This is a genomic window from Pseudoflavonifractor sp. 524-17 (genome assembly GCF_009935845.1).
Taxonomy (GTDB): Bacteria; Bacillota; Clostridia; order Oscillospirales; family Oscillospiraceae; genus Pseudoflavonifractor_A.
In genome coordinates this window covers 1-92,242 of sequence record NZ_QWEK01000017.1, presented here as the reverse complement: position 1 = coordinate 92,242, position 92,242 = coordinate 1, and the positions used below count along the sequence as shown (strand labels likewise).

Sequence of the window (92,242 nt, the reverse complement as noted above, 5' to 3'; positions counted from 1 at the left end):
GCCGCTGTATCGCCTATTGATAAACCTTGCGGTTTGCTTGTTGCGTCTGGTGTACTATCTTCCCCACCGCCGCTGGGTGTATCTGCGCTTGTTGTGTCCCCGTTCCCGGTGTTGGGCGTGTTGGTGTCCCCTGCTCCGCTATCACCGCCGCAGGCCACCAGAGAGAGGGCCAGAGCCGCCGCAAGGATAAGGGCTAATAGTTTCTTCATTGTGTCTACCTCCGTCTAATTTTGTTGATATGCTGGGTATAAATACCGCAAAGAAAGGGTAACACAGAAAAATACTTGTGTCAATCCCGTGACGGGATTTTAGCAAGGTTTAATACTTGCGTCTATCACTCTACAATCATTGTGGAGGTGATAGGCATGAAACAAGAATACAAGCCACTATATGAAAAGTTTGGCTTGAATGTGGTGTACTATCGAAAGCGAAAGAAACTAACACAATTACAGTTAGCAGAATTAGTTGACATTGATAGGAGCCATATAAGCGCAATAGAATTAGGCAATGTGGGAGTGTCATTTGATGTAATATTCAAGATGTGTGAAGTGTTAGATATAGAGCCTAAAAGCCTATTTGATTTTAGAGAATAGGAAAGTGTTCGGCAAGGTATACCTTTATAGACACGTTAAAAAGCCACAAAACAGCCCTGATTTTGCGTCTGCAAAAGTTCAAAATAATTTATAGATGTCTTTAATTTTGGATTGACTTTTACAGACACTTGTGCTATACTCTTATTATCACAAGAGAACGAAAGGAGAGTGTAATACATGGAAAGCCGTACCTATGGATATGCAAGAGTAAGCACTAAGGAGCAAAACCTTGATAGACAGATGATAGCATTACAAGCACAGGGAATTGACGAGCGGAACATAGTGATAGACAAGGAGAGCGGAAAAGACCTTGACAGAAAAGGCTATCAGTCTTTGAAAAATACCATGTTGCGCCGGGGCGATACTCTGATAGTTAAATCTCTGGACAGGTTGAGCCGTAATAAGTGTGATATTAAGAAAGAGCTTGAGTATTTCAAAGAAAACGGTATCAGGCTAAAGGTGATAGACCTGCCTACAACAATGATTGACTTTGCAGACGGTCAAGAATGGGTGCTTGAAATGGTAAACAATATCTTGATTGAAGTGCTGGGGACTATTGCAGAGCAAGAGCGAGCCAGCATTAAGCAGAGACAGGCCGAGGGCATAGCCGCCGCAAAAGCAAAGGGCGTGGAGCTGGGGAGGCCGAAAGCGCAGAAGCCGGATAACTGGGAGGAAATCATAGGACAGTGGAAAGCCGGGGAAATCACCGCCCGGAAAGCTATGGAGCTAACAGGGACTACACGTTGTACCTTTTACAAGCTGGCAAAGGAATAAGGGCAGAAACTCCGGGCCGCCGAAAATCGGCGGCCCGTTCGCCATGTTATAGCAAGGTCAATGCTCCTGCCGCTGGAGACAAACGAAATCAGCAGACACGCAATAAGTTCTTTTGATAACTGCGCGCGAGGCGCTGAAAGCGCCGAGCGCTTATATAGCCATAAAGGCCAATGTGGGCGGCGCTTTCAGCGCCGCCCACATTGGCCTTTATGGCAACTTCTGTTTTATTACTGTCGCAGGCGTGCAAAAAAGTCTACACAAGAGCAATTAAGGGTTATTCAGTCCTCCATCAAAAAATCCCTAATAATAATAGGGAAAGCACTTCTCCGATTGATAGTATAACACAAAAATTTTTTTAGTGCAATTAGAGCGATTAAGTGAGGTAAAAAACTACACAAGAGCAATTAGGGGTTGTTCAATAACAACAAAGGCAACCATCACCGCCGCCGCCGTAAACGTCCGCTTCCGCCGTGATTTTGTGTCGGTCGGGAAATCTGCCGAGAAAAGTCAGCACAAGAGCAAGCAAGGGTATTTTCCCAAAACCATCCCCCCGGCCTCTGGCGGTTCCCTATGGGCTGGGGCAGTAGTCACAGGGGAAAGTACACCAGAGCGCAAAGGCGAGGCTTTAAGCCTCATTTATGCGTTCTTATTTTTTGTAATTCGGCCTATCCTTGCTAATCATAAATGCAGAAAATGGGTTCAAAAACTGGCACAGGAAACGCTTGAAAAATGACAGTAAATACAAGACTTTTACAGAGTGACAATATGGTATCTAAGAGAATTATAGAGGCTACATTATAGCGACAGTTTGCTGTAAAAAATTTTTATAATATAATATAAGAAATTAAGAAGAAAGGAGGTAAATACTATGTATTTACAAAGTTATTTACCAATAATTGCATTTATGAAAGAAAATAGAGATAATAAGTAGCAAAATAATGATATTTCTCATTGGTTATACAGAAAACAGCACGAAAGTTTTAATATTGAGCAGAAAGAAAGCAAAATAAGCATTGATTTTGATAAAATAGGGAAAAAAATCTATAAAAAGCTGGAAGAAAGTATTTAGAAAGAGGCTAACAAGAGACAGAAAAGAGGCGGTAAAGGGTGACGAAACAGAGAATTTTAGGTTGATTATCTATAAAACTGCTTATCTTCTTATGACTGAGGAAAAAATCTCTCTTAAACTTTTCTGAATACGTTCTGTTGCAAGGCTTTCAGCGATTGTGCAAAACAGAGAATTTCATAGTACGATTCAAAAACTCATATAACTCTTTCTCCGTCCATTCACGATCAAAGAAATTTTTAGATATGACGATAATGGCAAATTCCGCTTTCTTTGTTCCTTCTAAAATGCGGTCTTTCCACTTATCTCTCCGTTCAAGGGATTTTTTATCATAAAAAATTCTCACACCCAGCTTCTCTAAAGAACTATTGAGTTCATCGACAAACTGTTCCTTATCTGCATTTGCGTGTGAAAGGAATACATCATACTGTGGCAAAGTCCTTGCCTGATACGCAGGAACCAACCTTTTTTCAATGCCATTCATTTCATCTATAAAATCACGGTCATTAGCTACACTCTGAAAACAGGACACAAGTTGAGGGAAGCAATCCAATGAACGATGGAAAAGCAACCTTTTTATTCTGTCTGCAAGAGAGTGGTTTTTGAGAAACTTGTTGAAAAAAAATCTCTGCATCGTTAATCCAATCTTCGCTTGGCCTATTATATTCTGCCATATCAGTTCCGATGGGAGCGGCATTTAGAGGAATTACGTTCTTCTCATTCAATCGGTTTCTTTATAGTTTTGGCTCTCTCCAAAAGGTTAGATAATTCTCTTTCAAACTGGCTCATTGCACTTAACTCTTCTTCTTTCATATATTCTTCATAAAGATAGCCATCTTTTAGCACTCGGATGAAGTAGGGATGATTGTCTGCCCATTGGGTAGAAATCATTCCTACTTCGGAGAGTTCTTTGAAACAACCTCGAAGTATACTGTCTTCTCTTGTGCCAAGGCTTTCAAATCTATTGGCCCAATATTCTGGTACTTTCTCATTCTCTATAATCTCTTTGAGAACACCGAATGCTTCTTTTGATATTCTATTCATTCTATATGGTTACCTCCCATAGTAAACGAGAATTTAGAGCAGCAGGCCCAGGCGTTTTTTCAGGAATCATTTATTGATAATGCTGACCCTAAATGGGCAATAGGGACTATCAGTGATCTCGGTGCAGTTGTTGGAGGAAGCACACCTTCAAAATCAAAACCAGAGTATTACACCGAAACTGGTATTGCATGGATAACTCCAAAAGACCTGTCAATCAACAAGTCAAAGTTCATATCACATGGCGAAAATGACATTACTGAACTCGGCTTGCAAAATAGTAGTGCGACCATTATGCCGGAAGGAACTGTTTTGTTCTCTTCTCGTGCGCCCATCGGCTATATTGCTATTGCTGCCGGTGAGGTAACAACCAATCAAGGCTTCAAGTCGATTGTTCCCAAGCCAGAAATTGGGACAGCATTCGTGTATTATTTCTTGAAACACAACCTCCCGATTATTGAGGGTATGGCTTCTGGCTCGACTTTCAAAGAAGTTTCCGGTAGCACCATGAAAGGTGTTCCTGCTGTCATTCCTGACGCAGATACTATCGCCAGATTTAATGATTTCTGCGCTCCCATCTTTGCCCAACAAAGAATATTGGAGGAACAGAATCAATCTTTAGTTGCTTTAAGAGATACTTTATTGCCAAAACTCATGTCCGGCGAACTGGATATTTCCAGTCTTGACCTCTAAGCCGCTAAATTCTCGTTTATTGCTGTATTAAGCTGTATTTTCCTGTCAAGTACATCCAATATTCCGGCAATTTTTTCCTGTTCCTCATATGCGAAGTCAGGAACCTCGTATTTCATGATTGCCGTCTTGTCACCACGAGGCATTTTCGTGCCTTTTGAAGTCGCCATTGAATAATCAAAAAATCTGTCATCGGCAAGGACATAGTACAGAAACCGCTTGCTCACACCATCTTTCGCCCTAAATACAAGCACATCGTTAGAGCAACCGCCATCGAATCCGGCAAACCATATTTTTTTGAAATACGGTCTGATATTCGATACCAACACATCACCTGTAAGGAACGCTTGTGTCTGTAGTACGGTGGGAAGTGAAGATGCACTCATGACCCCCGCTTTATTAGGTATCATATTTTCTGTGGAAATATAGGTATCTTTATCCAATGCGGCAACATCAATCTTTCCCTTAGCATAGTCGCATATATCCGAAAGATTATATCTCATACCCAATCGCCCCCAGCTTTCTCCTGATTTCCTCCTCCAGCTCATGGGACTTGGCGAACATATCGGAAAGCTCCGAGGTCAGCCTTGCCATTTTCTCCTCAAACGGTTCGCCATCGTCCGCCTGTTCCTCAATCCCCACATAGCGCCCCGGTGTCAGGATATAGTCCTGCTTTGCGATATCCTGCAAGGTGGCAACAGCGCAAAAGCCCTTCACATCTTCCAGTGTTCCGTTCTGAAAAGCCTCAAAGGTATCCGCCAGCTTCTGGATGTCCTCTTCGGAGAAATCCCTGTGCTTGCGGTCAACCATATGTCCCATTTTGCGGGCATCAATGAACAACATCTTGCCCTTCTGCTGTTTGCCCTTGGTAATAAACCACAGCGTAACCGGGATCGTGACGCTGTAGAAAAGCTGTGTCGGCATGGCAATGATGCCCTCCACCAAATCGTCCTCTATGATTTTCCGGCGAATCTCACCTTCGCCGCTGGACTGCGTGGAGAGCGCCCCATTTGCCAGCACCAGACCGATTTTCCCATTCGGCGCAAGGTGGTGGATCATGTGCTGAATCCATGCGTAGTTGGCATTTCCGGCAGGAGGCGTTCCATACTTCCAGCGCACATCTCCCAACAGCTTTTCCTGATTCCAGGGATGGTAGTTAAACGGCGGATTTGCAAGGATAAAATCCGCCTTTAAGGTCGGATGCAAATCGTTGGTGAATGTATCTGCCTGATAAGGGCCGAAGTCGGCGTCAATGCCGCGAATAGCCATATTCATTTTCGCCATTTTCCAGGTGTCGGCATTAGCCTCTTGCCCATAAACGGAGATTGCTCCACGCCTGCCGGAATGGGCCTGAATAAACTTTGCGCTCTGCACAAACATACCGCCGGAGCCACAGCAGCAATCATAAACACGGCAGTTGTCAAACGGGCGCAGGATAGCGACCAGCGTTTTGACTACGCTGGACGGCGTGTAGAATTCGCCGCCGCCCACGCCTTCCTTTTCCGCAAATTGAGCGATGCAGTATTCGTAGGTGCGCCCCAGAAGGTCTTCGCTCTCTTCCGTGTTGCTCATATCGACATTGTTGGTGAAAATATCGACCACATCGCCCAACACCCGCTTATCAAGGTCGGGACTGGCGTAGTTCTTCGGGAGTACATTTTTCAGCGTTTTATTCTCCGCTTCAATCGCCCGCATGGCCGCATCAATGACAGTGCCAATCTCCGGGGTGTGGGCGGCAGAAGCAATGGTACTCCATCTTGCCTCTTCCGGGACAAAGAATACATTCTCCATGGCATAAGCATCGCGGTCATCCTCAAAGCCATCGCCTTCATCTACAAGTTCCTGATAACGCTTGTCAAAGGTTGCGGAAATGTAGCGCAGGAAAATAAGCCCGATGATTACTTTTCGGTATTCTGCCGCGGGAATATGGCCCCACAAAACGCAGGCCGCATCCCAAAGCTGTTTCTCAAAGCCGATGTTGGCGTTTGTTCTTTCTGCCATTTGATTGATCCTCCCGTGTTATTATGTCCCGGCTTCGTCCGGCACTAATTCAATAATATCGTCTAAAGTGCAGTCTAATAAGGCGCATACCCTGGTAAGCACTTCGAGCCGCACTTCCTCATTGCGCCCCATTTTAGCCATTGCATTTGTGCTGATTTTGGCCTGTTCGCACACCTGTGTCTTGTTATAACCCTTGTCAATCATAAGTTTCCAAAGCCTGTTATAGCAAACAGCCATATCTGCGCTCCCTCCAGTATTGTCATGCAAATGCTGCATGGATAGTATATCACACGCCCTGTTTAATTACAAGATTTCCTTGAAAACTTCAAGCCTATATTTCGTTTGTCGCAGAGCGCAGATAGGCATTGAAATCATATCCCTATGTAGGGCCTTAAAAGCCCCATAACAGGCTTTTAAGGCTCGGCGTGACCTCTTACTTTTGCCGGATGACCGCCTCGTCACCGTCCATCACATACGCTGCATCAATGCTCCTGCTGTCCGCCAGATACGCCGCGTACTTCTGCGGGGCGCAGACCGCCATAACCGCAATGTCGGAGACCAGCTCATGGACGGTCTGCCGGATTGCCGGGTCCACCGTCACCTTCTCGGCCATCAGCAGGCGGCGGACGGTGTTCATGGCGTTCTCGTTGCCAAAGGTGGAGAGGATCAGGTGCTTGGCGTAGGGCTTCCAAGGGCGGGTAGTCTCCATGTCGCCGCTCACGCACTGGTAGTCCAGCATCAGGCGGGTCATGGCCTGCTCCTTGCGGTACTTCACCGTGTAGAACAGCGTCTGGTACTCGGTGTCGCTCATGGGCAGACGGTACAGCCGGTCGGCCAGCTCCGTCAGGACCTTCACCGCCTCCGGCTTGACCGCCGCCGCGCCCGCAATCATCAGATTGGCAACCGTGGCGTCCTGGTCGGCCTGCCCAAAGGCGCAGAGGGCGTTGCGTTGCTCCTGGGTGAGTTCGTTCAGCTTCATAGTCTTGTCCTCCTGGTTGAATAAATTTAGGGGTCGCCATAGGACAGCCCCTATGTACGGCAAAACGCCGCCTTGCACGATGCAGGGCAGCGTCTTGTCAGATATGCGGTTGTCAATGCGGGGAAACTGGATAGTCAGGCATAAATCATTTCGGCCTTAACGATTTCCTCGGCGCGGCTGGCGATACTGTTCATGGCCCGAACCCACTCCATCTGTGACCGCCGCTTCATGTCCTCGGTCACGCCCTCGGCCTCCATCATCTGCCGGACGATACGCTGGTAGCGGTACTGCGCCTGTTCGTTCAGGTCGGCAAGGTAGGTGAAGATGCGCCCGGTCAGGATAAGATGATTGAGCAGGAGGGGATTGGTGTCCTCCAGATACGCCCGGTGCATACGCCCCCATTTCCCGATGGGGCGCTCCTCCTCCGGCGGCTTCACGGCGGGGATGTAGTAATCGCCTGCCAGCACATAGTTGATGCCGTTCTCATGGATACGCTGTTTCAGTTCCTTCATGCGGATGCCTCCTCTTTCTTTTTGTGATAGCCCTCCCGGCGCATTTGCAGGTAACGCTCATACCGGGCAACTGCCTCCGGGTCACCTGTTGCGGCCTCGTCATACATTCTCTGGCGGCTCCGCTTTTGCGCCTCGCACATATAGGCGTGCTGTGCCTCCAGCTGTGCCGCCGCCTCTGTATCGCCGGCCTTCGCCCGTGCTTCCAGTTCCAGCCGCTGGGCTTTGCGCCTTGCTGTGTGCCTCCGGCTGTACTCCAGATTGCGCTGCCGGATTTGCTCTGCGTATGCCGGGTCTGTAGACATACGCCGCTCCTGCTCCGCCTTCCTCTGCGCCCGCCTGTCGGCCTCCTTTGCCCGCAACGCCGCAAGCTGTTCCGCCGCCTCCGGGTCGGTCCTGGCCCTTGCCACCAGTTCCGAACGGGTCTCTTTCTGTTTCCGGCTGGCGCGTTCCTGCCGTTTCCGCTCCTTCTCAAGCTGCTTTTCCGCCTGGATGCGCTCCTTTTCCTCCATCTGCCGGATATACTCCGGGTCGGCCTCCCGCAGGGCTTTCAGCTTTGCCCTCTGCCGCTGTCCGGCTTCACGCTTCTTCTGAAGATGCTCCTCATACTGCGCCGCCGCTTCCGGGTCGGTCCGGGCGGCTTCCCGGAGGGCTTCGAGCCGTTCCCGCCGCCGCTGCTCATACCGCCGCTTCTTGGCCTCCGCCTTTTCCTTCTGTCGGGCTTCAATGGCGGCGATGCGCTCCTCCTCGCTGACCTCCTCCACAGGCGGGACATAGTTCCCGATGAAGTTGAAGTAAATGTCAATCCTCTGCTGGCGGTAGACGGTGCGGCCACCGGTCGGGGCATGGACTTCAATCTTTTCAATGAACGCATAGAGCATAGCGTCCGTCAGTTCGGAACACTCCCGGTACTTATTCAAAAGGCCAATGAAACGGTTGGCGTCGGGCTTTTTCTGCTCGTTGGCGGACATGGCGCTTTCCAGTTCCGTCCTGCGCTGTTCCAGTTCCGCCTGTTCACTGTCGTACTGGTTCATAAGCCGCTGGTACTGGCGGTCCGGCAGCTTGCCCAGCATATTGCTTTCATAAAGGCCCTGTATCAGGATGTCCAGTTCGTCTATGCGCCGCCCGATGCCGGCCAGTTCCTTGCGGTCATCATCGGAGGTCTGCGCTTGCTGGGCTTTCCAGCGGCTCTGCATCTGCTCGATAAAATCCGCCTCGTTTTCGAGGACATATCCGCTCACCTTCTGGATTGCCGCCAAAATCGCCGCCTCCAGAGCCGATGCTTTCACAAAATGGGAGACGCATTTTTTGTTCCTCCGGTCACTGCTGAACCCGCCGCACTGGAAAGCGGAATCGGAATCATATACTTTCCCGCCCCTGATGGATTTTGCCTCCGGGCTGGTATACCGCATTTTTGAGCCGCAGTCGGCGCAGAACACCAGCCCGGACAGGCGGTGCGTGTTTGTGCCGCTGGACAGGCGCTTGGGCTTGCGTGCCCGCAGACGCTGGGCGGTGTCCCAGGTTTCCTGGTCGATGATGGCTTCATGGGTGTCGGGAAAGAACATCAACTCGTCCGGCGTGGCCGGCCTGCGCTTTTTGGTCTTGAAGTTCTCGCAGACCGTCTTGCCGAGGATGGTATGCCCCAGATATTCCCGGCAGTCGAGGATGGAGATGACGGTGCGGTTCGACCAGAAATAAGGGTCGGAGTATCTGTGTTCCAGGTTCCGCTCCGGGTGCTTCTCCGCCATATATGCGGTCGGTATCAGCACCTTGTCCCGAGTCAGGGTCTCGGCGATCTGCGTGGGTCCCTGCCCCTCGCAGGCAAGCCGGAATATCCGCCGCACGACCGCCGCCGCTTCTTCATCAACAACGAGGGTCTGCTTGTCTCCGTCCAGCCGTGTGTAACCATAGGGGACAGAGCCGCTGCACCGCTTTCCGGCCTGCATCCGTGAACGGAAAATCGCCTTGATTTTCTTGCTTGTGTCCTTCGCATAATATTCGTTCATGATGTTCAAAAACGGAGCAAAATCGTTGTCTGAAGGCTGTGCGCTGTCGATATTGTTATTGACTGCGATAAATCGAACTCCCTTGTCTGGCAGTAGGATTTCACTAATATGGACAAGACCACAAAAACTATGGAGCGGAGCTGCTGACAATTTTGCTTCTCTCATGAAACATTGGGTTTTCCCTTGACAAAAGTAAGAATGAAGTGCTATTATTTAATTGCGAATATATTTTGTGAATATTCGCAATATGAAATCGCAAGAAAGGAGGACGAACCCATGCCATCAAAACCTGTTCTTTCAGATGCCGATAAAAAGGCCATCCGCGAGAGGCTGGGGGAACTGTGCGAGGAGTGCTGGATTGCACACGGCTACAAAAAAACCAGCATCAAAAATCTATGTGACAATGCAGGCATCTCCATCGGTACATTCTACACGCTATACCCCACAAAGGAAGATCTATTTTCGGAAACCATCGAGCGCATACAACAGCGACTGACTGAGAAAGTCCTTGCCATCAACAGGAGCAGTCAGACTAAGGAGGGCTTTGCACAGTCAATGAAAGAGTTGTTCCGGGAGTATGACAGCAAGCCCTTTTTGTATAACGTCAACACCCCGGATTTTCAGTCTTTCGTGACAAAGCTCCCGGAAGAAACCATGCAAAAAATCAAGTTTGACAGCTTTGAATTTTTTAAGCAAGCTGTTCAGGCCGCAAACCTCGCTTTGAGAATGGAGGCAACTCAGGCGTATGGGATTTTAAGCGCATTGCTGTCAACCATCAACGCAAAAGAAACCCTTGCTGTCACCTGTGATTATCTCGCTGTGTTTGACCGTATGGCAGATATTCTTGTGGGCAGTATCTTTGAGTAAAGGAGATTTCATGGAAACATTTGAGTACAAAACTGTCACCGTAGACTGCAAAGACGTGGAGCGTTCCCAGGATGCCCTGACCGCCCAATTAAACCGCTGGGGCAAAGAGGGCTGGGAATTGACTTCATCCTTCACACTCCCCTATCTGGGCAGCTCACAGTATTCCCTTGTGGGCCTTGCCCATCGGGTCACGCTGATTTTCAAGAGGCTGAACCAGTCTGGGGAGGCGGCGCAGGCATGACCTATGCAGTTGAAACCAGCCATCTATCCAAGAGCATTGACGGCAGCGTCATTTTGAATGATGTAACCTTGAGGGTGAAACAAGGTGAGATTTACGGCTTTTTAGGCGCAAACGGCGCGGGGAAAACCTCGCTGATGAAAACGCTCTATCACATCATGGCCCCCGATGCCGGAACGATCACCCTGTTAGGAGAGCGCGTCGAAAAAGGAAACCACTCTGTTTTCTCCCGGATTGGGAGCATCATTGAAAGCCCCGTTTTCTATCAGCATTTGAGTGCCCGTGAAAATCTGGAACTGCATTGTGGGTATATGGGCGCGGGCTATGAACGTATCGGGGAAATGCTGGCGATGCTGGGCCTTTCAGAGACTGACAATAAAGCCGTAGGCAAATTTTCTCTGGGCATGAAACAGCGGCTTGCCCTTGCGAGGGCTTTTCTGACTAAGCCGGAACTGCTCATTCTGGACGAACCAATCAACGGATTAGACCCCCAGGGCGTGATGGAAGTGCGGGAACTACTCCGGCAGATCAACCGGGAGCATCACACAAGCATCTTCATATCCAGCCATATTCTGGACGAGCTATCCAAAATCGCGGACACCATCGGCATCATAGACCATGGTTCCATGCTTGCGGAAATATCCATGACGGAGATTGCGGAAAAGGGCATGAACCTCGAAACCTATTATTTGAGTTTGCTGGGGGGAGGTGGCAGCCATGCAAAACCTTGTTAAGCTGGAATTGAAAAGGGTTTCGCTCAAATCGCATTTTATTAGCCTGCTGGCCGCAAATGTTGTGATTACCTTGTTGAGCGCGTTTACTTCCTCCCTCCTGAGCGCAGACGGTGGAGTTGCTGTGACCGGCCTGCCACCCGCGCAGTTGGATACGCTGACGCTGGCAACCATGCTTGTGAGGGCTATGCTGATTGTTTGGGAGGCGGTCTTGATTTCAGCATTTATCGTGGAAGAATACCGTAGCAAAACGATAAATCTGCTATTTACCTATCCTGTCCAGCGTGGAAAATTGATTGCCGTGAAGATTATCCTGATATGCGGCATCATGCTTCTATTTCATGGGTTGTCCGGCATTTTTCAATACGCCTGCCTGTCCTTTATAAGCCAATATTTCCCCTTTGTCACCACCAGCCCTGCAAATCTGATGACACAAGCCATCACAGCTTTGTCGGCTGTTTTGCTGGGCCTGCTCCCGCTCTACATCGGAATGATAAAGAAGTCCACGATTGCGACCATCGTTTCATCCTTTGCACTCGCCGCCATTGTTTCCAATTCCCAAGGCAGCAGCGCAGGGCTGATGTCCATTCCGATTGCGGCTATCGTGTTTGGCATGATCGGCGCAGGCTTTTCCGCAATCACTGTCCGCAAAATGGTTTCTTCTGACTTGAGTAACTGACAGAAAAGGAGGCAGCTACATGAACTTTCCCATTCCCAGCTTTATCCCCGTTCCTGGTGCAGAAACGATGCAGCTTATCTCAATCGTTTCGCTGATTGTCGGCATCTGCATTACGGTCGTGGGGGTGCTTTTCCTGCTCTTGAATAAGAGAAAAGGGAAAAAGAAGAACACGCTTGCATGGATCATAATTTGTGTCGGTGTGCTGCTCATAGCCAATCACGGCATACAACTGATTTTTAGGAGGTAAGACAATGGTAAAAGAAGTCAATCGTGCCTGCGAAAAGCTGAATGAAAAGCTGGGGGTTTCTGTATCGCTCTCCAACCCCAAAAAGAAAACGCTGAAAGCGGCCTCAGTGTGCAATTTCGTTGTCGGCGCTGGCCTGGTGGCGGCGGGTGTTGTGTTCTCGTCCAAATGGTGCGCTGTGCTGGGCGGTATCGGCCTTGTCAGCAGCGTTGTACTGCACCAGGAAAAGGGCGGCAAAAGCGATGAAAAGTGATGTTCCTGCGGAAAGTTTTGAATGGCTGCTATGTCCTGTGTGCGGCAGTAAGACCCGCATCAAAATGCGTTCCGATACGCAGTTGATAAACTTCCCCTTGTTCTGTCCCAAATGCCGGAAAGAAATGCTCATTCATGTAGAAAAATTCCATGTTTCAGTTATCAAAGAGCCAGACGCGCAGACGCAGAGCCGATAACACGCAGATATAAAATGCGGTTATCGGCCCTTTCTTTTGAAAAGACACGGCAACCGTCAAGGAGGCGCTGTCGTGTCTTTTCCCATGTTCGCATTACCTGATTTTTCATCAAAAAAATCCTAATCCCCGCAGCGGCATCCCCTTCCCAGGTTTGCGAAAATAGTCGTTTTTTGTCTACCCATATCGCCAACCCCAACGCCCGAACAGCCTTGTGCTGTTCGGGCATTTTTGCTTTTTCAGGGGACTGTCCCATCCAGCCCCGGTGTCGCGGTCCGCCTTTCCTGTTCAGATTTCGCTTACCCCAAATCTGAACAGGAGGATAACACGATGGAGATTACCATCAAAAGATACAGCCGCAAACTGACCTATGAGGACGCCGCCACCCTTGACGAGTTTTGGGAGCTGGTCAAGCGCACCGAGCGGAGCCTTGACCGGGAACAGCGACGGCACTGGGACGGGCGCGAGTGCGACGAATACATAATCGCAGCCCAAGGCATTCTGCCCTACTGCGCCACCCCGGAGGAACTGGTCTGCCAGCGGGAGACGCTGGATGAAATTCTGGCGGTGTTGGCCCTCTGTACTCCCACCCAACGGGAGCGGTTTCTGCTCTATGCGCTGTACGATTACAGCTATGCGGAGATTGGACGGCGGTGCGGCTGCTCCAAGGCCGCAGTCCATGAAAGCATCGAGAGTGTTCGGAAAAAGTTTTTCAAATTTTTCCGCTGACCGCCCTGACGATCACCCCGGCATGATGGCTACCAAGTGAGGGGCAACCGCCCTATCACCGGGAGGGACAAGCTGCTCCGGCGGCTTGTTCCTCCTATGCCAAGGAGGTCACAGTGAACAGCATGATTTTTAGTGCCGGAAATCCAGTCTGTTTCCAACAGCGCACTTATACACCGTTCCGGTGTCGTGCGCCCTGCCGGGGGCGTTGCGTCCTTCGGACGCGATGGGGAGCTGCACTCCCCAAACCCCTTGCACACCCGCAGGAAAGGAACACCCGCTTTGCGTCTGTTCCTTTCCTGCGGGTCAGGTATCGTCAACGCCAGATTGGCACTCACGCTAAAAACGCAAATCTGACGCTTTTAGGATTTTGCAGAGGGAACGTGTGAAATGGGCGCATCCGAAATCCCACACATGACCTATCAACAGTACCGGACGGCCCGGAGGCTGGTGCGGAAGTGCTGCAACTACGATTGCGGAAACTGTCTGCTTCTGGACGATGGCGAGGAATGTATCTGTCCTCAGAGCATCACCTACTCCCTGATTTGCAAGTGGTTCCGCGCCGCCGTCCTTCCTCTGGACGCCGGCCTGTGCGCCGCATTGTTCCCGCCTTCCTCTGTCAGACGGCGGCACTGCCGGGAGTGCGGGAGGCCGTTTGCCCCGCCCAGGCACAACACTCTCTATTGCTCCACCTGTGCCGCAGAACGGGTGAAACGGAGCAAACGCACATGGGCCAGGAAAAACCGGGCTGATGTGTAGAAAAAGTACCCGCTGAAAACGCAGTAATATCAGGGCTTTCAAGACCGCCCTCAAAGGGGGCCTGATACATTTCCTTCCCGACCCCGAAAACGGGCCTCTAACGGCCCACAGCGGCGGTCTGACAGCCCCACACTAAGGAGGCTAATACCATGACCGACTACATGACGATAACTACCGAATTGCCGCCCTATTTCTTCTTCCCCTGGTTCCTGCTGGATATGGGCTTGACCCTTACCGCCAAGCTGGCCTATGCCCTTTTGCTTGACCGGGCGCGGTTGTCCCAGCTCAACGGGTGGACGGACGAGGCGGGGAGAGTTTATATCATCTTCCCGATTGAGAAGATAGCCGAAATGCTCGGCAAGAGCATGACCACTGCCAAGAACGTATTGGCTGAGTTGGAGGCGGCGGGTCTGATTGAACGCAAACGGCAGCAGTTTTCCAAGCCCAATCATATCTATGTGAAACTGCCTGATGGACAAAAATTTAGCCGCCCCTGATGGATAAAAACTTGTCCTTCACCATGGCCGGAAAACTGTTCTTGTAATAGGGCAGAAACCCGGCTGACGCAGGCAAAAAACCTGTCCTCTAATAAGAACTATAAGAACAATAACAAGTATAAATAAAACGAGTGGGAGTAAATAGCGCCCACTTTTCGGACAAACGCCGGACAAATGTCCGCAGCTACATCACAGACCCGTTTGAAAATTTGAAAACAAGGAGTTGCCTATGGAGCATATCAGCTACAAAACGCAGACCGAGATTGTCAATTTCCAGGGCCGGGAAATCCCGCTGGAAAACCTCACCCCCATTCTCACCCCGGAGCAGGAGGCAGCAAAGCGCCGGGAGTTGGAGCAGCGGCTTTATGAGGTGTTCCGTAAGTATGCCAGCCACCGGCAGACGGAGGAACCGGCCAGCTAAATTTTTGCCGCGTCGTTGCTTTGCGGGGCTGCTGATGATATAATCATAGCGTCAGCAGCTCCGTTTCTTTTCAGAAAGGGAGCGCAAAATGAACAATCGAATTGACGCAATTTATGCAAGACAGTCCATTGACAAAAAGGATAGTATTTCTATCGAAAGTCAGATTGAGTTTTGCAAATATGAATTGAGGGGTGGAAGCTGCCGGGAGTATCAAGACGGGCCTGTTAAAATAGGACTAAATCAGAAACACCCCACAGCAAGGGGCGCACTGGTTTAGTCCTGTTTTTATTTTAGCACAAAAGGAGGAGGGAATACAAGAACTATGGCTAAGATAACGGCAATCTGCAACCAAAAGGGCGGCGTTGGAAAAACAGTAACAGCGGTGAATCTAGGCATTGGCCTGGCCCGGGAGGGCAAGCGGGTCCTCCTGGCGGACGTGGACGCCCAGGGCTCGCTCACCGCCAGCCTGGGCTATCAGCACCCTGACCAGATGGAACACACCCTTGCGGAGCTGCTGGGGCGTATCCTATCGGACGAGCCTTTGCCGCCGGATATGGGCATCCTCCATCAGGCGGAGGGGGTGGATCTCCTGCCTGCCAATATCGAGCTGTCCGGCCTGGAGGTCACGCTGGTGAACACCATGAGCCGGGAGACGGTTCTGCGGGAGTACCTGAACGGCATCCGGGACCAGTACGATGTTATCCTGCTGGACTGCTGCCCCTCGCTGGGGATGCTGACCATCAACGCCTTGGCCGCGGCGGACGAAGTTCTGATCCCGATACAGGCCCACTACTTATCCATCAAAGGATTGGAACAGCTGCTGCGTACTATCTCCAATGTAAAGAGGAAAATTAATCCCGGCCTGCGCATCGCGGGAATTCTCATCACTATGGCGGACCTGCGGACCACCTACTCTCGGGACATCATCGAACTGCTCCGCAGCGCCTACGGGGACAGGCTGCGTATTTTCGACAGCATCATCCCCCGCTCCATCCGTGCGGCGGAGACCAGCGCGGAGGGCCGGAGCATCTATCTCCACGACCCTGCCGGTAAGGTGTCCGCCGCCTATGCCGCCCTGACACGGGAGGTTTTGTCATGAAAAGCAGCGCCGGCAAGATACAGCTGACCGGCTTTGACGACCTGTTTCAGACGGGCGGCGATGGAGAGGAGGTTGTTGAGCGGGTGCAGGAAGTCCCCTTGACGGAACTCTTTCCCTTCAAGGACCATCCGTTCCAGGTGCGGGACGATGAGGCGATGGAGAAAACGGCGCAGAGCATCGCGGAGTACGGCGTCCTGGTCCCCGGCATCGTCCGGCCCCGGCGGTCAGGCGGCTATGAGATTGTGGCGGGCCACCGGCGCAAGCGTGGGAGCGAGCTGGCCGGCAAAACCACCATGCCGGTGCTCATCCGGACGCTGGATGACGACGAGGCCACTATTATTATGGTGGACTCCAACCTCCAACGGGAGAAAATCCTGCCCAGCGAAAAGGCTTGGGCTTACAGGATGAAGCTGGAAGCCCTGAAACATCAGGGACAGCGCCGGGACCTCACTTCTGCACCGGCGGTGCAGAAGATGACCACGCGAGACCAAATTGCACAGGATGCCGGTGAAAAATCTGGTATGGCGGTTGCAAGGTATATCTCTCTTACAAAATTGATTGCCCCGCTGCTGGTGCTAGTGGACGAAGAAAAGCTGTCCGTCAGCACCGCCGCTGATTACATAGCCGACCTGCCAAGAAGCGTTCAGTCTGACCTTGCAGCGGTAATGAAGAAACAAAACATGCTTCCAGGACGAACACAGCTTGCAAAAATCAAACAGTACAACAGAGAGGGGACCCTGAACACCGCTGTCATTGACGCAATCTTGACAGAACAGCGCCCAGCGCCGGTGCAGGTGGTGCTCAAACGGGAGCGGCTGAAACAATACTTCCCGCAGTCCTATACGGCCCAACAAATGGAGGAAGTGATTGTATCTCTGCTGGAGACGTGGCACACGCAACATTTATAAATTTGATTGGACATAGAAAGAGAAGGAGGCACGGCATGGCTGATTTACAGACAGTGCTTTCGGAGGCGATCAAGCTGAACCGAAATATCGAGCAGTTTCTCAAATTCTCCACCTACACGGACTATGATGATCTGAGCGGCCTGGACATTGATTTTACCGATGGGGAGCAGCTTCTCCTTCTGGACGAGCTGCGGCGCATCACGGAACGGCTGGCAGATATTCAGGATTACATTTCCTATCTGACCCGGCCTGTCATAGAGGAAAGCCGCCTCAGTAAAGGGACTGCCGGGAAGTACCGGACGGCAAAGGGCCACTGCTATGATTGCACCAGTGTGATTGAGGCGTTTGTGTCGGATAAGTATCACGACGTCCCTTATTGGGCGATTACCAGCGTGGAGCATAACGGCAAGGATTATTACTTGGTTGGTCATAAAGACATTCCTATGAAGGGATTGCGCGTGCGTGTGCGAACCCAGCCGTGGCCATGGCAGTAGGCCGGCATCAGCCACCCCCGCAGCTGACTTTAGTCAGTTGCGGGGTGGCTTTTTGTCACTGCGGGGATTAGCCGCCGCATAGCTGACTGCCAGCTATGCGGTGTTTTTTCGTTTACAGACAAATCAACAAGCGGCAGAAGCATGAGCGGGCCGGTGACTGACCTTACAGTCACCGGCCCGCTTTTTTGTTTTCCGCATATCAAGAAGGAGGCAGTCATCATGCCGGCAAACCTGAATCTGGACTACTACTACGGCAGCGAAGGGGACCAATACAGCTTTTACCGTATCCCTAAAACACTGCTGACGGACCCTCGCTACAAGTGCGTATCTCTTGAGGCCAAGGTCCTCTATGGCCTGCTGCTGGACCGCATGGGCCTGTCGGTAAAAAACGGCTGGACGGACATCGAGGGGCGCGTGTACCTCTACTTCACCCAGGAGGACGCCATGAGAATGCTGGACTGCGGCCACAACAAGGCGGTCAAGCTGTTTGCGGAGCTGGAGCATACCGGCCTGATTGAGCGCAAAAAGCAGGGCCAGGGCCGTCCCACCCGCATTTATGTCAAGAATTTCGTCCTGCCCCCGCTTTCCGACCCAGCGCCGGAACCGGAACCGCCCCAGTCCCCGAAAGACGGCCAGACTTCCGCTTTGAGGAAGCCTCACCCCGCCCCGGAAGTCTTGACCTCCGAAACGGGGAAGCCTGCACATCCCGAAACGGGCGGTCTTGACTTCCCCGGAGGGGCCGCTAATAAGACTGAGAAGAAACAAACTGACCAGAACGAGACGGATCCATCTATCCTTCCCCCTGCCCCCGGCCGGACCAAGGACTGGATGCGGATGGATGAGATGGATCGATACCGGGCGCTGCTAAAAGAAGCTATCGACTTTGATCTCCTGCTTCAAGAGCATCCCTACGACGGGGAAACGCTGGAGGGCTATGTGGAGCTGATGGCGGAGGTCTGCTGCTCCCGGAAGGATTTTATCCGTATTTCCGGAGAGGAAATGGCCGCCAGCGTGGTCAAGAGCCGGTTTTTGAAGCTCAATCATGAGCACGTCGCCTACGTCCTGGAGAGCATGAACCAGAACACCACGCTGATACGCAATATCAAGGCGTACACCCTGGCGGCGCTGTACAACGCCCCCGTCACCATCAGCCAGTATTACGCATCCCAGGCCAGCCACGATCTGGCGTGGTATGCCGCTGGACAATAACACGAACGGAGGACATCGCATGACAAGAGAAATTGACATTCTGGTGGTGGAGCCCGGCAAAAATCCCCGCCCGGCCCGGGCGCCGGACACCCTGGAAGCCTTTCAGCAGATCGTGGGCGGTCCCATTGAGGCCGGGTGCTACCTGCCCCAGCGGGTGATGCTCATCTGCAACGGCGAGGGCAAACACAAGAAGCTCATGCCCAACCGGGAAAATCCCACGGACAAAGGAGACTTTATTGCCGGAACGTTCCTGCTGTGCAGCTTCGAGGGGGAGCACTTCGCCTCCCTGAGCGCCGCCCAGCGGCGGGAATTTGAGGCGTACTTCGCCCTGCCGGGAGGTGACAGCGCCCTGTGAAGCGCCAGTTGCTCCGCCGCCTGCTGGTTCCGCCCTAGACAGAAGCACCACAACGGCCACACCAATCCGCCCCGAAAGGACTCGCTCCTTCCGGGGCTTATTTTTTGCGAAAAAGGAGGAAATAGCGGATAAAAACGAAAAAAACCGGCAATTATCACGTCCTTAACCTGAGCGGGGGCAAGGACTCGACAGCCATGCTCCTGCTGATGCTGGAAAAGAACATGCCCATCGACTGCGTATTCTATGCAGACACCGGCATGGAGTTCCCAGAGCTGGAAGCCCATATGGCCAAGCTGGACAGTCTGCTCTGTCAGGAGCGCGGCATCCATATTATCACTCTGCGCCATCCCCACGGCTTTGAGCGGCTCATGTTTGACAACCCGCTGCAACAAAAGCGGGCCATAGCGCGCCGGTTCGCCATGGGCCAGCCTGTGACCGGCTATGGCTGGCCGGGGATGAAGGTGCGCTGGTGTACCAGCAAGCTCAAAACCGAGCTGATTCAGGAAGCGACCAACCGGCTGAAAAAGGAGCCGGATGTCCTGCACTACATCGGTATCGCCGCCGATGAAGCCCGCCGCTGCAAGGACGATCCCCGGCACCGCTATCCCCTGATGGAGTGGGGCGTCACGGAGACCCAGGCCCTGCAAATCTGCTATAGCCGGGGCTTTGACTTCGGCGGGCTGTATGAGATTTATCACCGGGCGTCCTGCTGGTGCTGTCCCCTCCAGCGTATCGGCGAGCTGCGGAAGCTGAGAAACCACCATCCGGAGCTGTGGGCGCGGCTGCTGGAGATGGACAACCGGGCGCGGGCCATGTTCGGCCCCGGTCCCCTGGGACAGTTCAAGCAGAATTGGAGCGTGGCGCGGCTGGAGGAGCGCTTCGCCCGCGAAGAAACGGAAAAAGATTGAGGAGGACGCATGATGAAAAAACGAATCGCCGTGCTGCTGTGTGCGGCGGCGCTGGCAGTGAGCGCAGCCGCGCCCCCGGCGCTGGCGGCGGAGCAGCACTACCCCAATTCGGTGGAGACCTACATGGAGGGAGACAGCCCCCGCATCCGCAAGGTGTACCAGCTCTCCCTGACCGACGACCCCGCTGGAATTCCCACCGGGGATTTTGAGCGGGACGGATTACGCTATCACCTGCTGGACCTGACCCGCCGGGACGAGGTGGGGGTGGACACCCGGTCCCATACGGAGACCGTCACCATAGACAGCCGCACCGGGGAGCTGCCGGAGGTGCTGAAGCTGCTGGATGGCCAGCGGGAAGTGACCACGGAGGACGGCTACGCCGGAACGCTGATCCTGGACCACACCTCGATTCACATTCAGGTCAAGGGCTACGCCACCAAAACCAGGAACTTGTCCGCCGCCCGGAGCTATCCCAACCTGTCCGACGCGGATCTGTCCCTGGTGCCCAAGACGGTCACGGAGAACGGCCGGACGCTGACTTTGGCGGATGTCCAGTGGTCCAGCGACGGAGCCCACTACACCGCCTCCGCCACCTACACCGGCACGGCCAGCAGCCGGTACGCCACCGGCTACACCGTCACCGCCAATTACACCGGCCAAGTGGCCAAGGCGGGCTGTGACGTGGTGACGTATACCGCCGTCTTCGGCGGCACGGAACTCCCGGCAGAGGAACCCCCGGCCCCTGAGCCTGAGCCGGAGCCCACCCCGGAGCCCGAGCAGCTTCCGGCTGAGGACAGCAATCACACGGAAGATACCGGCTGCACGAACCCGCTCCCCCTGCTGGCTTTTGCGGGCGGCGGGGCCGCGCTCATCGGGGCGGCGTTATGGCTGGCCCGGAAAACGAGGGGAGGGATCTCCGCATGAGACGAGCCCTGCGAACCATGATGCTGGCAGCAGCCTTTGCAGGCTTGCTCACCGCCCAGGCCAGTGCGCTGGAGTACAGCGTGGACCCGCCGGCGAACGCTCTGTCTGCGCGCCCCACCAGCCAGGAGGTGGTCCGCCAGGAACAGGCGGTCAACGTGGATCGGAGCAAGGATGCCGCACTGATCCCGCCCGGTTTTGGGACACCCACCAGCTATCTGCCCCAGAGCGGCGAACCCCTGACGCCCAATCTGGTCCCCGGCGGGCTGGACGGCGGCTGGACCTCCGCCGTGGGCAGCGGAGCGGAAACGCCCTCCGCCGGTTCTTCTGCGGCGGCAGGCAGCTCCGAGGTGATCATCACCTATCCCAAGCTGGAGCCCGGCGGGCCGTCCGTTACCACCGGCTTTACTGCGGTCACTTCCGGCCTCTACTACGCCAACGGGAGCCTGGGGACGCTGGACATTCCCACCCTGGGGCTGCGCGTCAAAATCTACGAGGGCACCGGCAGCGCGGCGCTGGCCAAGGGCGCGGGCCATTTCACAGGCACCAGCATCTGGGCCGGAAATGTGTCTCTTGCGGGGCATAATCGGGGCGTGACCAACCATTTTGGCAAAATCCATACCCTGAACATCGGGGACACCATTACCCTGACTACCAAGCTGGGAGCCCGCACCTATGCCGTCACCAGTGTTTCCAAGGTCAAGGAAACAGACACCAGCGGCACCGCCGCCGCCTCGGACAACCAAATTACCCTCTACACCTGCGTCCGCAATGAGAGCGCCTACCGCTGGTGTGTGAAGGGAACGGAAGTTTAAGTCCCAAGCCGCGCAGAAAGCGATTGACATATCTAGTATTTTATAGTATATTTATTATGGGATAATTTACACATAAAATATTGGAGGTAACGGCAATGAAACGATTCCAGTTTTTCCTCGGCTTTCTGTGCGGCGCGCTCTGCTTCGGCGGTACAATGGCAGCGGCGGCGGGCCTGCTGGCGGAGCCGTCCGCGCAGACCTTCTACGTGGACGGGATGAAGGTGGACTTGGAAGCCTACGCCATCAACGGCCACAACTACGTACAGCTTCGGGACGTGGGCCGGGCGGTGGATTTCAACGTCACCTATGACGGGACCACCAACAGCGTCCATATTGACAGCGAAAACCCGTACATGGAAGCGGTTCCGGCTCCTACGCCTGCCCCCGTGCCTACCCCAGCCCAGACCTCCGGCGTGATCACCATCCCCCAGTCCGACGAACGGCTGGTTTTGAAGGAGGGCGATAAGGTGCTCTGCGACGACGGGACTATCTATGAGATTACGGACATGAGCCTCTATGATAAAAGCATGTTTGCCTCCGGACCGTTGGCCTCCCTGCCTGCACCCACTTACGATTGGAGCCAGCTTCCGGAGCTGGAGCTGCCCAAGGCGGAGGTCCGGCACTTTCAGACAGAGCACGGAGACCGCCTGTTTATCCGCAATCTCTATGAAACCCGGCGGATGCAGTATACGATTTACAACTGCGTTCCCAACTGCCCCATGCTGTGGGAGGACGGCAAGGTAAAGCTGGATAAAAACGGCGTTCCTTTCCTCCGGCTGCAACTGAGTATCACCGATACGAAAGGCGTCCAGCCTTTCTGGCCCTGGCAGGAGGAGCAGCTCACCCAGGTATTTTACTCCGCGCCGGGGGCGTCCTTCGCAGTAGAGGCATGGGATGTATTCAAGGACGGAAAGTTCCTATATACCAAATATAATGTACAGGGGCGTTAACATGCCCCTATCTCACAGCAGCCCGACCGTTCACAAAACGGCCGGGCTGCATTCTGTTTTTAGGGAGGTATGTAAATGAGGCGATTGACCAGCATAATTCTTGCTCTGTCGATGCTATTCTCTCTGCTTTGCCCTGTGGTTCAGGCTGCCAGCACACCAGAGGAATCCCTCGGCAAAGTGGACATCTACAGCGGCGGCTACCCTATGGCCTATCTGGCTGTCAATGGAAGGGTGCAGACACAGGAATACACCTACTTTCTCTATTCAGACGAAGCGACGGGCGAGGAAAAGGAGATTCCTGCCTACTGCGTCAACCCGAATCTCTATGGCGTCCCCCAGACGGTGGGAAAAGGAGAGTCCATTGAGTACCTCGCCGACGAAAAGGCGGCAGATCCCAAGGTAGTGGGCATCATCGCCAACTGCTATCCTCACCGGGGGCTCGCCGAGCTGAAGCTGGACAGCCTCCATCAGGCGTTTTACGCGGGCAAGATCGCCCTGTGGTGCTATCTCATCCCGGAGTGGGACATCTCCAAGGTAACAATCAACCCCGCCCTGACCGGGGCGGAGCGGGACCGGGCGGAGCGCATCAAGGCCGCCGCTGTGGATATCTACAACCGGGGCATGGCCTGGAACAGCGTACCCCAGCCCCGGCTCACCGCCGTGCCGGACCAGGAGACCGCGTATCCCGTGACCATTGACGGCGCGGCGTATTTGCAGCAGGTGTTTACCGTCACTTCGGACACCTGGGTAAACCAATACGCCGTCAATATCGCGTTCCAGGGCGAGGTGCCAGAGGGGACCCGCATTGTGGACCTGGACAACAAGGACATTACGACCCTGCATGTGGCCGGCAGCTCCGGCGTTTACAAGGGTCAGTTCAAGGTGCTGTACCCCGCCGCCAGCGTGGAGGGCAAAAGCGGCAGCATCCAGTTTTCCCTCTCCGCCGATGTCTACCAGTACGCCGTCTTCTATGCGGTGTGCCAGGAGACGGACAAATACGGCAACCTCCAGCGGTATCTCTGCGATACCGATCCCAGGACCTCCCTGCTGCGCTCCGGCGTCAGCAAGTATACCCCCACGCCCGGCGAGACTCCACCGCCCAGTCCACCGCCGGAGTCCGGGGAACTGGAGATTGTCAAGTACGAGCAGGGTACTGACCTGCCCCTGGAGGGGGCCAGCTTTGAGGTCAAGGGCCCTGATGGGGATGTGATCGGCGTCTTTACCACCGGCCCCAGCGGCAAGGTCCGCGTTCCCGTGTCCAAGGCAGGCAGCTATACCGTCCGGGAGGTCACGCCGCCCAAGTACCACCTGCTGGACGGCGCGCCCACCAAGACCGTCACTGTCCGCCCCGGCGAGACCGCCCGTCTCACCTACCACAACCCGCCTTACGGCGACCTGCGTATTGAGAAGGTGGATGGGGCCACCGGAAAGAGCCTGGCCGGGGCGCGTATCCAGATCAAGCACATTGAGTCCGGGAAGATTTATACCGGCACTACGGATACCGGCGGCTCCTATACCTTCACAGAGCTGGCTCCCGGGGCCTATGAAATTCAGGAGCTGGCCGCGCCGGAGGGCTGGGAGCGGGACCCCCAGACCTACACCACCACCGTCGTTACCGGCGAATGTGTCACCTACACGCTGAAAAACGAGGCCCTTCCCGGCCTGAAAATCACCAAGTATGACACCGCCTCCCACGCCGCCATGAGCGGCGTAACCTTTGAGATTTTCCGGGACACCGTTTCCATCGGCCGCTATGAGACCGACGCCCTGGGGGAGATCCTGCTGACCAATCTCCAGCCCGGCACATATCGAGTGGTGGAGGTGGACACGGGAAACACCACCCATCTCATCGCCCCGCCCCAGGAGGTGCTCCTGACCGCCGACGGCGGCATCAAAGAGCTGATCTTCAACAACGACCAGAAGCCGGGAATGCGGCTTATCAAGGTGGACAGCACCGACCCCTCCAAGGTCATTCCCAACGTCCGTTTTGAGATTTCCAAAGTGGGCGGCAGCTACAAAAACGAGTTTGTGACGGACCAAAACGGGGAAATCGACCTCTCCGCACTGGAACCGGGGGCCTATCAGGTAAAGGAGCTGGAGGCCCCGAAGGGGTATCTGGTAGATGATGCCGTGCGCACGATTCAACTGAACCCCAACGAGACGGCGGAGTTTGTGTTTACCAATACGCCCCTCCCCTCCCTCCGGCTGGTCAAGCTCAGCTCGGGCGGTTCCCGCTTGAAGGGCGTCACCTTCCGTATCGCCAAAATTGAGGACGAAGCCCACTATCTGGACCGCACCACCGATGACAACGGCGAGATCAACATCTCTGGTTTGGAGCCGGGTGTGTACTCGGTAAAGGAAACCGCTACGGTATCGGACCACATCATCAACCCGAAGGAGTATCATGTGGAGCTCTTCCCCGGCAAGACCAGCACCATCACCCTTGAGAACCAGCGCCGCCCAAACCTCACCATTTACAAGCGGGACGCCGATACCGGGGCCCTTATCCCCGGCACAGTTTTCCTGGTCAAGGGGGCGGACGGCCACAGCGTCAACGAGGTCAAGACCGGGGCAGATGGAAAGGCGGTGCTGGAAAACCTCCTGCCTGGGGTCTATGAGGTCAGCGAAAAATCCGTTCCCGCCCCGTGGCTTATGGACGCCGCCCCCCAGCTGGTAACGCTCTATCCCAACCGGGACAGGGCGGTTTATTTTGAGAACCACAAGCAGCCCACCCTGACCATCCATAAAGTGGACAGCGTGACCGGCAGTCCCATCCAGGGGGCCAAGTTTGAGGTCTGGTACGGCAGCGGCAGCACCAGCACCGGGGAGCTCAACAGCCTGGGCGCTTTCTTCTCCGATGAAAACGGCCAGATTGTCATCGACAATCTCCGGGCCGGCTGGTACAAGGTGACGGAGCTGGAGCCCGCCGCAGGGTTTACCATTAAGGAACCGGCCACCCAGGAGTTTTATCTCAAGGGCGGCGAAAGCAAGACGATCCAATTTGAAAATGTGCCGCTCAACGCAATCGCGGTGGAAAAGTACGACTCTGTAACCGGCGCGGCCCTGCCGGGCTGTACCTTCCAGCTGAAGTATCTGGGCGGGACCTCCGGCACCGGCGGAACGGTCATCGGCACGAAGGTGACGGGCAAGAACGGAACCGCCATCTGGACGGGGCTCAAACCGGGAACATATATTTTAGAGGAAGTGGACCCCGCCGACGGCTACTCCATCATCCAGTCCTCCGAAACCATCTTCCTGGCGGACAGCGGAGAGCAGAGCGTGGTCACGGTCCGCTTTGCCAACGCCCCGGACGGGACGCTGCTCATCCGGAAGGTCTGCGCCACAAACCCCAGCGTCACACTGCAAAATGCAGAGTTCAAGGTGGCCTACTCGGATGGGACGTTGATTGGTGACAGCAACGGCGTTTTTCAGACGGATGAGCACGGGGAAATCCGCATCACCGGTCTGAAACCCGGCAAGAACGTGGTAGTCACGGAGACAAAAGCGCCTGCCGGATTTTTGATCGATACGCAGTCCCAGACGATCCAAATTAAGGAGGGCAAAACGGTCAGTCTGACCTTCAAAAACCAGCCCACTGGCAAGCTCATCCTCCAGAAGCGGGACAGCGCCACAGATAAGCCCCTTCCCGGCGCGGAGTTTAGAATTACGACTGCCGCAGGCTGCGAGGTGGGGTTGAACGGCATAATTGGCACGTCTACGCTGACACAGAACGGCATTTTCACCACTGACAGCAGCGGTGAAATTAAAATCACCAACCTTGCCCCCGGCACGTATGTGGTCAATGAAATCAAGGCCCCAGACGGCTATGTTATGGACAAGGCCAGTACCAATGTGGTCATTGGGCAGGGCGGCGATACGCAGGTTGTCGTGATCAAAAATTCCAAAGCCGGTACGCTGATCATTGATAAGCGGGACTCCCTCACCGGAAAGCCCTTACAGGGCGTTAGCTTTAAGGTCACAACTTCTACCGGAGAGTTTGTCCCGGATTCCAACGGCCAGATCTCCAGCAACGGCGTCTACGTAACCGATAAAGACGGCAAAATCACCATCCATGGCGTGGTTGGGACGCTGGTTGTGACGGAAACGGCCACCATCCCCGGCTACACCATCGACGAGGCCACCCGGACGCAGACGGTGGTGGTAAACCCCAACGACACGCAGACCCTCCATTTTACGAACACGCCCAGCACCACTTTGGTGATCGAGAAGTATATCGAAGGCACCACAACTCCGCTGAAAGGCGTCACCTTTTTGGTGACAGACAGCTCCGGCGAAGTGGTAGGCGGCAGCAATGGCGAGTTCATCACCGACGAAAATGGGCGCATCGTGATCGATAATCTGGAGCCCGGAACTACTATCACTGCACGGGAGGTCAAAACGCTGGAGGGCTATGTACTGGATACCACGCCCAAGTCCATCAAAATCAAGGCCGGAGAGGTACAGACACTCCGCTTTTACAACGCCAAGCAGGGCACAATCGTCATCAAAAAACTGGACAAGCAGACCGGAAAGCCGCTGGCGGGCGTGGAGTTCCAGATTACCTACGCGGACGGCAGCTACCTGGACGACGATTACGGACATCTCTCCAGCAAGGGGCTCTACACCACCGACCGAAACGGCGAAATCCGCATCTCCGGCGTGGTGGGTACACTGGTCATTACCGAAACCAAGCCCCTGCCTGGCTATGTTATGGACGAGGAAACCCGCACTCAGACCGTCCAAGTCAACCCCGCAGATACGCAGACTTTGAAGTTTTACAACACGCGGAGCGGCGGTGTGGAGCTCATCAAGGTGAGCGAAAGTGACCGCACCCAGCGCATTCCCAACGTCACCTTTGAGATCAGAAAGATGGACGGCGGACTGGTGAAGACCGTCACCACAGACACGAAGGGCCGGGTCTATCAGGAGCTGAACGCGGGCCACTATTACGCGGTGGAGGTGGATTGTCCCAAAGAGTTCAAGCTGGACAATACGCCCCATTATTTTGAGGTAAAGGATGGCGAAACTGCCACCCTGACCATAGAAAACAAGCCCTTTTCCGGTATCCTGCTCCACAAGGTGGACAGCGCCACCGGCAAGGGGATCTATGGCGTCACGTTCCTGCTGTACGACGGCAGCATGACTCCCGTGGACCAGTTCACCACCGGCCAGGACGGCTATGCCTACATCGACACCCTGGAGCTGTCCGGAAAGGTCTATCTGCGGGAGCTGGAGAACGAGGGTTATCTGGTGGATACACAGCTCAAAACCGTCTATGTGAAGCCCGGTGAAACCACCGAAATTACATGGAAAAACACGCCCATCACTGCGCAGATCCAGATTACCAAGAAGTCCGCCGGCTATAACCCCACCAACGGCCTGCCTGCCGGTACGCCGCTGGAGGGCGCGGTGTTTGAAATCAGCGATAAGGCCGGGAATGTGGTGGACACCATCCAGAGCGACAGCCGGGGTCTGGCTGCCTCCAAGCCCCTGCCCCTGGACCGCTATACCATCCGGGAGGTGAAAGCCCCGGACCATTACGGCGTCAACGATACCGTTTTGACCGCCTATCTGGAGCATCCGGGCCAGATTGTCCGCTTTGAAGTGACCAACAAGAGCCTGACCACCGGCGTGTCCATTACCAAGACTGGGCCCAAGGAGGCTATGGCGGGCCAGCCGGTGAATTACACCTTCTCCGGCATCGCCAATACCTCCACCGTCCGGCTGGAGAATTTTTATTGGCGGGACACCCTCCCCGCACAGGTGGAGCTGAACACCGTAGTCACCGGCACCTACAATTTCCCCGGCACCTATAAGATCACCTACCGGGTCAACGGCGGGGAGCCCCGCACCCTGGCGGACAGCCTGAGCACAGCCAAGAACTATACCCTGGCGGCCTCCCCGGCGGCGCTGGGGCTGGCTTCCAACGAGCGCGTGACGGAGATTATGTTCGTGTTCGGCCAGGCCCCCGCCGGGTTTGCCCAGGTGGAGAAGCCCATGCTGCTGTGTACCGCGCTCAAAAACATCGCCGCCGTGTCCTTCGTGAACGTGGCGGATGTGGGCGGCACTTACAACGGCAAGTGGGTTCAGGCCATCTCCCGCTGGGTTACAGCGGTGTACGGCAAGCCCATTGTGCCCACTCTGCCCCGTACCGGCTATTAAAATCGCACATCAGATTGCGGGCCGCCCCCTCTTGGGGCGGCCCGGCTGTTAAAAGGAGGGATGCCCCTTGCAGGACGAGGTGCGGGACAAGTCCGTGGCGCTGGTGATCCGTGTGGGAAAGACTGGCGGACGGCTGACCGCCGATCTGCTGAAATGGGCCATGAGACGCTATCTGGCGCAGTCCAAAAACCCCAGCATCCACCACGGGAAACAAACCGTGAAGCAGCTTGTGGGGCAGGGTCAGGGCGTCCAGAACATTGAGATCACCGGTAAAAATATCAAGTCCTTTGAGCATGTGGCCCGGAAATACGGCGTGGATTTCGCGCTGAAAAAGGACCCGGCCCAGGGAAAGTATCTGGTCTTCTTCAAGGCCAGGGATGCGGATGCCCTCAACGCCGCCTTTGCCGAATATACCGCCAAAACCCTGCGCCGCAGGGCCCCGGAAAAGCCGTCCCTGCGGCAAGAGCTGGCCCGCTTTAAGGAAATGGTGCGCAATGAGGAGCGGGATGCGGCGAAAAACCGGGACAAGGGGGCGGTAGAGCGGTGAGGTTTGACTGGAAAAGAGTCCTGCTGCTCAGCTTCCCCTATTTGTTTGTGTTCTGGTTCTTCAACCGCGCGGGCGAGGGATACCGGCTGGCGGAGGGCGCGGATCTGATTGCAAAAGGCATGGGAGCGGTCTCCAGTTTGGGGGCGATGATTTCTCACAACCCCCTGCCCAGCTTCCACCCCCAGGACCTGCTGGTGGGGCTGGCCGGGGCGCTGTGTGTTCGGGCGGCGGTCTGGATGAAAGCCAAAAATGCCAAAAAATACCGCCGCGGCAGGGAGTATGGATCGGCCCGCTGGGGGACGGCAGACGATATACGTCCGTTCATCAATCCAAAATTTGACCAGAACATTCTCCTGACACAGACGGAGCGCGTCATGGTAGGCCGCAACAAAATTCCTAAGTACAATATCAACAAAAATGTGCTGGTCATCGGCGGCTCCGGCTCCGGCAAGACTCGCTTTCATATTAAGCCCAATTTGATGCAAATGAACGCCAGTTATATTGTCACCGACCCGAAAGGGATAATATCTCAAGGACGGAGAAATCCGCACACTTTTGGGAGGTGACGATATGGCACACAATATCGCCAAAATTACAGCATTATACGAGCGTTTGAGCCGTGACGATGAGTTACAAGGCCCCAGCAATTCCATTCTGAACCAGCAGGCATTTTTGGAGGACTTTTGCAAACGGAACAGCTTCACCAATGTCCGCCACTTCACCGATGATGGAGTGAGCGGCACAACCTTTGACCGGGACGGCTTCAAGGCCATGATAGCCGAGGTAGAGGCCGGGAATGTGGCAACGATCATCGTCAAGGATATGAGCCGCTTCGGGCGTGATTATCTCAAAGTCGGCTTTTACACCGATGTCATGTTCAGAGACAAGGGCGTGCGCTTCATCGCTGTCAACAATGGTATCGACAGCGACAAGCAGGGGGATAACGATTTTACCCCGTTTTTGAACATTATGAACGAATTTTATGCCCGCGATTCCAGCCGGAAGATACAAGCCATTTTCAAGGCCCGGATGCAGGACGGCAAGCGCGTGTCCCCCAGCGTCCCCTACGGCTACCGCCGTGACCCGCAGGACAAGCAACACCTGATTGTGGATGAAGAAGCCGCTGCCGTTGTTCGGCGCATCTTCCAGATGGTCATTGAGGGTTACGGCGTGAAGGGCATAGCGGATGCTCTGACCGCTGACAAGATACTGATACCCTCCGCCTATGCCAAGCTGCACAACCCGGAGAACGACCACAGCAAGGGCTTTCATGACCCCTGCCTTTGGTCAAGTACGGCAGTTGGCTACATTCTGGAAAAGCAGGAGTACATGGGGCATACCGTGTTGGGCAAGACCATCTGCGAGAACTACAAGACCAAGAAACGGCGAAAGGCCAAGCCGGAGGAATTGATGATTTTCCGTGACACACATGAGGCCATCGTGGACGAGGAAACGTGGCAGCTCGCCCACCGTCTGAAGAAAACTATCCGCAAACCCAGCTATCCAGACCGTCCCGCCAATCCGCTGACCGGGCTTCTCTACTGCGCCGACTGCGGACACAAGCTGACCCACCATCAGCCATCCCCCAGCAAGAAGAAGGTCTATGACGCTGATGATTACTATATCTGCGGGAATTACCGTCAGTTGACCCGTGACTGTACCATCCATTATATCAAAACTTCCGCTATTGAGAAGCTGATATTGACGGCGATCCGCGAGGTGAGCGCATACGTTCGGGAGGACGAGAAGCAGTTTATCCGCATCGTGCGTGACGCCGCCAGCGCGGGGCAGGAGCAGACCGCCAAGGAGCAGAAGAAGCGGCTTCGCCAGGTGGAAAAGCGGATTGCCGAACTGGACGAGTTAATCAAGAAGCTGTACGAGGGGAACGCCACCGGGAAGATACCCGACAAGCATTTCAACCGTCTGTTGGCAGAGTACGACACCGAGCAGAGCGCATTGGAGCAGGAGGCGGCGGAACTGAAAGAAGGCATCACCGCCCAGGCCGAGGATAGCATGAGGGCGCAGAGGTTTGTTTCCCTTGTGCGGCGATACACCAGTTTTGACGAACTGACTGCCCCCATGCTCAACGAGTTTGTTGAGAAAGTCGTTGTCCATGAAGCGGACAAATCCACCGGGGACAGGCGGCAGAAGGTTGATATATATTTCAACTTCATCGGCTGTTTCGTTCCACCCAAGCCGGAGGTTATTTTGACCGCCGAGGAAGAAGCAAAAGCGCAAAAGGCGTTGGCGGCGAGGAACCGGGAACGGGAGCAAAACAAGCTGCGTATGCGCCGTGTGAGGGAGGCACAACGGTTGGCAAAGGGATTGTGAAAAGTATCACCTACAAAATCATTCTCTTTTTAGTAGCTTTTTGTATGTCAAATCCATCCCAATCGCACCCAGAGGAGCAGTAATGAGGATGGACAGGACAGCAACAGAAAGCACAATATTTCCACAGGGCAGTCCCAGGGCGAGGGGAACAGAACCGATTGCAGCTTGAACCGTTGCTTTCGGGAGATATGCAATCATGCAGTATAACCGTTCTTTCCAGTCTAATTGTGTACCAAGCATACAAAGGCATACACCAACGCATCGAAATGCAAGCCCTATCGAAATCATCAATACTGCACCAATGCCAGCTTGCAGGGTGTAGCGAATATCTACCGCCGCCCCGACAAGAACAAACAATATGATCTCCGCCGCAAGCCACAGCTTTCCGTATTTCTCCTGCAAACGGTGGGTCACATTAGAATCGCTTCTCATGGCGAGGACAAGGGCCATACTCATGATAGCAAGTAGGCCAGAAAGCGCTATGATACCCTCCAACCAATTTTCCACAGCAAGAAGAAGAAATGAAACCCCCAGCACAATGATAACCTTCATGCTGTTCCTGATCGTGCGCTGGTGGGAGTGATTAAAGTCAAAGAACCATGCCATCACAAATCCAACACCAGCGCCGAACAGGATACCCAACACAATGGAAACCGGGATATTCACAAAGTCCATGATTTGGACGTTACTGCCTTGCCCCATGCTGACAAAGGTACTGAACAGGACAATCACAAATACATCGTCCAGTGAGGCACCAGCAAGGATCATCTGTGGGATGCTCTTGTTTGTTCCGTATCTCTCCTCCATAAGCTGCACCATCCTGGGAACAACTACCGCAGGAGATACCGCACCCAATACCGCGCCCATAATTGCCGCTTCAATTCGATTGATGTGCAGCACAAATGGTGCGATAAGGACAAATGCTAAAATCTCAAATACTGCCGGAAGAAAGGACATCAGCAGAGCCGGTCTGCCTACCTTTTTTAAGTCCTCAATATTGAGCGAGAGGCCAGCCTTTATCAAAATGATAACAAGGGCCATTTGGCGCAGATCTGCTGAAATGCCAAGAATGGAAGCGTCAAGTAGATTCAACACATAGGGGCCGAGCAAAATGCCGCCGACCAGCATACCGATAATGCGTGGCAGCTTTAGCCTTTGGCAGATGGACGCAAGAGCCAGTCCCACCAGGAAAACAAGGGCAAGTGAAGTCAACATAGAAATACCTCCTAAATACGCAGAAAAGCCGATGCTTTCTGCGATTTGAAATCACAGAAGTCATCAGCTTAAACAAGCGGTTTAGGTTTCCCAAGGGAGAACTTCATTCCCTGTTTTTTATTATATCCACTTGCAATGTGTTTTGCAATAGTTTTTTAAAAATAGCAGGTAGAAAATATCCCTTGGGACAAGGGCGCACTTCTATACATGGTCTGCGACCATGTATGAATTGCGCTCTGCGAGGCCCGGCCCTGACTTCCGAAAGTCCGGGCCGTTTGCGTCGCTCCGCTCCGAACAAGGGGCTGCGCCCCTTGCGCCGCTTCGCGGCTATCCCTGCGCCCTCGCCGGAAAGGTACACCCGCTTTGCGTCTGCACCTTTCCGGCGAGGCTAAAACCGAATACTGTCACCCTTGACCGTTTACCCGACACAGCAGGTAGACGGTCTTTTATTTTGCCAAGAAGGAGGTCAAACACCATGAAGAAATCACGCGAGGAATTGGAGAAACAATGCGCCGAGGCCAAGGTCAAAGTGGAGCAGTACCAGCACCGGGGTCAGCGGTATGAGAACCGCATCCGCTACTACACCGAGGGCGAGAGGAAGAAGCGGAACCACCGCCTTATCACCCGTGGCGGAGCGGTGGAGAGTATTGCCCCGAAGGTGCGCGGCATGAGCGAGAGGGCCTTTTTTCTTTTGATGGAGAAGGTCTTTTCCCTGCCGGAAGTTGCCGCCCTGGTGAGCCAAGCCACCGACCAGCAGGAGGGCGGATAATTGGCCCTGTTCCATCTCCACGTCACCCAGGTCAAGCGGAGCGCGGGACAGTCCGTTGTCACGTCCGCTGCCTACCGCGCCGGAGAGAAACTTTACAGCGAATACTATGGCGAGGTCAGCGACTACACCCACAAGGGCGGCGTGGTCTGCACAGACATTCTCCTGCCGCCCCAGGCCCCCGCCGAGTACCAAGACCGCGCCACCCTCTGGAACGCCGTGGAGAAAGCCGAGCGCGGCAAGAAAGCCCAGCTTGCGTACAGCTTTGATATTGCCTTGCAGAACGAATTTTCTTTGGAGGAAAACATCGCTCTTGCAAGACAATTTGTTTCGGAGCAGCTTGTGGGCCGGGGCATGATTGCCGACTTTGCCATCCACCAGCCGGACAAGGAGGACGGCGGTATTCCTAACCCGCACTTTCATGTTCTCTGCCCTATCCGTCCTATCGAGGAAAGCGGCAAATGGGGCTTTAAGCAGCGGCGTGTCTACCATCTGGACGAGGACGGGAACCGCATCATGGGCGAGGACGGCAAGCCCCTCTTTGACGCTGTTCCTACCACCGATTGGGGAAGCCCGGAAACGCTGGAACGTTGGCGGGAGGCGTGGGCCGCTATGGTCAATGCCAAGTTTGAGGAAAAGGGGCTGACGTGCCGCATCGACCACCGCTCCTATGAGCGGCAGGGCCTTGACCTGCTGCCCACCGTCCATGAGGGCGTGGCCGTCCGCCAGATGGAGGCCAAGGGCATCACCACCGACAAGGGCGATTTGAACCGCTGGATAAAAAAGGCCAACAACATTCTGCGGGACATTCGGAAGAAAATTGCCGGCCTGACAGACTGGATAAAGGCCGTAAAAGAAGAATTGAGCCAGCCCCAGGCCCCGACCCTTGCCGCCCTGCTGACCGACTACTATGAGGGCCGGAACGCCGGAGTATGGAGCCGCAACGCCAAGATTGGGAACCTCAAAGATTTTGCCGAGGCCGTCAATTTTCTGACCGAGAGGGGCATCGACACGCTGGAAGATTTGGAGGCCCATATTGCCGCCCAGGGTGAGCGGGCGGAGGCCATCAACACGTCCATGAAAGCGAAGCATGAACGTCTGAACGAATTGAAGGAACTGCTTCGCCTTGTTGACCTCTACCGGGACACCAAGCCCATCTATGACGAGTTGCAGGGTATCAAGTGGAAGGGCAAGAGGGAAAAATTCGAGAGGGAGCATGAGGGCGAGTTGCGGACGTTCCACATGGCCCGCCGCAAGCTGGACAAGCATCGTTCCCCTGCTGGTAAAATCCCCGTTCATGCGTGGGAACAGGAACAGGCGCGGCTTCACCAGGAGTACACAGCCGAGTATGAGCAATACAAGCCCATCCGGGACGATTTGCGGAAACTCCAACAGGTGAAGCGGAACGCCGACGCTGCCATACACCAGCAGGAGCAGACCCGGCAGAAACGCCGGGAGGCGGAGCGGTGAAGCGTGGACATTTAGGACTTTGTATGCCTTGCGCTCCAAGGGCTTTTAGATGGCCCTCAGAGGGGGGCTGATACTTTCCCTTCCCCCGCTCCAACGTGAGCGACAGAACGGCGCTGACGTGGCGGCAGAGCGCACCGCCGCGCCGCCGCCGGATTAACTTTGATGAACGATGAAAGGAGAGCCTATGACCAACGACCCCAGCATGACGATCACCAGCACCATCCCCGCCCCGGAGGGGAGCAACAGCACCAGCAGAGAGGGCAAGACCATTCCCCTGCCCATGATGGAGGGCGGCAACGCTCCACCCACCCCGGACGCGCCGCCGCCCGCCCTGGTGCAGAAAATCGGCAACACCACTTACGAGGTGTCACTCCATTTCAGCACCACCAGCAGGGAAACCATGAGCGACAAAATCAACCGCCTTATCCGTCGGGAACTGGACGCATCCTGATTTTTTCAAAATTTCCACACTCTGTCCTTGACAAACCGAGCGAAAGGGTACAGTCGTCGAGGAATGTGGAACCATGCTAAAGGAACGCGGCGGTTATGAGATAAAGATACTCAATACCATCAATTTTAAGCAATCCATGCGGTATAACCCCTTCCAATATATCCGCTGCGAGAACGATATCCTGAAGCTGGTCAACTGCATCATGGAAAACAGTGCGCCTTGAATCACAACATAAAGCACGTGTAGTAACGTGACACCGTTGTGAGCCAGACGAGAACGCCCGATAGGAGGTGAAATAGCGTATCTCGTTGGTAATTGATACGACTGGCGGCGGCACAAGAGCCAAATATCTTGTGTATCCGACTGCGGCTAATACTCCTGCCGGCTGTCTGGTAACAGGCAGTCGCGAAGCATAGGTGAAGGCGGGGACAATGCTGGTGACAGTACACCCCGGGCTCCGCTGTATATGGATAGAAATTCTTTTACTTGTACACTTCGTAACCATGAGTATCCGCCCTTTTCGACAGAAAAGAGGGTACAAAAATGGGTCTACCTCACGCAATTTTGTTTTGTTGTTATGGGGGATGGCGTTATGGCCGCCATAGAGTACGTGAGAAGCGTACCGCAGAAATGCAGGCCCACGGAGTAGAGGAGAGTCCTAAGTGCAGCATTAAGGCAGTCGTATTGATACAAGGGAACTGCCCAGCGTTATAGCAATCATTGGGGACGGTCCGCACCGAAAGGGTAAGGCCAGAAAGATGATGAATGGGTAGTCACCGGGGCCGTAGTAGCGAAGATACCCTATCAAGAAATAGGGAGTAGCAAAGGGCCTTAGTCTTGCTTTGAACGATAAAACAGTATTTCCAGTTCGCCCCATTAGACGCAAGAGACTAATCGTTACGGAAATGAGGCGAAAAGCCTATGGCAGTAAACAATATTTACTATGTGGATATGGAGAAGCGTTACCGTGATTTTCAAGAAGGAACTGTGGATATGCGGAATCTGCATCCTATGGTCTATGATGATAGGAATGTGGCACTGGCTGTCCGGCAGTTAAGTCAAAGTCCTGGAAGGATGGCATTGGGACCGGATGGCACCAATTACAAAACATTGGAGAAATATTCGGTTGCGGAGTTATCGGAGATTGTGCGGAAACGGCTTTTCAGTAAACGGATGGATTATGTCAGGCGCACCTATATTCCAAAGAGAAATGGGAAAATGCGTCCGCTGGGCATCTGTTCCATCTGGGACAAGCTGGTTGAAAAGTGCATACAGCTTGTTTTAGAACCCTATTGCGAAACGAAATTCGTACCTAGTTCTTTTGGCTTTAGGGAACGTGTCAGCACTCATAATGCTCTGGCAAAGGTGAAAAATGAATGTCAGACCAAGCCTTATGTATTATCCATTGACATGAAGGACTATTTTGGCACCATAGACCCGGATATAACCTACCGTGAATTATGGCATATTGGTGTGAAGGACCAGGTTATTCTCAACTATATCTATCACTTCATCAAGAAAGGGTATTTTGAGAATTCCTGCAAGGTAGAGGACCCAAAAGGGTCCCCGCAGGGCTCCATCCTAGGTCCGCTAATCAGTAATGTCTATCTGCATCGGTTTGATGTCTGGCTGAGGGACCAAGGTGACTGCTGGCATGACCCTACCGTGAAGAAATTCCATGACCCAGGAAACAGAAGGCGGCGGATGGAAGAAACCAATCTGAAAATCGGGATTCATGTGCGCTATGCAGATGATATTCTGGTGCTGTGCAAAGATTTGGAGGACGCAGAACGCTTTCGTCATAGTGTGACTAAGTATCTGACCAAAAACATGAAGTTGGTCATTAACGAGGAAAAAACGAAAATCTACGACCTTACAAGGGAGAGGATGAAGTACCTCGGCTATGACTTCTATGTTTTCAAGCGAAATACTAAGCATCCGAAAAAGAAAGGCCGATTCATGGTTGCCAATACGTTGCCTAAAAACCGGGCAAATGAGATTGTTGCAAAATGCAGAGAACTGTTGCAGCAGATTCGCAAACATCCCCAATATGATACATTCCATGAATGGAACGCCTATGTGGTAGGCATCCACAACTACTACTGTGGCATGAACTTATTCTGTGAGAGTTTTAATCAATTAGGCTGGCGAATTAAAAAACTGTTTTACCACACAATGGAAAAGACGGCTAAGTTTACATATGAGCAATTCTGTAAGAACAACTATCTTCAAGGAAAGTACAGCTCATGGGGAAAAAACGGCTACTATTGTTTTGAGGGATTTCCAATCATCGAGATTAGCTGGGCAAGCTATGATAAAGGCTTGATTGCGGCAGTTAAAGGAACTGTAAAGAGGGATAATCCTTATCACTATGGTGAGAAAAAGCATAGGCCCGGTGTTTCGATGGAAATGATAACTTATTTGGTGAACACCTCAAAGTATATCAAAAATAGTCGGCTTGCAATGTTCAGAATCAGTAAATACAGCTCAATGAAAGGTATCAGCTATCTGTCTGGTGAATTTGTGCCGGTGGATGAATATCACTGCCACCATATTATACCCCGGTACAAGGGTGGAAGCAATGACTTTGATAACCTTTGTGTTCTTTCAGAGCTGGAACATCGAATTTTGCACAGCAGTACCCCTGAACAGCTTTATGTGCTTTTCCCGAAAAAGAAGAAAAGGATAAAAATGCTCATTGATGCACTGTAAATCTTTATACAGTCAATATGTCATTACTCCATTGAATATGGGGCACTCTCGGAAAGGGTGTCCCAAAACAAAGTAAGAGGGTGCGCCGGATGCGTCGAAATGGCGCCCGTCCGGTGTGGAGTGGGGGAAAAGACCGAGGCGTTAAACCAGAGTCTTACCTATCACTATCCAAGGGCGAGGACAGCAGGGGCGGTGAGGACTTCTGGAGTAAGGCCGAGGCATTGTACTATCAGGCGCTCATTGCGTACATTTGGTACGAAGCCCCGGCGGAGGAGAAAAACATGATTACCCTGCTGGATATGCTGAATGCCTCAGAAGTACGCGAAGAGGATGAAACCTTCAAAAATGCCGTGGATTTGATGTTTGAACGGTTGGAAAAACGGGACCCGGAGCACTTCGCCGTCCGGCAGTATAAAAAGTATAAGATGGCGGCGGGTGATATATGCTCTAAGCGACTTGTTAATTCACTGATTTTTCGGTGATAGACGAGGGCAGCTTAGAGCATATTTCATTTTGAGGAGGTCTGTGCTATGGCAAAAACCAAGATTGCGCTGCTGTACGAGAGGTTGAGCCGTGACGATGAACTGCAAGGGGAGAGTTTTTCAATCCAAAATCAAGATGGGATTTGTCAAGGATAATTTCACCGTGGCGAACAAATTTCCATACGCAATGCCTTGGGCCTACAATAATATGGGGCGGCGTATGAATACTGATAAAATGTAGGCAAAAAATATTGTAAACGAATTGAATGATGTAAATGGGCAAAGGACAGCATCCAAAAATGTGCTGTCCTTTAATAATACCTGGGCGTTCTTGGTTTCTGTCCTTTCTGTCGGTTATGGCAAAAATTCTTGGAACTTTAGGGAAAGAGGAATTGTTTTCCGGAGGCGGGTAGTGTATAATATAATCTGTATAGGTATGGCCTTCAAAGTGTACCCATACTCGAACATGAGTTGAGCTAAAAATGGATAAGCTATAACGATTGGAAAGGGACAGCTTGTGATGAAAATATTTGACAATATCACAGATATCGTCCGGGATGACTTGAAAGAAACGATACAGCGTGGCAGCAAGGTTTCCATAGCGGCCGCTTGCTTTTCCATGTATGCATACAAAGAGTTAAAATATCAGTTGGAACAGATAGAAGAATTCCGTTTTATCTTTACTTCCCCGACCTTCGTTCAAGAGCGGGCCGAAAAGCAAAGACGGGAGTTTTACATTCCAAGACTTAGCAGAGAAACCAGCCTATATGGTACAGAATTTGAAATCAAGCTGCGCAATGAAATGACCCAACGGGCTGTTGCCAGAGAGTGTGCTGACTGGATCAGGCGTAAAGCTATCTTCAAATCCAATGTCACTGGGGAAAACATGGGCGGATTTATGACAGTCGATTCTCCTGTAGAGCAGACCGCCTATATGCCGTTGAACGGCTTTACAACAGTGGATATCGGCTGTGAACGCGGCAATAACAGCTACAACATGGTCAACCGGATGGAGGCACCGTTCTCCACCCAGTATGTACAGCTGTTTGAAACGCTTTGGAGTGATCACGAGAAGATGCAGGATGTGACCGAAATGATTATCTCCAATATCAGCACAGCCTATAATGAAAACTCGCCGGAGTTTATCTACTTTATGGCACTATACCATGTTTTCAGCGAGTTTTTAAACGATATTTCCGAGGATGTCCTGCCCAATGAGGCAACCGGATTCAAGCAGAGCAAGATCTGGAGTATGCTTTATGATTTTCAGCGGGATGCTGTTCTTGCCATTATCAACAAGCTGGAGCAGTACAACGGCTGTATCTTGGCTGACAGCGTTGGTTTGGGCAAAACTTTTACCGCCCTTGCCGTTATTAAATATTATGAAAACAGGAACAAATCCGTACTTGTCCTCTGCCCCAAAAAACTGGCAGAAAACTGGAATACCTACAAAGACAACTATGTCAATAATCCCATTGCCGCCGACCGACTGAATTATGATGTGCTGTTTCATACAGACTTGTCCCGCTCCGGCGGTACATCCAACGGGCTTGATCTTGACCGGCTGAACTGGGGCAATTATGACCTTGTTGTGATTGACGAATCCCACAATTTTCGTAATGGCGCTGGAACTCATGCCAATACGCAGGAGAACCGCTACATAAGGCTGATGGACAGAGTGATTCGTGCGGGCGTTCGGACTAAGGTGCTGATGCTGTCCGCAACGCCGGTCAATAACCGCTTTACCGACCTTAAAAACCAGCTTGCCATCGCCTATGAAGGAAATCCGGACTTCATCAATGAGGCGCTGGACACAAAAAAGCCCATTGACGAAGTTTTCCGGCAAGCTCAGAAATCGTTCAATGCCTGGAGCAAGCTCGACCCGGATGTACGTACTACCGATGCCCTGCTCCGCACGTTGGACTTTGATTTCTTTGAACTGCTGGACAGTGTGACGATTGCCCGCTCCCGGCGGCACATCGAAAAGTATTACGATACGGCGGCGATTGGACAATTCCCGGAGCGGCTGAAACCGATTTCCCTGCGTCCCAGTATGACCGACCTGTCCAGTGCCATCAACTACAACCAGATATTTGAGCTGCTGACCCAGTTGAGTTTGTGTATCTATACGCCGTCAAACTACATCTTTCCAAGCAAGATTGCCAAGTATATCGACCTGACTCACAACAAGGGCAACAACCTTACTCAACAAGGGCGTGAACAAGGTATCCGGCGGCTGATGAGCATCAATCTCTTAAAGCGGCTGGAAAGCTCTGTGTACTCCTTCAACCTGACGCTTACGCGAATCCTTGACCTGATCACTGGCACAATCAAAGCCATTGATGATTATGAAAAATACGGTCAGGCTGACATTGATATGATCGAAGCGTCCGAAGATGACTTTGATATGGAGGACGGCAGCACCGATTACTTCACTGTAGGCAAAAAGGTGAAAATCGATCTGTCTGATATGGACTATAAGACCTGGCGAGCAGAACTGCAACAGGATGCGGAAAATCTTGAACTGCTGACATTGATGATAGCCGACATTACGCCGGAACATGACCTGAAGCTCCAGAACCTTCTGCATTTACTGGACGAAAAAATGCGTACTCCCATCAACATGGGTAACAAGAAGGTGCTGATCTTCTCGGCGTTTTCCGATACGGCGGAGTATCTGTATGACCAAGTAGCCGGATATGTCAAAGAGAAGTACGGTTTGGACACGGCGGTCATAACCGGAAGTATTGACGGACGCACCACCATCAAGGGACTGAAAGCTACCCTGAACAATGTGCTGACCTGCTTCTCTCCCATCTCCAAGGGGCGGGACGTACTGATGCCAGGCAGTACAAAGGAGATCGATATTCTGATCGCCACCGACTGCATCTCCGAAGGGCAGAATTTGCAGGACTGCGATTATCTGGTCAACTACGATATTCATTGGAACCCGGTGCGTATCATCCAGCGGTTCGGACGTATCGACCGCATTGGTAGCAGGAACAAGGTAATCCAGCTGGTGAATTTCTGGCCGGATATGACCCTGGACGAATACATCAACCTGAAATCCCGTGTGGAGACCCGGATGAAGATATCCGTGATGACTTCCACCGGCGATGACGACTTAATCAACCCGGAAGAAAAAGGAGATCTGGAATACCGCAAGCAGCAGTTGAAACGGCTCCAGGAGGAAGTTGTGGATATGGAGGATATGTCCACCGGTATTTCCATCATGGACCTGGGGCTGAACGAGTTCCGGCTTGATCTGTTGGACTACATCAAGACCCACGGCGACCTGGCAAAGAAACCGAAGGGGCTTCACGCCGTCGTACCCGCAACGAAGGAAAACCCGCCGGGCGTGATTTTTGTCCTGCGGAATATCAACAACAGCGTCAATATTGACAACCAGAACCGCATCCATCCCTTTTATATGGTCTATATCAGCGTGGACGGCGAGGTGGTCTGTGATTATCTGAACCCCAAAAAGCTGTTGGACACCATCCGGCTATTGTGCCGGGGCAAGTCGGAACCAGTCATACCGCTGTGCGCAAAATTCAATGAGGAAACAGATGACGGCAGAAACATGAAGGAGGTGTCGCAGCTTCTTTCCGATGCAATAAACTCCATCATTGATGTGAAAGAAGAAAGCGACATCGACAGCCTGTTTTCCGCAGGCGGTACTTCCGCCCTGATGAATGCAGTGTCCGGGCTGGATGATTTTGAACTGATCTGCTTCCTGGTGGTCAAATAAGGAGGTGCGCTCTATGCTTGGTTTGCCCAAAAGCACCGAATTCAACCGGCGCATTCCAAAGCAGAAGTTTTATGAAAATCTCACGGTTTCCCCAGCGCTGAAACGCATTTTTGTAGAGCAGATCAGGGTGATCTGGTGGCGGAACAAGATTGATCCCGCCACAATGAACCTTGCCACCGGGGAGACCGTGACGGAGATTGAGGTGTTCGAGGTCTGTCTGTCCGCGCCCCAACTGGACGCGGCTGTCCTGCGGCAAATTGACAAGGAGATACCCTACCACATCCTGTTTCTGCTGGAATATGAGGGCAAATATCAGGCGTGGACGGCCTATAAGGAGGCGGCGGGGAGCAGGACGAACGCTTTCAGGGTGGGCAGCTACTACCACACCGATTGGATGGAGGAAGCCGCCCTGCCCCTTAAATTGGACGGTCTGAATACCGACAAAGTATATGAAAACTTTGTCCGGCAGATTGCCGGGGAAACGCTGACTTCTGGGACGGGCGAAACGCTGAAAGAGTCGGTGGATCGGGATACCCGCAGGCAGGAACTGCAAAAGCAGATTGCAGCGCTACAGGTGAAGGTGCGTCGAGAACGGCAACTGAATAAACAGGTTCAGTTGAATGCGGAATTGAAAAGATTGAAAAAAGAGTTGGAGGAATTGTGATGGACTTTTCAGATTACATCAATATAGCTGCCATTATTTTGGCTCCCATTGTTTCTGTGATTGTCGGACAAAAATTGCAGGACAGGGCAAGAAAACGTGATGACAAAATGCAGATTTTCAAAATTTTGATGGCGAGTCGAATTTATGGCTGGACAAATGCAAGTGTCGAGGCGTTGAATCTAATCGAAGTTGTGTTCGCAAAGGATAAAAAAGTCATTGCGCAATGGAAAAAATATTATGATGTTCTTTCTGTTGAAAAACCCGATGCGGCTCAGCGTGAAAAGATGATAAAGGAAAGAGAGTCTTTGTTAGAAGTCATAGCTGTTTCGTTGGGATATAAGGATAATGTCACATTAAGAACCATACAAAATTCTTATCAGCCCGTTGGATTAGCTGATATGCTGAAAAAGCAGGAGCGATATCAAGATAATCAACTTGAGCTTATGGAAAGATTCATGTCTTTAATTCCAAAAACTAACACGGAGGAAGGACAAAATGGACAAGCTGAAAATGGAAACCCCTGACCTGACCCAATCCAACATCGAAAAACTTGCCGCCTTGTTCCCCGCCTGCGTGACCGAGGCCTGCGGCGAGGACGGCAAACTGAAAAAGGCGGTCAACTTTGAGCTTCTGCGGCAGCTACTGTCCGATGTGGTGCTGGAGGGCGACGAGGCCTATGAGTTCACCTGGGTGGGCAAAAAGGCCGCTATCGTGGAGGCCAACCGGCCCATTCGCAAGACCCTGCGGCCCTGTCCGGCGGAGAGCGTGGACTGGGACGGCACCGAAAACCTCTACATCGAGGGCGATAACCTGGAAGTGCTGAAGCTGTTGCAGGAGAGCTATCTGGGCAAGGTGAAGATGATCTACATCGATCCGCCCTATAACACCGGAAACGACTTTATCTATCGGGACGATTTCGGTATGAGTGGGGAGGAATTCAGTGAAGGAATCGGGCAGGTGGATGAGAACGGCGACCGGCTTTTCAGGAATACGGACAGCAACGGGCGGTTTCATTCCGATTGGTGCAGTATGATCTATTCTCGGTTGATGCTGGCCAGGAATCTGCTCACAAATGACGGGGTTATTTTTGTTAGTATTGGTGAAGAAGAAATAGAAAATCTCCGCAAGATAGCTGACGAGGTATTTGGAAGAAAAAATATGGTCGGCACAATCTTGTGGAAAAAGAAAACAAATGGCAATAATATGGGGTACTTGCCGCCAGTACATGACTATATTGTTTGCTATGCAAAAAATCTGACTGACATTGAAGATATGGGCTATCCAGTTACCAAAGAGTTTATTGCAAGGACATTTTCCAACCCGGATAATGACCCACGTGGGCCTTGGACTACAACTGACTTGTCAGCAAATCATAAAGGTCCTTACTTTCCTATCATCAACCCTGAAACAGGGGAAAGTTTTCTGCCACCAGATGGTCGGTACTGGGTCTTTAATGAGAAAGAAGTCCAAAAAAGAATTGCTGATGGAAGGATTATTTTTGGGAAGACTGGCACTTCACGCCCGGTTCAAAAGGTTTTTGCTGCAAACAGAAAATTTGCCAGGACACCTGCTGAGTCATGGTGGGATAAGCAGGGTATGAATGAAGATGCAACTGAAGAACTAAAAGGACTTCTGGGTGTCGCTAAACTTTTCACCCATCCAAAACCTACAAAACTACTTAAACATCTTATTACTATAGCCACAGAGAAAGACTCTATTATATTAGATTTCTTTTCTGGATCATCAACTACTGCGGATGCCACAATGCAACTTAATGCCGAGGATAGTGGAACCAGAAAATTTATCATGGTGCAATTACAAGAAGAATGCACGGAAGGTAGCCCTGCAAAAATGTCTGGATATGGGACAATATGCGAGTTAGCTAAGGAGCGCATCCGCCGCGCCGCGAAGAAAATCGCCGCTGACAACCCGGACAAACCCTTTGACGGCGGCTTCCGTGTGTTCAAGCTGGACGACACCAACATGACCGATGTGTACTACTCCGCCGGGGAGTACGACCAGAGTATGCTTGACCAACTGGTGAGCAACATCAAGCCCGACCGCACCGACCTGGACCTGCTGTTCGGCTGTCTGCTGGAGTGGGGCCTGCCCCTGTCCATGCCCTACACCTCCGAACAGATTGAGGGCTGCACCGTCCACACCTACAACGACGGCGACCTGATCGCCTGCTTTGACGAGAACATCCCCGATAGCGTTATCAAGGAGATTGCCAAGCGTCAGCCTCTCCGGGCGGCGTTCCGGGACAGCAGCTTTGCCGACAGCCCCGCCAAGATCAATGTGGGCGAGATTTTCAAAATGCTGGCTCCGGATACCAGGGTGAAGGTTCTGTAAGGAGGGGCGGGATGGCAAACGAATTGATACCGGAAGACAGCGCAAATCTTCCAATGAACGACCTGTGCCGTAATTCCATTGAATTGGTGGAGTACGCCCGGAGCATCGCCGCAAGGCAGATCAATCTTGTCCAGCTGATGACCTTTTACGCGATCGGCAGATGGATCGTAGAGGTGGAGCAGCAGGGCGAAAGCCGCGCAAAATATGGCAGGCAGATCATCAAAAACTTATCCGAGGCCATGAATAAGCAATTTGGCCGTGGTTTTTCCGTGGACACACTTGAAAACGCAAGAAAATTTTACCAGACCTATCAGGACAGGATTTCCGAGACAGTGTTTCGGAAATTCGCGGTGGAAAAATCCGAAACGGTGTTTCGCCTTTTTGAGGAAACGCTGCCATTCACACTCCCTTGGTCGCATTATCTGTTGTTAATGCGCATCAAGGACGAAAACGAGCGGAAATTTTATGAAATTGAAGCCACACAGTCAGGATGGAGTATCCGCACCTTGCAGCGGCAGTATAACTCCAGTCTCTACGAACGGCTTGCGCTCAGCCGGGAAAAAGGCGAGGTCCTGCGCCTTGCGTCAGAAGGGAACATTGTCACCAGGCCGCAGGACATCGTAAAACAGCCAACAGTGCTGGAGTTTCTTGGCCTGGACGAAAAAGCAAAATTTGTGGAATCTGATTTAGAGACAGCGATCATCAACAAGCTCCAAAAATTTTTGCTGGAACTCGGAAAGGGATACCTGTTTGAGGCCAGACAGAAACGGTTCACTTACCGGGAAGAAAATTTCTATGTGGACCTTGTTTTTTATAACCGTCTGCTCCGCTGCTATGTGCTGATCGATTTGAAAATTGACAAGTTGACTCATCAGGACTTGGGGCAGATGCTGATGTATGTGCATTACTATGACCGATACGAAAAGCTGCCGGATGAAAATCCAACCATCGGCATCCTGCTTTGCAAAGAAAAAGATGACGCTTTGGTAGAGATTACTTTGCCGGAGAATTCCAACATCTATGCGTCAGAATACCGGCTTTATTTGCCGGACAAAAAGGAACTTCAGAAAAAGCTCAAAGAATGGATTGCCGAGGAGACGGGAGGCGAGGAGTCATGAAGATACAGTACAGACACCAGAAATTCCAGGCCGACGCAGCCAGAGCCGTTGTGGATGTCTTTGCCGGACAGCCCTATCTGACCCCCACCTATATGATGGACAGAGGCAGCGGCAGTTATCAGATCGGTGTTAATGAAGAACGGGACTTCACCGGCTTCAGCAACCAGCGGATCGTTCCAGAGCTGTTCGACCAGCGGATTCTGGAGCAGATGAACAAAATCCAGCGCGCCAACCAGCTCAAGCCGTCGGACAAACTGGAGGGACGGGCCAATGGCTACAACCTCACCATTGAGATGGAGACCGGCGTGGGCAAGACCTACACCTACATCAAGACCATGTTCGAGCTGAACAAGCACTACGGCTGGAGCAAGTTTATCGTTGTGGTCCCTAGCGTAGCCATCCGGGAGGGCGTGTATAAGTCCTTTGAGATGACTCAGGAACATTTTGCCGAGGAATATGGGAAGAAGATACGATTCTTCATTTACAACTCTGCCCAGTTGACGGAGATCGACCGTTTTGCGTCGGACAGCTCCATCAATGTGATGATTATCAATTCCCAGGCGTTCAATGCAAAAGGCAAGGATGCCCGCCGGATTTACATGAAGCTGGATGAATTTCGTTCCCGCCGGCCCATTGATATCATCGCCAAAACCAACCCAATCCTGATTATTGACGAGCCCCAGTCGGTGGAGGGTAAGCAGACCAAGGAGCGGTTAAAAGAGTTTCATCCGCTACTGACCCTGCGCTACTCCGCCACCCATAAGAGCGACAGCATCTACAATATGGTATTCCGGCTGGATGCGATGGAGGCCTACAACCGGCGGTTAGTCAAGAAGATTGCGGTGAAAGGAATCACCGAAAGCGGCAGCACCGCCACCGACAGCTACCTCTATCTGGAAAGCATCAATCTCTCCAAAAGCGACCCCACCGCCACCTTACAGTTCGAGGTAAAGATGGCCAGTGGCGCTCCGAAGAAAAAGAGCCGTATCGTCAAAATTGGAGACAACCTTTACGACTATTCCGGCGGACTGGAGGAATACAGAAACGGCTTTGTGGTCAAGCAGATCGACAGACGGGATGACTCGGTGGAGTTTATCAACGGCATCAAGATTTTTGCCGGAGATGTGATTGGAGCAGTAGACGAAGATCAGCTGCGGCGCATCCAGATACGGGAAACCATCCTTTCCCACATCCAGCGGGAACGCCAGCTGTTTTACAAGGGCATCAAAGTCCTCTCGCTGTTCTTCATTGACGAAGTGGCAAACTACCGGGAATATGATGTGGCTGGCCAGCCAATCAACGGAAAATATGCCGCCATGTTCGAGGAGGAGTATGAGGACATTATTGGAAGTATGCAGTTTGCCATTGGTGATGATGAGTATCTCAGGTACTTGCAGACTATCTCGGCATCAAAGACCCACGCCGGTTATTTTTCAGTGGACGGCAAAGGTAAAATGGTCAACTCCAAGGTTGGCCGTAAGGAAACGACCTCTGATGATGTGAGTGCCTATGAGCTGATTATGAAGAACAAGGAGTTGCTGTTGGATCGTGACCCGGTTCGCTCCCCAGTGCGGTTCGTCTTCTCCCATTCCGCCCTGCGGGAGGGCTGGGACAACCCGAATGTATTCCAGATCTGCACCTTGAAGCAGAGCGGCAGCGATGTCCGCAAGCGGCAGGAGGTGGGGCGCGGCCTGCGCCTGTGCGTCAACCAGAGCGGCGAGCGGATGGATACCAATGTCCTTGGCAACGATGTGCATAACATCAACATCCTCACTGTCATTGCCAGTGAAAGCTACGACTCGTTCGCCAAAGGTCTGCAAACGGAGATAGCCGAAGCGGTCTCCGACCGTCCCCGCGCTGTAACAGTGGAATTGTTCGTCGGCAAGGTTATCAAAGACGAGCATGGCAATGAGCAGGTCATCGACCAGGCCACGGCCTCCGCCATCCACTTCGATATGATCGTTAATGGTTATATCGACCGCAAGGGCGCGCTGACTGACAAATATTATGAAGATAAGGCAAACGGCGAAATCAAAGTAGCGGAAGAAGTTGCAGACTCCGCCGCCTCAGTGCTTGCGATCATTGATTCCATTTATGACGAGCGCAGTATGCAGCCGGAAAACGCCCGCAGCAACAATGTAGAGCTGCAGGTGGATGAGGACAAATTGGCTATGCCGGAATTTAAGGCTCTTTGGTCAAGGATCAACGCAAAATCCGTCTATGTTGTGGATTTTGATACGGAGGAACTGATCCAAAAAGCTATTGCCGCCCTGGACAGCAAGCTGCGCGTCTCCAGAATTCACTTTCAGGTAGAGACCGGGGCAATGACGGCAATCCAATCCAAAGAAGAACTGCTTTCCGGTACATCCTTTGTGAAAGAAGAATCCGCCAGCTACAGTGTGACTATGACGGCAAATTCCAATGTGAAGTATGATTTGATTGGAAAGCTGGTTGATGAAACCGGGCTGACCCGCAAAGCCCTTGTTGCCATTCTAAAGGGCATCCAGCCTACTGTATTCAGTCAGTTTAAGGATAACCCGGAGGAGTTTATCGTCAAAGCCGCAGCTCTCATCAACGACGAGAAAGCAACAGCGGTTATTGAGCATATTACCTATGATGTTCTGGACGACCATTACGGTACAGATGTCTTTACTGATCCGACTATCAAAGGCAGGCTTGGTATAAACGCAATGAAAGCCCAAAAGCACCTGTACGACCACATCATTTATGACTCGACCGGGGAGCGGGACTTTGCTGCAGATCTTGATACAAATACAAATGTCGCAGTCTATGTGAAATTGCCGGATGGATTTTATATCGCAACGCCGGTCGGTCATTATAACCCAGATTGGGCTATCGCTTTCTATGAGGGAAGTGTCAAACACATTTACTTTGTAGCGGAAACAAAAGGCTCTATGCGTTCCATGCAATTGCGGTTGATTGAGCAATCCAAAATTCACTGTGCGAGAGAACATTTCAAAGCCATTTCCGGCGATGGGGTAGTGTACGATGTGGTGGATAGCTACAGAACACTGTTGGAAAAGGTTATGCGGTGACAGTTTCGCTACTTGGCGAGCAGTGCATTTGTTCCCACAAATGCTCAAAATGGACTTCCAGCGTGACCGCTGGAAGTCCATTTTTGCTCGTTGGGGCCGTACCCCAAACCCCGTGAACAGCCCCGTTGTCGGGGCTGGCTGCGCGTTCGGTTCCCGAACGCTATTGTCCCTGCGACCCAGGGACAGGCGGGGCTTTTGCCCCTTGGAGAGTCTGAGAAGCGGCAGATACGGCCTTGCCGGAAAAGGGAAAAACGAGGCTGGCCTGCACCTCTGCCCGCTATCGGATAGCGGCAAGACTGGCGAGGGATTGTCTGGACAATTCCCAAATCTCGTCCAGGCGCTTCTGTAAATCTTCAATGTCCGCCGCATAGATGCTCCCGGTTTCGTTCGCCCGTTTAGCGTACTGATTCAGATTATTCGTACACCGCTGGAGCATGGAAACAAGCTGGCGCACATCCTGCAAATCCAGCCTGATACAGATTCCGTCCAGCGCCATCTTGCGGACATAGGCGCTCATATTCAGAACGCCGGCGTCCTCCATTTTGAGTTTTATCCGCTCCTTGTCCTCCGGCGAGATGCGGATTTTTAATTCTTCGGTCCGTTTGCTCATTGCGTTTCGGTTCCTCCCATCGCAAATAAAATCAGCTAATTTTGATTTTCGGCATCGTATCACAAATCAGGTTTTCAAAAAATGGCCGGACACAGGAGGCCAATTCCCATGTCCGGCGCATATTCTATATTTCCGTTACGGTTAGTGGTGGTGTTCAAATTGACCACCACCAGCAGTCGTAACGATTTTGAGATTTGTTCTGTGATTTCGTTACGATTGAGGCAAGTGATCAATTTGGACACTTGCCTTATCCGTAACGCTCTGGCGATACGCCCGCTGGCGGCAGGCGTTGCAGCAGTAGACCGCATCCGACCGCCTGGGGGTGAAGGTTTTTCCGCATCCTTTGCAGACCCGGTTCTGTCGTTTTTCCAGCCGCCGCTGTTTCAAATCTTTCTGATAGCCCCGATTCCCGCACAGATGGTAATAGCAATATTTCTTGGTTTCAATCAACGTGTAGAAATCCCGTCCACAGCCCTTACAGACGATTTTCCGTACAATGGAATTTAGTCTTATCCCGGCGAGTTTTTCTTCATACCACTGTTTCAGCGTTTCCTGATTTTCGTATTCCCAATCGCAGTTCCACATGGAATTATCCCTTCCTTCCATAGGACAGGGCGGGCCAAAAATATCTGACCCGCCCCATCCCGTGTTTATACGGTTTCTGCTCCCTGCTCCTCCGCCCGCTTCTGCCGATACCGTATTTTGCTGTGCGCTTTCCTCTGGCAAGCCTCACAGCAGTATTTTACATCGTTCCTGGTGGTGGTGAACACTTTCCCACAGTTTCCGCAGACACATTCCCGCTTTCTGCTTTCCGCCGCCTCCTGCCGGTAGAATTTCGCCCGGCACCTCGGACTACAAAATAGAGTATTTGAATGGCCGGATTCAAATTCTTCCCCACAGCATTTGCAGATCAGCTTGAACGGCTGGCCGACCATGTGTTCTCCGGCCTTGATTTTCTGATAGCGTTCCCGGCTCTTGACCCGATGCCGGTGCAGGGATGCCTGCCGCTTTTCTTCCTCCGGCGTCAGCTCCGGTGTCGGGAGGTCAAACCGCCCGATGAATTTCAGATAGATGTCCACTTGCTGCATCCTGTCACCGTCTACCTTTTCCGGGGCATGGACGATGATCTTTTCGATGAACTCGTTTATCATGGGCGTAGTCAGTTCCGAGAAATCCGTGTACTTCTTTGCCAGAGCAAGGAACCGTTCCACATTGGCGGTATCCTGCTCAAAGCTGTCCAGCGCCGTCTCCGCCTCCGTGACAGACTGCCGGAGCGCCGTCTGCTCCTGCTCATACCCAGCAAGAAGGGTGTCAAAGCGTTCCTCTCCGATGCGCCCCACCGCATAGGATTCGTACAGCTTCTTGATGATGGTGTCCAGTTCCTCACAGCGCCGCCTGTCTTTGTTCAGCTTGCGTTTCAGTTCCTTCGCCGCCTGCGCCTGCCGGACTTCTGACGCCGCCCGAACCTTCTGGATAAACTCCGCCTCGTTGGAAATAGCGTAGGCACTTGCAGAGCGGATGGTTTCCAGAATGAGCGTCCGCAGAGCCTTGGTGGAGATGTGGTGATTGCTGCAAGCTATCCCGCGTTTCTGCCGGGTCAACGTGTAGGTGGAGCAGTCAAACCAGTCCGACGGATAGGGCTTGGCGGCGGTTCCCCGTGAGCGGTGATTATACAGCTTTGCGCCGCAGTCAGCGCAGTAGAGAAGTCCGGTTAGGGGATTGGCCTCGCCAATGGTGTCGTGGCGGCGGGGTGTCTTTCTCAGCTTCTGGGCCAACTCCCAGGTCTCCTTATCCACGATGGCCTCATGGGTGTTTTCAAAGATCAGCCAGTCCTCCGGCGAGTGGACAACGGCCCGCTTGTCCTTGTAGGATTCCTTATGGGTGCGGAAGTTGACCGTATGGCCCATATACTCCGGCTTGGAGAGGATCTGCCCCACCGCAAAGCCGTTCCAGCTATAAGGTCGGGGAATGTCCGCCCTGCTTTTCCAGACACCACGCCCCTGTCTGGCGAAATAAGTGGCAGGTGTTTCGACCTTCTCCTCGCAGAGCATCGTGGCGATTTCATAGGGGCCGTGGCCCTCGATGGTAAGCTGGAAGATGCGCCGGACAACAGCAGCGGCCTCCTCGTCAATCAGCCAGTGGTATTTGTCATTGGGGTCTTTCCGGTAGCCATAGATGGCGCAGTTGGTGGTGGGCTTGCCGGATTCGCCCTTGACCCGAATGGCAGTGCGCTGCTTGCGGCTCAGGTCCCGCAGATACCACTCGCTCATGATGTTGACGAAAGGTGCAAACTCGCTGGAGCTGGGGTCATCACTGTCGATACTGTTGCCGATGGCGATGAAGCGCACTCCGAATTTTCTGAAAAGGACTTCCGTATAGAAACCAGTTTGCAGATAATCTCTCCCGATTCTGCTCATGTCCTTTGTGAGTACCAGAGCCACTTTCCCAGCCTCAATGTCGGCCACCAGCCGTTTCCATGCCGGTCTGTCGAAATTACCCCCAGACCATCCGTCATCAGTGTAATGGACGATATTGGAGAAGCTATGCTGGGCAGCGTAGCCCTCCAGGTACTTTTTCTGATTCACGATCGAATTACTGTCCCCAGCGGATTCATCGTCACGAGAGAGCCTCTCGTATAAAGCCGTGATCTTTTCTTCAGCCTGTCTTGCGCTCATGATGCGCTCCTTTCAGACTGACGGCTCATTTGTGGTGCATCCATCATACCACGTTCCCCGCCGTTTTGCAGCCCCTCATTGCGAATCATCCGCAAAATTTTTTCTTCCATCGTCTCACCATCGTCGGTGGAAAAGACAACTTTCACCTTGTAAGTGGTGGAGCCGATGCGCCGGGTCATATACTGACAGTTTTGGTTTTCGTTCTTTTTCGTCATGGTGTCCTTTCTCATATCATTGAAATTCAAAACAGTAATTTCTGATATGGGAAGCCGTTTCCCCAAAGCAGTTCCTGGCAGGCAAATCCCTTTGCTGGTGCTGTGCCGTCCCCTTACGGGGCGCTCGCTCCCTGTTGGGAGGTCATGGCGGTTTAGCTGCTCGGACGGTCATTCAGTTGTTGTTTACACCACCTTTCTGCTTCTGGATTTTTGGTTATGTATGAGAAAGGACAATAAAAAGCAGATACAAAAAACCGCCCGCGGATTTTCTCCGCAGTCGGTTATGTATCTGCTAAATGAAATATGTGTATTATATGGACATCAAATATTCAGTTCAAATATGAACTTATTATAATCCAAACGCCTGTTCCTGTCAAGTCCTATCAAAGAAATTTTTTGAGAGGGCAGCAATGATGCTCAGAGACACCACAAATGCCAAGGGAAGGAAACTCCTGCAAGGCCCGCCCATACGGGGAGCCTTGCGGAAGCCTACACGCTTTTACGCTGGCGCAAATGCCGGGTGAAAGTCATGTATAAATCAGTTCACGCTTGATAATTTCCTCGGCGCGGCTTACGATGCCGTTCATGGCTTTGACCCATTCCCACTGTGACCGGCGTTTCAAGTCCTCGGCCACGCCCTCAGCGGCGGCCATCTGCTTGATGATAAGCTGGCAACGGTTCTGCGCCTGCTCGTTCAGATCGGCAAGGTAGGTGTGTAGCCTGCCCGTCAAGATTAGATGGTTCAGCAGAAGCGGGTTTGTTTCTTCCAGATACGCCCGGTGCATCCGCCCCCACTTCCCGATGGAGCGGTCATCGTCCTCCGGCAGTTCGATAGCCGGGATGTAGTAATCCCCAGCAAGAATGTAATCAAGGCCATTTACCTCGTCATGTATTCTCGGTTTCAATTCGTCCATAGTGTTTCCCTCCGTCATTTCAGAAGTTATCGGTAGCGGCTACCAATAATGCGATACGGGTCTTTATCTCCTTCCCTACAACCGCAAGTCCTATTCACCACAAATGAGCCGCAGTCATATGTATTTGGTGGCAGAAACCACCCTCTACATAGTAACTCTCAGAAGCGAATCCTTGAAGCCTACGCAAAACAGAACGGCTTTTCCAACCTCAAATGGTACACGGACGACGGATTCTCCGGGGCAAATTTTTGCTGGGGTAAGATAGCGTAACCATAAAAGATGGTGCGCTGTCTTACCCCAGCATTTTGTATTATCAGACGGCAAAACTCTTGACATCAGCACCAATTTGCCGGAAATAGGATATGCTTTCCGTCGGTTCATCGCCGCTGTCTACCTTGCCCACGAAGCTGTAAAAGATTTCGATTTTCCGTGTGTTCGTTTCTCTGTCCAGCTCATGGACTAAAATGCGGTCAATAAACTCATGGACGTTCTCATAGGTCAGTTCGCTGATCTCCGAGTACCGGCGCACCAGGGCGACAAATCGCTTCACATCCGCCCCACGCTCGGCGGCGCTGTCAATCTCTTTCCGCAGTTTCGCCGTCCGTTTCGCCATCGCCGCTTTCTCGTCCTCATAGCAGGAGGTTAGAAGCGCAAACTGCTCACTTGACAAGCGGCCCAAGGCCATGTCCTCATAAAGTTTGCGGAACAACAGATTAAGTTCATCCATCCGGCGTTCTGCCTTGTCCAGTTCTTTCCGCTGCCGGGCAAGGGCCTTTTGCGCGGCCTGCTCCCCACACTCGGCGGCGGTACGAACAAACTCCTGCTCATGCTTTTTCACATAGGCCAAAACCCGCTGTAAATCGGCAAGGACAAGTTCTTTCAAGACACTTTTGCGGATGTAATACGTTGTGCAGAGGAAATCGTTTCTGGCCCGGTTGCGGTAGTTGCCGCAGGTGTAGGCGTGCTTCCTCTCTGGCGTTCCGGCGCCCTTTTGGAGATACATTTTGTAACCGCAGTCCCCGCAAAACAGCAGCCCGGAAAATAGGTCGATTTCATCGGACTTGGTAGGCCGGTGACGGGTGGCGATACGCTTTTGGGCAAGGGCAAAGGTTTCCTCGTCAATCAACGCTTCGTGAGTATTGGGAAAGAAATACCGCTTGTCCTCTGGATTTTTCCGTGTCTTTTTGGATTTATAGGATACCTTGTAGGTTTTCGCTGTGATGGTATGTCCCAAATACTCCTGTCGAGTGAGGATGTCATACAGCGTTTTGTCCGGCCAAGTATACCAGGCGTTAAGCTGGGGGCGGGGGAATTTCTTTCCGCCTTTTCTGCGGTAGCGCAGTTCGCCAACGGTCAAAATCTCGTTATCCCGCAGCCAGTTCTGAATTTCACAGATACGGTCGCCCCGTACATACATGGCGAAAATCTGCTTGACAACATGGGCCGTTTCCGGGTCGGGAATAAGGTGATTGCGGTCGTTCGGGTCGGCCAGATAGCCATACGGCACTTCCCCATTGACGCGCTCTCCCCGCTGGGCCTTGGCCTGTTTGACAGCCCGGATTTTCTTGGATGTATCGCGGGCATAAAACTCATTGAACCAATTCCTCAGAGGGGTAAATTCGTTGTCCTCTCGCGCTGTGTCCACACCGTCATTGATAGCGATGTAGCGTACATCGTACTCCGGGAAAATGATTTCGATAAGCTCCCCGGTTTTCAGATAATTCCGGCCCAAGCGGGAAAGGTCTTTTGTTATGACCGTTGCCACATTTCCGGCCTCCACCTCACGGAGCATGGTTTGAAGCCCCTCACGCTCGAAGCTGACCCCGGAAAATCCATCATCTGCTGTTGTCAAGATAGGGACAAAAAATAAGTTGTAAACAATTTGTGAACGGGGCCGGATATATTGTGACCGTCAGCTTTGTCACCCCGCCTGCAAATCATCTGCCAGCTTCTCCAGCTCATCGGTAAGATTGAGTTTTACCTCCAGCACATCGCCGGGGTAGACAGTTACGCGCTTTACAAGCTCGTCCAGTATATCCGCTGTCAGCTCATCGAGTTCGGCGTAGCCGATATATTTGGCAATGGCCTCGGACTGTCCGCCGGCGGCTTCTGCCACAGCCTGTTCCAGCCTGCCCGTTTCGGCGGCGATCTCCTGTTCGCGCTCGGTGATGGAGCTTTTTTGCGCGAGATACTTTTCGCGGGAAATCTCCCCGCTGAAAAAACTCTCATAGAGTTCCTGCAACCGGCTGTCCAGTCGGAGCTTTTCGTTCTGCAACGCAAACAGCTTTTTGCTGCTCTCTTTCTTTTCGCGCCTGCTGCGCTCTTGACGGACGGCGTTCATCTGATCCAGTCGGACCGCCAGCCGTGCGTAGATGCGGACGGCGTCCTCAATCGCGCCGAGAATGTCCGCTTCATCAATCCCATGACCGGTGCAGACGTATTCGTCGGTATAAGAATGTGTCCTGCACCGGTATTGAACATAGGGTTTTGTGTCCCTCCGCATGGTATGGCCGCACATGCCGCAGAACACTTTCCGTTTCAGGGGCCGGTCAGTTTGAGGGGCATACGGCTTGCTGGGCCTTTGCGCCAACAGGCTTTGCACTGTGTCAAAATCCTCTTTGGAAATAATAGCTTCATGCTGATCTTCACAAATAATCCAATCGGACTTGTCCACCGCCTTATTGTCCCAATGCCCAATTTGCTTCCGCTCCCGCTTCCCATAGATAACGGTTCCAATATAGCGTTCGTCCCGAAGAATGATGCTAACGGCTCCGCCCGTCCAGAAATTGTCCTCGCGGATGCAGGGCCACTTGCGGGAGATGCCAGTGTCGTGCTTGTACCGCATGGGGGTCATTACACCCTCTCGGTTGAGAGCGGCGGCAATTTGGCTGGGCATATCGCCATCCAGTGTCATGCGGAATATACGCCTGACAACCCCGGCGGCAGATTCATCTATCACAAGATGGTTCTTGTCGTTCCCGTCTTTTGCGTATCCATAGGGCGCGAATGGACTGAGGAAAAGCCCCTGCTCCGCCCTCTGCTTTCTTGCGGCCTTGACCTTTTGGGAAAGCTCCCTGCTGTAGAGGTCATAAATCAGCGTTTTGAAAGAGGTATCCAGGCTGTCTATGTCGCCGGGGCGGGCGCTGTCAAAGTTGTCGTTGACGGAGATAAACCGTACTCCCATGAAGGGGAATACCCGACTGATGTAGTTTCCGACCGTCAGATAGTCGCGGCCAAAACGGGAAAAATCCTTGACAACGATGCACTGTACCGCGCCGCGCCTGACCTGTTCCAAAAGCTCTGTCATGCCTGGACGCTCGAAGTTCTTGCCGCTCCAGCCGTCATCACACAGCTCGTCCAGCTCCGCGCCGCACAGCTCAGGATGGTTACGCACGAAATCCGTCAGCAGCCATCTTTGGTGCGCTATGCTGTTGGATTCCGATTTGTTCTTTTCCCGCATATCGGTATCTTCGCTGGATATGCGCAGGTACATCAAAACCTTCACCCCGCCGCCCTCCTCTCAATGAAGTCACACAAGGCGTTGTATTCGTCTCTGTAGCGGAAAACAATCTCCACGCCATCATTTCCGTCGATATAAATGCGGTCAATCAGCGCGGCGAGCATATCCCCCGTCAACTCCGCGCAAGACTGAAATTGCGTAAAGGCTTGCAGAAACAGGTTTTCAGGGGTGTACTGCCTGCCGTTTGCTTCCTCCAGCTCCAAATTGGAGATGATCTGCTGTGCTTCCTCCGCCTGCTGTTTGTAATGTTCTCTGAGGGATATGTACTCGTCCTCGTTCATCAGCCCCTCCACATAGTTCTGATAGAGGCTGTCATAGAGGGACTGGCACCGCTTGAGCGTCCGTTTCGCATGAACAATACGGCTGCGGGCCTGCTCCACTTCCCGACAAAATGTCGGGGAGTTGTTGATTCCTTGTATCACAGATTCCATGTCTGCGGCAAGGGCAACCTGTTTCTGAATTGCCGCTTTGACGATTTCTGTGAGCTTGTCCTCCCGAATGCCCTTTTTGGGGCAAGCCCTGGGGTCATTGGCGTGGGTAGGGCAGATAAAGTTGTACCACAGCTTTTTCCCATGGCTGACATTCTTGTAGCGCACCAGAGGGCGCTTGCAATCGGCGCAGTAAACAAGCCGCTTGAAGATATTGCCGCTGCCGCCCATGCCGTCAAACTTCCCTAAGCGGCTGTTATATTCCTCCCGTCGCTCCCGCGCCAGCTTTTGAACCGCGTCAAAGGTCCGCTGGTCAATGATCGGCTCATGGGTATTTTCCACCACCGCCCACTCGGTTTCCAGCGTGTGAATCTGCTTTGCCCCCTCGTAAAAGGATTGGCGTTTTCGGCCCTGTACCATGTGGCCGAGGTAGACGGGGTGGGAAAGCAGGGATTTCAAAATCTGCGTGTGCCAGGGAACGCCGTGATACTTTTCTGTTTTGACCTGTCCCGATTTGTAGAGGTATGCGGATGGAGAGAGGATTCCGGCGTCATTGAGCCTCCGGGCGATCTGTACGACAGCGATGCCCTCCGCCCGCCACGCGAAGATTTGCCGGACAGTCGGCGCGGTTTCCACGTTGATGATGAGCTTGTGGCCGTCCTCTGGGCTTTTGCTGTAGCCGTAGGGCGCCCAGCTCCCGATGAAGTCCCCGCGCTTCTGTTTTGAGCTGAGAGAGGATGCGATTTTCTTGGAAATGTCTTTGCTGTAAGCCTCGTTGATGATGTTTTTCAGCGGCACAATATAGCCGTTTTCATTCCGTTCAGCGGTCAGCGTGTCGAAGTTGTCCGTTACGGCGATGAAGCGGACACCGAGGAATGGAAAAATGCGCTCCAGGTAGTTACCGGTCTCTTTGTAGTTACGGCCAAAACGCGAGAGGTCTTTCACCACGATGCAGTTGATCTCGCCGCGCCTGACCTTCTCCATCATCGCCTCAAACTGCGGGCGGGCGAAGCTCGTCCCCGTCTCGCCGTTGTCGCACCAAATGTCGACAAGCTCCATATCATCGCGGCGGCTGATAAAATCGGACAGCATCTTTTTCTGCCCCTCAATGGTGTCCGCGCCTTTTTTGCCGCTGTCCTCAACGGACAGGCGGACATAGGCGGCGGTCAAATATTTTTCGGCCTTTTCTTCCCGTACCGGTTCCGCAGCCGGGGCGATAGGGTTGACCTTTCTCTTTGTCCGTGCCATTTATACTGCCTCCCTGATCTGCGCCTGACGCACAATATCCATCTGCCATGCAAACTCATCCTGCCAGCGGTAGACGATCTCCACCGTATTGTCCTCGTAGACCATAATTCTGTCTATCATGGAGACCACCGCCGTGCGGTCAAGCTCGGTGAGATTGCGATAGCATTTGAAATTGTCCGTCCAGCTTGTATCCGCTGTGCTGGTTTTCATTACTTCGATCCGCTCCCGCAGGGCGTCCATCTGCTTTTCGGCCTCAGCCGCTCTCTGGGAAAAGCTCTCTTTCAGGCGCGTATATTCCGCCCTGTCGATAATGCCGTCCGCGAGGTTTTCATAGAGCGACAGGAGCAACTTTTGCAGCTTCTCATATTCCGCCCGCTTTTCATCAAGCTGCCGCTGCACCTTGACCGCCCCGGCAGTGCGTAGGGGCGCGGTATCCGCAATTTCCAGGATGTTTTCCAGCTCTGCAACGGCGTTGATGCGCTCTTTTAAGCAGTCAAATATGATTTGCTCCAAGACCTCCAAACGGATGCGGTGTGGGGAACAGGTTTTGTCCTGCTTATTGGCAGAGCAAATGTAATAGTGGTACTTCCTGCCGCCGGTGCTGACGGGCTTGCGTATCATGCTGGCCCCGCAATCGCCGCAGAACACCATACCGGAAAAAAGAGAAACAGATTCCTCATCCGGGCTGCGCCGGGTGTCCAGCGCAAGTACCTTCTGCACAGTGTCAAAATCCTTTCTGGAAACGATAGGCGCATGATTGTTCTCAATCACAGACCACTCGCTTTCAGCTTTTTTCACCCGTTTGTGTACCTTGTAGCTGGGCGTTGTCGCCCTGCCCTGGGTCAGTGTGCCAATATAGATGGGATTTTTCAGCAAACGAATGACCGATGCCGCAGACCAAGAGGCTTTGAGGTTTGTCTGCAAGGGTGTGGAGCATTTCATGCCGAGGGAGCGTTTGTACTCCAGCGGGGAGAGGATTCCCCCGGCGTTGAGCCGGTTCGCGATGTCCTGCGGGCTGATGCCCTGGACCTTCCAAGCGAAGATTTCCCGCACCACCTCCGCAGCGTACTCGTCTATCACAAGACTGTTTTTATCTTGTGGGGCTTTGAAGTAGCCGTAGGCGGCGAACGCGCCCAGGAATTGTCCGTTCTTACGCTTGATTTCAAGCTGGGAACGGATTTTCACCGAAATATCCCGGCAATAAGCCTCGTTGATGAGATTTTTGAACGGCACAATCAGATCGTCTGAGGCACTTTTTTCACGATAACTGTCGTAGTTATCGTTGACGGCGATGAAGCGTACCCCCATAAAGGGAAATATCTTTTCAATATACTCGCCAGCATCCAGATAGTTCCGGCCAAACCGCGAGAGGTCTTTCACAACGATGCAGTTCGTCTTACCGGCTTTCACATCCTCCATCATTTTCTTGAACGAGGGCCGCTCGAAGGTCGAGCCGGACCATCCATCGTCCACCTGTACAGCATACTCCCGAATGTCAGGGTGCTGTTTCAGGAAGTCTCTGAGCAGGTTCCTTTGCCCCGCGATGCTGTTGGATTCCTCCTTATCTCCGTCCTCGCGGGACAGCCGGAGATATAGGGTCGCGTTCCAGATTTTTGCCTGTGCTGTTTTCTGCATATTTGCCAGCTCCTTTCCAGTTTTGCAAAGCCGGACAGGAGCGGCGATTTGTCCCTATACGCAGTTTAATATAAGCTGCGCCGCCATGTCGAGGATGTCACATGGCGGCGCATTTTGCGCGGACATAATCAGCAAGCCGCTGTTCCAGCGTGATGTCTGTCTCCGAGAAAGTAATTTTCACAACATATTTCCCATGACGGAACAGATACGGGTCTTTCACCTGACGGATAAAGTCGCGCATTCGCTCCTTTTGGGGGAGCGAGACATCCACATTTACGCTCCGAATATCCATAAGAGAATTTCTGTCAATGTTTTTCAAATCCATTCCATGCCCTCCTATCCCTTGACCTCAGCGGTCAATTTCATGCGCCGCCCGTTTTCTGTCCCTGCGGATTTCTCTCACACGGTTTGCACAGCGCCCGATCTCGTTCTTATTCTGGGCAATGATCTCCCTGGCCTCGTCCGGCGAACAGCCTTGCAGCTCATCAAGGAGGTATTCCACTCTGGCGCTGTTCTGAATCGCCTCCATATACAAGGGGTGCCATTCCTCGTCCGGCTGCTTGGGCGCATACTCTGTTTCCCATTGCCGCAGCAGGCGGAAATAGCCGCAAAGGGCGCGGTAGTTCTCGTTTTGGTAATTTTTCAACCGCCGCATCAGCGACTTTCGCGCCTTGACTGCGCCTGTTCTGGATGGTTCCCGTCCGGCGCGTTTCCCATCGTAGGAGATATTGAAATCTGCCGCCAGTTGCCTTGCCGCCTCCTTTACGCCAACGCCGAAAAGCTGGGCGGCGAAGTCGATCACGTCGCCGTCCGCACCGCAGGCAAAACAGTGAAAGCGATCATCCACCTTCATGCTGGGGTGGCGGTCATCGTGGAAAATACAGCAGGCTTTTCCGGTGCGGTCAACCTCTATCCCATAACGCTCTGCGGCCTGTCTTGTAGTGACAGAAGCCTTTACCGTTTCAAACAAATTCATATACGGCCTCCATTCTGAAAATCAGCTCACAGGCACAACAATAGGCTGAGGTCGATCAGCCCTGCCCATTCTCTATCTTTGCAGCGTATGACCTCAGCCCATGCCTTCTGCCTATGAGCAAGCTCAGTGAGAAGTATAATTGGTTTTCCTGTTGTGCTTATTGTTGGTTCGGCGCATCTTGCGCCGATACCCTGGCTTGTGCATCCGCGCCGCGACCAATTCCCCGCGCTCGATCTCGCGGAGGGCGGCGTCCTGACTGCCGGATTTCTGGAAGTTTTTATATTTGTTCATGGCGTCCTCCTCAGAATTTCAGGGGCAGGGCGTTGGCCCTGCTGGTGCCGTTGTAGATGTTCCAAACTTCAAAGATGTACCTCTGCAGGGCGGGGAGGGAATCGTCGGCAGCTTTGGCCCTGCGGTAGATGTGCATGGGGTCATAGCGACGGCACCGGCTGACAAGGCGCTTGGGGTCATACTCGTCATGGTAGAGCTTGATAAACTCCGTCACACCTTGGATGGTCTCGGCCCGGAGGGAGTCCTTGTGGCCGTCCCACGCGGCGGCAATGACGCGCAGGGCCTCCGTATAGAGGTCAACGCCTGCCGACATAAACTCCCCATAGGCGGCGGCAACACAGCCGATACGGTTCAGCCCTCTGGACTGATTGAAAGAGAGATGCAGGCCGGCGCTCTCCGTAGCCTCCACAAAGGCAATCGCGTCAGGATCGCCGCCGAACACCAGCGCCCGGATTTTGGAGCCAGGGTATACCTTGGCAGAAATACCGGTCTGCTCCGCAAAGAGAACGGCCTCGTCCTGCTCGGTAAGGCCGGTATAAACTTTGCAGAGAATGGGCAGGTCCCGCCCGCCGTTGAGCAGCTTCCGGGCGGCGATGGTGTGCTGGCCGTCAAATACATAAAACCGGCCATCGCGGGCGCTGACCTTTGGCTCGTTGGCCACTCGTTCGTCAAAGTTCTCCGCGATCTCCCGTACCCTGCGGCTGTTGAGTTCCCGCTGATAGGTATCGCGGGTGACAGACAGATCAGAGCTTGAGATAAACATGACCTCATACGATTTTTCGAGCCTCTTTGTCCCATTCATATTGAGTGCCTCCTTCAATGTGTAAAATGTATTGTTTCAGATCGTACAGAGTGGAAATGACCTGCTGGCGGTAACTCTCGTTGGAGATAAGCTGCGGCCACTCAGTAAAGGTATTGTCAAAATTTTGCAGCACCCGCGTGACCTTCCACTCAAACTGCTGCACAGCATCCTGTGCCGTCATACGGCGTTCTTCCTCCTCTGGAGCGCCGGCGGCCTCTTTCACTTCCTGGATCAGCCGTTTCCGCTCCTCCGGGGGAGCCTTGGCGATAGCCCACATCTCTTTCTGTGTCGGCTTGACCTTGCCGGAGAGGACCTCCTGCCGAAAGCCGGGAGACACTTCCTCGGCGGCGGTGGCACCCTGCGAAAACTGGCTGGCGCGTTTGACAAAGCTCTCGCTGGTGCCGGTTTCCGCAGCAATGCGTTCCCTTGTTTTTTCAGTATTTTGGTGGTGGTCAATTTGGCCACCACCACTTTCGCCTGATAAAGTGTATTGATTTCCATGAAAGGATACCGCCTGCTTTTCAGCCTCATATCGGTCTCCCACCAGCATTTTCTTCTGTACCGGCGTGAGGTTCCTGCGGCCAAGCTGGTTGTTGCAAATCCATACAAGGGCCTCATAGCGGTTGTCAAAGCCCTTTTCATGGACGGTAAAGATGATCTCAGGGTGTTCCTGCACGATTTTATAGCGGTTGTGGCCGTCCACAATCGTGCCGTTCCAGACGATGAGCGGCATAAGGACAACGCCCTCGGAGATGATGTTTTCCGCAAGCTGCTGGTATTCGTCCTCGGTCAGCGGCGGTATCTTGCTCTCAAACTCCGGGTCGATCTGCAAAACAGGATTGAGCTTTGTACTCATGGGGCCTCTACCTCCGTAGGCAGGTAATCGTCCTCCCCCAGATAGAGGCTCACCCGCAGGGCCGCGTTGATCTCCGCCATCTGCTCATCGGTGAGCTTGCCGACACGCTCCCGCAGGCGGCGCTTGTCCACTGTGCGGATGGTCTCAAGCTGGAATTGGGACTGTCCCGGCAGGCCCTCGATGTTGTCCAGCGTCACATGGGTGGGCTGACCGGGCTTTTTGAAAATGCGCCGGGTGGCCGCTGTGACAATGACCGTAGGGGAAAAGTAATTGCCCTGGTCGTTCTGAAGAATGAGGACAGGACGGACGCCGCCCTGCTCATGGCCGAATATGGGGTTGAGGTCGGCGTAGTAGATTTCGCCGCGATAGTAGTCGTGATAGTTCTGTTCCATAGTGCTGCGCTCCTTTTCCTGATATGTAGACAGCAGCCGCCATCGTGTCGGGAAGTTACTTCCCCGATGCGGCTGCTGATTGTTTGCTCTGTAATCTCTTGATTCCCATTTGTCCCCGACACCCCGGAATCATAGGAAATCATCAGGCGGCGGCTTGCGATGCCGCTCCATAGGAATCTAACCTCCCCGCCTTCCTTGTGGCCGGGCCGCGAGTTACGGAAGTATCATTGTCTCTGTGCGCTGTTATCGCCCGGATGGGAGCAGCCCATCCTTTGCAGGCGGAGGAGGCCGCTCGCCCGTCTTGGGGTCGTGGCGCTCCAACCTGTCCGGCTTTGCCTCTCGGCGTACACACAGGAATGTACCTGATGAATGCCTATTCACTTTTCAAAGTTCCACACCAGCGGGTCGCCCCGGCTGATGATTTCATTTTAGAAGATTTGGGGGCAAATTCAGACGCCCCCGCAGGCACCCTTTGTCTATCTCATAGGCACCATGCCTATAACTTTTGCCGCAGCGCAGTGAGCTGTCCGATGATGCCATCCAGCTCGGCAGCATGGTTTGAGCTGCTGCCTTTGAGCAGATAGTCCGTACTGACGCCCAGCGCCTCCGAAAAATCCACAAGCAGGTCGATGGAGCAGCACCGCTCCCCGCACTCCAGGTGGCTGATGTGCTTTCTCTCGACGGATACCTTGTCCGCAAGCGCCTGTTGGGTCAGCCCCGCCGTCTTTCTGGCAAGCTGCAACCGCTTACCAAAGTCTTTTGGATTGAAATACATAAAAAAGCCCTTTCCCGACCAAGCCGGAAAAGAGCCATAAAATCAGCGTATGAAACAGGCAATCGGAGCAAACGAAAAAAGCGGCGATGAACAGCGGCATACGAAGGTATGCCGAGCTGTTTCATACGCCGCTTGATAGCTTAACGCGAGACCGCGTTTACTCCGCTTGATCGTTTATGAATTGTTGATTTCTGATATTCAGTTTTTCTTTCCCACCCTGCGGCAGCGCCGCCTGCGGAAGTAGCCCAGGTTGTAGGTCGTGACCGCCTTGCAGTTTGGGCATTTCAGTTTGAAGTGGCCGGAGCTGTCTGAAAACAGGGAGGCAATATAACGCCCGCAGTGGGGGCATTTCAGCTCGCGCTCCCGCAGGTCAAGGCTTTCCGTATAGGAGAGGTTGACCTTGGCCCGCACCTCCGGCGTCATGGGCTTCATGCGGTAAGCCCGGACTGCTGTTTGCTGCACCATCTCCGCACCCCCTTAAAAGGCCATCTCAGAATCCAGATACTCAGATATGTCCCGCTGTTCGGTCATACCGAGGGTTTTGAGCCGGATGAGCAAGGCCGTAAAGGTCACGCCCATGCAGTCGGCTATCTTCTGAATACCGAGCTTGTCCTTGCCCCGCATGGCCCAGCTCCCATATATGGGGACCGGCGCACCGCTGTGAAAGCGTTTCAGCAGCCGTTCCACAAGGAATCTCGGCATCAGCAGAACGGAGGCCATGCGGTCTGTCTGCGTTTCACACACATTCAGGTGTTCCCGCAGCTCCTCGATGTTGTAGTTCCGCTCGCTGTCAAAGTAGCGGTTAAAACATGGACCCGCCGCCGTAGGGGACATCCGCTCAAAAATCACATGGGCGGCTTCATGTGCCAAGGTAAACCGGCGCTGTCCGCTTTTATCGGCCTGGAGCAGAAAGCGGTCAATGACTACGGTGCCCTTGGGGAATACCACGCTTCGCCGTTCTCCATCCTCCCATACTGCCAGCGGATACGCGCCGTCTGACACAAAGCCGATCTTGTCCCGATCTTCCTCCGCAATGCCGGCATAGACAACCGGCAGGTGCAGATAGTCTGTGATAAAGCCCTCAATGTCGATGCAGTTGGGCGGGGGCTTTCGTTTCCCGATAAATCGCCGGATCAGGTTTTCGCCTACTTCCTCGATTTCCGCGTTGGTAACTAAGGTTTTCATTTGTCGTGTCTGTCCTCCTATGCAACAAAAACATACCACTGCCGGCCCGATTGGTAGAGATACTTTTCCATCCCCTCAATCAGCACCGTATAGCGGATGCCCTCAAAAGACAGATCAGGGCTGCGGCAGGTATGCAGGACCCGCTCAATGTCCCACACGCGCCCGTCCTCCCATCTGACCTTTTGTGGGCAGATGATCCCGTCCGGCTCAGTGGAACACTGAACGGACACATTTACCCTGTTCATCTCAATCAACCCCTTTCAGGCAAAGCAGTTCACAGCGCCTTGATGATAAACCTTGCCACACCCTGAATAACAACATCCCTGACATAGATCGGCTCCATGCTGTTATTCTCAGGGATGAGCTTGCAGCACTTCCGCTTTTTATCATAGCCCAGCCGTTTCAGGGTATTGGCGTTCTCATGGAGCGCGACTACAATCTCTCCCGGTTCCGCATCGCACCGCTTCTCCACCACCACCAAATCGCCGGATTCTATCCCGGCGTTTATCATGGAGTCGCCGGCAGTCCGAATGATGTAGAAGTCGCCGGAGCCGAAAATGGCGGTTGGCAGCTTCGCATATTCGTCTGCGGACGCCTCCACCGTTTCTAAAGGACCGCAGGGGATAGCGCCGGTAAATATCTCCGCGCGGGAGGTTGGCGACAGACGGCGGATTTTTTCGGTCTCGATGGTTTTCCCGTCATAGTCGATCTGGCCTTTCTCGCTCATCTCGACAAGATAGCGGTGGGCGGTCCCCTTGGCGATGCCGATGGCCTTGCCGATCTCCGCTGTGCTGGGGGAGCGTCCCTCCTCGAAGTAGAAATCCTCCGCAAATGCCTGTATGCGCTTCATCAATTCCGGGTCCTTGTGACGCATAGAGCTTCCTCCGTTCTATCCGATACGACTTGTCCTTGATAGAAAGAGTATAGCATGACCGAATATGAAAGGCAATAGAACAAAAGGGAGGTGGGCAACTGAGTGTCCACCTCCTGAGAAGTTTTTTTATGTTGTATGACTTTCGACCTGTTTTGAAAAAGCGGAAAATGGAGTGAGTACGGAAAGCAGAGAAAGTTGTTTCTAAACTTAGTGTTGCTACGGCATTGTAGTAAACTTGCGCAACGCAGAAAAATAGATAATCATATAGGCCATCAGACATACCAAGTTACTTGATGCCGAGAAAAGGTTTGTTCGATAGACAAATACGCTATAAAATAAGATAATTGTTTCTATCAATATAAATATCGGAGGCAGAATTTGAAGTGTCTTGCCCCAAAAAGTATTCTTCCTGCCAGACCATAATATCAAACCTAAAATAGCACATACCAAAGCAGGAGGAATGCTATATAATAGCCATCCTCCAATGTGATTCACAAATACTTCAAACAAAGAGTTAAATGGCATATTTCCAGCCCAATAAAGATGGAAAGATTTATATGCAGTCGTAATTAAAAACATCAAAAAAATGTATATTCCTGCGTTGATAGCAGCACACGTTCTATTCTCGCTAAATAGAACGATTAGTGAAGTAGAAAACATCCAAAATCCGAATGTACTCGAACTCCAGTAATAAAATGCCCACAAATTGTTGTCTGGAAGTTCGCAAAATAAGACCACAGCAAACCCAGCAAGAACACCCAAGGCAACTACCAATAGATACGATTTTATCTTATCCTTAAAGAACGATTTCATATATTTTAATCCTATCATCAGTATAAAAAGCAGGATAGTTCAGGTGGCTTTTCTGCTTCTATAACTTCTGATTTCTATGCCTGCACTGAGAAATTTCTCAGAATGTTATTAAATTGCATTTGGACCTTTTCGGGGCTGAGTATCCGCATCTTTCCACCGGAGGCGAATACCCAGCCATAGAAATTGTTGCTCAGGGCGACAGTAGCAGTCACCTTGAAATGCTCCCTGTCAACGATTTGAACGGCAACATCCTCTCCAAAACGGTCAATGATACTGCCCATAAGCGCATTCTCGCACAGCAGCTCCACCTTGGCCTCCTCACCGAGATACATGGAAAAGGTCTGCCCAAAGTAGTCCGAGATGGTGAAGTCTGCTGGGCGTTTCCGCGCCGGTTCCTCCGTCACCGTCAGTTGGTTGATCCTATCCACCCGATAGGTGGCGACCAGCTTCCGCTCCTCAGAGTAACCCACCATGTAATATTGGTCGTTGTTCCAGAGCATAGCATAGGGAGATACGGTGTAGAGCCGCCCACCATGCCGGTGGACTTTCTTTTTCTCCGGCGTGTAGTCGAAGTATTGGAAAGTGACCTTCTTCCGCTCGATGATGGCGGTGTAGAGGTGGTCTACGATCAGGATAACGGATTCATTGGTTGCCTTGGAGCGGTGGTCTATGTAGAGCTGGCGCTTCAAAAGCTGCTTCTGCTGCGGTTCCACAAAGGCCCCCAACTTGCGGATTAGTGCCTTGCTCTTTTGCGGTGTGATAAATCGGGAGGACTGAACGGCGTCGATGAGCAGTTTGACCTCCGCAGTGTCAAAGTGGCGGGTGCCGATGAAATACTGATTCTGCACCCTGCGGTCTATGATGATGTCCACGCCCAGCTCAATAAGCTGATCTATGTCGGCCTTGATGGTGCGGGAGTCAGGGCGCGAGAGACCGCAGGATTGCAGATAGTCTTTGAGCTGTTCCAATGAAACAGTGTGTGCCTCGCCAGTATGCTCCCACAGGTATTGGAAAATCAAAAGGATGCGGCTTTTTAATTCCATAGGCTATTACCAAAGAATACTCTATAGATAGGTCTCTTAAAGTTTCTCCGTCCATGCCTGAAAGAATTTTTCAATTCCCGCTGTAGCTCCGGCCAACCCAACATGGGAAGTCGGCATATTATACTGGCTACAGTATTGCTGCACAATGCTCCGCATTTGGGAAAGCGCAGAGGAAAAACTATAAGAGAGGCCGCTCTTGCTGCTACCACCCAGCTTTGAAAATGTATCAGCAATATCTAACCCTACTTTTACTGCATCTTGGCTGCTGGATGTGTTAGCTGCACCAATGACAGACTGTGACCACACTTGACCCCGCTGCACCTGTGCTATGCCCCGCTCATATAGTCGGTCAATAGCAGTAGAGAACATTGCACCTACTTCTCCCTTATCTCCAGCATAATAGCTGCTGAGGGATTTGGCAATTCCCATTTTGGCAAAAGACTCTGTGGTTTGACCATTCAAGGACCCTGCGCTGACATTTTTGAAAGACTCCGATAGTTCTCGGCCTATTTGCTGCATTTCCATCAGTTTGGAAATCGTAACATCTGAGCCGCCAATAGTGAGTGTCGTTTTTACTTTACTTAAATCCGGGCTTTCCCCATTTTTAATCTGCTGGGATAACTCATGGACTACATTTGTGATTTGATCCATCAAAGCACTTTGCGTTTCGTCGATGTATCCAGTTTTATAGTAGTCCTCTCCTGTAAAGAAGCTCAATGTATCGCGCACAAAGGATAAATCATTGATATTCCGATGCTGGAACACCTCATTGTCCCCTAATGTAGCGTATTCCTTTGCTGCATCCGTCAGAAAGTCAAAGCTCTGATATAAAAACGCATGGGTAGCGCCGCCCGCTTTTGCACTTTTTCTCGCATCGTCAGCAGTGGTCATGTTGGGGTCGATTGTAGTGATGATCCAGCCTGTAGGTTTGTTCTGAACAACTGTTTTTCCAGTCAGCGACGAGTCACTAACGGTATCATCGGCGCTGTCATAGTTGAGACAGATGCTTGGGTCAAACAAGTCAAACTTTCCAGCATGATAATCTCGATTGACCATATCTGTAACCGCTTGTACTTTGGCTGCGTCCAAAGACGCCTTTTGGCCCACTTCACCTGTCTGGCCTGCGGTGTGCTGAAGCGCAGGGTTGCGCCCAGCATATTGTCCAGATAATGAAACGATAGCCATATCGCATTCCCTCCATTTATCAATTCCGATCCATCCATGCTTGGAAGAATTTTGAGATATTATCCGTAGCGCCAGCCAGCCCAACATGGGAAGTCAGCAGATTATACTGATTGCAATACTGCTGCACCAGCGTTCTTGCTTGAGACAGCGCAGACGAAAAACTCTGCGCAAAGTTGCTCTTGCTGCTGGTATCCAGCTTAGAAAACAGGTCAGCGATATTCAGCTCTGTTTTCACTGCATCCTTATTTCCAGATGTATTAGCGGCATAGGATACAGTCTGTCCCCATGCCTCAGCCTTTTCCACTTGAGCTATGCCTTTTTCGTACAGGCGGTCAACAGCGGAGGAAAACAGTTTGCCGATTTCTCCCTTATCGCTGCCATAGTAGTTACCCAAGGATTTTGCAATTCCCATTTCTGCAAACGCCTCAATATTATGGCCGGTCAGGGAGCCGGATGTCATCCCGCTAAAGGACTCTGACAACTCACGCCCTGTTTTCTGCATTTCCAGGAGCTGAGAAATCGAAACCTCACCGCCGCCCACAGTCAGAGTGGTCTTTACCTTGCTCAAATCCGGCGATCCGCCGTCCTTGATCTGCTGGGCCAGTTCCCGAACCACCGCCGTCATCTGATCCTGCATACGGTTCACGTCCGCCTGGGTGTAATTCCCGTCAGTGAAGAAGTCCAGCGTGTCCCGAACAAAATTCACATCGTCGATGTTGCGATGGCGGAACACTTCGTTTTCGCCAAGGGCGGTGTATTCTTGAGCGGCGCTGAACAGGAAATCTGTCTTGCGGTAGAAGAAACCGTGGGTAGCTCCGCCAGACGCTGCGGACTTGTTTGCATCCTCCGCAGTGAAAACACCAGGCTGTATCGTTTCGATAATAAGCCCCATGCCCTTGTTTTCTACGACCTTTTTGCCATCATAGGAATCGACCCGCTTGCTGTTGAAACGGCCAGAGATGTCAATCACGCTGTCTTGGTCCTCAAGCCAGATTTTGTTGCCCTTTTCTGCTGTCGTGTTGCCGTGGACTTTAGCGCCCGGTTCACCTGTGGCTATGGACGTGCTACTGTCAACTTGCTTAACAAAGGGACCGTTAAACAAATCTGGATGGAGCTGGCCCGAAGGCAAAATAGTTGGCATAGACATAATGAAATCCTCCTAATTTAGAAACTAAAGCTATGAATAACTTATTTGCTGATGATTTGATTGAAACAGGAACTTCCAACAATCGGAGATTGGCACTATACTTTTACATCAATACCGGCAGACTCACCATTGATTAGGCCGCTATTCTATACCGTACAGTTGATTTCTAAGTTCGTTCATCTTTTCGATGACTGCCTGCATCGCCCCCTGGTGGGACGTCTGGGCTGTCTGCACACCGCCAATAGAAGCCAGTGCATAGGGGTCAAACAGGGTCAGCCGAGCGCCGGTCAGCAAGGCCCGCTCCTGACGGTAGGCCATGTCCCGTTGCGCCTCGGTCAAATCTGAACGAAAAATACCGGAATCAGGGCGCTTATACTTCTGCGCGATATGCTCCAGCCCCTCCAAAAACGGATAGGAACTGTTCTCCGCATGGGCTTCGGCGTAGTAGCCCTCAATCGTTTTTCTGGCGTTCACCGCCGGTTGTGCATAAGCCCGCATATAGGTTTTCAGCGCAATCGAGCCATCAGGGTCAACGTCCCGATTCTGATTGATAACCAAACGCATATCCTGCTGCCGGGCGCGAAACTCGGCAATTATCTCCGGCGCACCGACCCGAACGGCTGCGCTCATGCGATCCTTGCTCTCCTGGGTGTTTAGAGGGGAATCAGGGTCAAGACTGAGAATTTTTTCGTTCATGGCCTCTTGGTGGGGGTTGTATGTACTGGAATAACGTGCCCAAATCGGCCCAGCCTGTTTCTTGACTTCATCAAGAGTTCTATCATCCAATTCCTGCTGTGTATCGACAGCCGCCAGATGACCGTTTGCATAATCTACACCCAGGTTTTCACCGTTTGGAGTAGTCAGCTTAAGATGGTTATACAGGTTTTTACCGTTGTCGCCACGATTTAATGCCTGCTCTATCGCCGTAGCCTGTTCCTCGTCCTCCAAACCTGTTACATGAATTGTGTAGTCCTGGTCTACTGTCAGCCGGAAAGATGCGTCTGCCGGAAGCTCTATCCCATTCTCTGCAAGGAGGTCTTGTATAGACTGGTCGATCTGCTCCCGGCACGCTTGATTTGCCTGTATCGCTGCGGAGGCCAGCGTAGGCAGGCCTCCAGCGGAGGCGAACGCATAGGGGTTGCTCATTTGCAAGTGTTTACCCCCGCTCAACAAATCCAATTCCTGGTCATAGGCCCATGCCCGTTCGTCCTCTGATAAGTCAGCGCGGAAATCAGGGGAATCCGGGTTTTTATATTTGTCCCAGATATGGGCAGCAGGATCATCATAAGTCAAATTATCATCGTGCGCTTCGGCATAGTATTTGCGGATATTATCACCATAGCCCTGAGTGATCTTACTGAACTCCTCTGCAAACGAGGCAAAAGTGATAGTATTGCTTGTCTGCTTTTCGGCGTCCGCAGCAGTTGGAGCCGTAGTACCTACCTGAGCCGTCTGCTCCATAGTAGTCTTAGCCTCTGGAGAGATTACTATTTCGTCCTGGGCTTGAGCAGGTGCAGACATACCTGCTTTTTTCGCCCTCTGCGCCGCGTTAGTTTGCGTATTGATATAAGCCGCTTGTCTGCTTGGATTGGCGGTTACACTAATGTCCATAATGGATTTCCTCCTGTACTAACACTCTTTTTGAACGTATTCCTAATACTATTGTGCCCCCTTGTATTAAGCTCGAATGTTTACCGATGTTTCAACAGACGGGGCGGGTTGAGAAGATTTCATTTCTGCGCGGGCCTCCCGAAATGCCTGTAAGTAAATAGAAGCAGTTTCGTTAAAGTATTTATGTTCTTCCTTCGTCTGTATATCCGTCCAGCCTCCGCCAAGGCTGTTGTAGCTTGCGATATTCTCCCCGTTAGGAGCATATATCTCCGCAGCCTGCTGGACGGAGCTGATTTTAAGATTCGCGGAACAGCCTCCCGACAGTTTTTCCAGCGTCTTTTCCAATGCCTGCAACATCGGATGCGGTTCTTTCAATGCTGCCTGGATAGCAGACATTACCTGGCTTTTCGGCCCGGAGCGGTCAGGGGAAACATATTGCTTCATATGTGCAAGCCGCATTTGGGTAAATCCTGCTGACATATATTCGCCCCGCTTGGCATCTTCCTTCGCGTATGCCTTGATCCGCTCAATAAAGCCATCGGTCATTGCGCTTTTTGCGGTTTTTTCGGTGCCTTGAGCCTTGGAACTTTTCCCCCAGTTGACTGGTGTTCCAGTTCTGTTTAACAAAGAATCAATCATATTTTTCCCTCACAAGTTTTCTTATCATCTCAGGCTCGAACATCGAAAGTCGCAGTTTCCCCTTTGCAAGCCACTGGTTGTTTCTGCGCTGCATTCTTAATCTCCGCACGCGTAGCATCCCAAGCTTGCTTATAAACAGCACTGGAATCCCCAAGAAACTGATTTTCCGCCTTGGTAGTTAAATTCATCCAACCACCGCCGCTGGTATTATATTGCGCGATTTCTTCCCCATCGGGCGAATATACCGTAGCAACCTGGTTTTCGGGGGTACTATGAAGATCGCCGGAACAGCCGCCAGCCAGCCCGCTGAAGGATTTCACAATACGCTCCGGTCTCCCTTTACCTTTGAGCTATGCTAACATCCTGTCGAGAAATTCCAAAGTGGGGTCTTCTCCTTTATGCGCCTTCTCCGCCTTTTGCAGTTCCTGCGTCATCTGTGCAATCGGAGCTGAACGGTCAGGAGAAACATACTTGTTCATCTGTGCATGACAGAGGTTAATCGCCTCTTGGCTCATACCAACACCCTTTTGAGCATCTCTCCGCGCTAACTCTTGGAGTTTCTCAACAAAATCGTCTGTCATTGCATTTTTAGACGCTTCAACCGCTTTTTTCTGGATGATAGGCGTATTCCCCCATCTGGCGGCCTCCCGAAGACTATTTACTCCGTTAATTTGCATACTATACAATCTCCTTTTCTATTTCGCGCTGTCAATGCTCTTTTTGAACGTGTTCCATATCCCGTCATAAATGGACTAAAACGGCATCGCCATGTGTATTTACGCCCGCATATCCACTCCGCCGCCAATAGAGGCAAGGAAGTCCTGCCAGCCGGTAACGTACTTCTGGTAGGCAGAGCTCCTGGACTTTTGGTTCGTCAGATACTTGATCTGCAAGCCCAAGACCGTGGCCTGCTCCTCCGGGACCTTGTAAAACTCCTGCCAATAACTCCTCATGCTCGCGCCCCAGCGCGCGGCCTTGGGAGCCCTGGCGGTAGCCTGAGCGGTCAGCTTCTCCCCGGCGGAGGCACCAGCTTGGATTGCCTTGGCGGCATCGCCGCCGTTCTGACGATAGGCGTCCAAGACAGCATCGTAGATTCCCCGAAACACCGCACTGTCTACCGGGGCGTAGGTTCCCTTGGGCTCGCCGGTGGCCCGGTGGCTCTCCCGGTTCGCCAGGGCTCGGTCCAGAGCGGCGAGGGCGTTCTGGTGCCCCTGGGTGCGGCTGCTTCGGAGCAGGTCCGCCATGCTGCCGCTTACCAGCCCCTTGGAGATCATGGCCTCCGCCTTCATGTCCGCCATGGACAGACCCAGCGCCAACGTCGCTTCGTTCCGCCCGCAGGAGGATGCGCCGTCAATCTCCGTCCGGTAGTTCTGGGCAATCTGGCCGGCGGCGGTCAGGTCCTGCACCGAGTATCGGGCCCCACTCTGCCCTGATGCGCCTGCCGCCGCCCGGAGCTGGGAGGCGATATAGGCATCGTGGTTCTTCAGCCACACGCTGTCCGTACCAGTCTGCGCCACGGCCTCATGGACCTGCTTTAACGCGCCCCGGTAAGCCTCCTCTTTCTCCGCAAGGATGGAGGAGAAACTGTCCCGGACTGCCTGGGCGTCACTGTCGGAGATACCCAGATTGTCCTGCAAAAGCTGGGTGTAGCCATCAATCATACCAGCTTTTCCGGCCTGATAGATTTCCTCCAGCTTGGCAAGCTGGGTGGTCAGTTCGTCGCCGGTATAGTTGCGCTCCAGTTTATCCAGCGCCGCCACATAGCGGGAGGCCATGTAGTTCAGCCCATCCTCCAGCTCCTCCGCAGAGGTGGCCTGGAACGACTTCATCTCATGGCTCAGGCCGTTCCAGTCCACAGCACCGTCCAGACCGTTCTGCCGCAGGGTATCTATGTAAGAAGACAGTTCCGCATCGGTAGGCGTCATGGTATAGGTGCCCTGCCGCACACGATCCTGCATCCGCTGGATGCTGGCAGGGTCAAAGATGTTGAAGTTAAAATTCTCCTTCCGCCACAGGCCCTCCGCCGCATCCCGAATGGAGAAGTCCTCCCGGTAACCCTGCCGGGCGGCTTCATCAATATTTTTCAGCGTTCCAAGGCCGCTGATGTCCGTGCCGGGGGCCACGCTCTTGCCGGTGGAGCATACCGCAGCACTGGGGTCGCAACGGAGGCCCGCTTGGGGTGCGCCGGTGGTGATCTGGTTGGTAATGTTGGGGATGTTTCCCCAGTTCATGATATTCATGGTGTGTCCTCCCTAAAATAGAGTTATAGCGGTTGAGCGATTGTCTGCTATTGTTTACTCTGCACCGTTGTCAACGCTCTGTTTGAACGTGTTCCATATCCCGTTATAAATGGACTGAAACAGCGATTCTCGCTGAACGGCGCCGCTGGTCGCTGTCTCCTGATCTTCAAAATGAATTTCTTCCCCCTCCTCGACACAGTCCCGCCGCTTCAACTCGGCCAGGATGTTGGAGGCCCCTTTTTGGAACGTGGATGTTATGCTATGCGCGGAGGAAAGAGCGCGGTCAATTTCACCGTAAATATCGTCTGAGGAGGTGTCGATTTGCCAGTGGGTATCATTAGAGCCGTTCCCTGCCCACTCTGCGGCCTTGCTGTAAGCCTTTCCCATATAGCCTTCTTGGGTGGGGTTGTTATCCGATACCCGGTTCAGCTCCGCCGCGCCCTGCTGCATAAACTGTTCACGCGCTGCCCTGGTAGCGTCCAGCAGCTTGGAGATGTGCTCCAGCTTCATCTGCTCCGGCAAAGCCTTGTTGCCGTCCAGCATATCCTGATATTCTTGAATGGTTTGGTCAAAGGCGGAGAGCTGATCCCGGTATTCCATCAAAGACGCTTCGTGCTGCTGGCTCAAATGCGCGCCAACTTTACACTGGTTTAAGTAGAAGTGTAGCAGGCCCTCCGGCATTTCCTCCAGCGCGGAATTTTTCTTGCCCTCCGTGGCCTCCGCCGACAGCTCCAACGTATCAAACCGGGTTTTCATATCCTTTGCCTGATTTTTCGCGTTCAGCAGATTTTCGGATAGCCGGTGCAGTGTGTCATTGATCGGCGGCTGAACAAGTTTTTGCCCCAGCGGTTTATTCTGCTGGAAGATACTGTTTTGGTGAAAAAGATTTGCAAAGTTTGTTACATTCACTTTTATCTACCTCATTTCTGCTTCTTCGGTCCCGGTTTGACTGATGGGATTATTGGGTAGTTCAGCACTTCTCATCCCAGAGGGCTTAACAGTATAACTTACCCCAAATTTGTCCAAATCAGAAATGATTGCCTTTCCGGTGTTCAAAGCAGTTACTATATCTTCTTGGCTCCCGTCTCCATAGTGAACGATAACATAATGGCTATAAATCCCACTAAAATAGTATTCATTGTCACCATCTTCAAAAAACTTTTCTTCTGCCATATCATAGGGAAGTCCTTCTGTTTTTGTTCTATCAATAATGTTCACAATGTCTAATGCGTCTTTATCCGATTCAATAATCGACGTTTGCGTAATATCATCCAAAGCTGTCGTTTCAGTTGTGAGCGAAGCTGTTTCCTTATCTTCCGCTTCAGTAACGGCAATATATCTGATATTATCAATCTCCGCATCATAATATCGCACAGTGACCGATGCGTTATCATTTACTTTCCAGAAGCAGCCATACATTCCAGACAGTCCGCCATCGGCTTTCCCCCATACTTTTTCAAGGTCTGCCAATGTCCATCCCTGTGACCGCTGTAGCTGCTCATTGCCCCATTCCGTCCCATTTCTACAATTTCTTCGAGAGATGGAATCTGGCTTGCTTTGGAACACGCACAGAGGCTCAATGCCAGAGATAGGACAAGTAAAAGAACAGAGATTTTTTTCACATCAATGCCTCCTAATTTGTGCGGCTTACTTCCTTTCTTGTCATGCAAGCAGCTTTACGATCTCCTGATAGTACCCACTCATAATATTGCGGAAATCAGTTGTCGCCATGCCTCCGTAAGTGTACTGGTTCCTGATACAAAACTGATTGATTTTAGCGGATACATCCCCGCTGGTCAGATTGGACTGGGAGAACAACTGATAGGCGTAGGACGCTTGATCTGCGATATAGTCACGATAGTCTTTTGGCAAGGTGCTGCTTGCGTCCGTTTTGCTCCACTCATTCCACTTTTGGACACTACACTTTGCGCTGTTATCAAAAAGTTTCTCAAAATTGTCCGCAAATGCCTTACCGACACCGGAGGACAATGTATTTGCATAATTCAAGGCTGCTGACTTCAACATCCCTTCAGCAGCGAGGCCGATATACATACTGGTTCCAATGCAACCGTACCGACTGGACTGCTGTGAGATCTTCTTCCCAGCCTCTACCATATTGAACAGTTTGGAAACGCTGACTTCCTCACCGCAGAAGGAAAAAGTGGTTTTCAATTCCGACAGGGCAGGGGTACGCCCTGTTTCCAGTATCCCCGCATATTCGCGGCACACCGCCTCGAAGGTTTCAGCAACAGATTTTGTATCCTCCTCCGAAAACCACTGGCATAGGCCCTTGACAAAAAACTCTGTAGCCGGATGATAGGGATCATATCCTTCACCGCTGACAATGGCCTTGGCCTGCTGCTCAATATCATCGGGACGCAGTTCAAAAAAGTAATCCGCCACCGCACCATTCTGCGCTCGCTCCTGAGTGAGATAATAGTCCCTGCCAGAGAGAGCATTGAAATAGACTCGTATTTTTGCATCGGGGTCGTAAGCAGGCGCATCCGGCCCGGCCTCAATAGACATAGTGGGGTCGCTGTATATGTGCATCGTTGCACTATCACTGATGGAAACGGAATCAAAGTGCGAATGCTCACCGCCATGAATTTTTTCCGCAGGCTGATTGCTTTCGGTGCTCTGATGTACGGGGTCAAAGCCAATCTGTTTGACAAAAGCAGCGTTATTTACCAGTTTGGCGGGGAGCCGGTTCACTGGCGTCTGTGATACGATCAAAGACATCGTTTATACCTCCCCAGTTCAAAATATGCTCTTTATGGGTTATGATCCGATTATACCTGCATATCCACACCTTGCCGGTAGTCGTCCAAGATGCTGATGTCAAAGGGCTTTCCCCAATTCCAATTCGGGTCTTGCTGATGGACAAACTCTCCCAGCCGAGTGGCCTCGCTTTGAAAAATCTCATTCAGCGTCCATGATGCACTGAGTCGTTTTTCTGGAGCCAAGGACATGGTATAGTCCCGAATGACCTTGCTGATGTCCTCGCCATCGCTCACGCCATAGCTGTTCTTCATATGGTTGAAAGCGATCTGCTTGACCTGCTGCACCACACTCTTGTCTACGGGGACCATCTTCCGATAGTCGCCGGCATCGTTTAGACTCATGCCGGGAGTACCGTAGGGATTGATATGAGGCTTATCTTGCTGCTTCTGGACCAACTCACCGATGCGCTGCCGCTGTTGGCTCTGTACCATCTGCGTGATTGTCATGGGATTGCCTCCTCATTTCTGATTTTGGATTTCTTTTCGATTTGTCCAATGATCCGCTGTAAAATCGAAAAAAGCGCTTTTTGCCACATGGATAACCATGCGGCAAAAAACGCCTTTTACTATAAAAACGTATCTACCGTAACCGCGCAAAAAGGCTGCGAAGCTATATAGTCATAGCTACGCTTGCTTGACGGTAGCACAAATCATAGCGTTTGTCAACCTCTTTTCCCACATTTCTACGGAAAACATCCTTAATTTTTATATCGGCTTGTGCTCGGAAAAATTAAGTCCTGCGGGGAAAGCAATTACGGTTTTAGAGGCGTTTTGGATTGGAGGAAAACTATTTCTAACATTAAATTAAGATTGCGGGGATAGGTGAGTCTATGCTCATCTACAAAACGTTGGGGTCGATGGGTTCATCCAGATCGACGCTGGGAACAATGATGGCGCTGGGATATTCGGCAGGAGCAACACCTTTATCGGGAAAAGCACATATTTCATTAAGGCTATCAGACCTTTATATCAAAACTTGCGGGTGCATCCCCGCTCACCGCCGGAGCCGCCGTCTGCTTGGCGGCGGCTATCTCTGCCTCGGTCGCTCTGTATGCCTCACAGTAAATCTGAGCAGATTCATACTGGAACCGTGTTTCGTCTTTCGTGGGAACATCGAACCAACCACAAGAGTCACGATAGCCCGCAATCATTTCGCCATTCCCGTCATAAATCTCCGCCGTAGTTCCAAACATAGGCCCGTGGAATACTTTGGCAGTACAGAGGCCGTCTAACAAATCCAAGAGATTTGCCCCAGTATGCCAGACACGTTTAGGATCGTTGATTGCGGCGGACACTTGGGAAGTGGGGTTTGCCCGATCCGGGGAAACATACTGTTTCATTTGCGTATTCATCATGGCTGTAAAGCCGGTACGCTGCTTGCTATCGTACCCGTCCATGTAGCGGCCTTTTGCAGCATCAGCGCGGGCTTGGGCTTTGATTTGCTCAACATACTCGTCAGATAAAGCTCCACTGACTTTCTTGCTGATCGGCTCATATAAGCCGTCCTCGCTGACTGATATTTTGGACGCTGAACGGTTGGTGGGTCTGCTGGTGGCTCTATAAGAGCCATAAGAATTGTAAGCACCGAGAACACCGTTGATTGCCATAGTGCTGCCTCCTTGTTATGCACGAAAGTCTAAACTGGACTGTGTTCTGTTTCCACTACTGCTACGCAGCCCAGATTGGGCCGCGCGATAGGCTTCACCGAAGATTGAACTCGATGCTGTCTGGAACTGTGCTTCAGCCTTGGTAGCTATCTTTTTCCATTCACCAGTTTTACCGTCATAGCTGGCAAACTTCTCTCCATACTCGTCGAAAATTTCTGCTGTCGTCCCATTCCGTCCTTTTGTTACGGTGGCTGTATAGGGCAGGCCAGATAATTTCGCTCTGTTTGCCCCTGCCTTTTGAAACGAACCGGCCGATAGGAGCTTTGACACCTGGGAAATAGCTGAATCCCGATCTGGGGAGATATATTTCTTCATCTGTTCAGCTCGAAGCTCTGACATTTTGCCATCCTTGCCATAGGCCCCGGCTTGGGCATCCTTCTTGGCCTGGGTTTCAAGCGCACTCACATATTCCTTGGTCAGACCGCTGCTAACCTTGCTGCTGACAGCGCTGACATTCACGATATCCGAGCGAATAATTTTGGAGAGAGAAGTTTTATTAGACTTACGGCTGATGGATGAATTGTTAAGCAAACTGCCGGATTTGAGCTTGAACCGTCCCCCACTTTTCAACGAACTAAAAAGCGATGAAGTTGTCCTGCTCCGCATAGACAACATCCCCGATGTTCGCCTCATGCTGGTACGGTAACTCCTTGGAATACCGCTAAAACGCATATTTTGTTCCTCCATTTCATTCCTGGGTTGTTTCCGCCTGTGCCGCACGATATGCCTTTAGATAAATTTGATTGCTCTCATACATAAACTGCATTTCCTCGGCGGTGGGCACCGTGATGGTTTCTCCACGGCCACTGAGATAGTGAATTTGGTAGGTGGCAATCAATACGCCCCGCTCGTCCACGATATTGGCAGTGGTATCGAAATAGTATTCCAACGTATCCAACATACCGTATTCGGCAAGCAGCGCGTAATCAACATCGTCGCTCACCCAGATGGTGGCTGCGTAGAACGGGCCGAACAGGCTCACAATGGTCTCGCCAGACCGCCCCTCCTTCCGGAGCGCATCGGTTAGGGCGGAGACACGGGCCAGCGCTTCCTCCCGTTCCGGGGAGATATACCGGGCCATCTGGTCATTCTGTAACCGGTCATACTCCTCCGACGCATAATTGCCGGTTTTTGCGGCCCGTTTGGCGCAGTCCTCCACCTGGGCCACATAGGTTTCCGTCAACGCCTGTTCCACTGCCTCCAGCAGCGGAGTTTCTCCTTCGTTGGCAGTCTGGATATCAATCAGGTCTGTGAATCTGTTGAGCTGTACGATCACGTTTTCCGCAATCTGGATCAGTTCCTCTTCCGGCAACGGTGCGCACACCCATAGGGTGCTTCTGCCCTCGGCGGCGGGCCACACCAAAACACTGTCCCCGCCCTTGGTGCCGCTTGGGTACAGCTCCGCGGCCCTACCGTCCACAGAGACAGCCTTGACGCCGTTTGTCCTGGGCCTGGGCGCCTGGGCATCGTCATTGGAATACCCGAATGTGATGGAGAAGCCCTGATCGTTGCCGTACACAATCTCGCCGCTTCCTGCCTCCTCGTTCTCCGACTCCAAATAATACCCGCCATACTCCAAGGGCAGCCAGGTCACCCTGTACCGCCTGGGCATGGACTCCGATTGCTGGATGCTCTCGGCAACTTTTACTAATTCGCCCCCCGACAATGGGGCGGTAATCCAAAAAACAGCATCACGTTCATAATCCGTCCACACCAAAATGCTGGGACCATCGTTCGGATTCAGGTATAAATCCGCAGGCAAATTCCCTACAGAAGATTCTTGAACGATTGCGCCCTCCCATTCCACATTCAGCGATGATTTTTCTGTGCCTTTCAAATATGAGACAGTCAACAATTCATTTTCGTTATTTTCATATTGCGAGCGGATATAGGTTCCAACTTGCGGTGCAACGATTTCCTCATACCCCTCTGGAACCCATGTGGGAGCGTATACTTTATCCTCCGAGGGAGGCTGCTCCTCGCCGGAATAGCGGTAAACGAACCACGATTCATACGTTTCTCGTATCCAGCCCACGAACGCCGCCCTTGCCTCCGGGCTGACTGCCAATACGGTGCAGCCGCTCAACAGCGCCAACAGCAGGAGACAAGCCGCAGCTTGGGCAATTCGATGCCGGACAGGGTGATCGGCCCTGCGAATTAGCTTTTTCATTTTGCGTTCAAAAGCTGATGAAAAAGTCAGAGTATCATCTTCGCTCAATATTTCATCGGAAGGTATTTCCTCCAACTCCATGAAATACGCCTCTTGCAAAGCCGCTTTAAGCGTTTTCATCTTCATGCTCCTTTGTCAGTTGATCCAACAGCTTTTTTCTCCCTCGCTGGGCGCGTTTTTTTACTGTCTCTGCTTCAATGCCCAGTAACTTGGAAATTTCCGTCAGCTTGTATTCCTCCACGCATTGGAGATACAGAATGTCCCTATAAATAACCGGCAACTTTTGGATGGCACTCAACACCTCCTCATAAGCAATCCGATCCAGCACATCTTCCTCCAGATCGTACTCTATCGGAATCATGGCCTCTGGACTCTCAAGAATATTTTCTTCCTCTCGTTTCGCAAGCATAGTAAGCGAGATGTTTCTAACTATAATAACCGTAAACATTCGTGTTCGGGGACAATTTATCTGTCCGACTTTTGAAAAATTTTTCACCAGCCGCAGAAAAGCCTCCTGCACCGCGTCCTCGGCCAGTTGGTGATCCTTCAAAATCTGCATGGCAATATGCAGCATGGTTCGCCGGTAAGCATAATATAGAGTTTCAAATTTTGCCCTTTCCTCTGGCGTATCGAGCATTTGCAAATATATCAACATGGAGAGCTACCTCGTATTCTGTCTCATATCAGGGTGGGTTTGGTGCCCTCAGAAGCACTTTCTCCACAACATACCCACTACTTATATAAACTTGGAAAAGGAGAGTTTGGGGACAGGATTTTTGAAAAATTATAAAATAAATTTTCTTTGCAATAGAGCCTGCTATTATAGGCCATTATAGTATGCAGACTAATCGAGGGCAAGCGCGTCCCATCTTGGGGTCTCTCTCTTTCATCTATACTGGGACGGGGGACGAAAGACGGGAGATAAAGGATGCGGCAAGCAATGCATCTGTATATACAGATGCGGAAAATCGGAGATTTCTGCCGGAGCAGAAATCTCCGATTTAGCTTGTTGGTGGCTCCCGCCCCCAAACCCCTATTTCGCAGATTGGCATCTGCGGCTACGCACCGTTCCGGCGCTATTTTACCTCGCGCTCTCGCGCTCGGCCTCTCTGATCCTCGTTTTCTCCTGTTCCTCCAAGCCCAGGATATACTCGACGTTGGCCTTGTGGACAAGCAGCTCCCGCATTTCTTTTTTTGCCTCGGCGTACTCGGCATAGGCCGCTTTTTTCTGTGCCAGAAGTTCAGCGTACTCGGCGTTCAGCCGTTTGACCGTAGGCAGCTTTTTGAGGCCCGCCTCGTCAAAGGCCCTTTTTGCTGCCTTGTGGACGATAATATCGTCCTCATGCGCGGCCAGATATTTTTTGGAATAGCCTACTTTCCGATAGCCGGCATACACCTCGCGAGTCTTGGCGTAGCCTATGATGTGCGTCCGCAGCGCAGCGATCTCCGCCATGCGCTTTTCGGCAGATTTTATGGTCGCACCTAATTCGCCCACCCGCGCTGATGCCGCCGCAGACTTTTTCGCCAGCTCGTCAAAGGTGTCAAAATCGTGCTGCTGGACATAGAGGACAGACCGCGCCATCTGTTTCAGGATACGGACAGAATCCCATTGTGAGTGCCGCCCGTTCAGCTTGTCCTCAATCTCTTTAATCAGTTTTGCTTTTTTCGGAGCGGTCAGCCGACGGTTTTTCCTGGGCGTGTGTACCTTTGCGCCGGAGATCACCGCGAAAAGCTCTTTCTCAGTGTAGCCCTCGCCCAACGAGTTCAGACGGATATTCTTCTGGCCCGCTTTCATCAAAGTAATATTTTTCCCGCGCCTGATTTCATAGCCGGAGGCGGACAGCAGCTCCAGCAGGGCGTCCATGCTGTGCGGCTTTTTGGCAAGCGCCTCGTCTATAAGGATACGCACTTCCTCCCAATGGGAGAGCTTGGCCTGACTGCCCAGCCACTTGTTATAGCTCTTGCCTTGGCGCTTCGGATTACTAATCACAGACAACCGATGCTCCATGCAGATGAGGTCGCTCAGTTCACGGACGGCTTTTGTACTGCCCCAAAAGTTTCTGAATTTTCCCATACAAGATAGTTTAGTCGAGTTCCAGTACACATGATTATGGATGTGCTTTTTATCTACATGGGTGCAGATGATAAAGGCGTGTTCGCCCTTGGTAAAGCGCATGGCAAACTCATAGCCGATGCGGTTGGCTTCCTCCGGCGTGATCTCTCCCGGCTTAAAGGATTGCCGTATCTGATAGGCGATCACATCATTGTCCTGTGTCCGGCCTGTGAGCGTCAGATACTGTTTTTTAGAAAGCAGAAACTCTGAGTCGGCTGTTTGAGGGTCGCACTCATAGGAGGAAATGTACTCTCCGCTGTTTGTCTTTTCGGGATTTTCCCCGTAACCCATTCGGTCAGACAAACACTGTGCCAGCGTCTTTCCCTTGTTGATGTGCATGGGAATAATGCGCGTTGTCGCCAGAGGCATACCCCCTTTCAAATAATTTCATTGAGTATCCCAGCTATGTTGATGATTTCCTTTCCCTGTTTCTGTGCATACTGCATCGTTTGATAGGCCCCGCCCTTATTTCGTTCAATGCAGCAGATTACCAAATCGGAATGGTCTACCATTTCGCGGTTCCTTGTCTGGATGGCCGACTTGAAATGTCCGCCTGCGGCGGCTTGGCATACTTCGATCTCGTCATAGTAGCCCTCAAAAGAATCGTGATTGTTGGCATACTCCGCCGTCAGATATGGGAGGACAAGAACAAGGGAGCTGTTATCATCCCGTACCGTCCGTTTCAGGCGCAGGACGGTGGATGCCGCAAGCTGATCGAAGTCGCCGTTTCGCCCAACAAGAAATTCTACATATTCTCTTTCGGAAAGCAGCTCTCGGATCAGCTTTTCCAGCCGGCACTCGGCCTCCATAAAATCGTCAAGCTGCCTATGTCCGAAAAAGCTCACTGTGTAAATCTCCATCATGGTAAACTCTCCATATAAACATACAGGGGCATTTGCGGCAAAGCAAATGCCCCTGTTCTGTTTCCCGGCGCGTCTATCTCCTGAACTTCCTCTTATCGAGGCAACGGCGATTTGCTTTATGCGCCATCCCATACGGGTAGGTAGTCATAAAGCTCTATCCTAAATGATTGTGTATAGCGGCCGGCAAAACATCTCACTTAGGTGCTGCTTACCAAAAACAGCAAACGCCCTCTAATAATATACATTTGTTATCTGATCTAGTCAAGTGTTAATTGTCCTATGCGGCTATAAACCAGAAAAATCAGTATAATACATATATTAAACAAACGCGAGGGGGTGCGGCTGTATGAGCAAAGAGGTATCTTTTAAGAACTATGACCGTTTCATCCAGTTGGGCATCGCAATTTCTACCTTGCGTAAAATGCGTGGTTTGTCGCAGGAAAAGTTGGCGGAAAAGGCGGGGATCAGCCGGGCACTGCTCGGTGCAATAGAAGCGCCGAATCTTGCGAAAGCATTTTCACTGGAAGTGTTCTATGACATAGCCGATGCGTTGGAGGTCGATCCGGCTGACCTTATTACCGCCTCGGTGTTTCCAGACCACATTATCAATAAGAAGAAGTGACAGGGAAAACGACGCCCCCAGCGGCAGGCCGGGGGCGTCGTTGAGTTTCCTGTTCAGGCAATCGCGGCCAGCTTTTGCAAAATTGCATTGGCGCACTGCCAAAGCTCCTGCTGCTGGCGCAGCATATCTTCCATATCCTCGGCGTAAATCCGGCTGGTGGAATTGACGCGGCGGGCGACCTGATTGAGATTATTGCTGGAGCGCCGCAGGAGGGAGATCATCTCCCGCAGCTCCGGCAATTCCAGCTTTATCACATAGCCGTCAATCGCCATTTTGCGGATATAGGCGCTGAGACTGACGATGCCGGACAATTCCGCTTTCTGCTGCATCAGATCGTATTCCTCTGGAGAAACACGAAACAGAACCGTCTTGTCCCTGCGATTTTTACCGCTCATGGCTTTTGTCCTTTCCGGCCTTTGCGGCCGGTTGCGGCAGGGGCTTTTGCAGCTTGCCCAGGATAGATTCCTTTTTCGGCTGCTCTTTCTCCCTGGCTTGTTCCTTGCGGAAGTGGCTCACGAACAAATCTGTCAGGCTGGAGTGCGCCCTGTCCACCACATAGTAAACGCTGTGGTCGTTCTCCCGCGAGCCGAAGCTGGCCTCCATGGGAACGGCCTGCGCCCACGCCCTGTTGTTTCGGGAAAACCGCTGATCCCAATCCTTGTGCTGGATAGTGGTAGCCAGCACAAACTGCACACGCTCCGGGCCGAACCTGCCCACTACCTCTTTGTAGATAGCGTCAGTATTCAGGCGGTTGTCGCTGTAATTATCATTTATAGCCTTTTCCAGCGCCTCCTTGCAGGCAACATTCGCCTTGTAGGATGCGCGGAACACATCCAGCTCATTGTTCTCTCTGGCGTGTGCGCCGGACTGGAGATAGACCGGCGTGTGCAGCAGCACATCTCGCTCATCCCGAATCACATCGTCGGCCCTGTTTTCGATGACATCCCGCACATTGTCCATGTGGTTGGTCTCGGTTTTCTCCCATGCCTTGTAAACATCAGCCAGCGGGGAAGAAGATTTCAACAGGGCCGCAGCCTGCTCCGCAGGCAGGTCCAATTCCTCCATCGCCATCACGATGTCCTCCCGAACGGAGTATTCATAGGCATGGTCCAGCACCACCTCCGCGTTCTGGCTTTTCAGCCAGTCGCGGAAGGTGTTCTGCTCTGCCGCCATCTTCTCATAGAGGGCGGTGTTCAATTCCTCTCTGTTCATCAGCGTACCTCTCTTTCCTTGGTTTTCTCATTCTTAGCGGGCGGCGGCAGCGGCGCTTTCAGCTTGGCGAGGATAGATTGACGGGGCTTTTTGGCGATAGCAGACTCCGGCTCGGCCAGCGCCTCCATCGGCGTCTTATCGTCGATGTTCAGCTCGGCGTTCAGCTCCGCCAGCCGCGCAGACTTCTCCCTATACTCCTGCTCCTGCGGAAAAGGTTTGCCCAGCTCCGCTTTTGCAGTCTCCACTTGGGCGTAGAGGCTGTCTAAGTGTTCCTGCGTAATCTGCTTTCGGTTTTCAATGTTACTGAGAACATTGTCAATGCGGGCGAGGTTGCCGCGGGCGTCCTTACCCAGCTCGACGCGGTGGCTCATCGCCCCTTTCAGGGTAAGGAAATACTTTTTTCCGAAGTCCTCCAGTGTCAGGGACATCTCAAAGCCACGATAGCTGCCAATGGGCACAGGGTCCAGCCCCTTTACATCCTTAAAAGCATCCAGCAGGGCAGCGCCGGCGTTCTCCTTATCCGTCAGCACATCGCCCCGCACCGTCATGCCGGCAAAGCCGTCTGCCGGGTGGGGATACTCCTAAACGGTACGCATATCCTGTTCAAACCCAGCGATGAAGGTCTTGTCCTGCTCGATCTGCTTGGGGAAGGTTTTCAACAGCTTGTCCTCCAGCTTGTATTGCTGGCTCTGATGGCTGGAGCGCATAAGCTTCAGGCGGGAGACTTCCACATCCAAATCCATCTTCTCCTTGATGCGCTCGTCGCCAGCGCACAGCGCCTTGATCTCCGCATAGGACAGCGCCGTTTCGTCCACATCCTCGCAGGAGCGGACGGGGGATTTTGAGGTCATGATCTGGGAGATAAACTTCTGCTTGTTTTCCAAAGTCTGCCAGAGGTAGGCGTCAAAGGTGGCCTCGGTCACATAACGGTAGATATGCACCTCTGGGTTCATATTGCCCTGCCGGATAATACGCCCGCTACGCTGTTCCAAATCTCCCGGCCTCCACGGGGCATCAAGATCGTGGAGGGCGATGAGCCGGTCCTGCACATTCATCCCCGCGCCCATCTTAAAGGTGCTGCCCATGAGGACGCGCACCTGTCCGCTGCGGACCTTGGCGAACAGCTCTTTCTTCTTGACCTCGGTATTGGCGTCATGGATAAAGGCAATCTGCTCTGCAGGGATACCGCGGGCGATGAGCTTTTGGCGAATGTCCTCATAGACCGTAAACTCCGGCTCGTCTGCCGGAGTTTCCTTATCCACCGCCGCCAGCAGCGCATGAAGCTCCGCGCTGCCCGCTGTCTTATTGCCGCCCCTGTTGGCGGTCTTGTTTTTGGCCTTGGGGGTGGACAGGTCGCAGAACAAGAGCTGGGTCAGCTTGTCGGCCTGCCCCTCCTGCCAAATCCGGGCGATGTTGTTCACGCACATATTGACTTTGCTGCTGGGATCGTCGGGGAGGTCGGGGTTAATAACACGCTGGTCGAGACCCAGCTTTCTCCCATCCGAAGTCACCTTGAGCATATTGTCAACAGAGGCGTCCACCAAACCAGCGTGTACTTTGGCGGCGCGCTGGGAAAGCTCCTGAACCATGCTTTTTTGGATTTCCGTAGGCTGGGCGACCTCGTTGTGATAGATGGGCGTCGGCGTTGGCAGATTGAGCTGGTCGGCGGTTTTAATGTCCGCCGCCTCTTTGAACAGGTTCATCAGCTCCGGCAGATTGTGGAACTTGGCAAAGCGCGTCCGCGCCCGGTAGCCGGTGCCCTCCGGGGCAAGCTCGATGGCGGTGGTGGTCTCTCCAAAAGTAGAGGCCCAGCAGTCAAAGTGGGTCAGGTTCTTGCGCTTTAGCATATCGTGCTGGAGATAGCGCATCATGGTGTAAAGCTCGGTCATACTGTTCGAGACTGGGGTGCCGGTAGCAAACACCACGCCCTTTCCGCCTGTCATTTCGTCGATATAGCGGCACTTCATCAACATATCTGAAGATTTCTGCGCATCGGTGGTAGAAAGGCCGGCCACATTCCGCATTTTTGTGTAGAGAAACAAATTTTTGAACGAATGTGCTTCGTCTACATACAGCCGGTCTACGCCGAGCTGTTCAAAGGTCACAACATCGTCCTTGCGCGCTCCGTCCTGCAATTTTTCAAGCCTTGCCTCCAGATTCTTCCGCGTTTTCTCCAACTGCTTGATGGTAAACCGTTCCGCATTGGCGGCTTTCAATTCCTCAATGCCGTCTGTGATCTCATCAATCTGCTCATGGAGAAGCCGCTCCTGCCGCTCTCTGGATACGGGGATTTTCTCAAACTGCGAGTGACCGATAATGACGGCATCGTAGTCGCCGGTGGCGATGCGCGCACAGAACTTCTTGCGGTTGTGCGGTTCAAAGTCCTTTTTCGTGGCAACGAGGATATTGGCGGAGGGGTAGAGCCGCAGGAACTCAGCGGCCCACTGCTCCGTCAGATGGTTGGGAACGGCAAACAGACTCTTGCTGCACAGCCCCAGCCGCTTGCTCTCCATAGCGGCGGCGACCATTTCAAAGGTTTTGCCCGCGCCCACTTCGTGGGCAAGGAGGGTGTTGCCGCCATAAAGAATGTGAGCAACAGCATTGAGCTGATGCTCACGAAGCCGGATTTCCGGGTTCATACCGGAGAAGATGATGTGCTGCCCGTCATACTCGCGGGGGCGCGAGGAATTAAAAAGGTCGTTGTACGTCCGCACCAGCGCCTCGCGGCGGTCCGGGTCTTTCCATACCCACTCTTGAAAAGCGTCCTTGATGGCCTGCTGTTTCTGCTGGGCGAGGGTGGTTTCCTTGCTGTTGAGGACGCGCTTTTCCTTGCCGTCAGCGTCCACTTTGGTGTCATAGATACGGATGTCGCGGAGGTTCAGCGTTTCCTCCAGAATCTTGTAGGCGTTAGCCCTCTCGGTGCCGTAGGTCATAGAAGCGTTGATGTTGCCATAGCCCACGGCGCTTTTGCCGGTGATGTTCCATTCCGCGGTGTACTCGGAAAAATTCACCCGAATATCCCGACGCAGATAATAGGGCGGCTCAAAGGTCTCCTCCATGAATTGCTGGATATACCCTTTGTCAATCCACGTCGCGCCCAGGCGCACATCAATCTCCGAAGCGTCCAAATCCTTGGGCTGGGCCGTTTCCAGCGCCTCCACATTGGCGGTGTAATCTTCTGGATGGAGTTGTGCCGAGCGTCTGGCCCATTCCAGCTTTTCCCGCACATTGCCGGAGAGGTATTCGTCGGCTGGCAGATACTTTTCCTCCCTGCTGCCGCCGTAGCCATACATGGGATTCAGGAAAATAACGCCTTTCAGCTCCCGATAGATTTCTTCCTCGGATAATCCGACAAGCTTCCCCATATACGCCATATCCACCTTGCCCCGCTCCCCAATGGAGAGCGCCAGCGCCTCCACGGGGGTGTCAACACTGGTCACGACCTCATGGGGCCGGATGGTCCGCTTGGTGAACATATCCGCCTTGCGTTTCAGGTTGCGTTCCTCGTCCAGCTCCTCCAAAGAGCAGAGCAGGAAATAGGAGCTGTCATCAGCAAAAGCCAGGGAATTGGCGCGGGAGTTGATAAGCCCGTATTTTGCGGTGTAACTGTCGTACAGCCGGTTCAGCTCGGCTTGGGTCGCCTGAATCGTAGCATCGGAGATAAAGCCATCCATCTGCTGTCCGATGAGCTTCTGCACACAATCCCGCAGCTCGATCATACCTTTGACGCGCTCGCTGGCGGTGGCGTTCAGGTCAGGCTTCACCATGACGCTGTTTTCGCGGTAGTACACCTCTCCATCCACAATGGTGTAGGAGTAGTTTTTTACATCAGGGTCGGCGGGAATCGTGTCGCGGATTTCCTCGTCCTCACCGAGATCAGGCAGCTCCGCCTCCCGATATTCGCCGGTGATGTGCTGCACCGCCTCATGGAGTTGTGCGGCAAGCGGGGTCTCTTGGAAAGGCTCACACACCACCTCGCTTTTGTCGCCGTACATTTTATCGTCCAGCTTCAAAGTCCCCATGACCATTTCCGGGTGCTGGGTAAAATAGGAGTTTACAGGTATGCCGTCCTCAGTGCGCCCTAAATGAACCCAATCCGGCTCGATCTCAATGGGGCGATCACGCTTTTGCAGGAAAATAATATCTGTTGTGACCTCTGTGCCAGCGTTTGCCTTAAAAGCGTCAGACGGCAGACGGACCGCGCCCAGCAGTTCGGCCCGCTGTGCCAGGTACTTGCGTACACTGGGGTCTTTTGCATCCATGGTGTAGCGGCTGGTGACAAAGGCCACCACGCCGCCGGGACGCACCTGATCGAGTGCTTTCGCAAAAAAGTAGTTGTGGATATTGAAATTCAGCTTGTTGTACGCCCTGTCGTTCACCTTGTAATTTCCGAACGGAACATTCCCCACAGCCACATCATAGAAATCCCTGCGGTCAGTGGTCTCAAATCCGGCCACAGTGATGTCGGCTTTGGGGTATAGCTGCTTTGCAATTCTGCCGGTGATGCTGTCCAGCTCCACACCATAGAGCTTACTTCCCGCCATGTTGTCGGGAAGTAGTCCGAAGAAGTTACCAACACCCATAGACGGCTCTAAAATATTGCCGCCGGTAAAGCCCATATTGCCAAGGGCCTCATAGACGGCCTTGATGACGGTGGGGCTGGTATAGCGATAGGTAATCCGCCGCTTTTACCGTCCTCATGAGAGGATGGCAGTCAGAGCGGATTTTCCCCCGCTTC

Annotated in this window: 87 protein-coding genes, 5 pseudogenes and 1 riboswitch; of the genes and pseudogenes, 42 read left to right on the top strand and 50 right to left on the bottom strand. The window is 52.5% G+C overall.

The genetic code is table 11. From position 1 onward, the window contains the following. A pseudogene (locus tag D1159_RS07820) lies at nt 1-209 on the bottom strand (hypothetical protein); the annotation flags it as partial. Between the two features lie 156 nt (nt 210-365). Here D1159_RS07820 and D1159_RS07815 point away from each other — a divergent pair. Both D1159_RS07815 and D1159_RS07810 read left to right on the top strand, forming a co-directional pair. Then, a complete protein-coding gene (locus tag D1159_RS07815; RefSeq protein WP_161845114.1) occupies nt 366-593 on the top strand; it encodes a helix-turn-helix transcriptional regulator in 228 nt (75 codons plus the stop codon). 177 nt (nt 594-770) lie between these two features. Further along, complete coding sequence (locus D1159_RS07810) at nt 771-1,367, top strand: recombinase family protein (protein WP_161845113.1); 597 nt, start codon at nt 771-773, stop codon at nt 1,365-1,367. Between the two features lie 1,217 nt (nt 1,368-2,584). Here D1159_RS07810 and D1159_RS07805 read toward each other — a convergent pair. Continuing rightward, on the bottom strand, nt 2,585-3,067 hold the full coding sequence (locus D1159_RS07805) for a toll/interleukin-1 receptor domain-containing protein (protein ID WP_161845112.1): 483 nt from the start codon (nt 3,065-3,067) through the stop codon (nt 2,585-2,587). An 83-nt stretch (nt 3,068-3,150) separates the two neighbouring features. Further along, nucleotides 3,151-3,477 (bottom strand): hypothetical protein, encoded by a 327-nt coding sequence (locus tag D1159_RS07800; RefSeq protein ID WP_161845111.1) that lies wholly within the window; start codon nt 3,475-3,477, stop codon nt 3,151-3,153. Here D1159_RS07800 and D1159_RS07795 point away from each other — a divergent pair. Continuing rightward, on the top strand, nt 3,472-4,167 hold the full coding sequence (locus tag D1159_RS07795) for a restriction endonuclease subunit S (RefSeq protein WP_347563654.1): 696 nt from the start codon (nt 3,472-3,474) through the stop codon (nt 4,165-4,167). The two genes, D1159_RS07800 and D1159_RS07795, sit on opposite strands and share 6 nt — an antisense overlap. Here the strand turns inward: D1159_RS07795 and D1159_RS07790 are convergent. The 6 genes from D1159_RS07790 to D1159_RS07765 form a co-directional block, all read right to left on the bottom strand. After that, nucleotides 4,164-4,667, bottom strand: coding sequence for a restriction endonuclease subunit S (locus D1159_RS07790; protein ID WP_161845110.1), 504 nt, complete (start codon nt 4,665-4,667; stop codon nt 4,164-4,166). The genes D1159_RS07795 and D1159_RS07790 overlap by 4 nt on opposite strands. Further along, nucleotides 4,657-6,165 (bottom strand): class I SAM-dependent DNA methyltransferase, encoded by a 1,509-nt coding sequence (locus tag D1159_RS07785; RefSeq protein WP_161845109.1) that lies wholly within the window; start codon nt 6,163-6,165, stop codon nt 4,657-4,659. The genes D1159_RS07790 and D1159_RS07785 overlap by 11 nt, the downstream gene beginning before the upstream one ends. A gap of 21 nt (nt 6,166-6,186) precedes the next feature. Continuing rightward, nucleotides 6,187-6,402, bottom strand: coding sequence for a helix-turn-helix transcriptional regulator (locus tag D1159_RS07780; protein WP_161845108.1), 216 nt, complete (start codon nt 6,400-6,402; stop codon nt 6,187-6,189). Nucleotides 6,403-6,598: 196 nt separating this feature from the next. Next, entirely contained in the window at nt 6,599-7,144 is a 546-nt protein-coding gene (locus tag D1159_RS07775; RefSeq protein ID WP_161845107.1) for a hypothetical protein, read from the bottom strand. Nucleotides 7,145-7,278: 134 nt separating this feature from the next. Then, nucleotides 7,279-7,656, bottom strand: a complete 378-nt coding sequence (locus D1159_RS07770; protein WP_161845106.1) for a TnpV protein — start codon at nt 7,654-7,656, stop codon at nt 7,279-7,281. Then, a complete protein-coding gene (locus tag D1159_RS07765; protein ID WP_243152177.1) occupies nt 7,653-9,659 on the bottom strand; it encodes a DUF4368 domain-containing protein in 2,007 nt (668 codons plus the stop codon). The genes D1159_RS07770 and D1159_RS07765 overlap by 4 nt, the downstream gene beginning before the upstream one ends. 276 nt (nt 9,660-9,935) lie before the next feature. Between D1159_RS07765 and D1159_RS07760 the strand changes: the two genes are divergently transcribed. From D1159_RS07760 to D1159_RS07640, 25 genes and pseudogenes are all read left to right on the top strand, one after another. After that, nucleotides 9,936-10,526: a TetR/AcrR family transcriptional regulator gene (locus tag D1159_RS07760; RefSeq protein ID WP_161845104.1), complete on the top strand. Its 591-nt coding sequence runs from the start codon at nt 9,936-9,938 to the stop codon at nt 10,524-10,526. 10 nt (nt 10,527-10,536) lie between these two features. Further along, a complete protein-coding gene (locus tag D1159_RS07755) occupies nt 10,537-10,767 on the top strand; it encodes a DUF4177 domain-containing protein (protein WP_161845103.1) in 231 nt (76 codons plus the stop codon). Then, on the top strand, nt 10,764-11,498 hold the full coding sequence (locus tag D1159_RS07750; protein WP_160637715.1) for an ATP-binding cassette domain-containing protein: 735 nt from the start codon (nt 10,764-10,766) through the stop codon (nt 11,496-11,498). The genes D1159_RS07755 and D1159_RS07750 overlap by 4 nt, the downstream gene beginning before the upstream one ends. Beyond that, entirely contained in the window at nt 11,482-12,174 is a 693-nt protein-coding gene (locus tag D1159_RS07745) for an ABC transporter permease (protein WP_161845102.1), read from the top strand. The genes D1159_RS07750 and D1159_RS07745 overlap by 17 nt, the downstream gene beginning before the upstream one ends. Before the next feature lie 19 nt (nt 12,175-12,193). Continuing rightward, nucleotides 12,194-12,421: a hypothetical protein gene (locus tag D1159_RS07740; protein WP_160637716.1), complete on the top strand. Its 228-nt coding sequence runs from the start codon at nt 12,194-12,196 to the stop codon at nt 12,419-12,421. A 4-nt stretch (nt 12,422-12,425) separates the two neighbouring features. Then, nucleotides 12,426-12,671 (top strand): hypothetical protein, encoded by a 246-nt coding sequence (locus tag D1159_RS07735; protein ID WP_161845101.1) that lies wholly within the window; start codon nt 12,426-12,428, stop codon nt 12,669-12,671. Then, on the top strand, nt 12,661-12,867 hold the full coding sequence (locus D1159_RS07730; RefSeq protein ID WP_161845100.1) for a cysteine-rich KTR domain-containing protein: 207 nt from the start codon (nt 12,661-12,663) through the stop codon (nt 12,865-12,867). The genes D1159_RS07735 and D1159_RS07730 overlap by 11 nt, the downstream gene beginning before the upstream one ends. A 327-nt stretch (nt 12,868-13,194) precedes the next feature. Then, a complete protein-coding gene (locus D1159_RS07725) occupies nt 13,195-13,593 on the top strand; it encodes a sigma factor-like helix-turn-helix DNA-binding protein (RefSeq protein ID WP_161845099.1) in 399 nt (132 codons plus the stop codon). Nucleotides 13,594-13,980: 387 nt separating this feature from the next. Further along, nucleotides 13,981-14,349, top strand: coding sequence for a cysteine-rich VLP domain-containing protein (locus D1159_RS07720; protein ID WP_161845098.1), 369 nt, complete (start codon nt 13,981-13,983; stop codon nt 14,347-14,349). 149 nt (nt 14,350-14,498) lie between these two features. Then, nucleotides 14,499-14,846 (top strand): replication initiator protein A, encoded by a 348-nt coding sequence (locus D1159_RS07715; RefSeq protein WP_160266318.1) that lies wholly within the window; start codon nt 14,499-14,501, stop codon nt 14,844-14,846. A gap of 229 nt (nt 14,847-15,075) precedes the next feature. After that, on the top strand, nt 15,076-15,267 hold the full coding sequence (locus D1159_RS07710) for a hypothetical protein (RefSeq protein ID WP_161845097.1): 192 nt from the start codon (nt 15,076-15,078) through the stop codon (nt 15,265-15,267). 88 nt (nt 15,268-15,355) lie between these two features. Then, a pseudogene (locus D1159_RS07705) lies at nt 15,356-15,484 on the top strand (recombinase); the annotation flags it as partial. Nucleotides 15,485-15,589: 105 nt separating this feature from the next. Then, nucleotides 15,590-16,366, top strand: a complete 777-nt coding sequence (locus D1159_RS07700; RefSeq protein WP_161845096.1) for an AAA family ATPase — start codon at nt 15,590-15,592, stop codon at nt 16,364-16,366. Then, on the top strand, nt 16,363-17,274 hold the full coding sequence (locus D1159_RS07695) for a ParB/RepB/Spo0J family partition protein (RefSeq protein WP_161845095.1): 912 nt from the start codon (nt 16,363-16,365) through the stop codon (nt 17,272-17,274). Before D1159_RS07700 ends, D1159_RS07695 begins: the two co-directional genes overlap by 4 nt. Nucleotides 17,275-17,309: 35 nt before the next feature. Further along, nucleotides 17,310-17,768, top strand: a complete 459-nt coding sequence (locus D1159_RS07690; RefSeq protein ID WP_161845094.1) for a DUF5348 domain-containing protein — start codon at nt 17,310-17,312, stop codon at nt 17,766-17,768. Nucleotides 17,769-17,987: 219 nt separating this feature from the next. After that, on the top strand, nt 17,988-18,977 hold the full coding sequence (locus tag D1159_RS07685) for a DUF6017 domain-containing protein (RefSeq protein ID WP_161845093.1): 990 nt from the start codon (nt 17,988-17,990) through the stop codon (nt 18,975-18,977). Between the two features lie 19 nt (nt 18,978-18,996). After that, nucleotides 18,997-19,332, top strand: a complete 336-nt coding sequence (locus D1159_RS07680) for a DUF3846 domain-containing protein (protein ID WP_161845092.1) — start codon at nt 18,997-18,999, stop codon at nt 19,330-19,332. Nucleotides 19,333-19,460: 128 nt separating this feature from the next. Further along, nucleotides 19,461-20,240, top strand: a complete 780-nt coding sequence (locus D1159_RS07675; protein ID WP_347563653.1) for a phosphoadenosine phosphosulfate reductase family protein — start codon at nt 19,461-19,463, stop codon at nt 20,238-20,240. A gap of 9 nt (nt 20,241-20,249) precedes the next feature. Beyond that, nucleotides 20,250-21,164 (top strand): hypothetical protein, encoded by a 915-nt coding sequence (locus D1159_RS07670; RefSeq protein ID WP_243152173.1) that lies wholly within the window; start codon nt 20,250-20,252, stop codon nt 21,162-21,164. Next, nucleotides 21,161-21,976 (top strand): class D sortase, encoded by an 816-nt coding sequence (locus tag D1159_RS07665; protein WP_161845090.1) that lies wholly within the window; start codon nt 21,161-21,163, stop codon nt 21,974-21,976. Before D1159_RS07670 ends, D1159_RS07665 begins: the two co-directional genes overlap by 4 nt. A 95-nt stretch (nt 21,977-22,071) precedes the next feature. Continuing rightward, nucleotides 22,072-22,926 carry a hypothetical protein gene (locus D1159_RS07660; protein ID WP_161845089.1) on the top strand — a complete coding sequence of 285 codons (855 nt, stop codon included), beginning with the start codon at nt 22,072-22,074 and terminating at the stop codon, nt 22,924-22,926. A gap of 75 nt (nt 22,927-23,001) precedes the next feature. Beyond that, the gene (locus tag D1159_RS07655; protein ID WP_161845088.1) at nt 23,002-29,088 is read left to right on the top strand and encodes a SpaA isopeptide-forming pilin-related protein; all 6,087 of its coding nucleotides are present in this window, start codon (nt 23,002-23,004) and stop codon (nt 29,086-29,088) included. 67 nt (nt 29,089-29,155) lie between these two features. Next, nucleotides 29,156-29,635 carry a PcfB family protein gene (locus D1159_RS07650; RefSeq protein WP_161845087.1) on the top strand — a complete coding sequence of 160 codons (480 nt, stop codon included), beginning with the start codon at nt 29,156-29,158 and terminating at the stop codon, nt 29,633-29,635. Continuing rightward, nucleotides 29,632-30,201 carry a type IV secretory system conjugative DNA transfer family protein gene (locus tag D1159_RS20190; RefSeq protein WP_347563651.1) on the top strand — a complete coding sequence of 190 codons (570 nt, stop codon included), beginning with the start codon at nt 29,632-29,634 and terminating at the stop codon, nt 30,199-30,201. The genes D1159_RS07650 and D1159_RS20190 overlap by 4 nt, the downstream gene beginning before the upstream one ends. A 4-nt stretch (nt 30,202-30,205) precedes the next feature. Then, the gene (locus tag D1159_RS07640) at nt 30,206-31,966 is read left to right on the top strand and encodes a recombinase family protein (RefSeq protein ID WP_161845086.1); all 1,761 of its coding nucleotides are present in this window, start codon (nt 30,206-30,208) and stop codon (nt 31,964-31,966) included. 18 nt (nt 31,967-31,984) lie between these two features. On the opposite strand, the gene D1159_RS07635 is transcribed toward D1159_RS07640, so the two are convergent. After that, on the bottom strand, nt 31,985-33,181 hold the full coding sequence (locus tag D1159_RS07635) for a cation:proton antiporter (RefSeq protein WP_161845085.1): 1,197 nt from the start codon (nt 33,179-33,181) through the stop codon (nt 31,985-31,987). 47 nt (nt 33,182-33,228) lie between these two features. Continuing rightward, a riboswitch (Fluoride riboswitch) is annotated at nt 33,229-33,301 on the bottom strand. Between the two features lie 355 nt (nt 33,302-33,656). Here D1159_RS07635 and D1159_RS07630 point away from each other — a divergent pair. From D1159_RS07630 to D1159_RS07575, 12 genes and pseudogenes are all read left to right on the top strand, one after another. Continuing rightward, nucleotides 33,657-33,950 (top strand): DUF3847 domain-containing protein, encoded by a 294-nt coding sequence (locus tag D1159_RS07630; protein ID WP_161845084.1) that lies wholly within the window; start codon nt 33,657-33,659, stop codon nt 33,948-33,950. Next, complete coding sequence (gene mobQ, locus D1159_RS07625) at nt 33,951-35,417, top strand: MobQ family relaxase (protein WP_161845083.1); 1,467 nt, start codon at nt 33,951-33,953, stop codon at nt 35,415-35,417. Between the two features lie 280 nt (nt 35,418-35,697). Then, entirely contained in the window at nt 35,698-35,868 is a 171-nt protein-coding gene (locus D1159_RS07620; protein WP_161845119.1) for a transposon-encoded TnpW family protein, read from the top strand. Further along, nucleotides 35,864-36,082, top strand: a pseudogene (locus tag D1159_RS07615) (type IV secretory system conjugative DNA transfer family protein); the annotation flags it as partial. The gene D1159_RS07620 and the pseudogene D1159_RS07615, both read left to right, overlap by 5 nt. 707 nt (nt 36,083-36,789) lie before the next feature. Beyond that, the gene (locus D1159_RS07610) at nt 36,790-38,580 is read left to right on the top strand and encodes a reverse transcriptase domain-containing protein (protein ID WP_161845082.1); all 1,791 of its coding nucleotides are present in this window, start codon (nt 36,790-36,792) and stop codon (nt 38,578-38,580) included. A gap of 152 nt (nt 38,581-38,732) precedes the next feature. Further along, nucleotides 38,733-39,017 (top strand): annotated as a pseudogene (locus tag D1159_RS07605) (type IV secretory system conjugative DNA transfer family protein); the annotation flags it as partial. 943 nt (nt 39,018-39,960) lie between these two features. Then, nucleotides 39,961-42,813 carry a helicase-related protein gene (locus D1159_RS07600; RefSeq protein ID WP_347563650.1) on the top strand — a complete coding sequence of 951 codons (2,853 nt, stop codon included), beginning with the start codon at nt 39,961-39,963 and terminating at the stop codon, nt 42,811-42,813. A 13-nt stretch (nt 42,814-42,826) separates the two neighbouring features. Beyond that, on the top strand, nt 42,827-43,477 hold the full coding sequence (locus D1159_RS07595) for a DUF4391 domain-containing protein (RefSeq protein WP_161845080.1): 651 nt from the start codon (nt 42,827-42,829) through the stop codon (nt 43,475-43,477). Then, on the top strand, nt 43,477-44,001 hold the full coding sequence (locus tag D1159_RS07590) for a DUF6680 family protein (protein ID WP_161845079.1): 525 nt from the start codon (nt 43,477-43,479) through the stop codon (nt 43,999-44,001). Before D1159_RS07595 ends, D1159_RS07590 begins: the two co-directional genes overlap by 1 nt. Continuing rightward, nucleotides 43,973-45,829, top strand: a complete 1,857-nt coding sequence (locus D1159_RS07585) for a site-specific DNA-methyltransferase (protein ID WP_161845078.1) — start codon at nt 43,973-43,975, stop codon at nt 45,827-45,829. The genes D1159_RS07590 and D1159_RS07585 overlap by 29 nt, the downstream gene beginning before the upstream one ends. Nucleotides 45,830-45,840: 11 nt before the next feature. After that, nucleotides 45,841-46,947: a PDDEXK nuclease domain-containing protein gene (locus D1159_RS07580; protein ID WP_202620990.1), complete on the top strand. Its 1,107-nt coding sequence runs from the start codon at nt 45,841-45,843 to the stop codon at nt 46,945-46,947. Beyond that, nucleotides 46,944-50,003 carry a DEAD/DEAH box helicase family protein gene (locus tag D1159_RS07575; RefSeq protein ID WP_161845077.1) on the top strand — a complete coding sequence of 1,020 codons (3,060 nt, stop codon included), beginning with the start codon at nt 46,944-46,946 and terminating at the stop codon, nt 50,001-50,003. Before D1159_RS07580 ends, D1159_RS07575 begins: the two co-directional genes overlap by 4 nt. A gap of 277 nt (nt 50,004-50,280) precedes the next feature. Here D1159_RS07575 and mobC (D1159_RS07570) read toward each other — a convergent pair whose 3' ends face one another. Continuing rightward, complete coding sequence (gene mobC / locus D1159_RS07570) at nt 50,281-50,613, bottom strand: plasmid mobilization relaxosome protein MobC (RefSeq protein ID WP_161845076.1); 333 nt, start codon at nt 50,611-50,613, stop codon at nt 50,281-50,283. Nucleotides 50,614-50,721: 108 nt separating this feature from the next. On the opposite strand from mobC (D1159_RS07570), the gene D1159_RS07565 reads away from it, so the two are divergent. Beyond that, entirely contained in the window at nt 50,722-51,120 is a 399-nt protein-coding gene (locus tag D1159_RS07565) for a hypothetical protein (RefSeq protein WP_161845075.1), read from the top strand. 143 nt (nt 51,121-51,263) lie between these two features. Here the strand turns inward: D1159_RS07565 and D1159_RS07560 are convergent, their stop codons facing one another. From D1159_RS07560 to D1159_RS07380, 36 genes are all read right to left on the bottom strand, one after another. Further along, entirely contained in the window at nt 51,264-53,288 is a 2,025-nt protein-coding gene (locus tag D1159_RS07560; RefSeq protein ID WP_161845074.1) for a recombinase family protein, read from the bottom strand. After that, on the bottom strand, nt 53,285-53,503 hold the full coding sequence (locus D1159_RS07555; protein ID WP_161845073.1) for a transposon-encoded TnpW family protein: 219 nt from the start codon (nt 53,501-53,503) through the stop codon (nt 53,285-53,287). Before D1159_RS07555 ends, D1159_RS07560 begins: the two co-directional genes overlap by 4 nt. Nucleotides 53,504-54,030: 527 nt before the next feature. Continuing rightward, nucleotides 54,031-54,417, bottom strand: a complete 387-nt coding sequence (locus D1159_RS07550) for a TnpV protein (protein WP_161845072.1) — start codon at nt 54,415-54,417, stop codon at nt 54,031-54,033. A 313-nt stretch (nt 54,418-54,730) separates the two neighbouring features. Continuing rightward, nucleotides 54,731-56,317, bottom strand: coding sequence for a recombinase family protein (locus D1159_RS07540; protein ID WP_347563652.1), 1,587 nt, complete (start codon nt 56,315-56,317; stop codon nt 54,731-54,733). 21 nt (nt 56,318-56,338) lie between these two features. After that, on the bottom strand, nt 56,339-57,922 hold the full coding sequence (locus D1159_RS07535) for a recombinase family protein (protein WP_161845071.1): 1,584 nt from the start codon (nt 57,920-57,922) through the stop codon (nt 56,339-56,341). Further along, a complete protein-coding gene (locus D1159_RS07530) occupies nt 57,919-59,613 on the bottom strand; it encodes a recombinase family protein (RefSeq protein ID WP_161845070.1) in 1,695 nt (564 codons plus the stop codon). Before D1159_RS07530 ends, D1159_RS07535 begins: the two co-directional genes overlap by 4 nt. Next, nucleotides 59,614-61,248: a recombinase family protein gene (locus D1159_RS07525; protein ID WP_161845069.1), complete on the bottom strand. Its 1,635-nt coding sequence runs from the start codon at nt 61,246-61,248 to the stop codon at nt 59,614-59,616. 97 nt (nt 61,249-61,345) lie between these two features. Next, nucleotides 61,346-61,573, bottom strand: a complete 228-nt coding sequence (locus tag D1159_RS07520) for a DUF6870 family protein (RefSeq protein WP_161845068.1) — start codon at nt 61,571-61,573, stop codon at nt 61,346-61,348. A gap of 24 nt (nt 61,574-61,597) precedes the next feature. Next, nucleotides 61,598-62,224, bottom strand: a complete 627-nt coding sequence (locus D1159_RS07515; protein ID WP_161845067.1) for a CHC2 zinc finger domain-containing protein — start codon at nt 62,222-62,224, stop codon at nt 61,598-61,600. A 123-nt stretch (nt 62,225-62,347) separates the two neighbouring features. Beyond that, complete coding sequence (locus tag D1159_RS07510; protein ID WP_161845066.1) at nt 62,348-62,515, bottom strand: hypothetical protein; 168 nt, start codon at nt 62,513-62,515, stop codon at nt 62,348-62,350. 10 nt (nt 62,516-62,525) lie between these two features. Then, nucleotides 62,526-63,317, bottom strand: coding sequence for a DUF6551 family protein (locus tag D1159_RS07505; RefSeq protein ID WP_161845065.1), 792 nt, complete (start codon nt 63,315-63,317; stop codon nt 62,526-62,528). Further along, complete coding sequence (locus D1159_RS07500; RefSeq protein ID WP_161845064.1) at nt 63,283-64,173, bottom strand: hypothetical protein; 891 nt, start codon at nt 64,171-64,173, stop codon at nt 63,283-63,285. The genes D1159_RS07505 and D1159_RS07500 overlap by 35 nt, the downstream gene beginning before the upstream one ends. After that, the gene (locus tag D1159_RS07495; RefSeq protein WP_161845063.1) at nt 64,170-64,565 is read right to left on the bottom strand and encodes a type II toxin-antitoxin system PemK/MazF family toxin; all 396 of its coding nucleotides are present in this window, start codon (nt 64,563-64,565) and stop codon (nt 64,170-64,172) included. The genes D1159_RS07500 and D1159_RS07495 overlap by 4 nt, the downstream gene beginning before the upstream one ends. 496 nt (nt 64,566-65,061) lie before the next feature. Beyond that, nucleotides 65,062-65,340 (bottom strand): helix-turn-helix transcriptional regulator, encoded by a 279-nt coding sequence (locus D1159_RS07490; protein WP_161845062.1) that lies wholly within the window; start codon nt 65,338-65,340, stop codon nt 65,062-65,064. A 198-nt stretch (nt 65,341-65,538) separates the two neighbouring features. After that, a complete protein-coding gene (locus D1159_RS07485) occupies nt 65,539-65,805 on the bottom strand; it encodes a hypothetical protein (RefSeq protein WP_161845061.1) in 267 nt (88 codons plus the stop codon). A gap of 12 nt (nt 65,806-65,817) precedes the next feature. Continuing rightward, nucleotides 65,818-66,525: an ImmA/IrrE family metallo-endopeptidase gene (locus tag D1159_RS07480; protein ID WP_161845060.1), complete on the bottom strand. Its 708-nt coding sequence runs from the start codon at nt 66,523-66,525 to the stop codon at nt 65,818-65,820. A 17-nt stretch (nt 66,526-66,542) separates the two neighbouring features. Next, complete coding sequence (locus D1159_RS07475; protein WP_161845059.1) at nt 66,543-66,770, bottom strand: hypothetical protein; 228 nt, start codon at nt 66,768-66,770, stop codon at nt 66,543-66,545. A 29-nt stretch (nt 66,771-66,799) separates the two neighbouring features. Further along, entirely contained in the window at nt 66,800-67,399 is a 600-nt protein-coding gene (locus D1159_RS07470) for a S24 family peptidase (protein ID WP_161845058.1), read from the bottom strand. A gap of 887 nt (nt 67,400-68,286) precedes the next feature. Next, complete coding sequence (locus D1159_RS07465; protein WP_161845057.1) at nt 68,287-69,255, bottom strand: WYL domain-containing protein; 969 nt, start codon at nt 69,253-69,255, stop codon at nt 68,287-68,289. Between the two features lie 36 nt (nt 69,256-69,291). After that, entirely contained in the window at nt 69,292-70,440 is a 1,149-nt protein-coding gene (locus D1159_RS07460; protein ID WP_161845056.1) for a hypothetical protein, read from the bottom strand. Nucleotides 70,441-70,459: 19 nt separating this feature from the next. After that, complete coding sequence (locus tag D1159_RS07455; protein ID WP_161845055.1) at nt 70,460-71,587, bottom strand: acetoacetate decarboxylase family protein; 1,128 nt, start codon at nt 71,585-71,587, stop codon at nt 70,460-70,462. A 141-nt stretch (nt 71,588-71,728) separates the two neighbouring features. After that, the gene (locus tag D1159_RS07450; RefSeq protein ID WP_161845054.1) at nt 71,729-73,198 is read right to left on the bottom strand and encodes a DUF4885 family protein; all 1,470 of its coding nucleotides are present in this window, start codon (nt 73,196-73,198) and stop codon (nt 71,729-71,731) included. A 66-nt stretch (nt 73,199-73,264) separates the two neighbouring features. Continuing rightward, the gene (locus D1159_RS07445) at nt 73,265-73,837 is read right to left on the bottom strand and encodes a hypothetical protein (protein WP_161845053.1); all 573 of its coding nucleotides are present in this window, start codon (nt 73,835-73,837) and stop codon (nt 73,265-73,267) included. A 29-nt stretch (nt 73,838-73,866) separates the two neighbouring features. Continuing rightward, the gene (locus D1159_RS07440) at nt 73,867-74,157 is read right to left on the bottom strand and encodes a hypothetical protein (protein WP_161845052.1); all 291 of its coding nucleotides are present in this window, start codon (nt 74,155-74,157) and stop codon (nt 73,867-73,869) included. A gap of 30 nt (nt 74,158-74,187) precedes the next feature. Next, nucleotides 74,188-74,514, bottom strand: a complete 327-nt coding sequence (locus D1159_RS07435) for a hypothetical protein (RefSeq protein ID WP_161845051.1) — start codon at nt 74,512-74,514, stop codon at nt 74,188-74,190. A 99-nt stretch (nt 74,515-74,613) separates the two neighbouring features. Then, the gene (locus D1159_RS07430) at nt 74,614-76,077 is read right to left on the bottom strand and encodes a hypothetical protein (RefSeq protein WP_161845050.1); all 1,464 of its coding nucleotides are present in this window, start codon (nt 76,075-76,077) and stop codon (nt 74,614-74,616) included. 54 nt (nt 76,078-76,131) lie between these two features. Further along, nucleotides 76,132-76,833: a hypothetical protein gene (locus tag D1159_RS07425; protein ID WP_161845049.1), complete on the bottom strand. Its 702-nt coding sequence runs from the start codon at nt 76,831-76,833 to the stop codon at nt 76,132-76,134. A gap of 159 nt (nt 76,834-76,992) precedes the next feature. Next, complete coding sequence (locus D1159_RS07420; RefSeq protein WP_161845048.1) at nt 76,993-77,547, bottom strand: hypothetical protein; 555 nt, start codon at nt 77,545-77,547, stop codon at nt 76,993-76,995. 192 nt (nt 77,548-77,739) lie between these two features. After that, complete coding sequence (locus D1159_RS07415) at nt 77,740-78,816, bottom strand: hypothetical protein (protein WP_161845047.1); 1,077 nt, start codon at nt 78,814-78,816, stop codon at nt 77,740-77,742. Nucleotides 78,817-78,866: 50 nt separating this feature from the next. Next, a complete protein-coding gene (locus D1159_RS07410; protein ID WP_161845046.1) occupies nt 78,867-79,304 on the bottom strand; it encodes a DUF3879 family protein in 438 nt (145 codons plus the stop codon). A gap of 509 nt (nt 79,305-79,813) precedes the next feature. Beyond that, nucleotides 79,814-80,464 (bottom strand): hypothetical protein, encoded by a 651-nt coding sequence (locus D1159_RS07405; protein ID WP_161845045.1) that lies wholly within the window; start codon nt 80,462-80,464, stop codon nt 79,814-79,816. A gap of 15 nt (nt 80,465-80,479) precedes the next feature. After that, complete coding sequence (locus D1159_RS07400) at nt 80,480-81,196, bottom strand: hypothetical protein (protein WP_161845044.1); 717 nt, start codon at nt 81,194-81,196, stop codon at nt 80,480-80,482. Nucleotides 81,197-81,212: 16 nt separating this feature from the next. Continuing rightward, nucleotides 81,213-82,118: a DUF4367 domain-containing protein gene (locus D1159_RS19565; RefSeq protein ID WP_347563649.1), complete on the bottom strand. Its 906-nt coding sequence runs from the start codon at nt 82,116-82,118 to the stop codon at nt 81,213-81,215. Nucleotides 82,119-82,800: 682 nt separating this feature from the next. Then, nucleotides 82,801-83,349 carry a sigma-70 family RNA polymerase sigma factor gene (locus D1159_RS07390; RefSeq protein WP_161845042.1) on the bottom strand — a complete coding sequence of 183 codons (549 nt, stop codon included), beginning with the start codon at nt 83,347-83,349 and terminating at the stop codon, nt 82,801-82,803. A gap of 426 nt (nt 83,350-83,775) precedes the next feature. Then, complete coding sequence (locus D1159_RS07385) at nt 83,776-85,170, bottom strand: relaxase/mobilization nuclease domain-containing protein (RefSeq protein WP_161845116.1); 1,395 nt, start codon at nt 85,168-85,170, stop codon at nt 83,776-83,778. A gap of 14 nt (nt 85,171-85,184) precedes the next feature. Next, nucleotides 85,185-85,670: a hypothetical protein gene (locus D1159_RS07380; protein ID WP_347563648.1), complete on the bottom strand. Its 486-nt coding sequence runs from the start codon at nt 85,668-85,670 to the stop codon at nt 85,185-85,187. 346 nt (nt 85,671-86,016) lie between these two features. Here D1159_RS07380 and D1159_RS07375 point away from each other — a divergent pair, with 346 nt between their 5' ends. Next, on the top strand, nt 86,017-86,292 hold the full coding sequence (locus tag D1159_RS07375; RefSeq protein WP_161845041.1) for a helix-turn-helix transcriptional regulator: 276 nt from the start codon (nt 86,017-86,019) through the stop codon (nt 86,290-86,292). Nucleotides 86,293-86,345: 53 nt separating this feature from the next. Here D1159_RS07375 and mobC (D1159_RS07370) read toward each other — a convergent pair whose 3' ends face one another. From mobC (D1159_RS07370) to D1159_RS07360, 3 genes and pseudogenes are all read right to left on the bottom strand, one after another. After that, nucleotides 86,346-86,687, bottom strand: a complete 342-nt coding sequence (gene mobC, locus D1159_RS07370; RefSeq protein ID WP_161845040.1) for a plasmid mobilization relaxosome protein MobC — start codon at nt 86,685-86,687, stop codon at nt 86,346-86,348. After that, a complete protein-coding gene (locus tag D1159_RS07365; RefSeq protein ID WP_161845039.1) occupies nt 86,677-87,504 on the bottom strand; it encodes a DUF3849 domain-containing protein in 828 nt (275 codons plus the stop codon). The genes mobC (D1159_RS07370) and D1159_RS07365 overlap by 11 nt, the downstream gene beginning before the upstream one ends. Further along, nucleotides 87,504-91,499, bottom strand: a pseudogene (locus D1159_RS07360) (SNF2-related protein). The gene D1159_RS07365 and the pseudogene D1159_RS07360 overlap by 1 nt, the downstream one beginning before the upstream one ends. Between the last annotated feature and the right edge of the window lie 743 nt (nt 91,500-92,242).

Excerpts from the sequence above, each read along its gene's own strand:
- D1159_RS07815 (WP_161845114.1), top strand. The coding sequence starts at position 366 with ATGAAACAAGAATACAAGCCACTATATGAAAAGTTTGGCTTGAATGTG.
- D1159_RS07810 (WP_161845113.1), top strand. The coding sequence starts at position 771 with ATGGAAAGCCGTACCTATGGATATGCAAGAGTAAGCACTAAGGAGCAA.
- D1159_RS07805 (WP_161845112.1), bottom strand. The coding sequence starts at position 3,067 with ATGCAGAGATTTTTTTTCAACAAGTTTCTCAAAAACCACTCTCTTGCA.
- D1159_RS07800 (WP_161845111.1), bottom strand. The coding sequence starts at position 3,477 with ATGAATAGAATATCAAAAGAAGCATTCGGTGTTCTCAAAGAGATTATA.
- D1159_RS07790 (WP_161845110.1), bottom strand. The coding sequence starts at position 4,667 with ATGAGATATAATCTTTCGGATATATGCGACTATGCTAAGGGAAAGATT.
- D1159_RS07785 (WP_161845109.1), bottom strand. The coding sequence starts at position 6,165 with ATGGCAGAAAGAACAAACGCCAACATCGGCTTTGAGAAACAGCTTTGG.
- D1159_RS07780 (WP_161845108.1), bottom strand. The coding sequence starts at position 6,402 with ATGGCTGTTTGCTATAACAGGCTTTGGAAACTTATGATTGACAAGGGT.
- D1159_RS07775 (WP_161845107.1), bottom strand. The coding sequence starts at position 7,144 with ATGAAGCTGAACGAACTCACCCAGGAGCAACGCAACGCCCTCTGCGCC.
- D1159_RS07770 (WP_161845106.1), bottom strand. The coding sequence starts at position 7,656 with ATGAAGGAACTGAAACAGCGTATCCATGAGAACGGCATCAACTATGTG.
- D1159_RS07765 (WP_243152177.1), bottom strand. The coding sequence starts at position 9,659 with ATGAACGAATATTATGCGAAGGACACAAGCAAGAAAATCAAGGCGATT.
- D1159_RS07760 (WP_161845104.1), top strand. The coding sequence starts at position 9,936 with ATGCCATCAAAACCTGTTCTTTCAGATGCCGATAAAAAGGCCATCCGC.
- D1159_RS07755 (WP_161845103.1), top strand. The coding sequence starts at position 10,537 with ATGGAAACATTTGAGTACAAAACTGTCACCGTAGACTGCAAAGACGTG.
- D1159_RS07750 (WP_160637715.1), top strand. The coding sequence starts at position 10,764 with ATGACCTATGCAGTTGAAACCAGCCATCTATCCAAGAGCATTGACGGC.
- D1159_RS07745 (WP_161845102.1), top strand. The coding sequence starts at position 11,482 with ATGCAAAACCTTGTTAAGCTGGAATTGAAAAGGGTTTCGCTCAAATCG.
- D1159_RS07740 (WP_160637716.1), top strand. The coding sequence starts at position 12,194 with ATGAACTTTCCCATTCCCAGCTTTATCCCCGTTCCTGGTGCAGAAACG.
- D1159_RS07735 (WP_161845101.1), top strand. The coding sequence starts at position 12,426 with ATGGTAAAAGAAGTCAATCGTGCCTGCGAAAAGCTGAATGAAAAGCTG.
- D1159_RS07730 (WP_161845100.1), top strand. The coding sequence starts at position 12,661 with ATGAAAAGTGATGTTCCTGCGGAAAGTTTTGAATGGCTGCTATGTCCT.
- D1159_RS07725 (WP_161845099.1), top strand. The coding sequence starts at position 13,195 with ATGGAGATTACCATCAAAAGATACAGCCGCAAACTGACCTATGAGGAC.
- D1159_RS07720 (WP_161845098.1), top strand. The coding sequence starts at position 13,981 with ATGGGCGCATCCGAAATCCCACACATGACCTATCAACAGTACCGGACG.
- D1159_RS07715 (WP_160266318.1), top strand. The coding sequence starts at position 14,499 with ATGACCGACTACATGACGATAACTACCGAATTGCCGCCCTATTTCTTC.
- D1159_RS07710 (WP_161845097.1), top strand. The coding sequence starts at position 15,076 with ATGGAGCATATCAGCTACAAAACGCAGACCGAGATTGTCAATTTCCAG.
- D1159_RS07700 (WP_161845096.1), top strand. The coding sequence starts at position 15,590 with ATGGCTAAGATAACGGCAATCTGCAACCAAAAGGGCGGCGTTGGAAAA.
- D1159_RS07695 (WP_161845095.1), top strand. The coding sequence starts at position 16,363 with ATGAAAAGCAGCGCCGGCAAGATACAGCTGACCGGCTTTGACGACCTG.
- D1159_RS07690 (WP_161845094.1), top strand. The coding sequence starts at position 17,310 with ATGGCTGATTTACAGACAGTGCTTTCGGAGGCGATCAAGCTGAACCGA.
- D1159_RS07685 (WP_161845093.1), top strand. The coding sequence starts at position 17,988 with ATGCCGGCAAACCTGAATCTGGACTACTACTACGGCAGCGAAGGGGAC.
- D1159_RS07680 (WP_161845092.1), top strand. The coding sequence starts at position 18,997 with ATGACAAGAGAAATTGACATTCTGGTGGTGGAGCCCGGCAAAAATCCC.
- D1159_RS07670 (WP_243152173.1), top strand. The coding sequence starts at position 20,250 with ATGATGAAAAAACGAATCGCCGTGCTGCTGTGTGCGGCGGCGCTGGCA.
- D1159_RS07665 (WP_161845090.1), top strand. The coding sequence starts at position 21,161 with ATGAGACGAGCCCTGCGAACCATGATGCTGGCAGCAGCCTTTGCAGGC.
- D1159_RS07660 (WP_161845089.1), top strand. The coding sequence starts at position 22,072 with ATGAAACGATTCCAGTTTTTCCTCGGCTTTCTGTGCGGCGCGCTCTGC.
- D1159_RS07655 (WP_161845088.1), top strand. The coding sequence starts at position 23,002 with ATGAGGCGATTGACCAGCATAATTCTTGCTCTGTCGATGCTATTCTCT.
- D1159_RS07640 (WP_161845086.1), top strand. The coding sequence starts at position 30,206 with ATGGCACACAATATCGCCAAAATTACAGCATTATACGAGCGTTTGAGC.
- D1159_RS07635 (WP_161845085.1), bottom strand. The coding sequence starts at position 33,181 with ATGTTGACTTCACTTGCCCTTGTTTTCCTGGTGGGACTGGCTCTTGCG.
- D1159_RS07630 (WP_161845084.1), top strand. The coding sequence starts at position 33,657 with ATGAAGAAATCACGCGAGGAATTGGAGAAACAATGCGCCGAGGCCAAG.
- D1159_RS07620 (WP_161845119.1), top strand. The coding sequence starts at position 35,698 with ATGATGGAGGGCGGCAACGCTCCACCCACCCCGGACGCGCCGCCGCCC.
- D1159_RS07610 (WP_161845082.1), top strand. The coding sequence starts at position 36,790 with ATGGCAGTAAACAATATTTACTATGTGGATATGGAGAAGCGTTACCGT.
- D1159_RS07600 (WP_347563650.1), top strand. The coding sequence starts at position 39,961 with ATGACAGTCGATTCTCCTGTAGAGCAGACCGCCTATATGCCGTTGAAC.
- D1159_RS07595 (WP_161845080.1), top strand. The coding sequence starts at position 42,827 with ATGCTTGGTTTGCCCAAAAGCACCGAATTCAACCGGCGCATTCCAAAG.
- D1159_RS07590 (WP_161845079.1), top strand. The coding sequence starts at position 43,477 with ATGGACTTTTCAGATTACATCAATATAGCTGCCATTATTTTGGCTCCC.
- D1159_RS07585 (WP_161845078.1), top strand. The coding sequence starts at position 43,973 with ATGGACAAGCTGAAAATGGAAACCCCTGACCTGACCCAATCCAACATC.
- D1159_RS07580 (WP_202620990.1), top strand. The coding sequence starts at position 45,841 with ATGGCAAACGAATTGATACCGGAAGACAGCGCAAATCTTCCAATGAAC.
- D1159_RS07575 (WP_161845077.1), top strand. The coding sequence starts at position 46,944 with ATGAAGATACAGTACAGACACCAGAAATTCCAGGCCGACGCAGCCAGA.
- mobC (WP_161845076.1), bottom strand. The coding sequence starts at position 50,613 with ATGAGCAAACGGACCGAAGAATTAAAAATCCGCATCTCGCCGGAGGAC.
- D1159_RS07565 (WP_161845075.1), top strand. The coding sequence starts at position 50,722 with ATGTCCGGCGCATATTCTATATTTCCGTTACGGTTAGTGGTGGTGTTC.
- D1159_RS07560 (WP_161845074.1), bottom strand. The coding sequence starts at position 53,288 with ATGAGCGCAAGACAGGCTGAAGAAAAGATCACGGCTTTATACGAGAGG.
- D1159_RS07555 (WP_161845073.1), bottom strand. The coding sequence starts at position 53,503 with ATGACGAAAAAGAACGAAAACCAAAACTGTCAGTATATGACCCGGCGC.
- D1159_RS07550 (WP_161845072.1), bottom strand. The coding sequence starts at position 54,417 with ATGGACGAATTGAAACCGAGAATACATGACGAGGTAAATGGCCTTGAT.
- D1159_RS07530 (WP_161845070.1), bottom strand. The coding sequence starts at position 59,613 with ATGGCACGGACAAAGAGAAAGGTCAACCCTATCGCCCCGGCTGCGGAA.
- D1159_RS07525 (WP_161845069.1), bottom strand. The coding sequence starts at position 61,248 with ATGCAGAAAACAGCACAGGCAAAAATCTGGAACGCGACCCTATATCTC.
- D1159_RS07520 (WP_161845068.1), bottom strand. The coding sequence starts at position 61,573 with ATGGATTTGAAAAACATTGACAGAAATTCTCTTATGGATATTCGGAGC.
- D1159_RS07515 (WP_161845067.1), bottom strand. The coding sequence starts at position 62,224 with ATGAATTTGTTTGAAACGGTAAAGGCTTCTGTCACTACAAGACAGGCC.
- D1159_RS07510 (WP_161845066.1), bottom strand. The coding sequence starts at position 62,515 with ATGAACAAATATAAAAACTTCCAGAAATCCGGCAGTCAGGACGCCGCC.
- D1159_RS07505 (WP_161845065.1), bottom strand. The coding sequence starts at position 63,317 with ATGAATGGGACAAAGAGGCTCGAAAAATCGTATGAGGTCATGTTTATC.
- D1159_RS07500 (WP_161845064.1), bottom strand. The coding sequence starts at position 64,173 with ATGAGTACAAAGCTCAATCCTGTTTTGCAGATCGACCCGGAGTTTGAG.
- D1159_RS07495 (WP_161845063.1), bottom strand. The coding sequence starts at position 64,565 with ATGGAACAGAACTATCACGACTACTATCGCGGCGAAATCTACTACGCC.
- D1159_RS07490 (WP_161845062.1), bottom strand. The coding sequence starts at position 65,340 with ATGTATTTCAATCCAAAAGACTTTGGTAAGCGGTTGCAGCTTGCCAGA.
- D1159_RS07485 (WP_161845061.1), bottom strand. The coding sequence starts at position 65,805 with ATGGTGCAGCAAACAGCAGTCCGGGCTTACCGCATGAAGCCCATGACG.
- D1159_RS07480 (WP_161845060.1), bottom strand. The coding sequence starts at position 66,525 with ATGAAAACCTTAGTTACCAACGCGGAAATCGAGGAAGTAGGCGAAAAC.
- D1159_RS07475 (WP_161845059.1), bottom strand. The coding sequence starts at position 66,770 with ATGAACAGGGTAAATGTGTCCGTTCAGTGTTCCACTGAGCCGGACGGG.
- D1159_RS07470 (WP_161845058.1), bottom strand. The coding sequence starts at position 67,399 with ATGCGTCACAAGGACCCGGAATTGATGAAGCGCATACAGGCATTTGCG.
- D1159_RS07465 (WP_161845057.1), bottom strand. The coding sequence starts at position 69,255 with ATGGAATTAAAAAGCCGCATCCTTTTGATTTTCCAATACCTGTGGGAG.
- D1159_RS07460 (WP_161845056.1), bottom strand. The coding sequence starts at position 70,440 with ATGGCTATCGTTTCATTATCTGGACAATATGCTGGGCGCAACCCTGCG.
- D1159_RS07455 (WP_161845055.1), bottom strand. The coding sequence starts at position 71,587 with ATGTCTATGCCAACTATTTTGCCTTCGGGCCAGCTCCATCCAGATTTG.
- D1159_RS07450 (WP_161845054.1), bottom strand. The coding sequence starts at position 73,198 with ATGGACATTAGTGTAACCGCCAATCCAAGCAGACAAGCGGCTTATATC.
- D1159_RS07445 (WP_161845053.1), bottom strand. The coding sequence starts at position 73,837 with ATGATTGATTCTTTGTTAAACAGAACTGGAACACCAGTCAACTGGGGG.
- D1159_RS07435 (WP_161845051.1), bottom strand. The coding sequence starts at position 74,514 with ATGCAAATTAACGGAGTAAATAGTCTTCGGGAGGCCGCCAGATGGGGG.
- D1159_RS07430 (WP_161845050.1), bottom strand. The coding sequence starts at position 76,077 with ATGAATATCATGAACTGGGGAAACATCCCCAACATTACCAACCAGATC.
- D1159_RS07425 (WP_161845049.1), bottom strand. The coding sequence starts at position 76,833 with ATGAAAACCCGGTTTGATACGTTGGAGCTGTCGGCGGAGGCCACGGAG.
- D1159_RS07415 (WP_161845047.1), bottom strand. The coding sequence starts at position 78,816 with ATGTCTTTGATCGTATCACAGACGCCAGTGAACCGGCTCCCCGCCAAA.
- D1159_RS07410 (WP_161845046.1), bottom strand. The coding sequence starts at position 79,304 with ATGACAATCACGCAGATGGTACAGAGCCAACAGCGGCAGCGCATCGGT.
- D1159_RS07405 (WP_161845045.1), bottom strand. The coding sequence starts at position 80,464 with ATGGCAATCAACGGTGTTCTCGGTGCTTACAATTCTTATGGCTCTTAT.
- D1159_RS07400 (WP_161845044.1), bottom strand. The coding sequence starts at position 81,196 with ATGCGTTTTAGCGGTATTCCAAGGAGTTACCGTACCAGCATGAGGCGA.
- D1159_RS07390 (WP_161845042.1), bottom strand. The coding sequence starts at position 83,349 with ATGTTGATATATTTGCAAATGCTCGATACGCCAGAGGAAAGGGCAAAA.
- D1159_RS07380 (WP_347563648.1), bottom strand. The coding sequence starts at position 85,670 with ATGATGGAGATTTACACAGTGAGCTTTTTCGGACATAGGCAGCTTGAC.
- D1159_RS07375 (WP_161845041.1), top strand. The coding sequence starts at position 86,017 with ATGAGCAAAGAGGTATCTTTTAAGAACTATGACCGTTTCATCCAGTTG.
- mobC (WP_161845040.1), bottom strand. The coding sequence starts at position 86,687 with ATGAGCGGTAAAAATCGCAGGGACAAGACGGTTCTGTTTCGTGTTTCT.
- D1159_RS07365 (WP_161845039.1), bottom strand. The coding sequence starts at position 87,504 with ATGAACAGAGAGGAATTGAACACCGCCCTCTATGAGAAGATGGCGGCA.